At 41.0% G+C, this 115,343-nt stretch carries 97 protein-coding genes, 3 tRNA genes, 1 pseudogene and 1 other annotated feature (2 of these 102 cut by a window edge); of the genes and pseudogenes, 64 read left to right on the forward strand and 37 right to left on the reverse strand.

The features are described from left to right. From TI10_RS01350 to TI10_RS01395, 7 genes are all read left to right on the forward strand, one after another. Nucleotides 1-196: the final stretch of a type VI secretion system Vgr family protein gene (locus TI10_RS01350; RefSeq protein ID WP_049581373.1), read on the forward strand. The gene continues 2,330 nt to the left of window position 1, outside the view; 196 of the gene's 2,526 nt are visible here — the last part of the coding sequence; its start codon lies off the left edge, out of view; its stop codon occupies nt 194-196. Between the two features lie 3 nt (nt 197-199). Then, complete coding sequence (locus TI10_RS01355) at nt 200-1,834, forward strand: esterase/lipase family protein (protein WP_049581374.1); 1,635 nt, start codon at nt 200-202, stop codon at nt 1,832-1,834. 94 nt (nt 1,835-1,928) lie between these two features. Next, nucleotides 1,929-2,933, forward strand: a complete 1,005-nt coding sequence (locus tag TI10_RS01360) for a T6SS immunity protein Tli4 family protein (RefSeq protein ID WP_244161485.1) — start codon at nt 1,929-1,931, stop codon at nt 2,931-2,933. Between the two features lie 538 nt (nt 2,934-3,471). Next, nucleotides 3,472-4,578 (forward strand): hypothetical protein, encoded by a 1,107-nt coding sequence (locus TI10_RS01375; protein WP_049581377.1) that lies wholly within the window; start codon nt 3,472-3,474, stop codon nt 4,576-4,578. 25 nt (nt 4,579-4,603) lie between these two features. Beyond that, nucleotides 4,604-6,817: an ImcF-related family protein gene (locus TI10_RS01380; protein WP_244161486.1), complete on the forward strand. Its 2,214-nt coding sequence runs from the start codon at nt 4,604-4,606 to the stop codon at nt 6,815-6,817. Between the two features lie 427 nt (nt 6,818-7,244). Next, a complete protein-coding gene (locus TI10_RS01390; RefSeq protein WP_049581379.1) occupies nt 7,245-7,829 on the forward strand; it encodes a hypothetical protein in 585 nt (194 codons plus the stop codon). 4 nt (nt 7,830-7,833) lie between these two features. Then, nucleotides 7,834-8,253: a type II toxin-antitoxin system YafO family toxin gene (locus tag TI10_RS01395; RefSeq protein WP_049581380.1), complete on the forward strand. Its 420-nt coding sequence runs from the start codon at nt 7,834-7,836 to the stop codon at nt 8,251-8,253. A 417-nt stretch (nt 8,254-8,670) separates the two neighbouring features. Here the strand turns inward: TI10_RS01395 and TI10_RS01400 are convergent, their stop codons facing one another. Then, a complete protein-coding gene (locus TI10_RS01400; protein WP_244161487.1) occupies nt 8,671-8,979 on the reverse strand; it encodes a hypothetical protein in 309 nt (102 codons plus the stop codon). Nucleotides 8,980-9,496: 517 nt separating this feature from the next. After that, a complete protein-coding gene (locus TI10_RS01405; RefSeq protein WP_244161488.1) occupies nt 9,497-9,979 on the reverse strand; it encodes a winged helix-turn-helix domain-containing protein in 483 nt (160 codons plus the stop codon). Between the two features lie 732 nt (nt 9,980-10,711). Between TI10_RS01405 and TI10_RS01410 the strand changes: the two genes are divergently transcribed. The 20 genes from TI10_RS01410 to TI10_RS01505 all read left to right on the forward strand — a co-directional run bounded on the left by TI10_RS01410 (nt 10,712) and on the right by TI10_RS01505 (nt 34,292). Further along, nucleotides 10,712-11,161, forward strand: coding sequence for a phage tail protein (locus tag TI10_RS01410; RefSeq protein WP_049581382.1), 450 nt, complete (start codon nt 10,712-10,714; stop codon nt 11,159-11,161). A 63-nt stretch (nt 11,162-11,224) separates the two neighbouring features. Beyond that, a complete protein-coding gene (locus TI10_RS01415) occupies nt 11,225-12,364 on the forward strand; it encodes a phage tail sheath family protein (protein WP_049581383.1) in 1,140 nt (379 codons plus the stop codon). 11 nt (nt 12,365-12,375) lie between these two features. Continuing rightward, complete coding sequence (locus TI10_RS01420) at nt 12,376-13,782, forward strand: phage tail sheath family protein (protein ID WP_049581384.1); 1,407 nt, start codon at nt 12,376-12,378, stop codon at nt 13,780-13,782. A 48-nt stretch (nt 13,783-13,830) separates the two neighbouring features. Continuing rightward, nucleotides 13,831-15,012: a phage tail sheath family protein gene (locus tag TI10_RS01425; RefSeq protein WP_049581385.1), complete on the forward strand. Its 1,182-nt coding sequence runs from the start codon at nt 13,831-13,833 to the stop codon at nt 15,010-15,012. Nucleotides 15,013-15,025: 13 nt separating this feature from the next. Beyond that, a complete protein-coding gene (locus tag TI10_RS01430; RefSeq protein WP_049581386.1) occupies nt 15,026-15,484 on the forward strand; it encodes a phage tail protein in 459 nt (152 codons plus the stop codon). Continuing rightward, entirely contained in the window at nt 15,481-15,660 is a 180-nt protein-coding gene (locus TI10_RS01435) for a DUF5908 family protein (protein ID WP_049581387.1), read from the forward strand. The genes TI10_RS01430 and TI10_RS01435 overlap by 4 nt, the downstream gene beginning before the upstream one ends. Continuing rightward, the gene (locus TI10_RS01440; protein ID WP_049581388.1) at nt 15,647-16,330 is read left to right on the forward strand and encodes a CIS tube protein; all 684 of its coding nucleotides are present in this window, start codon (nt 15,647-15,649) and stop codon (nt 16,328-16,330) included. Before TI10_RS01435 ends, TI10_RS01440 begins: the two co-directional genes overlap by 14 nt. Beyond that, nucleotides 16,327-17,928, forward strand: a complete 1,602-nt coding sequence (locus TI10_RS01445) for a phage baseplate assembly protein V (protein WP_049581389.1) — start codon at nt 16,327-16,329, stop codon at nt 17,926-17,928. The genes TI10_RS01440 and TI10_RS01445 overlap by 4 nt, the downstream gene beginning before the upstream one ends. Before the next feature lie 13 nt (nt 17,929-17,941). Next, a complete protein-coding gene (locus tag TI10_RS01450; RefSeq protein ID WP_049581390.1) occupies nt 17,942-18,382 on the forward strand; it encodes a GPW/gp25 family protein in 441 nt (146 codons plus the stop codon). Further along, nucleotides 18,360-18,776 carry a hypothetical protein gene (locus TI10_RS01455; RefSeq protein WP_049581391.1) on the forward strand — a complete coding sequence of 139 codons (417 nt, stop codon included), beginning with the start codon at nt 18,360-18,362 and terminating at the stop codon, nt 18,774-18,776. Before TI10_RS01450 ends, TI10_RS01455 begins: the two co-directional genes overlap by 23 nt. 71 nt (nt 18,777-18,847) lie before the next feature. Beyond that, entirely contained in the window at nt 18,848-21,595 is a 2,748-nt protein-coding gene (locus TI10_RS01460; RefSeq protein ID WP_049581392.1) for a hypothetical protein, read from the forward strand. Further along, nucleotides 21,561-24,473: a hypothetical protein gene (locus TI10_RS01465; RefSeq protein WP_049581393.1), complete on the forward strand. Its 2,913-nt coding sequence runs from the start codon at nt 21,561-21,563 to the stop codon at nt 24,471-24,473. Before TI10_RS01460 ends, TI10_RS01465 begins: the two co-directional genes overlap by 35 nt. A 120-nt stretch (nt 24,474-24,593) precedes the next feature. Continuing rightward, a complete protein-coding gene (locus tag TI10_RS01470; RefSeq protein WP_049581394.1) occupies nt 24,594-25,865 on the forward strand; it encodes a tail fiber protein in 1,272 nt (423 codons plus the stop codon). 86 nt (nt 25,866-25,951) lie between these two features. Further along, complete coding sequence (locus TI10_RS01475) at nt 25,952-27,805, forward strand: contractile injection system tape measure protein (RefSeq protein ID WP_049581395.1); 1,854 nt, start codon at nt 25,952-25,954, stop codon at nt 27,803-27,805. Nucleotides 27,806-27,819: 14 nt separating this feature from the next. Beyond that, nucleotides 27,820-29,904 carry an ATP-binding protein gene (locus TI10_RS01480; RefSeq protein WP_049581396.1) on the forward strand — a complete coding sequence of 695 codons (2,085 nt, stop codon included), beginning with the start codon at nt 27,820-27,822 and terminating at the stop codon, nt 29,902-29,904. 13 nt (nt 29,905-29,917) lie between these two features. After that, a complete protein-coding gene (locus TI10_RS01485; protein ID WP_049581397.1) occupies nt 29,918-30,823 on the forward strand; it encodes a DUF4255 domain-containing protein in 906 nt (301 codons plus the stop codon). 137 nt (nt 30,824-30,960) lie between these two features. Further along, entirely contained in the window at nt 30,961-31,194 is a 234-nt protein-coding gene (locus TI10_RS24745) for a hypothetical protein (RefSeq protein ID WP_049581398.1), read from the forward strand. A gap of 50 nt (nt 31,195-31,244) precedes the next feature. After that, nucleotides 31,245-32,009 carry a cycle-inhibiting factor gene (locus TI10_RS01495; RefSeq protein ID WP_080984975.1) on the forward strand — a complete coding sequence of 255 codons (765 nt, stop codon included), beginning with the start codon at nt 31,245-31,247 and terminating at the stop codon, nt 32,007-32,009. 98 nt (nt 32,010-32,107) lie between these two features. Then, nucleotides 32,108-33,139 (forward strand): cytotoxic necrotizing factor Rho-activating domain-containing protein, encoded by a 1,032-nt coding sequence (locus TI10_RS01500; protein WP_049581399.1) that lies wholly within the window; start codon nt 32,108-32,110, stop codon nt 33,137-33,139. 220 nt (nt 33,140-33,359) lie between these two features. After that, the gene (locus TI10_RS01505; RefSeq protein WP_049581400.1) at nt 33,360-34,292 is read left to right on the forward strand and encodes a YwqJ-related putative deaminase; all 933 of its coding nucleotides are present in this window, start codon (nt 33,360-33,362) and stop codon (nt 34,290-34,292) included. 87 nt (nt 34,293-34,379) lie between these two features. Here TI10_RS01505 and TI10_RS01510 read toward each other — a convergent pair whose 3' ends face one another. The 15 genes from TI10_RS01510 to TI10_RS01570 form a co-directional block, all read right to left on the reverse strand. Next, nucleotides 34,380-35,171: a S1 family peptidase gene (locus TI10_RS01510; protein WP_049581401.1), complete on the reverse strand. Its 792-nt coding sequence runs from the start codon at nt 35,169-35,171 to the stop codon at nt 34,380-34,382. A gap of 445 nt (nt 35,172-35,616) precedes the next feature. Then, nucleotides 35,617-36,273 (reverse strand): IS1595-like element ISPlu21 family transposase, encoded by a 657-nt coding sequence (locus TI10_RS01515; protein ID WP_049581402.1) that lies wholly within the window; start codon nt 36,271-36,273, stop codon nt 35,617-35,619. 665 nt (nt 36,274-36,938) lie between these two features. Continuing rightward, complete coding sequence (locus TI10_RS01520; RefSeq protein ID WP_049581403.1) at nt 36,939-38,324, reverse strand: GntP family permease; 1,386 nt, start codon at nt 38,322-38,324, stop codon at nt 36,939-36,941. Between the two features lie 2 nt (nt 38,325-38,326). Next, the gene (gene denD / locus TI10_RS01525) at nt 38,327-39,292 is read right to left on the reverse strand and encodes a D-erythronate dehydrogenase (protein WP_049581404.1); all 966 of its coding nucleotides are present in this window, start codon (nt 39,290-39,292) and stop codon (nt 38,327-38,329) included. Nucleotides 39,293-39,351: 59 nt separating this feature from the next. Next, nucleotides 39,352-40,119 (reverse strand): DeoR/GlpR family DNA-binding transcription regulator, encoded by a 768-nt coding sequence (locus tag TI10_RS01530; protein WP_049581405.1) that lies wholly within the window; start codon nt 40,117-40,119, stop codon nt 39,352-39,354. Nucleotides 40,120-40,131: 12 nt separating this feature from the next. Next, nucleotides 40,132-40,911: a 2-oxo-tetronate isomerase gene (gene otnI, locus TI10_RS01535; protein WP_049581406.1), complete on the reverse strand. Its 780-nt coding sequence runs from the start codon at nt 40,909-40,911 to the stop codon at nt 40,132-40,134. A gap of 22 nt (nt 40,912-40,933) precedes the next feature. Continuing rightward, nucleotides 40,934-41,572 (reverse strand): 3-oxo-tetronate 4-phosphate decarboxylase, encoded by a 639-nt coding sequence (gene otnC, locus TI10_RS01540; protein WP_049581407.1) that lies wholly within the window; start codon nt 41,570-41,572, stop codon nt 40,934-40,936. Beyond that, entirely contained in the window at nt 41,565-42,842 is a 1,278-nt protein-coding gene (otnK, locus tag TI10_RS01545) for a 3-oxo-tetronate kinase (RefSeq protein ID WP_049581408.1), read from the reverse strand. The genes otnC and otnK overlap by 8 nt, the downstream gene beginning before the upstream one ends. Further along, nucleotides 42,842-43,747, reverse strand: coding sequence for an L-threonate dehydrogenase (gene ltnD / locus TI10_RS01550; protein WP_049581409.1), 906 nt, complete (start codon nt 43,745-43,747; stop codon nt 42,842-42,844). The genes otnK and ltnD overlap by 1 nt, the downstream gene beginning before the upstream one ends. Before the next feature lie 398 nt (nt 43,748-44,145). Then, nucleotides 44,146-44,230, reverse strand: a tRNA-Tyr gene (locus TI10_RS01555). A gap of 148 nt (nt 44,231-44,378) precedes the next feature. Next, nucleotides 44,379-44,537 (reverse strand) — tRNA-Tyr (locus TI10_RS23375). 148 nt (nt 44,538-44,685) lie between these two features. Next, nucleotides 44,686-44,844, reverse strand: a tRNA-Tyr gene (locus tag TI10_RS23380). Between the two features lie 203 nt (nt 44,845-45,047). After that, nucleotides 45,048-45,491 carry a cupin domain-containing protein gene (locus tag TI10_RS01560; protein ID WP_049581410.1) on the reverse strand — a complete coding sequence of 148 codons (444 nt, stop codon included), beginning with the start codon at nt 45,489-45,491 and terminating at the stop codon, nt 45,048-45,050. Nucleotides 45,492-45,753: 262 nt separating this feature from the next. Next, on the reverse strand, nt 45,754-46,602 hold the full coding sequence (purU, locus tag TI10_RS01565) for a formyltetrahydrofolate deformylase (RefSeq protein ID WP_049581411.1): 849 nt from the start codon (nt 46,600-46,602) through the stop codon (nt 45,754-45,756). Nucleotides 46,603-46,647: 45 nt separating this feature from the next. Next, entirely contained in the window at nt 46,648-47,148 is a 501-nt protein-coding gene (locus TI10_RS01570; RefSeq protein ID WP_049581412.1) for a YchJ family protein, read from the reverse strand. A 163-nt stretch (nt 47,149-47,311) separates the two neighbouring features. Here TI10_RS01570 and rssB point away from each other — a divergent pair, with 163 nt between their 5' ends. The 4 genes from rssB (at nt 47,312) to TI10_RS01590 (ending at nt 52,068) form a co-directional block, all read left to right on the forward strand. Beyond that, on the forward strand, nt 47,312-48,337 hold the full coding sequence (gene rssB, locus TI10_RS01575; protein WP_049581413.1) for a two-component system response regulator RssB: 1,026 nt from the start codon (nt 47,312-47,314) through the stop codon (nt 48,335-48,337). Nucleotides 48,338-48,731: 394 nt separating this feature from the next. Further along, the gene (galU, locus tag TI10_RS01580; RefSeq protein ID WP_049581414.1) at nt 48,732-49,679 is read left to right on the forward strand and encodes a UTP--glucose-1-phosphate uridylyltransferase GalU; all 948 of its coding nucleotides are present in this window, start codon (nt 48,732-48,734) and stop codon (nt 49,677-49,679) included. A 23-nt stretch (nt 49,680-49,702) separates the two neighbouring features. Continuing rightward, complete coding sequence (locus TI10_RS01585; protein WP_049581415.1) at nt 49,703-51,046, forward strand: UDP-glucose dehydrogenase family protein; 1,344 nt, start codon at nt 49,703-49,705, stop codon at nt 51,044-51,046. Nucleotides 51,047-51,054: 8 nt separating this feature from the next. Beyond that, nucleotides 51,055-52,068, forward strand: a complete 1,014-nt coding sequence (locus TI10_RS01590) for an NAD-dependent epimerase (protein WP_049581416.1) — start codon at nt 51,055-51,057, stop codon at nt 52,066-52,068. A 298-nt stretch (nt 52,069-52,366) separates the two neighbouring features. On the opposite strand, the gene hns is transcribed toward TI10_RS01590, so the two are convergent. Further along, nucleotides 52,367-52,771, reverse strand: coding sequence for a histone-like nucleoid-structuring protein H-NS (hns, locus tag TI10_RS01595; protein ID WP_046397237.1), 405 nt, complete (start codon nt 52,769-52,771; stop codon nt 52,367-52,369). Nucleotides 52,772-53,415: 644 nt separating this feature from the next. On the opposite strand from hns, the gene TI10_RS01600 reads away from it, so the two are divergent. Then, nucleotides 53,416-54,015, forward strand: a complete 600-nt coding sequence (locus TI10_RS01600) for a thymidine kinase (RefSeq protein WP_049581417.1) — start codon at nt 53,416-53,418, stop codon at nt 54,013-54,015. A gap of 112 nt (nt 54,016-54,127) precedes the next feature. On the opposite strand, the gene adhE is transcribed toward TI10_RS01600, so the two are convergent. After that, nucleotides 54,128-56,761 carry a bifunctional acetaldehyde-CoA/alcohol dehydrogenase gene (gene adhE / locus TI10_RS01605; protein WP_049581418.1) on the reverse strand — a complete coding sequence of 878 codons (2,634 nt, stop codon included), beginning with the start codon at nt 56,759-56,761 and terminating at the stop codon, nt 54,128-54,130. Nucleotides 56,762-57,169: 408 nt separating this feature from the next. Between adhE and TI10_RS01610 the strand changes: the two genes are divergently transcribed. From TI10_RS01610 to oppF, 7 genes are all read left to right on the forward strand, one after another. Further along, on the forward strand, nt 57,170-57,814 hold the full coding sequence (locus tag TI10_RS01610; RefSeq protein WP_049581419.1) for a YchE family NAAT transporter: 645 nt from the start codon (nt 57,170-57,172) through the stop codon (nt 57,812-57,814). Between the two features lie 554 nt (nt 57,815-58,368). After that, nucleotides 58,369-60,006, forward strand: a complete 1,638-nt coding sequence (locus tag TI10_RS01615) for an ABC transporter substrate-binding protein (protein ID WP_049581420.1) — start codon at nt 58,369-58,371, stop codon at nt 60,004-60,006. Nucleotides 60,007-60,144: 138 nt separating this feature from the next. After that, a complete protein-coding gene (gene oppA / locus TI10_RS01620) occupies nt 60,145-61,785 on the forward strand; it encodes an oligopeptide ABC transporter substrate-binding protein OppA (RefSeq protein WP_049581421.1) in 1,641 nt (546 codons plus the stop codon). A gap of 84 nt (nt 61,786-61,869) precedes the next feature. Further along, entirely contained in the window at nt 61,870-62,790 is a 921-nt protein-coding gene (oppB, locus tag TI10_RS01625) for an oligopeptide ABC transporter permease OppB (protein ID WP_049581422.1), read from the forward strand. Nucleotides 62,791-62,804: 14 nt separating this feature from the next. Beyond that, on the forward strand, nt 62,805-63,713 hold the full coding sequence (gene oppC, locus TI10_RS01630) for an oligopeptide ABC transporter permease OppC (protein WP_049581423.1): 909 nt from the start codon (nt 62,805-62,807) through the stop codon (nt 63,711-63,713). A 9-nt stretch (nt 63,714-63,722) separates the two neighbouring features. Next, nucleotides 63,723-64,721, forward strand: a complete 999-nt coding sequence (gene oppD / locus TI10_RS01635) for an ABC transporter ATP-binding protein (RefSeq protein ID WP_049581424.1) — start codon at nt 63,723-63,725, stop codon at nt 64,719-64,721. Continuing rightward, nucleotides 64,718-65,719, forward strand: a complete 1,002-nt coding sequence (gene oppF, locus TI10_RS01640; protein WP_049581425.1) for a murein tripeptide/oligopeptide ABC transporter ATP binding protein OppF — start codon at nt 64,718-64,720, stop codon at nt 65,717-65,719. The genes oppD and oppF overlap by 4 nt, the downstream gene beginning before the upstream one ends. 159 nt (nt 65,720-65,878) lie before the next feature. Here the strand turns inward: oppF and TI10_RS01645 are convergent, their stop codons facing one another. Next, the gene (locus tag TI10_RS01645; RefSeq protein ID WP_049581426.1) at nt 65,879-66,208 is read right to left on the reverse strand and encodes an HI1450 family dsDNA-mimic protein; all 330 of its coding nucleotides are present in this window, start codon (nt 66,206-66,208) and stop codon (nt 65,879-65,881) included. 112 nt (nt 66,209-66,320) lie between these two features. Further along, on the reverse strand, nt 66,321-67,781 hold the full coding sequence (cls, locus tag TI10_RS01650) for a cardiolipin synthase (RefSeq protein WP_049581427.1): 1,461 nt from the start codon (nt 67,779-67,781) through the stop codon (nt 66,321-66,323). A 247-nt stretch (nt 67,782-68,028) separates the two neighbouring features. Here cls and TI10_RS01655 point away from each other — a divergent pair, with 247 nt between their 5' ends. Both TI10_RS01655 and tonB read left to right on the forward strand, forming a co-directional pair. Then, nucleotides 68,029-68,211 carry a YciY family protein gene (locus tag TI10_RS01655; RefSeq protein ID WP_036805691.1) on the forward strand — a complete coding sequence of 61 codons (183 nt, stop codon included), beginning with the start codon at nt 68,029-68,031 and terminating at the stop codon, nt 68,209-68,211. Nucleotides 68,212-68,312: 101 nt separating this feature from the next. Beyond that, a complete protein-coding gene (gene tonB, locus TI10_RS01660; RefSeq protein ID WP_049581428.1) occupies nt 68,313-68,993 on the forward strand; it encodes a TonB system transport protein TonB in 681 nt (226 codons plus the stop codon). 71 nt (nt 68,994-69,064) lie between these two features. On the opposite strand, the gene yciA is transcribed toward tonB, so the two are convergent. Together yciA and TI10_RS01670 are read right to left on the reverse strand one after the other, a co-directional pair. Next, nucleotides 69,065-69,496 (reverse strand): acyl-CoA thioester hydrolase YciA, encoded by a 432-nt coding sequence (yciA, locus tag TI10_RS01665; protein WP_011146707.1) that lies wholly within the window; start codon nt 69,494-69,496, stop codon nt 69,065-69,067. A gap of 77 nt (nt 69,497-69,573) precedes the next feature. Then, nucleotides 69,574-70,110, reverse strand: a complete 537-nt coding sequence (locus TI10_RS01670) for a septation protein A (RefSeq protein ID WP_036777126.1) — start codon at nt 70,108-70,110, stop codon at nt 69,574-69,576. A gap of 208 nt (nt 70,111-70,318) precedes the next feature. Here TI10_RS01670 and TI10_RS01675 point away from each other — a divergent pair, with 208 nt between their 5' ends. The 4 genes from TI10_RS01675 (at nt 70,319) to TI10_RS01690 (ending at nt 74,750) form a co-directional block, all read left to right on the forward strand. Next, a complete protein-coding gene (locus TI10_RS01675) occupies nt 70,319-72,049 on the forward strand; it encodes a SulP family inorganic anion transporter (protein ID WP_049581429.1) in 1,731 nt (576 codons plus the stop codon). Nucleotides 72,050-72,227: 178 nt separating this feature from the next. Then, nucleotides 72,228-72,629, forward strand: coding sequence for an HVO_A0114 family putative DNA-binding protein (locus TI10_RS01680; protein WP_049581430.1), 402 nt, complete (start codon nt 72,228-72,230; stop codon nt 72,627-72,629). Nucleotides 72,630-73,029: 400 nt separating this feature from the next. Next, on the forward strand, nt 73,030-73,587 hold the full coding sequence (locus TI10_RS01685) for an Ail/Lom family outer membrane beta-barrel protein (protein ID WP_049581431.1): 558 nt from the start codon (nt 73,030-73,032) through the stop codon (nt 73,585-73,587). Between the two features lie 608 nt (nt 73,588-74,195). Continuing rightward, nucleotides 74,196-74,750 (forward strand): Ail/Lom family outer membrane beta-barrel protein, encoded by a 555-nt coding sequence (locus TI10_RS01690; protein ID WP_049581432.1) that lies wholly within the window; start codon nt 74,196-74,198, stop codon nt 74,748-74,750. Nucleotides 74,751-74,912: 162 nt separating this feature from the next. Here TI10_RS01690 and TI10_RS01695 read toward each other — a convergent pair whose 3' ends face one another. Beyond that, on the reverse strand, nt 74,913-75,683 hold the full coding sequence (locus TI10_RS01695; protein ID WP_049581433.1) for a YciC family protein: 771 nt from the start codon (nt 75,681-75,683) through the stop codon (nt 74,913-74,915). Between the two features lie 437 nt (nt 75,684-76,120). Here TI10_RS01695 and ompW point away from each other — a divergent pair, with 437 nt between their 5' ends. Beyond that, on the forward strand, nt 76,121-76,762 hold the full coding sequence (ompW, locus tag TI10_RS01700; RefSeq protein ID WP_049581434.1) for an outer membrane protein OmpW: 642 nt from the start codon (nt 76,121-76,123) through the stop codon (nt 76,760-76,762). Nucleotides 76,763-76,842: 80 nt separating this feature from the next. On the opposite strand, the gene trpA is transcribed toward ompW, so the two are convergent. Genes trpA through TI10_RS01730 form a run of 6 tightly spaced genes read right to left on the reverse strand, consistent with a single transcriptional unit; the run spans nt 76,843 to nt 83,421 of the window. Then, on the reverse strand, nt 76,843-77,649 hold the full coding sequence (gene trpA, locus TI10_RS01705) for a tryptophan synthase subunit alpha (RefSeq protein ID WP_049581435.1): 807 nt from the start codon (nt 77,647-77,649) through the stop codon (nt 76,843-76,845). Then, on the reverse strand, nt 77,649-78,839 hold the full coding sequence (gene trpB, locus TI10_RS01710; protein WP_046397255.1) for a tryptophan synthase subunit beta: 1,191 nt from the start codon (nt 78,837-78,839) through the stop codon (nt 77,649-77,651). The genes trpA and trpB overlap by 1 nt, the downstream gene beginning before the upstream one ends. A 56-nt stretch (nt 78,840-78,895) precedes the next feature. After that, a complete protein-coding gene (gene trpCF, locus TI10_RS01715) occupies nt 78,896-80,260 on the reverse strand; it encodes a bifunctional indole-3-glycerol-phosphate synthase TrpC/phosphoribosylanthranilate isomerase TrpF (protein ID WP_049581436.1) in 1,365 nt (454 codons plus the stop codon). A gap of 2 nt (nt 80,261-80,262) precedes the next feature. Then, nucleotides 80,263-81,261, reverse strand: coding sequence for an anthranilate phosphoribosyltransferase (gene trpD / locus TI10_RS01720; protein WP_049581437.1), 999 nt, complete (start codon nt 81,259-81,261; stop codon nt 80,263-80,265). A 13-nt stretch (nt 81,262-81,274) separates the two neighbouring features. Next, nucleotides 81,275-81,853 carry a glutamine amidotransferase-related protein gene (locus TI10_RS01725; protein ID WP_049581438.1) on the reverse strand — a complete coding sequence of 193 codons (579 nt, stop codon included), beginning with the start codon at nt 81,851-81,853 and terminating at the stop codon, nt 81,275-81,277. After that, nucleotides 81,853-83,421, reverse strand: a complete 1,569-nt coding sequence (locus TI10_RS01730) for an anthranilate synthase component 1 (protein ID WP_049581439.1) — start codon at nt 83,419-83,421, stop codon at nt 81,853-81,855. The genes TI10_RS01725 and TI10_RS01730 overlap by 1 nt, the downstream gene beginning before the upstream one ends. Before the next feature lie 28 nt (nt 83,422-83,449). Further along, nucleotides 83,450-83,550, reverse strand: a sequence feature (Trp leader region). 732 nt (nt 83,551-84,282) lie between these two features. On the opposite strand from TI10_RS01730, the gene TI10_RS01735 reads away from it, so the two are divergent. From TI10_RS01735 to rluB, 9 genes are all read left to right on the forward strand, one after another. Next, complete coding sequence (locus tag TI10_RS01735; protein WP_049581440.1) at nt 84,283-85,920, forward strand: glycoside hydrolase family 18 protein; 1,638 nt, start codon at nt 84,283-84,285, stop codon at nt 85,918-85,920. 96 nt (nt 85,921-86,016) lie between these two features. Next, nucleotides 86,017-89,553, forward strand: a complete 3,537-nt coding sequence (locus tag TI10_RS01740; RefSeq protein ID WP_049581441.1) for a Tc toxin subunit A — start codon at nt 86,017-86,019, stop codon at nt 89,551-89,553. Beyond that, nucleotides 89,546-93,640 (forward strand): Tc toxin subunit A-related protein, encoded by a 4,095-nt coding sequence (locus TI10_RS01745; protein ID WP_049581442.1) that lies wholly within the window; start codon nt 89,546-89,548, stop codon nt 93,638-93,640. Before TI10_RS01740 ends, TI10_RS01745 begins: the two co-directional genes overlap by 8 nt. Before the next feature lie 124 nt (nt 93,641-93,764). Beyond that, nucleotides 93,765-95,420: a glycosyl hydrolase family 18 protein gene (locus TI10_RS01750; RefSeq protein WP_279615308.1), complete on the forward strand. Its 1,656-nt coding sequence runs from the start codon at nt 93,765-93,767 to the stop codon at nt 95,418-95,420. 14 nt (nt 95,421-95,434) lie between these two features. Beyond that, a complete protein-coding gene (locus tag TI10_RS26320) occupies nt 95,435-95,632 on the forward strand; it encodes a hypothetical protein (RefSeq protein WP_279615309.1) in 198 nt (65 codons plus the stop codon). Nucleotides 95,633-95,822: 190 nt separating this feature from the next. Then, nucleotides 95,823-96,683: an RNase RNM gene (rnm, locus tag TI10_RS01755; protein ID WP_049581443.1), complete on the forward strand. Its 861-nt coding sequence runs from the start codon at nt 95,823-95,825 to the stop codon at nt 96,681-96,683. A gap of 27 nt (nt 96,684-96,710) precedes the next feature. Then, on the forward strand, nt 96,711-97,331 hold the full coding sequence (locus tag TI10_RS01760; protein ID WP_049581444.1) for an L-threonylcarbamoyladenylate synthase: 621 nt from the start codon (nt 96,711-96,713) through the stop codon (nt 97,329-97,331). A gap of 249 nt (nt 97,332-97,580) precedes the next feature. Then, on the forward strand, nt 97,581-97,736 hold the full coding sequence (locus TI10_RS24750; RefSeq protein WP_155416450.1) for a hypothetical protein: 156 nt from the start codon (nt 97,581-97,583) through the stop codon (nt 97,734-97,736). A gap of 643 nt (nt 97,737-98,379) precedes the next feature. Then, entirely contained in the window at nt 98,380-99,312 is a 933-nt protein-coding gene (gene rluB / locus TI10_RS01765) for a 23S rRNA pseudouridine(2605) synthase RluB (RefSeq protein WP_049581445.1), read from the forward strand. Between the two features lie 33 nt (nt 99,313-99,345). Here the strand turns inward: rluB and cobO are convergent, their stop codons facing one another. The 3 genes from cobO to TI10_RS01785 all read right to left on the reverse strand — a co-directional run bounded on the left by cobO (nt 99,346) and on the right by TI10_RS01785 (nt 101,276). Continuing rightward, nucleotides 99,346-99,936, reverse strand: a complete 591-nt coding sequence (gene cobO / locus TI10_RS01770; RefSeq protein WP_139180476.1) for a cob(I)yrinic acid a,c-diamide adenosyltransferase — start codon at nt 99,934-99,936, stop codon at nt 99,346-99,348. 5 nt (nt 99,937-99,941) lie between these two features. Next, a complete protein-coding gene (locus tag TI10_RS01775) occupies nt 99,942-100,706 on the reverse strand; it encodes a YciK family oxidoreductase (protein WP_049581447.1) in 765 nt (254 codons plus the stop codon). A 270-nt stretch (nt 100,707-100,976) separates the two neighbouring features. Further along, a complete protein-coding gene (locus TI10_RS01785; RefSeq protein ID WP_049581449.1) occupies nt 100,977-101,276 on the reverse strand; it encodes a helix-turn-helix domain-containing protein in 300 nt (99 codons plus the stop codon). A gap of 354 nt (nt 101,277-101,630) precedes the next feature. On the opposite strand from TI10_RS01785, the gene catA reads away from it, so the two are divergent. From catA to sohB, 5 genes are all read left to right on the forward strand, one after another. Beyond that, on the forward strand, nt 101,631-102,269 hold the full coding sequence (catA, locus tag TI10_RS01790; protein WP_049581450.1) for a type A chloramphenicol O-acetyltransferase: 639 nt from the start codon (nt 101,631-101,633) through the stop codon (nt 102,267-102,269). A gap of 253 nt (nt 102,270-102,522) precedes the next feature. Continuing rightward, nucleotides 102,523-102,882 carry a hypothetical protein gene (locus TI10_RS01795; RefSeq protein WP_049581451.1) on the forward strand — a complete coding sequence of 120 codons (360 nt, stop codon included), beginning with the start codon at nt 102,523-102,525 and terminating at the stop codon, nt 102,880-102,882. A 23-nt stretch (nt 102,883-102,905) separates the two neighbouring features. Continuing rightward, a complete protein-coding gene (locus TI10_RS01800; RefSeq protein WP_049581452.1) occupies nt 102,906-103,631 on the forward strand; it encodes a hypothetical protein in 726 nt (241 codons plus the stop codon). Nucleotides 103,632-103,947: 316 nt separating this feature from the next. Next, on the forward strand, nt 103,948-104,844 hold the full coding sequence (locus tag TI10_RS01805; RefSeq protein ID WP_049581453.1) for a phage tail protein: 897 nt from the start codon (nt 103,948-103,950) through the stop codon (nt 104,842-104,844). Nucleotides 104,845-105,109: 265 nt separating this feature from the next. Continuing rightward, complete coding sequence (gene sohB, locus TI10_RS01810; protein WP_049582132.1) at nt 105,110-106,156, forward strand: protease SohB; 1,047 nt, start codon at nt 105,110-105,112, stop codon at nt 106,154-106,156. A gap of 184 nt (nt 106,157-106,340) precedes the next feature. Here the strand turns inward: sohB and TI10_RS24755 are convergent, their stop codons facing one another. Then, on the reverse strand, nt 106,341-106,520 hold the full coding sequence (locus tag TI10_RS24755; RefSeq protein WP_074524795.1) for a hypothetical protein: 180 nt from the start codon (nt 106,518-106,520) through the stop codon (nt 106,341-106,343). A gap of 58 nt (nt 106,521-106,578) precedes the next feature. Here TI10_RS24755 and TI10_RS01815 point away from each other — a divergent pair, with 58 nt between their 5' ends. Further along, entirely contained in the window at nt 106,579-107,409 is an 831-nt protein-coding gene (locus TI10_RS01815) for an alpha/beta fold hydrolase (protein WP_049581455.1), read from the forward strand. A gap of 102 nt (nt 107,410-107,511) precedes the next feature. Here TI10_RS01815 and TI10_RS23385 read toward each other — a convergent pair. Next, nucleotides 107,512-107,681: pseudogene (locus tag TI10_RS23385) on the reverse strand (DUF2498 family protein). A 42-nt stretch (nt 107,682-107,723) separates the two neighbouring features. Further along, the gene (locus TI10_RS24760; protein WP_155416451.1) at nt 107,724-107,873 is read right to left on the reverse strand and encodes a hypothetical protein; all 150 of its coding nucleotides are present in this window, start codon (nt 107,871-107,873) and stop codon (nt 107,724-107,726) included. A 188-nt stretch (nt 107,874-108,061) separates the two neighbouring features. Here TI10_RS24760 and topA point away from each other — a divergent pair, with 188 nt between their 5' ends. Together topA and cysB are read left to right on the forward strand one after the other, a co-directional pair. Next, complete coding sequence (gene topA, locus TI10_RS01820; protein WP_049581456.1) at nt 108,062-110,662, forward strand: type I DNA topoisomerase; 2,601 nt, start codon at nt 108,062-108,064, stop codon at nt 110,660-110,662. A 322-nt stretch (nt 110,663-110,984) separates the two neighbouring features. Continuing rightward, a complete protein-coding gene (cysB, locus tag TI10_RS01825; protein ID WP_049581457.1) occupies nt 110,985-111,959 on the forward strand; it encodes an HTH-type transcriptional regulator CysB in 975 nt (324 codons plus the stop codon). Nucleotides 111,960-112,008: 49 nt separating this feature from the next. Here cysB and TI10_RS01830 read toward each other — a convergent pair whose 3' ends face one another. Further along, entirely contained in the window at nt 112,009-112,836 is an 828-nt protein-coding gene (locus TI10_RS01830) for a hypothetical protein (protein ID WP_049581458.1), read from the reverse strand. Nucleotides 112,837-113,088: 252 nt separating this feature from the next. On the opposite strand from TI10_RS01830, the gene acnA reads away from it, so the two are divergent. Continuing rightward, nucleotides 113,089-115,343, forward strand: the 5' portion of a protein-coding gene (gene acnA / locus TI10_RS01835; protein ID WP_049581459.1) for an aconitate hydratase AcnA. Its footprint extends 421 nt past the window's final position; the window shows 2,255 of its 2,676 coding nt (coding positions 1-2,255); it begins with the start codon at nt 113,089-113,091; the stop codon falls past the right edge of the window.

Raw genomic sequence — 115,343 nt, forward strand, 5'->3', positions numbered from 1 at the left:
GCAAACCGCAAATTACGCTGTAACGCCGAAGGCTGTACGGGCTTATAAGATTTCTCCGTTAGCCCGTCAGAATATGCAGCTCCATGCCGAAGATGGCGGCGTACAGGCATTATCAACCGCACAGAATGGAAAAAGTCCCTTGCAAAAGCAGGTTGGGGTAGAAATCAGTCAATTGAAAATAAAAGATGAGGAGTAAATGATGAGTGAGCCGAAGGAAAATGAGATTTTTATTCACCCTGAATATGATGAACTGGGCCTCCCTTATTACAACGTGCCGAATGCCAGAATTGAAGAAAATCTGGTGGCGACGTGTTTGAAATACGCGACTAAAGTGATCCCGGTGATTTTTCTGCCGGGGGTGATGGGGAGTAATTTAAAATCAAAAGAGGGTAAGTCGGTCTGGCGGCTAAATTCAGAATATAGTGTTGACGTTTTATTATGGATGTTCAGGGGAACATCTTACAGGAAAGAAACGTTAGACCCGAATAAAACGGAAGTTGATGATTCCGGGGATATTACGCCTGATCACACTGAGAAGAATAAATTTCAGACTTGCAAGCAGCGCGGTTGGGGGGAGATAGCCCATATGAGCTATGGCGCTTTCCTGCCCTGGCTTCAGGCGGTGTTGGATGATGAGCGTCTGGCCTTTGAGTACTGTCTGGCAGGGAAAGGGGAAAAAACCCTTCGGCAACGTATGGTTGATATGAACCTGAATGCGGAGTGGGGGGAAGAGCCGCTGACCGAAGCCGAGGTTGACCATAGTTATGATTTTCTCTACCCGGTTCATGTGATGGGCTATAACTGGCTGCAATCTAATGAGGAGTCTGCCAAGAGGCTGAAACAATATGTGGATAAGGTTTTAGCTTTCTATGGTAAACGGTGTGCAACTAAAAAGGTGATTTTAGTCACTCATTCAATGGGAGGGCTGGTTGCTCGTTATTACTCAGAACTGCTGAATGGCAAAGATAAAATTTTAGGCATTGTGCATGGAGTGATGCCCGCTACGGGGGCACCGACCACCTATAAAAGAATGAAAACCGGTGAAGATGGTAAGACAAGCCTAGTTGTGGGTTACGATGGTGAAGATATGACGCCGGTGCTGGCGCAGTCTCCCGGCCCATTACAGCTTCTGCCGGGAAAGGAGTATGGTCGAGGCTGGTTACGTATCGCTGATGGTAAAATGACGCATAGACTGCCGAAATCAGATCCGTATGAAGAAATTTATTTGGAAAAAGATCGCTGGTGGGGATTATGTGAAACCCGTCTTTTAAACCCGGATAAAAAGGATAAGTGGAAAGATGAAGCAAGCTGGAATAGTTATCGGAAGTTGATAAAGAACACAGTCAAACCATTTATTGAAGAGTTAACCAATAAGTACCATCCGAATACTTATGCCTTTTATGGTGCTAGTGAGAAAAACCCATCGTATGGCGTTATTTTATGGCAAGAGGATAAACTGAATTATGATACCTATAGCCGTGCTAATCGTTATGACAGACCGGGGGATTATTCTGGTATGGCATTTGATCAGCCATTATACGATCCTATTAATATGGAATTAGGTTCAACTCGTACTGTTCATCTTTCTGCCGGGTCTTCATCGTGGGGATATAAAAATATTACATTTAGAATGGCGCCACCTAAAGAGCCGGGAGATGGGACGGTGCCGGTGCAGTCTGGTTGTATTACAACTAGGTATTTACGCAGCTTGCTGGCAACAGAAGTCGACCATGAAGGCGCATATAAAGAGGATAGCGGAACGAAAGAGACGTTTGCTCGGTTATTCACCTTACGTTCAATTGTGAAGATGGTACAGGCGGTGAAAATTGAATAGGAAAACAACCTTACTGACTTTAGCGGTTATTTGTACCTTGTGGTGGCATATGCCCGTATTTTATTACCCGATTTTAACTGAAAAGGAAAAGAAAATGACAACAGAAATGTTAGCGAATATGCAGCCTCGTTGTGTGGGCCGTTATTTGATAGATCTTCCCGCTGGATTTGACAATGTTGCCAATCGAGGGATATTTATTGGTGATGCGCAAATAGAAACCGAGCGTTTATATCCACCTGCATTTGAACAGAGGATACGGCTAAGAAAGCAGGAATTAAAGTCCATGCAATCTGTTGAACCGAAAGATATGCCTTTTTTAAAGAAAGTCTATAGCCTCCAGGATAATATGGAGGGAGTGATCTTCGACAGGAATGAAAGTTTTGGCATTCCTGGTTTTGCCCGAGTATTAGAAGCGCATTTGTATAGTCACGGTGTCGCTTTTACCGTAACAATGAAATTTATGGAGTTATCAGATGATAAGTATAAGGAAGATAGAGATTTTTATATAAGGCAAGGGCTTTCTGAAAGGCAATATAATGAGTTGTATCAAACTCTGGAGAAGATGAAAAGATTACTATCCAGAATCAGCGGCAGAAAAGATACGGAAATACCTACGGAGGCAGGTACCTGTATTCCTGATGGTTTTATTACTGGCAGTCGTGATGAGAAAGAGAATATAACCTTTATCTATAAGCGAAATGAAAGTGATCATTTTACTTTCAGTATTGAGATATTGAATGATCTTCAAGAGAAAGACCATATGTTAGATCGTATTGTCAGTATGGAAGGAGTATTACTGGCTATGCATACTAAGCTAATAAGGAAAGGGAAGCGGGAAATTCATGGCACTTATACGGAGGAAATTTTGGCAAAAATGCCGACAAAAGTCATCGATGAGCCGGAAGTTACAATCCCGGGATATGCATTTAACTTGGTTGCAAATGAAACGGCTGGGGATTATAAAAATCCTTTTGTTAATATCGAATTGATGAATGACCGGTTATCTGCAACGCCGTACAGTGAAAATGAACTGATAACGTTTTGGGATGCGGTAACAAGTTCTTTTCGTAAAAGACCCGGCGCTTTTAAGCGGCAATAACATGCTTCAAATAAACCCCCTTATAGGGATATAAGGGTTAACCATCAGCGTAAGGAGAAACCAGATGTTTAAAGAAATAACCAGTTAGTGGGGATTGATATGATTCATTTTGAGCTTTGGCAACTTGTATTAGGCATCTATCTTTTACTACTATATTACACTTGGCCGATAATTCTGATACTGGATGTATTTACTCTTTATCGGATAAAGAAATGCATTAAAGATAAGGAATACGGGCGTGCGTCATGCTTGATTTTTGCTGCTGTATTCATGAGTGGTTCCCTTATTTTTTTATTAATAATATGGTTAAACGGATGAGAATATGAGGGATAATTATGTTTATCAGTCATATCACTGATCAAAGTAGAATCGCAAGCGTGACAGCTTTAACATTCTATGATAAAGACAAACCGGTTAAATTAATCGGTAGCTTGATTTTTTATTTAAACGCAAAACAGGGGATGCATTCAATGACGATATATGATTGTTGCTGCCCGGTTTTCGATTCCATTTCCCAGAATAATATCGAGTTATTATTATGAGCTGGCCCATACCTGAAATACCGGAACTTAAAGCCGTGGCGCCTTTGCGTTATCGATTATGGTTTATCATTTTACTTTTAATATTGATTGTCGGCACATTGGTTTACGCTGTGTTAAAAGACACTACCGATTTCTATCACGCGGCGATTTATAGCAGCTTACCGTCCTTTCTGGTGTGGCTGCTATTATTTGGTGCGGTATTAAATCGCTATGAGCAATATTGCGCGGCAGCATACGCTTGGGAAGAAGCCAGTGCTGAAACCCATTTTCAGTGGCAGCAATGGAGCAGAAAACAACTGGCGGTGATCGGTAATATTATTCTGACGCCTGAGCAACAAGGTATTGCGCCGCTATTAGGTGATGCGGAAGAAATTCCTGTTTTTCCTGAACAAGGGCGGGCGTTATCTTTGCCATCGAGCGATAGACGGCAATTATTGGCTAAAATTGAGCAGGATTTTGAAAAACAGTGTCCCGGTTATCGTTCGCTGCTACGTCAGATTTATATTGCCTCCGACGATCACGCTTCTTATGAGCCTGCGATATATCAACAGTGGAAAATGAGTCCTTTACCGATAATAAATCGGGATGAAATCGATAAATTATACGATGAGGAGGCTTTTGAAGGGCTGATAATGGTTATTGCATTTCAGTGCTGGCCTGCTGCAAACAATAAGAAAGCCTACAGTGAATTTGTCTCGGCTCAATTATTTTCGTCGACAAAATTTGCCACGCAGGAAAAACTTACTGTCCTTGCCGGTATGGGAAGAACATTACCTTCATTACCCGGAGAAATAATCAAAGATTTACAGATATTGTTTGAATATAACCGTATTGATAAAAATAACATGCGGCACCTTTGGATAACGGGTGTCACGAATGATGTTCTGACTGAACTGGCAATTAACAGTCATGACTCTGCGTTTAATCTTTTCGCCGAAAATTCGGTTCATTTAATCGATCATTCTTTTGGTCCTCCGGGGCCGCTATCGATATTTTTGGCATCAGCCATGCTAACTGAGGCAATTAGCCTGACCGGTAGCGATCATATCGTTATCAATCAATTAACTGAGGGGAGCGCTAGCCTCTATTTTCACCAACCGTGACCAGATAGCCGTGGCGCAGGCGGCGGTGACTGACCTGAAAGCGCATCCGGAAGGTTCTGATGCCCAGTTGATGGCCTTAAAGGAGCTGCGTAACGAGATGGGCCGATTGCAATACCGGGCTGAACACGGTGTGCCGTGGTACGAGCGTTTTGGTTTGAGTCAGAATCAGAAACTGTTGACGGCAGTGCTGCCCGATTATGCGCAAGTCAATAACCGCCTGATACGGGACAAAGCCGCTGCGGTATTGCATGCGAAACTGAGCGCGTTGGTGAATTTACCGCCGGGCAGTCCGTTGCGGGCGAAGTGGGCGCCAGCCGGTCACGACCAGTTGAAAGCTTACCTGATGATGGCGCAGCCGGAAAAAGTGGATGCCGCATTTTTAACCCGGATACTGAATGAAAATGAGCCTGAGCGGGCCGGTATCGCCCCGGGTGTCTGGCTGGATACGGCGTGGGATTTGTGGAGTTTTTATGCGGAGAATCTGCCTGCGCATCCCGAATGGCGGATCACCCCGGATAAGGCTTTGGTTAAACAGGCGCGTCAACTTTTGCTGATCCAGCTAGGTAAACACAATGCCGAAGCGGCGCTTTACCAGCAGATGCTGCAATCGGTGGAGAAAAATTATGCGGACCTGACGTTAAGGCAGATGACCGGCGACGCCGATGCTGCGCGGCTGTTTACCACCACTCGTGTAATACCGGGGATGTTTACCCGTCAGGCGTGGGAAGGCGGGATACAAAAAGCGATAGCGGAGGCGGCAGCCTCACGTAAGGAAGCGATTGACTGGGTGCTGAGTGATAACCGTCAGGCCATCTCGGCGTCGGTATCGCCGGAGGAGCTGAAAGCCCGTTTGACCGCCCGTTATTTCACCGATTTTGCCGGGGCGTGGCAGGATTTTCTCAACAGCCTGCGCTGGAACAAAACCCGTAACCTGTCGGATGCCATCGACCAGTTAACCCTGATGGCGGATGGGCGCCAATCCCCGCTGATTGCGTTGATGAACACGCTGGCTTATCAGGGCGAAACTGGGCAACAGGGGCCGACGTTATCGGATTCGTTGGTGAAATCCGCCAAGACGTTGTTGAATAAAAAAACGCCGTTAATGATTGACCAACAGACGGCTGGCATGCATGGGCCGATGAATGAAACCTTTGGGCCGTTGCTGGCGCTGATGGGAGAAAACCGGGCGGTCGGAGGAATGAAGGTTGACAACACGCTGAATTTACAAACCTTTCTCACTCGGGTAACCGAAGTGCGGCTGAAACTGCAACAGATGAATAACAGTGATGACCCGCCGGCAATGGCGAATGCGTTGGCTAAGACGGTATTCGAAGGGAAAAGCACCGATTTGACGGATACGCAGGGCTACGGGCGTTTGATAGCGGCCAGTCTGGGCGGCCAATGGCGGAGTTTTGGTCAGACGCTGTTTGTCGAACCGTTAGCGCAGGCGTGGCAGGGGGTATTGAAACCGGCGACGGCGAATCTGAATAGCCAGTGGCAGAGGGCGATAGTGGACAACTGGAATCGGGCATTTGCGGGCCGTTATCCGTTTGCCGGCGGCGAGAGTGAAATTTCATTGCCGATGTTGGGCCAGTTTATTCGGTCAGATTCGGGGCGGATAGAGCAGTTTTTGACGTGTCAGTTAGGCGGGATACTGCATAAATCGGGTAATCAGTGGGTGGTGGATGAAGTGAATGGTCAGGGCGTGCAGATTAACCCGGATTTTCTCAAGGCGATAAATCAGCTCAGTCAGTTATCGGACCTGTTATTTGCCGATGGCAGTCAGGGATTGCGGTTTGAACTGCGGGCCAGAGCGGTGCGGGATGTGGTGGAAACCGACCTGACGATAGACGGGCAGAAACTGCGCTATTTTAACCAGATGGAAAGCTGGCAGAGCTTTCGCTGGCCGGGAGAGACCTATAAACCGGGCGCGATGCTGACCTGGATCAGTGTTAATGCCGGGGCGAGATTGTTCGGTGATTATCAGGGGAACTGGGGGCTGATCCGCTGGCTGGCGCAGGCAAAAGCGGAAAAGCTGGATGAAAGCCGTTACCGACTGATATTTACGGCCCCGGATGGTTTACCGTTGACCTGGATTTTGCGCACAGAACTGGGCGAAGGGCCGCTGGCGTTATTAAAACTGCGTGGATTTAAATTGCCGAAAAATATCTTTGTGACGAAGCCGGGTAAGCATACAACAATATCAGTGGTAAATGACGATGACCTGATAACGGAATAATGCATGCTGTTGGAAATAAATCATAAAATAGCGTAATCATTAACTGTTTTCGTTAATAGAATGGCTGAAAGATAAATATCAATACAGATATTCCGATAAAAATATTTAGCTATATGGGTGAGAAACCTGATTATAACAACATATTCAGGTCGCCTTCTAAAGTGGTTCCAGTAATTTTCTTGCCGAGAGTGATGGGGAATAATCTAAAATCGGAAGATAATGTTCCGGTTTGGTTGGTAAATGCTAAGCTTGGTGTTGCAAATTGGATGGCAAAGAATGCTTCTTATAGGAAAGAGACGTTAGATCCTAGTAAATCTGATTGTACTTTGATAAGCAAATATGCAGAATAATGTAAGGTAGTGCGGAGAGCGATATGTATACTGTACTCCTATGTATTTATCCCACAGACAGATCAAAGGGGGTTCACATGACAGTAGGAATGACAACGTTAGTAACGTTGCTAACTCCACTTCCAGACATTAATCAGTTAGCAAAATTGCCAGAGTATCTTTCTGCTCCGATTACGCAATTGGTGCAAGACAGTGCAGGGCAAAAAACGCTGACAGCTCAGGAAGTGATGTCATATTTTTCTGAATCTAAAATGGCGCTTGCTTACCTGAAAGAGAATACCCAAATTGGTGTTGAATTACTTGAAACCATTGACCGTGACGGGATAGAACCAGATATAGATATTCGTGATGTAGTCGAGTGCTACGAATCCGCAGCAAAAATCGCCACGAGTCAACTCCATCTCTTGAAATTAAGCTATATTCTTGCGGAGTCTTCGCCTGCATGGGGGCCGCATGTCAAGCTATTCCAAACACATTCTCAGGGAGCTCTGAGGATTTTTGCAAATAATAGAAATATTTTGTTGCGTATTGCAACAACGTTAAAGCAGTACTTACCAGTTAATGCAGGTGAATATACACCGAAAGCCGACGCAGAAAGTTATAAAGAGTTGGTGAATCTCTCGCATAAAAAGTTGGGTATTCCATTACCTGTGTGGGGTTAGGTATATGGTTTACGTCAGCGTGGCGGAAGATCTACTTGTCAATGCGGCTGCTCATGATTACGCAACCATGTTGGCTAAATATTTGAGTGGGGTAAAAGAGGTGTCTGGTTGGCTTGGGTGTCAAGGGCGTTTTGAGCGTAACATGCAGGCTATGGAATCAGGGATATGGAAGTTACATATTCTTCCCCTGAATGAAAAACCGTGGCCGGCAAATGTAATGCTACACAACAGGAAAAGTGACAATTATCTGGTTTATGCCCAACATTGGTATTATGAAAATCATTATCAGGTCGTAGCGGTGGTGATACCAGATGCACACTCGCGTATTGATAGGCTCTTAGATAAACTTGTTCATATCGTAGAAGATTCTTTCCAGTGTTTAAATGAGCGGGAATTAAGACTGCTTAATCATGTAAGCGCATGAGCTCATTTACTAAGAGAAACATATAGACCTGCTCCGGCAGGTTTTTTATGGAGTTTTTGCAATGTTAATCTATTGGAGATAAATCAGAAAATAGCGTAATCATTAACTGTTTTCGTTAATAGAATGGCTGAAAGATAAATATCAATACAGATATTCCGATAAAAATATTTAGCTATATTGGTGAGAAACCTGATTATAACAATATATTCAGGTCGCTTTCTAAAGTGATTCTAGTAATTTTCCTGCCGGGAGTGGTGAGAAGTAATCTAATAATGTCTGATGTAGCATTCAATTTCAACTACCGAGTAATCCTCGGTAGTTGATAAATATTTAGCAGAAAATGAAGATGTTGCTTTCTGCGTAGTGAAGTTTGAACTATTTATATACGAGAGATATATAGCTAACTCTTAAGAATCTTTATACCCAATTAAATTCAGCTTCTGTGGTTAGGGTTGAGTCTAAATTGACGGCTGTAATTCTATAGTAATAAATAACGTTAGGAGGCGCGTTGAGTATTTTAGTTTCTCCAGGCCAGACATCAATAGAATTATAGAATTCATACTCCCCAAATGGGGACGCCCAGAAATTTAAAACCCTCATTGCTGCTTGGCCTTTGTTTTTTATTGCTATATTTCTCCATCGAATAGGAATGGTTATATTCCCATTTTTATAAGCTTCGATAGCTTGATTAGGGTTTAGGAATATTTTGAAGTCTGTGAATATCATATTGGTTTCCTTATTATTGCTGTTATTTGTTGGCATATATAATCAGGTGACTTTACCTGCAAAATTTAATTTAACACTTTCCATGAGGAGTTAAATATTGAAATTTATCAGTGACGTAAAAGGAATAAGGTAAACATAAAAGCGGTTAATACACATTCCATGCTACGCATTGCGTGGCCTTTTCTTTTTTCACACACGTTTAACGGGAGATTAATTTCTAGTGGGAAGAAATATGAAATTCATAGATAAGCCGTTTGGCATCTGGATTTAAAGCGGCCCATAAATTGCTGAAATGAGCCGCAAAGAAGAAGTGGATAACTCGATTGTATGCTTTTTAATTTAATGGACCTCCATTGACGTGGATTTAATCGTTTTGTAAATATACCCTTCATCTTTCAAGCTGCTGCTTTGTTGGCTGCTTTCACCCACCCCAGTCACATCGTTATCTATGCTCCTGGGGATTCGTTCACTTGCCGCCGCGCTGCAACTCGAAATCTATTGGGTATAAAAGTCATCATTATTTCTTAGCCAAAAAAGGGGCTGTATATAGGATAGTGGATATCCAAATGACTGCGGTGATAAACATAACAATCATCCTGGTGAAACGCCAATGAAATGGCTTTGGAGGTGTAACGGTGGGAATAGGTAATTTAGTATTTTGGGGCTGACTATTATCTTGTTCGTTATCTTGAAATGGCAGAATAAAACGATAACCTTGTCGGTACACAGTGTGTATGGCTTCGCCTAGATCACAATAGCGTAATGTCCGGCGTAACTTACAGATTAATTGCAGTAAGTTGGTTTCTGCTACTCCATTTTTGCGTTCAGGCCAAACCAGAGGGATCAGTTGTTCCCGATTTAATGTATTCCCTTGTGATGCATGCTCCCACAGTGCGAGTAGCAGGCGCTTCTCTTTCTCTGTAATGATAAATATATTTTTACCATAAATTATTTTGTTTGAGTCACAGTCTAAATAAACATCTCTAGTTATTTTCAACATAACGCATTCTCTGCCTCTGTTTAGTGTTTGTCTATTCGCTATAGCCAGGATGGCTCAATTAGGCTTATGCCTGTTAGAATTTATATAGTTTTCGTATGAGTAATGCAAGAAAATAAATGATTTAAAATCTTTTATTTTACTTTGTCATATGGGTTATTTTTGTGTTTTTTATTAAGAAATAAAACTAATGATAATTAATTATTAGTTTTATTTATATGTGATAATTATACCTCTATTGTTCATAAGATGATGGCAGATTTAGAAATATAGATAAAATACTCTTAGGTGTTATTTATGGTTTATAAACTCATTTTGTAAAAATTAATCAATAAATATCCACCAGCAATAATGCTGTAGATTGAAGGTGATTTATTTATATTGTTGAATTAACAGGTAAAAAATCGATAAAAATAATTATTTTTTATTTTTAACTTTTATTTTTCGGTATTTGAGTGATTACTGTTCAATGAATGGTTTAAGGGAATAGTTTAAAGCTTCAACAGTGTAATGTTTATCACATATTAGCTTACGTTAGTCAGTCTAGTCAGGTCGCCTCATTCTTGAATGAGGATTTGGATATTAAAACCCGGTGAATACGACATACATAAGGACATACATAAGTAAGGCATTAGGCATGATACCTAAGGGCGGTAGCGTACCTAAAATTAAAATGATGTGTGTTCTAACCCGGTTATGAATTTAACTCTTCTTAATCATCTTAAGGAAATCACAATGTCTACAACTGCCGATCAAATTGCTGTTCAATACCCCATTCCAACTTACCGTTTTGTCGTGACTGTTGGTGATGAGCAAATGTCTTTTCAAAGTGTATCGGGATTAGATATTAGCTATGACACCATTGAATATCGTGATGGCATTGGTAATTGGTTACAAATGCCCGGTCAACGTCAGAGACCAACCATTACCTTGAAGCGCGGTATTTTTAAAGGACAATCTAAGTTGTACGATTGGATTAATTCTATTTCGCTTAATCAGATAGAAAAGAAAGATATTTCTATTAGCCTGACTGATGAAACAGGTTCAAATTTGCTGATTACCTGGAATATTGCTAATGCTTTCCCAGAAAAACTGACGGCGCCCAGTTTTGATGCAACCAGTAATGAAGTTGCGGTGCAGGAAATGAGCCTGAAAGCCGATCGGGTGACTGTCGAATTCCATTAATATGCTGTTTGCTGTCAGGAATAATCTGGCACGTTAATGTAGTGTTTTTTAAAGGCGAATATTATGACAACTTATGATTATCCGGGTGTTTATATTGAGGAAGATGCATCATTGGCACTCTCTGTTCGTACAAGCGCCACGGCGGTTCCTGTTTTTGCTGTCAAAGATGAAAGTTTGTTTAAATCAGGAGATGGCTATTATCGTGTTAATAGCTGGCTAGAATATCTGACACTAAGAAACAGACAATTTAATCCCAACGACAAACTTGATATCTCATTACGCGCCTATTTTATTAACGGCGGTGGATATTGTTATCTTGTTAAAACCGAAGAGTTAGTAAACCAAGTTCCGAAGCTGGATGATGTCACATTGCTGGTTGCTGCTGGAGAAGATATTAATACTGCGGTGGGCACGCTTTGTAAACCGGGCAAAGGATTATTCGCCATTTTTGATGGCCCACAAGCTGATATCACCGAAGTGAATAAAGTTACTAAAGAAGATGGCGCCACCGATATAGAAAAACCCGATCCAGATAAAATACTCAAACCTTATACCGCTACCCCCTATGGCGCAGTTTATTATCCCTGGCTGACCGCTGAATGGGGAAATGAAAAAGATGATGAAGCGAAAAAAGTGAATGTTGATATTCCACCCAGTGCAGTGATGGCGGGTATTTATGCCAGTGTTGATAACAACCGAGGTGTTTGGCAAGCGCCGGCTAACGTCGTTATTCAAGGTGGATTACAACCTAAATATCCGGTGACTGATGACCTACAAGGGCAATATAACCAAGGCAAAGCACTGAATATGATCCGTGATTTCCCTAAGAGCGGCACATTAGTTTGGGGAGCTCGCACGCTTGAGGACAGTGATAATTGGCGTTATATCCCAGTTCGCCGTCTGTTTAATAGTGCGGAGCGAGATATTAAAAATGCGATGAGTTTTGCGGTGTTTGAACCTAATAGCCAACCCACTTGGGAAGTTGTGCGTCGAGCTATTGATAATTATCTCTATTCTCTCTGGCAACAAGGCGGATTGGTGGGAAATAAAGCCGAGCAAGCTTATTTTGTTCAAATAGGTAAAGGTATCACTATGACTGATGACGATATTAAACAGGGCAAGATGATCGTCAAAGTGGGTATGGCGGCGGTTCGCCCTGCCGAATTTATTATCTTGCAGTTTACACAGAACGTCGCACAATAATTGGAGGTAATATGCCAATAACACCAACTTATCCAGGCGTCTATATTGAAGAAGATGCATCACTGGCGCTTTCTATCAGCCAAGGGAGCACGGCAATTCCTGTTTTTATTGGCCGCTTCTCACCTAAGAAAACTAGCATAACGCCACAAGCGGCACGGGTTAGTAGCTGGTTGGATTTCACTAACCAGTTTCATGTGGGTTGTGTTACGTCAATAGTTATTAAATCAACCGCCCCGTCTGTCCCTAAAAAATCTAAAAAAGTTGAGAAAGTTGAAGGCGATATATCAGCCGAAGACAAAGCGGCTAAAGAAAATGGAGAGGTTAATAGCGATACAAATAAAACAGATGGAGAAGAAAAAAAAGCTGATTACACTTACGAGGTGACAGCGGTTAACTACACGACAAGCAGTGATGCGTTAAAACTTTATTTCCAAAATGGCGGTGGACCTTGTTATATCTTGCCAATTGCTGATTTGGAAAATACTGAAACTCTGAACTTAATTCCCGAATTAATTGAGCAGGCGTTAGAAATTACCTTGATCGTCTGCCCTGAACAAGATTCTGATTATCAGAGCAAGATATATAACAGCTTGACATCTTCATTATTGAGTAAGGGCTATTTCCTTATCGCTGATAACCAGGATAAAACAACCGCCATCAGTGTTAATGTACCTTCACAGACGGCAACGTATTATCCGGCGGTGAAAGTCTCACAGCTTATGCAAACGGAAGAGAGTCTTATCGCTGTTTCAGGTTATAAGGATGCAAAAGCAAGCAATGTTACCAACCTGACGGAACTTAAAGAGAAAAACCCGGATGTCTACCAGCAAGCTATTGATGAAATACAAAACATAAATAGATGGATTCCCGCCAGTGCAGTGATGGCCGGTGTCTATTGCGCTACTGACGCCAGCCGTGGCGTCTGGAAAGCGCCGGCTAATATTGTTCTGAGCGGCATTAGTGATGTAGAAGAACGGCTCACCGAAGATGAACAAGGCGCCATGAATCAAAAAGGTATCAATGCTATCCGTTATTTCAATAATCGAGGGTTTGTCGTGTGGGGTACGCGTACCCTGAAAGATGATGACAACTGGCGCTACATTCCGGTACGGCGTCTATTTAATGCGGCAGAACGAGATATCAAACAGGCAATGCGATTTGCCGTCTTTGAACCCAATAGCCAACCGACCTGGGAGCGAGTACGGTCAGCCATTGACAACTATCTTCATCAACTCTGGCAACAGGGGGCGCTGGTTGGCAGTAACCCCCAAGAAGCTTATTTCGTGCAGATTGGTCAAGGTATCACCATGTCCGAGAGCGATATCAGGCAAGGCAAAATGGTCGTCAAGGTTGGGATGGCGGCGGTCCGTCCGGCTGAATTTATTATCCTGAAATTTTCGCAAAAAGTAGCACAGTAACCGTATTGGGGCGCGGTTTGCCGCGCCTGTCCTGTAGAGGAAATGATAATGGAAATAACCCAGTCGGGCGTGACAATCGCGGAGAACTTGATATCCCAGAAGCCGGATGATGCATTTATTGGCGCACCGGTTTTTATCGGTCATATTCCAAAAAGTTCTGGCAGCAAAACCATAGTCAAATTAAACAGCCTGACCGACTTTACCCTAAAATTTCGCGAGTCAGGATTAATGTACTACTCCGTGCGCCACTTTTTTGAAAATGGCGGTCAACAAGCCTATGTATTGCCGTTGGCCCCGGATGAACCACTGAATGATTTTCAATCATTGGTCACCGCGCTGCAACAGGATTGGCTTAAGCAGGCTATTGCTGCGGAGAGTGCCATCACACTGATTGTTGCCCCTGATATTATTCGCTTTAATCAGATGGGGGAGTCTGGTGCTGACATAGATCTTTGGTTGCAGTTTTGGCAATCGATACTCGATCTGTGTAAGAGCCGACGTGGCATCATGGGATTGCTGGATGCCCCGGATGATCCGGTATTGGCCGCTAAATGTTTAGAGCAGTTTTCCTCAAGTGACCGGCAATGGGGCGCGGTATATTGGCCGGGGCTGAAAACCACATACCAAGAAAGTAGTAGACATATTATCCTTTCGCCTACTGCGGCAGTGGCGGCGGTTATCCAGCGTAATGATCATCAGCAAGGTATCTGGACCGCGCCAGCCAACGTAGCTTTAGCTAAGGTGGTCAGCCCAGTACGATCCTTTATTGAAGCCGATGCGCTCTTTAATCAGAATGGCGCTTCGTTGAATCTGGTTCGTAGCTTCCCCGGTAAGGGAATTAGAGTTTGGGGATGCCGAACTCTGGACAACATTCCCGGCTCTCCCTGGCGTTATATCCAAACTCGCCGTTTGGTCTCTTATATTGAAGCTCATATGACCCGATTAGGCCGGGCTTTTGTTTTCGAACCCAACAACGCTATCACCTGGATGAAACTTAAGGGCCAAACTTACAACTGGTTGCATCAATTATGGTTAAAAGGTGGATTATTAGGTACTCAGGAAGAGCGAGCGTTTGACATATTACTCGGTGTTAACGAATCAATGAGTGAAGCGGATCTGCGGGCCGGGAAAATGGTCATGAAAATCAAACTGGCTCTGTTAATTCCGGCGGAATTTATTGAACTAAGTTTGACGTTTGATACGCGTACCGGGACAACGGGATTAAATTAAACAGGGGCAAAATATGCATAATCTATACACCCCGTCAGTATCACACCGTTTTATCGCCAGTTTTCTGTTTAACAATATTCCCAGCCCACTTGATATTGCCTTTCAGCGCATATCGGGACTCAGCCGTGAACTGCAAACCACTCAACATAGTCAGGGAGGGGAAAACGCCAGAAATGTTTGGCTGGCCGAGAAGATTCAGCACGGTAGTTTAGTACTGGAACGTGGTGTTATGACGATTACACCGCTTACTCTGATATTTGATCGTGTCTTGCGTGGAGAAAAAGCGGTTTATGCTGATGTGGTCATTATGTTGCTGAATGAAAATTTTTTACCGGCGGCAAGTTGGACGGTGAGTAACGCGTTACCTGTTCGTTGGTCTACCGGTGACTTTGATGCTAATAGCAATGCCGTTTTGGTCAATTCTCTGGAATTACGTTATCAGGATATGCGTTGGTTAGGAGTGAAAGTATGACTGTAGAAATTAAAGAACTGATTATTCAGGCCAAAGTGACCGATTCTGCCAGTGATTTATCATCCCCGCGAACATTAGCTCAAGAAGCGCTGGATGACGTTCGCTTGATTGAAAGGATTAAACGGGAGGTGTTAGAGGCATTACGTGAAACGGGAGGCCATTATGAGCTTAATTGAACGTAGCTTGTCTAAACTCACTCTAACCGCTTTTAAAGATCGGGAAGGTAAAATTTTGGTGGGCAGTTTACCGGTGATGTATAACCCTGATGCGATCCAGTTCAATTATCAAGCCAATTATAAAAACGATGAAAGTATTACCCATATCCACCAAAGTAACCATTATGTGTCGTCTCAACCTGCGGGCCTGTCATTAGATCTATTATTTGACGCATCAATGCCCGGCAACAATACGCCGATTGAAACCCAATTAGCGACGTTGAAAACCCTCTGTGCCGTTGATGCCGGTACCAAAGTTCCTCATTTTCTTAAAATCAAATGGGGCAAAATGCGTTGGGAAAACAAAGGTTATTTTGCTTGTCGGGCCAGCGGTCTGAGCATTCATTACACCTTGTTTGACCGGGACGCCATGCCGTTACGGGCAATTGCTACCTTATCGCTGGTGGCGGATGAGAGCTTTGTTATTCAGGCCGCTGAGCAACAGTTAAAATCGCCGCCGGCGACTGCGGTTAGCGTAACCGATATGCTCTCTCTGCCATTGATTGCTCTGGGTGCCGGCGCTGCTTTGGCGGGCGGTATTGATTATCTTTCGCTGGCTTGGCAAAACGATCTAGATAATCTTGATGATTTCACTCCGGGACAAACGCTACAAGCGCGGAGGGAGGCATGAAGATACCTCCGATCATGATTAAGATAGGCGGTAAAACGCTCAATCAGTTTACGGTTATCAGTCTGTCAGTAAATTATCCTATCAATGGCATTCCTTCGGCTAACGTCACTTTAGGTATTATTGGCGACACCAGCCATATTTTTGATGCTAAGGCGCAGGCTGAGTTGGCAAGTTGTCGCCCGAATTATGAACTTATTGTGCAGATGCAAAAAAATGTGTTGTTCAAAGGGATCATTGTTCGGCAGACATTGGGGCTTAAAGGTCAGGACAGTATAATGATTCTGACGGCGAAACATCCACTGCAAAAATTAACGCATAATTTCCACTCGCAACTATTCAGTAAGCAGAGCGATGAGGCGATTATCAAGAAGCTATTCAGCCAGGCTGGTGTGCCTGTCACAATAAAACAAGCGCCTCAACTTAAAACGGTGCATGAGCAAATGGTGCAGTTTCGTTGCAATGATTGGACATTCTTAAAAAGCCGACTGAGTGCGACGAATACTTGGCTGCTTCCCGGCCATGATGCGGTTAAATTGGTAACGCCGGAATCACTTAATCGGTCAACCGTACACACCATTCACCAGCGTGGTAACCATCAGAGCGTTGTGCTGTTTGAAGCTAATCTGCAATGGGATAATCAGCGCAGCCCCAAAACGGTGAGTGTACAGTCTTGGGACATTAATCAACAAAAGTTGTCTCAGGCGATTCAGGTAAAAAATAGCGGGTTTGGGCATGGTCAACTTGCTACGGACATGCTGAAACCGCTGACCGATCAAGAATGGCAATGGATTTTCAGCTACCCGTTGGATAATGAACAAACCAAGCAGTTTACTCAAGGCATCATGGGCAACCGGCGAAACCATAATATATCCGGCAGTTTTGAGGTTGCAGGTGATGATCGCTATCAGCCGGGGGATGTTTTGGCGTTAACTGGCTTTGGGCCGGGAATGGATGGTCAGGCGATTATCACCGGCGTTAGTCAGACCATCAACCAACGGCAGGGTTGGCGTACCCGGTTAACGTTAGGCATGCAATCAGACGTAGAACAAGTTATCCCTCAGGTTAAAGAGCTGCATGTTGGGATCGTGGAAAAATACCAACAGGATAGCCAATCGTTAGGCCGTATTCCGGTCAAAATACCGGCCTTAAACTTAACCAACAGCCCTCTTTTTGCCCGCTTAGGTAAACCTTACGCCAGTCATGAGAGTGGATTTTGCTTCTATCCAGAACCGGGGGATGAGGTGATTATTGGTTTCTTTGAATGTGATCCCCGTTTTCCAGTGATATTAGGCGCCATGCACAATCCTAAAAATAGATCACCGTTAGAACCCAGTGAAAAAAATCTGGTAAAAACGTTAGTGATTAAGCAGGGAGAGAATCAGCAAGCATTAATCTTCGATAATAAAGACAATACGCTCGCATTTAATAGTGGAAAAAATACCTTATCTTTGCAACAGGATAAAGATATCACCATTAATTCCGCTAAAAATCTCATTACTCATGCGCAGGAAATTAATATTCAGGCCGAAAAATCCCTATCAGCCGCTGGAAAATCTGGGGTTGATATTAAAGGGGCGAAAATTAATTTAACACAATAATAGGTTAAATAAGATGGCAGATAAAATATTAGCCGATATTTATGGTCGGGGCTGGGCATTTCCGCCGCAATTTTCTTCTCAGGAGGGCATCATAATGGCAGCAGGGGCAGAACATGTTCGCCAGAGTATGAAAATTCTTTTTCTGACTGAACCCGGCGAGCGGATTATGCGTGAAGATTACGGTTGTGGTCTCAATGATTATATGTTTGAAAATATCAGTGATGAATTAATGGCTGGCATTCAAACACGTATTGAAGAGCGAATATTACGTTATGAACCTCGCGCAGAAATGACTGAAATTAAGGTGAGTCAGAAAACCGATTTACCGAATACCTTACATATTCAGGTGAATTATGCCTTGAGAGGCAGTGAAATTAGCCAGCAAATCGAAGGTATTCTTGAGATTGGAGAAGGTCCGATAGAGGTGTCTTATGAGCAAACAACTGGTGGTTGATGGCGACACATTGTTATTCGAGCCCTTATTCGGTAATCGGCAGGTCACTCTTCTGGGGCCGGCAATCATCCGGGGGAGCGGGCACGCCAAGATTCAAGGTAAAAAAATCGTCATGGTGGGTGATGAAAAAAAGATACAGCTTCAAGCGCAATATATTACCCCGAGTCACCCGGTGCCAGGCATGGGTATGGTCACCATTGCTCAATTGGATGCCAGCCAGCAGGTAAACTTTTGCCGTAGTCCTGCCACGGTAATTATTGTTGGACAGCAATTTATTGCCCGTTTTACCCCATCACAGCCAGCTAATAATCCATCGAGCGGCCCGGATATAACAGCGCCAAGTATGGGAAAAGGCCGTTTTATCGCCAGCCAATATTCTGTCAATGCCGGGTAAATAATCCTTTGATTTATTTATGAATAACAATGATCTCCTGAAAATATATTAAAATAACAGGTGGTATAAATATGGGACAGACCGAATTAGAAAATAAACTTGCCGCTATAGTATCGGATACGGATTTTAAACTTGATGAAAGAAGTACGCTGGATATATTAAATTGGATTCAGGAGTACGCTGAAAAAATTCCATTTGGTCAGGAGAAAGAGACATTCTGGCATAGTTTCTACTTTATTCAGGAAAACAACCCGCAACAATTAGCGGATATTTACCGAGATGCGAATAAAGCCAATGGCCTTTTGCCTGCACATCAGGCTTTTTTATTGGCTTTTTTAAAACTGTTAGAAACCACTAAAATATTATTCAATACCTTTCCGGCGCGACATCGCGATCTTTATTATCGGGAATTATTGGGCTTAACGCCGAGAAATGCCCAAGCGGATCGGGTGGCGATAGGTATTACCTTGAATGGGGATAATGCAGAATATCTTGTTCCTCAAGGAACCTATTTTGATGCCGGACATGATAGTGCTGGCAATCCATTACAGTATGTGTCCGAATCGAATATATTGGCAAATCAAGGAGAATTGACTGACCTGTGTTGGTATCGAAAAGAGGGTGATGGTTGGAAATCGGCAATACCACTGAATCTTGCAGATAATATTGCATTGCCTGAAAACGGTATTCGGCTTTTTAGCCCAACACCTAATGATGTTCCAGTTTTGTCTGGCTACTTAATTGCTTCGTCTTTATTTACGATGTCAGCAGGAGAGCGCACGATTAAAATTATATTAGCCAGCGAGTGGACGGGTAAATCCGAGCACATCACGGCTAATATTAGTGCAGAAAATTGCTGGCTTTCCTTGAAGATAAAACTTGTCAATAAAACAACGCTTGAACTCGGATTGTCCGCCAGTGGTGCGCCAATTACTCCTCCTGATGCTCTGGATAATATGACATTTGATGTGCCGGTACTGAAATTGGGTACCATTCAGGGACCGATACTACCTAAGATTAAAGACATCGAGATCTGCATTAACGGCAACCGTAGTGTGTACTATTCCTCTGATGGCGGTATTGAACAAACGGATACTGCCAGCTTTCCCTTTGGTCAAGCACCGTCGCTAGGTTCGGGTTTTAATCTGATTGCTCCTGAATGGTATGGCACTGAAAACGCAATAGTGACGATTACCCCTCAATGGGTTGGCTTGCCTACAACGAGCTTTAAAGATTGGTATCAAGGGCATAAGGACTCCAGTAGTAATCCTAAAATTACCGCAAATAATGTATTCAAAGTACAAGGCTATTTAGTCACTCCTCAAGAAAGAAAAACACTCAATGCTACCCAATCGTTATTTGGTGGAGATAAGGAACCACAAGGGCAAAGCCTAAAATTTACCTTGCCGACAATGAATTACTCTGTTGCAGACACTCCATCACCCAATGACTGGCCGGCGTCAGTGCGTATAGAACTGGCCGAGCAGGATTTTATGCATAGCCAATATTGGCAAGATCCTACCGGTAAGAACTTACCCTATACCCCGCAAATCAGTGCGTTGCAGATTCAATTCAGCGCTAAAGTTAAATCTGAGCAATTTGCTGTTTACCCCCTGACGCCTTTTGGCCGGGGTGAGGCGGCGGCAGAGACGCCGGCATTCACCGATGGGGCATTTTATTTAGGTTTTACGGGGGTGCTGCCGGGGCAAACTTTATCTCTCTATTGGCAACTAGAAGGGATTAAAGCACTCGATTTATCTTGGTTTTACCTCGATAAGCGCAATATCTGGAGTAAATTGGATAAATTAGTTGATGATCATACTGGTAACCTGTTCGACCGGGGTATCTGGCGCACTTTATTGCCGCAAGATGCTTCAAATCAGGCCGCTCTGATGCCGACGGGGCGGTACTGGCTGAAAGCCGAGATAGTTGGAAAGATTGATCCCCAAGATTGCCCACGTATTAAAGGTCTACTGTATAACGCTACCATAGCCACCTTAGCTAACGCAGAAACTGTTGAGCAGGCTCACTTTATCAACGGATTGGCCGCTAACAGCATAAAACAGCCGGCAAACACTATTCCGGCAATCAGCGGCGTCACGCAATCTTGGACTTCCTGGAACGGTCGCCCGCAAGAAACTGAGCAAGCTTTCTTAAAACGAATTCCTGTCCGATTATCTCATCGTAACCGAGTGTTGAGTTGGGGCAACATGGTCACCTTACTAAAAGATCATTTTATTAGCCTGCTTGATGTCAGACACCATTCAGGCAGTAAATTAACCACTATTCCGGCGCCGGAAAAGCAACAACTGATAGTCATTCCAGACAACCGTTACAAGGATAATGATGATGCATTACGCCCAAAACTAAATCCGGCGCGATTGGCAAAGATGGTTGCATGGTTAAGTCAATTAAGTAGCCCTTGGGCAACCATTGAAATCAACAATCCTACTTATGTTGACGTTAATGTGGATTATCAAGTGAACTTCATCTCTGGTATTAATTCCGACTACGGCTACCATCAGCTACAACAGCAATTAAGCCGAATATATATGCCGTGGGCAGAGAATCCGGCTATTGGCGTGACAACGGGTAACCGCATTGATTACTACCAGCTATTAGCCGCCATCCAACAATCCCTTCTGGTGGAACGCGTCACCAATTTAAGCATAACCATCGCTAACCGAACTACGGGTGCTTTGGGCGCAAGTATTGAAGCTAATGATAATGAAGTGTTGATTTTAGTCTGGTCAGATAAACATTCCTCAAATAAGGAGTTAATAAATGTGTCATCAGGATGCTCTGTTTCCCATCGTTAAAGACGATATTGCCTTTGATACCTTACTTGCTCAGGCTAAGGCTGTTATTGAGCAACAGTCTGGTCAATGTTGGAGTGATATGAGTGAAAATGATCCCGGTATCACCTTATTGGAGGCCTGTTGTTATGGTGCGTCTGACTTGGCTTATCGTCACTCATTACCATTGAAAGATCTGCTTACACCCAAACCAGAGGAACAGACAGCCGGAGACGGTATTTTCCCCCAGGAGTTTGGCCCGCAACAGATGCTGACCTGCGGCCCAATTACGTTGGCGGATTATCGTCGAGCGTTGCTGGATTTGCACAGTAATGACACGGTTGAGGGTTACTTTTTATTTAATGATGTACTACTGATATGTGAACCTAACGATCAACGCTATATATATTGGTATAGCAAAAAGAAACGTGAATACAGTTTTATGCAAATCCCAGATTCAGAGAGTGAAAAGTTAACATTAAGAGGAAATTATTGGCTTTATTTACTCCCCGGCCGGGAAACTCAGATCGATAATAAGCTGGCTCAGGAGAAACTTAATATTTTCCTGAAAAATAATCGTAATCTGGGGGAATGGGTGAGTCGGGTTATCTGGTTAAAACCTGTTGATTTGCCATTGAAGATGGATATTCAGCTTGATAATGATGTTAAAGATATCGCTGACGTATTTGCTCAAATTTATATGACAGCGGAACAAACAGTACTGGAAAAGCCATTACGTTATACCACCGAAGCGATGAAAGAAATGGGTTACAGTAATGAAGAAATTTTTGATGGGCCTTATTTACATCACGGTTGGATACCTAACTTGCCGCCAGTAAAAGATTATAACTGCGTTATGGAATTAAATTTGAGTCATTTGGTTAACCGATTATTGGCGATTAAAGGCGTTCAGAGCGTAATCCGGCTGGAATTAGATAAGAATAAATATGATGCTAGCATTATTTCTCCGCTGCCGGGCGATAATTGGTCTTGGAAAATAGCTAAAGGATATTATCCCAGATTATGGGGTGAAGATCCCTTAGCGTTGATTACCTCACCAGACAGCCCATTGACTATTATTGCCAAAGGTGGCGTGAAAGTTATGGCTTCTAGCGAAGAGATCAAGAAAAAGCTTATTACAGAACCGCTACTGAATATACAACCAGAATTATTGGACTGGGGTAAACATCGTAAAGTACGGGATTATTACCCGGTAAGCAATAAATTACCCGCTTGCTATGGATTGCAGACTAATAAACATCATTTACAACAAGTACAGTTACACCAATTTATGCTGCCTTTCGAACAGATGCTAGCTAATCGCTGCGCAGAACTTGCTTTATTGCCGAAACTATTGGCGTTTAAACAACGGGGAAATGCGGTATACGGTGTGCAATGGCCTTTTAAGGTTAATACAGTGAGTCAGAATATTCATCAGGAGATAATGCCTGACTTAATTGGAAAACTGAATGATGATGCGCAAATTGATCATGATCCGGGCATCCATGAACGAAACTATGTAAAAGAGCTGGCTATTCTTGAGTATCTGTTAGGCTATTTTGGTGCTCATCGAGCAGCCAGACCATTTATTCTTAATCGACGGGATTTTCTATCCACTCAGCGCGGTTACTTGGCTCAACAACCAGAGTTGACCTATCATCGTAATAATATTCGGATTGATAAAGTATCAGCGCTGCAAAAACGAATTGCCGCCCGGTTAGGTTTGGGAAGAAAATGTTTTAGTGAACCGCCTGATTTGGCTGATTTGCCTTTCTATTTAATTGAGCATCGTCGGCTGTTGCCAGTGAAACCTGATAAGGCATTCAACAGTGAACAAATACCTGATAATTTAGAAATTAAAAATCATCCTGATGTTAAAAGCCATCATTTAATTATTACTCAGCAAAGTGTGGCAGGGCGGTTATTACATGGTCAGATGATTAACTTAATAATTAAAGGTGAGAACGGATTCATATTACGGGGCCAAGTGATCACTGAAATCACAGAAAAATCATTTTATCTTGATACCCGTAATAGTGTTGCTCTGGAATATAATTTAGACAGAGTACAACAAGCGTTTACCGACAAAAAACTAGTTTGGCAAAATAGCCCGGTGTGGTTGGAAGATATGGATTATCAATTGGTTTATGCCGATGAAATACATCAAAATAATAAAGAAAACGATGAACTCTGGATCACATCTAGTCCCCAAAGCCCTTTTCCTGCTATGATTAAAGAAGGAGATGAAATCACACTAAAGTATAAAATTACCCCTTATGAGCTACCTAAAAAAAATTTAGCTAGTGCCGATGCTATATCTGATTATGAACTTAAAGCACGTATAGTGGAATTTAATCATATTGAGGGTCGGATAAAGCTCAAAAAAATAGTAGACCAGAAAAATGATTTTCCAATAGAGTCAGAGGCATGGCGTTATCGTTGGTATTTCTCTGGTGCAGAATACGCGCATACTGATCGTTTTTCATTTGTCGTCAGTGTAGTCATTAATCGTCAGTTAATTGAAAATAACAAGGTTGATCCTAATAAACTGGAATCTTGGGTGAAAACTGAGATTTTAGCTGAATTTCCGGCTCATGTTTCCATGATTATTCATTGGTTGCCCTTAGATCATTTTGAGAATTTTGCCAGCACCTATAAGCGTTGGCAAAATAATGGCGCTGCTTTAGGAGATGAAGCATACCATATTCTAGAAATGTTAACTTTAGGTCGTCTGCCTTCTGCATTAACCGGAACCGGGAATATGCGAATTGCCACTAAAGAGCAGAGAACTGAGGTTATTGGTGAATCTGAAACAGAATGGCATTATGAATTTATTGAGAGTAACCAGTTGCTATATATACCGAAAATTCAGGAAGATATTAATCGCAATAAAGAGAATTAATGTTGTATTACAATAAGAGATATTTATTGTACTATTAAATTCATGGTTTTTAATTATTATTATTTCATTATACATTCATAATTTTAGGATATTATCAATAGAATAGATAAGGTGATAAAAATGGAAAAGAAGAACGATTTATCAAATTCAGCGATTAATCCAGAAAATACCGATAATAAAGCAGAAAGTCCCTCAGCGGATGATTTAAAAAAGCGTTTTAAAGCAGGCAGTATTCCATTGCAAATTGATTATGAACACTTGATTGATATTGCTGATATTGGCCGTAAAGCAGCCGGGAAAGCACCACAACAAAATGGACCAGGAGCAGGATTGAAGCTGGATGATAATGGTGCGCTTAATTTAAAAATAGGTGCTATCGCCAGTAAAGACTATTCTCCATTAATATTAAAAGATGATATTTTATCTGTAGATCTTGGTAGCGGTCTGATTAATAAAGACAACGGAATATGTGTTGGTCAAGGTAATGGTATTGTTGTAAATGCAGATAATATCTCTGTCAAGGCCGCTAATGGTATTACTGTTGATGGCAGCGGTGTTTCAGTTAAATCTGGTAATGGTGTTTCTGTTAGTGGAAATGGAGTAGAAGTTAAGGCCAAGAATAATGGCAGTATTTCCGTTGATTCAGAAGGTATAGCTGTTAAATGTTGGGACGGGGGCGGTATTGTGGTAACTGATAATGCTGGCCTTTATTTGAAATTAGAGGGAGGAAATACAAACAATGCCTGGAGCGGTGTAAGTGGTTTAAGCCTGAGTAAAAGTGGTGTAAAAGTTAAAGCGGGTAATGGTATTAAAGTTGATGATAAAGGTGTAAGTATTGATCCTAACAAAGTACTCCCCAGAGGAATGATTGTGATGTTTTCTGGCAGTAGTGTTCCTGAGGGATGGGCATTGTGTGATGGTAAAAATGATACACCAAACTTGATCGATAGATTTATTTTGGGTGGGGATTTTGATGGTGTTAAAGGGCAGAGTAATACTACAGTTTCAGGACCTAAAGATGATAAATCATTTAAATTTAATTCTGATGAGGCTACACTAAATATCAATGGCAGAACAGATGGGAGATCGTTATCTATTGGTCAAATACCTAATCATGATCATCTTAGTGGGATAATTATTGATACAAATATAATGGCTCAATATGGGGCTTATGAGATCTCTTCAGACAAGAGAGCGGTAGCCTCTTCAAATAATACCAGAAATAGATACCTCTATTACTCAACAGGCATGACTACATCTAAAGGTGTTGTAAACGGAAACAGTCCAGAGACACATAGTCATGATATTGATGTAAAAAACACAGGAAAACATTCCCATAGTAATAGAATAACAGTTCCTTATTATATTCTTGCTTTTATTATGAAGCTTTAAGATTTATGAGAAAATTGAAAATTGAAAATTGAAAATTGAAAATTGAAAATTTAAATTATCTATTAATCGTAAAGAGAATGTTATTTATGACTTCGAGGCCAAATTTATTAAGTAGACTTTCCATTACTATTGAAGTTAATAATCAACAGATAGCTAAAAAAGTATTACATGATTCTTTGCTTAATCAAGTCAGTATGAATAAATTACTTAATTTATACTTTAATAAATATGTGATTAGTCAGGATATCTATTTAGAGAAATTAACGCTGAATCTTGGTGAAATTAATTTTCGTAATTTTAATGTATTGTTTCCTGTTCGGCTTAATGCTGCTTTAAATAGAGCTCTGAATCAATATCAGGAAAATAATAAGGAAAAAATTATTACGGGAAATTCAATAATACCCCAAAACACGGGTAAGCCCTCTTTATTACATAGTCATTATTTATCTGATATCGAGGGATTTATCCAGTGTTTATATCAAAAAGATATTAAATTAAATTCTGAAAATATAATAATAGAGAATAATCGTATTGATATTAATATCAAATCTTTAATTAATCAATTAATGCAAATGGAGAGCAATTTAACATTATTATTAGCAAAAAGTTGTTTATCTGAACACAATTTGCAACGTCTTTTAGCTATCAGTCAACCAGACTTATTAACCGCGATTAATCGCAAATTGTCGGAGGATATAGATGGATATCAGCATCAAGGAAAGGCAGCTTCTCCTTGGCAATTGGTATTAAATGCCTTGGGATATATACAACGGCATAGTACTCAGGAAATACCTAAACCCGATATGAAAGTGATATCCTATATCATGGCTGAACTTGATAGCAGTATGCTTGATATTATGCCTATTATTACTTTGTTCCGCCGAAATATTGTAGCTGAAAATGATTTATTAAATGCATGGTTGAAGCTAATTTGGCAAATAGAATGGATTCCAAAACTGTGTAAGAAACATCTCTCTGTTCAGGAATATAAAAGTTTAGCCAATCGTTTTGGCTGTGAAATCCAGACTCTTAGAGAACAATCTTTACAACAAACAGCTTCGGTTAACTCAATGGTTACTGAGCTATTACAGAAATTATCTACAGAGCATAGGCAAGATTTACCACCATTAAGTCAGCATCAATTTTCATTGATAGCTACAGCGATTCAAAAAGGAGAAATAAAAATAGAAAATATTCTCCAGTTATTACAACATCCGGCGTTATATAACCAAACAGGTACCGCTTGGTTAGCTTCATTATGGCAATTAGGTTCTATTTCACAACTCTGTAAAAAACATCTCTCTGCTGAGCAGTATAATGAATTGTCACAACGTTTTATGACAAATAATTTGACACCAGATAACTTGTACGCTAAAGATAATAATTGTATTCAACTTCGGGATATTAACAGGCCACATTTTGAATCGGGTTTATCTTCTCCATATCAGGTAAGTAATGCTGGAATATTAATTCTATGGCCGATGTTACCCACATTATTTAATCAATTAGGTTTACTTGAGGAAGAAGAATTTATTCATCACCAAGCTAAATTTAGAGCGGTTGATTTCCTGGATTATCTTATTTGGGGGAATGAAGAAGAGCAGGTAGAAAGAAAAACACTCAATAAAGTTCTGTGTGGGTTAATGATTGATGAAGAGATGCAATCAATCCCTGTTGAGCCAGAAGAACAGTTGATAATAGAGCAATGGTTGGATGCGATTATCGTTCAACTTCCGGGCTGGAAAAAACTGAGCTGTAATGATGTCCGCCAACTGTTTTTACAACGACCGGGTGAATTGCTGATAGATGAACAGGAAATCAAAATTACGCTACAACATCAGCCATTTGATCTGTTATTGGCGGACTGGCCGTGGCCGTTAAATATCGTCAAACTCCCTTGGCTAAATTTTTCTTTACAAGTTGACTGGCAAAATATTTAACAGGTTTATATAAAATGAACTCTTTACTTAAAAATAGCCACTATGTGATGGCTGAATTACATTGGATTTATCCCCATCTGGAACGTATCGATCTGCTATTACAGCGCTACTATTATCAGAAGAGGGAAAGGTACGATTCATTACCGGAGAGTTTTTTACTTGATGAAAATAAAATAGAGGAATATCTGATACAACCGCAAGGCTTTCCTCATTGGCTATTTGAGGAGAGTGATATCGTTAGTCATTCGAAAACCGAAGAATATTTTGTTTCTGATGCATTATCTCTATTAGTTGAGCGTTTTGAACTCACAGAGTTTGAGCGTGATGTCTTATTACTTGGTTTATTACCCCATTTTGACAGCCGTTATCATGCATTATTTGCTGCTTTGCATGGTAATAGTAAAAAACAGTGGCCTGGTTTTGCTTTGGCAATTGAATTATTTAGTCAACGTCAAAATGATTGGCAATTACTGCAAAACAGCTTATTACCACAAACACCATTAATCAGTAACCAATTATTACGGCTTAATAACCACGAAGAACCTATTTGGTTACAAACGCAATTTTTAACCCACAGCTCTGTCTGGCATTTTTTATCAGGACAACGGGTAATTTTACCGCCTCTAATAATTTGTGCTTATTGGCATTCTCCTATTTCGCACCTTTGGTATCCACCAACTCTTTATCATTCACTTGAAAAGATATTATTGAATGAAACTGATGAGGTTCGCCCTTTGGTGATACTTAGAGGAAAACAGAATAGCGCCAGAGAATTATCGGTCGGCAATATTATGGCATTTCATAATATTAGCACGTTAACTCTGGATGTAGCTCGATTACCAGCGGAAGAGAATTCAACTGTAATAGCTAATTTGCTGGCAGATGCCGTGAGAGAAGCACGGTTACATAATGCTTGTTTATTAATTCGTAATTTTTCTTTATTTATAGATGAAAAGAAAATATTGAATAACCTATTATTCGTTTTGCTGAATCAACCAAAGTTACGGGTAGTTTGTTTGGTAGAACCGGGAGATACATTAATATGGATTAAACATCTGTCAATGGTGCAAATTGAGATGCCGGTAGCTACGCTGGTGGATAAAGAATCTATGTTGAAAGAATACTTACCGAATAATGCCACTCAGAGAATTAATATTACTCAATTATGTCAGCGTTTTTCATTTACCGCAGAGACCTTGCCGTTAATTCTTAAAGAAGCTTATCAATATCAAATATTACGACAACCGGGAGGTCAATTAGAAGAAATAGATTTACGTAAAGCATTAAGTTTCCGCGCTCAACAAAATTTAGGTAAATTGGCTCGCCGGATAACACCAAAACGTAATTTTAATGATTTAGTGATTTCTGATGCATTAGCTCAACAATTGAAAGAGATTATTGCAGCGATTAATTACCGTGATCAGATTCTGGATGCGGGTTTTCAGGAAAAAGTAGGCTATGGTAGCGGTATTAGCGCACTGTTTTACGGTGAATCGGGGACGGGTAAAACGATGGCCGCAGAAGTGATTGCCGGGCATCTTGGGGTTGATTTGATTAAAGTTGATCTTTCTACGGTGGTGAATAAATATATTGGTGAAACGGAAAAAAATATTGCCCGTATTTTTGATTTGGCTGAGATGGATTCTGGAGTGCTATTTTTTGATGAAGCTGATGCATTGTTCGGCAAGCGCAGTGAAACCAAAGATGCTCAGGACAGACATGCCAATATTGAAGTTTCTTATCTATTACAACGGCTGGAAGATTATCCGGGATTGGTGATTTTAGCCACTAATAATCGTAGCCATTTGGATAGCGCTTTTAATCGTCGTTTTACCTTTATTACTCATTTTACTTATCCTGATGAAGAGCTACGTAAAAAAATGTGGCAAACTATCTGGCCTGAACAATTGAAATTGTCCGATGAGATTGATTTTACACATTTGGCTAAACGAGCTGATTTGACTGGGTCTAATATCAGGAATATTGCTTTATTGGCATCCATATTAGCGGCAGATAATAACAGTGAAGAAATTGGGAATCAACATATAGAGCGAGCAATTATTCTCGAATTAAATAAGAGTGGCAGACTAATTTTTTGAATTTGGAGTCGATATGAAACATATCATTGAACCTAATAATGCTATTGTGGAAGTTAATCATGCATTAAAAGATATTCTATCTCATTATTTAAATAACATTGATATTCGTTTTGATTTGCCTGAAATAAATTCAATTCCATCGAAACCAACAATAAGTGTATTTCTCTATGATGTACATGAAGATTTGCAATTACGCTCTGCTGAACCGAAGCGTTACAATCCTGTGACTAATTTATTATTACCGGGATGGGTAAATATTAATTATAATTATTTAATTACTTACTGGCATTCAAATAAACCATCAGTTGATGGCAGTAGCCCAGATAGTCAGCCTGATAATCAGGCGGCAAAAATAATGACATCTGTTTTGAATGCGTTGATTAATCATCGTCAATTACCCAAAATTCCTGGTGCTTACACCAAGGTAATTCCACCACAGGAAAATTTAAATAGTTTGGGTAATTTTTGGCAGGCTCTCGGCAATCGTCCTCGACTTTCTTTATTATATTCAGTTACTGCTCCGGTAGAACTTCAAGATATTAAAAATATAATAGAGCCAGTGGTGGAGATTTCCCACTCTGTGAATCAAAAATTAAATCCGACTGGCGCACAAATAAGCCAGGCTTTGTTAGAGAAATTATGTAATGATTTAGGTGGCACAGAAGATGTGCGTTTGGCGCTTACTAAAGTGAATCTAACAACTAAACCGGTTGTACCGGTCGCAGGTAGTCATGATAAGCAAGAAAATGAAAAAATTGTTCTTGAGGTTTCAGGTATGACTTTTTCAATCTATTTCTCTAAAATAAAAGGGATACTTTCAATATGGGTAAGCAGCCGTAAAGCGGTTGTTGAGATAAATGGTATAGGTATTATTGTTGATCAAGTAGATTCCAATAAATTGATTAACATTGAAAAATAATCACTTAATTACCCATAATAATGGAAAGTAATAGAGGATAACGATATTTTTGTTGGTTGTTTTATATAAAAATATCTTGTTATCAGTAATGTCTTAATCTATATATTACTTACTTATAACTCTTGAGTGATAATATTATGCCAATCAGCGAACTCGCAAAAAAAAGTGAAACCCGTGCCGGAGAAGATAAAACAGGTGAAAATATAGAAACCGGTCATCATCTGGAAATAGCGCTTTCTTCCGGCTCATCGAAATCAAAGGATACGTCAAAGCCTAAAAGATATAATATCAGTGCCGTAAAGTTGATATACCCAATGGATTTCAAGATGCATCGCGACGGCAAAGGAACGAATCCCCGGGAGCATAGATAACTATGTGACCGGGGTGAGTGAGTGCAGCCAACAAAGAGGCAACTTGAAAGATGACGGGTATAGATGAAATTATTGCACTACATAATGATCCTAAAGGCAATAAGTTACTTTGGAATGATAATTGGCAAGATAAAATCGTTGACCGGGATTTAGCGGCTATATTTAAGGCGATTGATGAAATTGTTGCTGAATTCGGTGGTATTGAAATCTATCAAGAAATGGTTGGGGTAAATCCTTATGATCCGACTGAACCCGTTTGTGGTTTATCCGCCCAAAATATATTTAAATTAATGACTGAGGGGGAACATGCTGTTGATCCAGTAAAAGTGGTCCAGACAGGAAAAATAGATGGCAATGAATTTGCTGAAAGAATTGATCAGCTCAGTAGTACAAAGAATTATATTGCATTGGTTAATGATCAGCGACTTGGGCATATGTTTTTAATTGATATCCCATCTAACGTCCAGGAAACAGTGGGATATATCTATCAATCAGATTTAGGAGCAGGGGCATTACCTCCCCTTAAAATAGCAGATTGGCTAAATTCTAGAGGAAAAGATCCCGTTAGCTTTAATAAATTAAAAAAATTATTCAGTCGTGAGTTTAACCTATTATCTGAAAATGAAAAGAAAACGTTAATTTCAGAGACGCTTGATATACATAAAGATGTATCTAATATTAAGTTAGATAGAATGAAGAGAGATGAAAATGTGGATGTTTATTTAACCGAATACGATATTGATGATTTTTGTGAAAATATTGAAACATTAAAATCTAAACTTGATAATTATGATAGGAAATTTGATAAGCCATAATGAATTGTATTGTTTTAATATTTATATTAGGATTAAAGGATAATAATCTTAGGTAAATTTTAGATGTAATAAATGTAACTAATACAGAGAGCCTATTAATGTTAAAACATGCTAATCCTCAAACAACACCCGCACAGCGTACTAGAAGTAGTACTATAAATAGCGCTATGCAATCGCCATTATCAAATTCTTCTGGTGGACATCTTGAACTTTTAAATAATGAGAGTGAGCCTGGGGAAGGCCATAAGAGTAGGCGAACCAAAGGGTTGCAACAATTTCTTGCGGATAGAAGCCTTAATAAAGGATATATTTCCCCGTTGAAGAATAGAGGGTTATTGGTGGGGAGTGAAGAGGCGCCAATTAACGTGCCCGTCGTGGCCCATCGTTATGACAGTAAGCGGAAACTTGCACAGGCAATACCTTTGAGAAATAGCGCTTCCCGTCAGGAAAATCCTTTTCATGATGTTGTGATGGGATTTGGCGGCGATCAAGTTACGTCGTCAGAATCCGGTTCAGGGGCGATAGGCGTACATTGGGGAAAGAATACGCTAGATCCCAACATTACGGGTATTAATGTGGTGAATGGCGCGTCGGGAACCGTGGGGATAAGAATTGCTTTGAAGGATATTCAACATGGGCATCCGGTTATTGTGACGTCTGGAGCACTGAGTGGTTGTACTATGGTGTATGCCGTGAAGGGCGGCTATTTTTTTGCTTATCATACAGGGCAGAGGCCGGGTGATGATGAATGGAAAACCGGCCGGCAGGGGGTTGTTGCGACTTATGAGAGCCATAAAGCGCTTTCGCCGGACAGTGAGCCGATGGCGGTTGGCGAACAGAATAACGATTTGGTGAATATATTTGCGAAGTATGATCAGAGCGTCATTACCTATATGGGCAAACCGGGTGTGGTGATTGATAATACGGCAGAAAATGTTGGCGTTTTTAACTACGACGAAAAGAAGCCTGAAAAACCTGCTATTAGGGCTGGCTATAGTTATGCGCTGTTGGCTAGAGATGATAAAGGAAAGATGAATGTCAAAGTATTGTCGGAAGATGCTACGGTTTCACCCGGCAAGAAAGGCAATACTATTGAGGTGATTAATTCACTCCAAAAACGGTTGTTATAATATGGTAGGTTTGTTTAATAGCCTACTTATTGGAAATTAGCTATTTCATTTATCCAGCAATATTCTTTACTATCTGATTTGTCACAATTAGACAATATATTGTGGATAATGAAAAAGTTATTAAGAGTGTTTTTTATTTAAATTTTAATAGATTAAATGTCAGTTTTTCATAATGATAATCTCAGGCATCACCAGTTTAGCCATTATAGAGATCTTAAAAATGTTCAAGAATGATATTCGCGAAAAAGCAGTTAAATTTGGTAAAAGCAAAACTTCGGATCAAGGGTTGTTGGACGCATTACATTTGGAACTGCCTGATGTGAAAGCGGTTATGTCAGCTTATAAGAGGCAGCTTCCTGAGTTTGATGATTTTAATAGAAAAACGCAATTAATTCTCAATGCTTCTAAAGAATTTGGGCAATTGAAACCTGCAAAGCAGCGTAAATTCTCTAAACCGGGTTTAAAAGAGAGTGGTGTTTCTGGCGGAAATTTTATTTATTCAAAAAAATCTTTGCAAGATTTCGCTGCTCATGCAGGATATGTACATAATGATCATTATGGCGATGAATTTGTCAATCTTAAGGATAATAATAGAAATTTAGCCGATGAAAGATTATTTCCGGGTATTAGCTTGATTAAACGCCCGAAATTATCAATAGTAAAAGATCAAGAACAATGGAATATGCAACAAAGTGACGAGGCCGAAGCTTATAAGATCACGGATATTGAAGCCTTTATTTCAGGGATAAGAGAGATGTATGGTGAGGTAAATCCTTTGCATCCAGTAATAGAATCTTTGATCAGAAATCATATTGTTAATAATCACTATATATTACCGACGATGGCAGGTATTGCTGGTTTGCATGCAGAGGTACAGGCATTGAATAATTTATTGACTTTAGAAGATGAAAGGGCAGGCAAAGCTATTGGAAGTCGGAAAATGGGGGAATATATGCGAGATATATTGAAATCATCTATTTTTACTCAGCGATTGACAACAAAACAAGCTGGAGATGATTTTGCTGCTTGTCATAACTGTTCGGGGATATTGTCATCGCCAGTGAATGTGATTACCGGCAAAGTAGAAAGTGCAGGAAGTAATTTTTCATCAACATTATCTCGATATAAAACATCACAAGAATCGCCAATATAAAACAATATCCATTTTATGCCTGAGTGTTTTATTTCTCAGGCATTTTACTTGCTTGTTTATGCGAAGGTCAGCTTAGTAATATAAAAATTAATTATTTTTTACAGTTTCAATTATCCAATCATTGAAAAAACTGACCTTGGTAAATTGTTCTGCTGGTTTTAACAATGAACGAGATACTAACCCAGAAACGATATAATTTTTGTTATTTGTTTTAATCATCAATGGCCCGCCTGAGTCTCCACCGCCGACACCTCCATTTGGGTTACCAGAACAAATATTTAATTTTGGATCATAATTTGTGTCAGGGTATCCAGGGGGCACTTCGATGCATTTCTTATCATCAAGAATATATTCATCGGTTTTCATTAATATATTTGGGGTTGATACACTTTCTGTTCTTCCAAAACCAATAACCGTTAATTCTGTATCAACTGGCAGATCAATAGTTTCATTTATGCCGTTTAATTTTGCAAAAGTATTACTGTTTGCATCTCGATTGAGCTTAATGAGCGCTATATCATATTGCCCTCGTTTTCGTGTAAACCAGTTTGGGTGAATAATTATTTTCTCAATATCAACTTTATCTTTATAAATTGGCGTAGGTTTATATCTTTCTAATCCTACGTAAATTTTTGATTTAATATTAGCATCTTCAACACAGTGAGCAGCTGTTAAAACCCAACGTTTATTAATTAATACAGAGCCACAATGATGCCCTTCAATATTGCCATCTTTTTTATTAAGTGCTGAATAAAAGGGGAATTCACCCGGTTCGGCAGGTTGACCATTTATTATCTCTATTTCTTCGGCGCCATTTGCCATCAATGAGAATGAGATCGTGCTGATAAAAACTAAAATGAAAAGCAATTTTTCTTTCATAATATAATCCTTGTATAATATGATGACGGAGATGAAAATCCATTATATATTATATTAATAGAGTCTGGCAGGATAATAATTATATGCATATTTACACCTCATTTGTAATTAAAGGGCTCTTATTCTTTAAAATTATGAAAATAAATATTTGTTATTAAATAACTTGGTGTATTTACAATGAAGATAAGTTTTCTTGGTGTAAATTCAATTAGGGAATTATGATATGCATGATATTTTTATATCGAATTAGAGTGTAAATAACTTTCCAAAATGGTGCTACACCTTATCTACTAACAACCATATGTATAACAATGGGTTGAAGAAAACCACGTGTAGCGGAATTATGAAACCTTATTTACTTTTGGTAACTCCTTGAATATTATTAACAAGGAAATAGGGATAATGTAATCTTATATATTATTTTTGGGGCTGTCCTAGATAGCGATTATATTTTTCCCTTAACTATTTGTTTTAGAATATGTAATTGGTCTTTTACACCCGGTGTATTAAATCTCCACTCACATTCCTTGAGAAAGAACTCAAAATGTTCCTTTGGTATGCCATTAAATTTACGCAGATGACGTTTGGCTTGGTTCCAAAAGTTCTCTATCCCATTGATATGGTTTTGGCCATTTTTAGCGTCTACAAACTCCGTGCTATGGTTAATTCGATAGTGTTTAAAATCGGACACGTCCAGCACATCATAGCTGGCAAAATTGTCTGTGTAGACTAGGCTGTCAGGCTTAATTTTCGCCGTGATTATCGGAATCAAAGTATCGGATTTGGCGTTAGGTATTAGGCGGGTGTAAACCTTACCACCTCGCTTGAGAAGCCCGAAAACAGGGACTTTTCCGGCTGAACCTCGCCCGCGTTTTCCCTTACGTTTACCCCCGAAATAGCTTTCGTCTATCTCGACTTCACCTTCAAACATGGAGTGTTCATCGACATAATCAGCGATAAGAACTCTGAGGCGGTGAAAATAGTAAGCTGAAGTCGTTTTGTTGACCCCCACTAACTCAGCCGCAGTGCGAGCTGTAGCCCCTGCCACAAAGAGCTCCTGAAGACGTTTTTGCTTGTATTGGCTAATCCGACTTTTTCTCATTTGGATATCCTAGATCAAATTACTTATCTAGGACAGCCCCTTATTTTTATGATTTTGTTTTAAATGTTTTAAATGTTTTAAATGTTTTTATTTTTTAATTGAATTATATTAAATGTATGATTTTTTGTGAAATAATAAAATTCATTTAAATTTATTTTCGGTATTAAAAATATTATTTGAATTAATATTATTAAGAAGAATATTAAACATTTTAAGTTATATTATGATTTTATTGAATAATATCATGGAAATATATAATAATAGTATCATTTAATCGATACAATATATTTAATGTTTAAATGTATTAATTGCAATTCATATATAATTGACTAAAACTACAATATAATATTTTATTTTCTATTAATTTCACTTGTTTTTAAGCGATGAAAGAGAGAATACAGATGTAACCTAATAATATTTCTTTTTACTATTGTTAAAAGTCGAAATGATTTGGCACGAGCTGGAAATAGAGGAAAAAAATTTTATCTGATGCTGTTTTAAGCAAGGAGAGTAAACGCAGGATAGGAATAATATTTTTCAGTCTGAGCTAAAATTTTGGTGATTGATAAATGAAATTTTATAAAAGTTCATAGTATGATCAATGTATTAATTTAGCCTCTTAATTTTAAAGAGGCTAAATGGTAATTTTGCTAATGATTTCGTGTTTATAACACCAGATCCAGAATGATGACGCCACATAAGCCAATCGCCCATGCAATAGTGGTTGGTATTGACCAAACGATCATCTGTTGTTTGGCATCTTTGATTCCCATCATGCGGTTAACGACCCAAAATAGGCTGTCATTAAAATAACCGAAGAATAACGAGCCCATCGTTGCTGCTTGTGCGGCAACCAGCATGTTGATCCCCGGAATTTGACTAATAATTGGCGCAGAAATAGAAGCGGCGGTAATCATAGCCACCGTGCCGGAACCTTGGATTAAGCGAACCAGTGTTGCAATGATGAATGGAATCAGCACCGGTGTTAATGGTAGGTTGGCTATATATTGCGCCAAAATGGCGCCAGTGCCACTTTCACGCAGTACTGCTCCTAATGCCCCGCCAGCTCCTGTCACTAATAAGATAATACCGGCAGCCTGTAAACCTTCTTCCAGACGATCAATCACTTCATGTTTATTGACTTTCGGCATCAAGGTATAAACCGCTAACAATACGCTGATAGCTAAAGCAATAACGGGTGCGCCAAGGAAATCAAATGTCTGGAAATAGAAGTTGTTTGCTTGTCCAGTAAAGGTTTCAGTGTTTAACAGCAGGTCATTAATAGCTTTGATGAAGATTAAAACGATAGGGACAATAATCGGCAACAGGGAGAGAAATAGACTCGGTAGTGGTTTGTTCGCTTTTTCTTCTATGTAGCGTTGATGAATTGTTTGTAGATCTTGAGCTTCTTCTGCTTCATCAATGGGCTGAAACTCAGGATATTTTACGGCTAACCATTTGGCATAAAATACAATGCCAATAACGCAAGGTACCGCCAGAACCATGCCGGTTAACATCATGGCGCCGACATCGACGCCAAAAATGCCGGCAACCCCCAATGGCCCCGGTGTTGGTGGAACCGTGTGGTGGGTAACGACCAATCCGCCAGCCAGTGCTACGCCGAGTGTCAGAAGATTGCGTTTTCCTTTTTTCGCGAGTGCTTTTGCCAGTGGATAGAGGATAACAAAGGCGGAGTCAACGAAAATCGGAATACTGACAATATAACCGGTGATCGCTAATGCCCATTCTTCGCGTTTTTTACCTAACCATTTGATAAAACTGTAGGCTATCTGTTCCGCGGCGCCGGAAACTTCCAGCACTCGTCCCATCATGACCCCCAGACCGATAATAATTCCGATACTGCCTAGTGTGGAGCCAAAACCTTTAGTCATAACATCAATGGTATTTGTTGCGGTTAAGCCGCCAGAGAGCCCGGCGATCGCCGCTGCAATGAGCATTGCTAATAAAGCATGAACACGGGTACGTAGCACCAGAAAGATCAACGTAAATACGGCTACACCCAGACCAATGACCGGAATGTAGAGTTCCATAATTAGCCTCCAGTTTGGGACAGGTTATTGGTGATAAAAGCCCGAATTGCATCACTGAATGTATTATCAACATGAAAACCCAGTGATAAGCCGCGGCTGATATCGAAGCGACCCGGCCAACTGGCAACAATACGGTTAATGTTTTCGTCTGGTTCGAAGCGGATGAGTTCCACCGTTTTCTGCCCGGCAACCTCAGCCAGCGCATCAATCATGTCCTGAACCGTGATACTAATACCCGGTAAATTAACTGTGCGGGAAAGACCCAATTTTTCCGCCGGAATTTGGACCGCATGTATAAAGTTGCGGATCACGGTTTCAGGGCTGGAAAGCCATAAAGTCAGATCGCGGGCAACCGGGCAGATACTGCTTTCTCCGTGCAGAGGTTCACGGATGATAGCACTGGCAAAAGAGGAGGCTGCTTTGTTTGGTTTCCCTGGGCGGATACTGATTGTCGGTAGACGAAGTACTCGGCCATCAATATATCCTTTGCGGGAGTAGTCGTTAATCATCAATTCACACATGGCTTTCTGTGCGCCATAGGATGATTGAGGATTAACCGCGCATTGATCGGTAATGGTTGCGGGTAATTCTCCGCCAAATACCGCCAACGAGCTGGTGAAAATAAATTTCAATTTTGGATTTTTAGCCCGCGCGACGTTTAATAAGTTGCGAGTGACATCAAAGTTAACTTGCAAGCCGAGATCAAAATCGCTTTCAGCGTGACTACTGACAATAGCGGCGAGATGGAATAACACCGCGCTGTTTTCATCGATCAGCTTTTCCGCGGCTCCTGATTGCGTTAAATCCAGTGCCAGACACTGGACGCGGGGATCATTAACCGGTGATACAGGACATTGAATATCGATCAATATAAGTTGTTCGAAATCTAATGTTTGATTGTTGTCTAGTAAAGCACGGGCTAGTTGCTGGCCCAGAAAACCTGCTCCACCAGTGATTATTATTTTCACTGCGACTCTCCTTGCTCAATAGTTTTGGGCTATTTGCTTATAGGATAGGGTTGTTATCCTTATACGCTGACGGTATGTAATATCAGATTGCGCTCTCGTAATTGTTGCTGCACTTTCGGTGGAAGTTGGCTGTCACAGACAATATCATCCAAACTCGAAAGCGGGCAGACACGAAACATGCCGTATTTGCCATATTTACTGCTATCAGACACCAAAACACGCCGACGGGAGATTTCCAATACTGCCTGTTTGACTAAAACTTTTTCTTCATGTGGTGTGGAGACGCCATGCTCCAGATCCCATGAACTGGTGCTAATAAAGGCAATATCTACATTCAAGTTGCGAAGCAACATGGCGGCGATAGGACCAACACAGGAATGATTTCTCTTATCTACTTGTCCCCCGGTATGGAACAGATTTAATTGAGGTTTGTTCATCAAGTACTGGATAATGGAAAAATCATTCGTGATGATAGTGAGGTTAAAACGCTCAGCTAGAACCCTGGCAATTTCAAACGTGGTGGTGCCGGCATCAAGATAAACCACTTGTCCATCTTCAACCATAGATACTGCATATTGACCAATTTCCCGCTTATAACGATGATTAAGCCGGGCTTTTTCATTCCAAGGCAATTCCTGACGTAAAACATCGCTAAGTTGCACACCGCCACTGACACTAACGACCTTTCCTTCCTCCTCCAGAGTGCGGATATCTCGCCGTACTGTCATATGTGAGACGTTCATCAGTTTAACCAGCGCGCTGATAGAAATGGTCTGATATTCATGTACGTAGCGATAAATAAAGTCTCTACGCTCTGATGGGAGCATATTTTCTCCTGATTATTTCTGTACTTTGGTCAACCAATCCAGACCATCTTCCGTGTGGCCGGCGGGGTGATACTCACAGCCAAACCACCCTTGGTAGCCCATTTCATCCAGTCTGTTAAATAGCCACGGATAGTTCACTTCGCCGCTATCGGGTTCATGGCGTTCGGGCACGGAGGCAATCTGGATGTGGCCGAATTTGCCCCATAGACGCTCAATCGTGCGTAGCAAATCCCCTTCCATGATCTGACAATGGTAAAGATCTAGTTGGATAAAAACATTTTGACGGTCAATGGCTTGGAGTAATGTTTCTGCTTGATACTGAGTTGTCAGGAAGTAATTTGGCATATCACGAGTATTAATTGGTTCAATTAATACGTTAATGTTATGTTTTGCCATCACATCAGCGGCATGTTGAATGTTTCTGATATAACATTCGCTTTGTAGTGTTGGCATAAATTGTAGGTCCAGCTTTCCCGCCATTGCATGAACTTGCTTGCAGTTCAAAGCCAGTGCATATTTCAGCGCGGTTTGTACACCCTCGGCAAATTCTTTTTCACGGCCAGGAATAGAGGCTATCCCTCTTTCTCCCGCGGCCCAGTTTCCAGCGGGCATGTTGAACAAAACTTGGGTTAATTGATGCTGTTTTAATAGGACAGCCAGCTCTTCCGCAGCCACGTCATAAGGAAACAGATATTCAACGCCTTTAAATCCAGCTTTGGCTGCACGGGCAAAACGTTCTGTGAAAGGTACATCGTTGAACATCATGCTCAAGTTTGCCGCAAATTTAGCCATGATGAATTCCTTGTTTATTTACTCAATTCTTGGGGTAACGAGTTTCAAGTTCTTGTACTTGCTCTTCATTTAATGTGGTGAAGCCATGTGGCAGTAACGTTAAATAGAGCCGGGCAGTATCTTCCAATTCCTCTGCATTGAAAAAAGCTTGCCGTAAAGTTTTGCCGCCGACAACAGGTCCGTGGTTCGATAGCAGGATTGCGTTGTGTTTTGCGGCCAGCTTCGCAATTTCTTCTCCGATTCTTTCATCTCCTGGTGGTAGATATTTGACCAGCGGCAATTTTCCAACTCGCATCACATAGTAGGGTGTAATGGGCGGCAGGCAGTTATTTTTGTCCAGATTGGGTAGGCAGGAAAGGGCAGTTAACCAAGGGGAATGTAGATGGACCACCGCATGGCAGTTGGGGCGGTTGTGGTACATTGCCAGGTGCATGGAAACTTCTTTTGTGGGTTTGTCACCGGAGAGCCAGTTACCTTCTGCATCCAGCTTACTCAGGCGATCAGCTTGCAAGTCGCCAAAGCTGGAGTTGGTCGGTGTGATAATAATCGTGCCATCTTCTAGTTTGGCGCTGATGTTACCTGCGCCGCCGCTGCTATAACCCCGGTAGAACATTGAACTAGCCCATTCGACTAATTCTGTTCTTAGCGTTTGTTCATCCATGAAACATCTCCTGTACATGCAGGAAAAAATCAATATTGCCGAAGTTGCCTGATTTTAATGCCAGCCAATAATTGTGTTGTTGATCATGTACCCAAGGTACTCCCGGAGCAATGGGTGCGCCGATACTGAATTGTTGAATATCCAGACTTTGGACTATTTTACCGGCAGTTTCGCCGCCTGCGACAATGAAGGTATTGAATCCGAGCTGACGCAAAACTTTCACAACACTGGCGAAGGTGTTTTCTATCGCTTCACTGGCAGTAGCCGCGCCATATTGTTGTTGGGTTTTCTGTAATGTTTCTGGGGATTGAGTTGCGTATAGCATGGGAGCTAGATGGCTTTCTGATTGCAGAATAACCCACGCGACCAGTTTTTCGGCATATTGTGGATCATTGATACATGAATCAATATTCAGGGATTGAGCAGGGGCCAGTTTCTGGTACAGGGCAACTTGTTTGTTGGTCATGACAGAACAACTGCCAGAAAGAATCACGGCGCGTCTATTCTCGGCGGGTGGCGTTGCCCCTTCTGGTCGGCATGGCAGCAATGGCTTACCGGTGTCTGTGCTGGCAAGGGCAGCGCCAAGACCGGAACCGCCAGTGATTAATTTCAGTTCTGATGCCGCTCTGGCAATAGGCAGCAGGTCATTCATGGAGAGGGTATCTGTTACTGCGTAGCGTATGTTTTGTTGTTGCAAATGATTTAGCTTCACGCGAATCGCCTGTTCTCCCTGGTGTATACATGCCAGATCCACCAGATCGGCTTTCCCTTGAGCTTGTTGTTCCATTAGGCGCAGCAGATTGGCATCTGTCATTGGTGTTACGGGATGGTGCTGCATACCACTTTCATTAAGTAGTTGACCGTTAACAAATAGATGTCCATGTACAACTGTTCTCCCGTTAATTGGGAGGGCAGGAGAAATCAGTGTGATGTCTGTTTGTAGTTCATCCATCAGAGCATCAGTAACCGGCCCAATATTGCCTTTGCTGGTAGAGTCAAAAGTTGAGCAGTATTTGAAGAATATTTGCTGACAATCGGCTTTCTGACGTAACCAGCGGCAAGATTTCACTGCGTTATTCACAGCTTCGTCTATCGGGCAGGAGCGGCTTTTCAGGCTGATAACAATAGCATCAATATCCGGTGGAATGGCGGTATTCTCATCAGGTGTATTCAGTAGCTGGACGACTCGCCAGCCGCTTTGCGCCATAAAACCAGCGATATCGGTTGCGCCGGTAAAATCATCAGCGATAACGCCCAATTTAATGGTCATTATTTTTTCTCCGGTAAAGTGATACCTTTGAATGTTTTGATAACCGCGCTGTCATCCCATTGGCCGAAGCCTTCGTTACTGGCGGCAAGGAACATTTGATGTGCAGTGGCTGATAATGGTAATGGGAATTTTAGATCCTTACCTGTTTCTAATGCTAATCCCAGATCTTTGACAAAAATATCTACGGAGGATTTGGCGGTGTAATCTCCTGCCAGAATATGGGGAACGCGGTTTTCAAACATCCAAGAGTTACCGGCAGCGTGGGTTACAATATCGTACATCAATTCCAAGGAAATGCCGGCTTTGGCTGCCAATGCCATACTTTCTGCGGCCGCCGCAATATGTATACCGGCAAGTAATTGATGGATTGTTTTGACGGTAGATCCCTGACCAACCTCGTTTCCGACATGGTAAAGGCGTTCGGTGGCGGCATCAAATACAGGTTTTAGTTTTTCAAATAATGCGGGTTCGCCGGAAGCCATAACAGTGAGCTGGCCTTGTTCGGCTTTTAGTGCGCCGCCTGAAATAGGCGCATCCAACATGTTGAGGTTGTATTGATTAAGGCGATGGGCAAAATCTTTAGCTTGTTCTGCGGCAACGGTACTGTGAAGCACAATGATCGTACCGGCTTTTAGTCGGCTAACCAGCGGTGTTTCGCCTCCGAACAGTATGCTTTCTATTTGATCGCCATTGACGACTACGAGCAAAATAGCATCTAGCTCTGATGCCCATTCTGCTGCGTTGGTTGTTGCCACTTTAGCGCCTGCTTGCAGAAGCTGGTCACAGGCTTTTGGATTTAAATCAAATCCATATGTGGGAATGCCTGCGCGTATTAACGAACAGGCAATTCCCATACCCATAGCCCCCAATCCTATAATCCCTATTTTTTGTGTTGATTGGTTCATGATGGTTCCCTGGTGTTGTTGTTATAATTTGTTATTTTTTATCATTATTTCACACGCAATTTCACAAATACAGGACAGTTATCACATTTGAAAATCCTCTGATTGGAGATGGTTATTTTTGTAATTATTTGATTCATAATATTTATTATGGATTATTGTGAAATGTTAAATTTCACGCAAAGGTGTGATAGGGAATATGATTGTGGGGACGTTAAGGTTGGGTAAGCGCTTTTTGCTGAATTCTTTTAAAGATGTTAGTTAGTCTCTGGATCTGTTTAAGAATGGATAATTCAGGGGTATGTATAGAGGTAGGTCGTTTTCGGAGGAATAAGGGTGTATCGGATGTTAATTTAGGAATTTAGGCTTGTTGGTAAGGCTTGAGGCTTGAAGGCAATTTTTGGTGGTGGGGGAAGGATTCGAACCTTCGAAGTCTGTGACGGCAGATTTACAGTCTGCTCCCTTTGGCCGCTCGGGAACCCCACCAGATTTTGAAATGTATCACTGTTGCTTACAGCGGGCGGAATCATATCAAATAAGCCGCTGCTGTAAAGCATATATTTAAAAATGCGTTACCGTATGCTGTTTTTTTATCCTTGTTGATCCTGTTATGAACAAATAAGTCGTCTGTTGGTGGTGGCGGGGGAAGGATGACTCGTCACTGCGTTCCTCGCCCTGCGGGCCAACGCGTCGCAAGCGCCGCATTGTTGTTTCGCTGCGCTCAACTCGAACCTTCGAAGTCTGTGACGGCAGATTTACCGTCTGCTCCCTTCGGCCGTTCGGGAACTTCACCTGATTTTGAAAAGTATCACTGTTGCTTACAGCGGCCGGAATCACGTCAAATAAGCTGATGCTGTAAAGCATATAGTTAAAAATGCGTTACCGTATGCTGTTTTTTTATCCTTGTTGATCCTGTTATGAACAAATAAGTCGTCTGTTGGTGGTGGCGGGGGAAGGATGACTCGTCACTGCGTTCCTCGCCCTGCGGGCCAACGCGTCGCAAGCGCCGCATTGTTGTTTCGCTGCGCTCAACTCGAACCTTCGAAGTCTGTGACGGCAGATTTACCGTCTGCTCCCTTCGGCCGTTCGGGAACTTCACCTGATTTTGAAAAGTATCACTGTTGCTTACAGCGGCCGGAATCACGTCAAATAAGCTGATGCTGTAAAGCATATAGTTAAAAATGCGTTACCGTATGCTGTTTTTTTATCCTCGTTGATCTTGTTGTGAACAAATAAGTCGTCTGTTAGTGGTGGAAGGGGAAGGATGACTCGTCACTGTATTCCTCGCCCCCTTGAGCGGTTTTTACTTAACAGGTTTAGAAAGAGGGATTCCTTTTTGCCCTGCGTAGAAGACCAAGAGGGTAACACCTTCTTTGCCTGTGTAACCGCGATGAGCGCTGTCAACCATCTCGGATACCACCTCTCCCGCCTTTAAAAGACGTTTTTCACCACTGGATTTTTTCTCTGCCGTTAACACTCCGTCCAGCACATAAGCTGCATTAGGTACCGGGTGTTCATGCCAGTCAAGGCTGGTATTTGGAGCAATAGTAATTTTGAGAATTGAAAGTTGAGGAGTGCCTTTGGGATATTCCTGATAAAACACGCCATCCCAAGACTTTTCAGTCTCAAGCAATTTTTCAACGTTAATACCAGCAGCAGTGTTGCTGTCATGTGCTTGAGTGAAAAATGGAACAATGAGGAAAGCAAAAGAGGTAAAGATGGATAAAGTTTGAATAGATAGCCGCATGCGAGATCCTTGTAATAAATTGAGTAAGTGACCTGTGGCGAACCATATCATCCCCACGATGATCAGGGAAGACCCACACTTATACAGTAAGAATTTGGTTACTTCAGTTCGTGTTGAGTAATAAGGGGAAAGAAAATGACATGTTTCTTGGTACCACTATTGGTTACAGCGGCTAGGATCACATCAAATGAATCGCCGCTGTAAAGCATATGTTTGAAAATAAGTTACCGTGTGCTGTTTTTGAGTCCTAATTAATTCAGCTTTAAAGGATGACAGTACGGTTGCCGTAAACAAAAACTCGTTGAGCAAGAACCCAATATAAAGCATGACTCAGAACATTTTTTTCAACATCCCGGCCCGCTCTCATCATGTCTTCAGCAGTGTATGTATGGTCTATGTTAATGACCTTCTGAGTAATAATTGGGCCTTCATCCAGATTATTATTCACATAATGCGCTGTTGCTCCGATGATTTTTACCCCTCTCTCATAAGCCTGATGATAAGGACGCGCCCCGATAAATGCAGGTAAAAAGGAGTGGTGGATGTTAATAATTTGATTTGGAAAATGCTGGACAAATTCTGGGGTCAGTACTCGCATGTATTTCGCTAATACCACGTAGTCAGGTTTATATTGGTCAATTTGGGCAATCAGTTTTTCATCATGTTGTTCACGGGTTAAACCTTCGTGACTGATTAAATGGAAAGGAATGCCAAATTGCTCAACCAACGATTGTAATGTTGCATGGTTGCCGATAACCGCAGCAATTTCAACATCAAGCCCGTCATAAGCGCTTTTCATGAGCAAATCCCCAAGGCAATGCGCTTCTTTTGTCACCATAATAACAATACGCCGACGTCCCGCACTATTTAATTCCCGTTGCGAACCCACCGGAAGTGCGTCATCTAAATCAGCAAGAAATGTTTCATCATTGAAAATTCCTTCAAGCTCAGTACGCATAAAAAAGCGGCTAGTGCGATGATCGACGAATTCATTATTCTGAACTATATTCAGTTGGTGTTTGTAGCAAATATTAGTAATTTTGGCGATCAGTCCTTTGGCATCAGGGCAAATAGTGCGTAGAATTTTCTTTTGTATATGTTGATGTTGCATGAATGGAATTATCCTTAAATATTTTGTGTTTTCTGGTTGTGGGCCTTAACCACAGCATTTTTTGTATTTTTTACCTGAACCGCATGGGCAGGGGCTATTACGGCCAATTTGAGGTTTTACGCCGTCGATAGGTTTTACACCGTCAATGATAGGTTTTACGCCGTCAATATAGTACCAACGCTGGTCTATACGAAGAAAACGTGAACGCTCATGAATAAGTTGCTTATCTTGGGATTTCTGATCAAGAAAGCAAGCTGAAAATTCAACATAGGCTTCGTTATCATTTTTGCCTTTTGCCGTCGTAATGACATTTAGTCCGAGCCACTGGGTAACAATAAAACTTTGTTCTATATCTAAACGCCACTTTTCAGCCTGGCAATCAGGATGCCAGCTTGTAATAAGATAATCGGCGTTGTGCTTTACATAGGCACTGTATCGGGAACGCATCAGTGATTCGGCTGTCGGGGCAATTTTTATGTTTTGAAGATAAGGGGAACAGCAATCCGCAAAATCTATTCCGCTACCACAAGGACATAGCTCTGTCAAAATAACTCCAATTGTAAAGGGTGAAATACCATTTTTATGGGTTTTTTATTGCAAAGAAACGTAAGAGAACAAATGATAGTCACTTAATTGAACTAATATGAGTGATAGTACCTAAGAAAAGGTGAAGGTCGCAATATTAAGATTAGGATAAGGGAGCGCATTTATGGAAAAGGCATTGGCAGGCAAAAAAATTCTGATTGTAGAGGACGAACCTGTTTTTTGTTCTTTGCTGGCAGGGTACTTGCGAACGTTGGGTGCTAAGGTATTAGTTGCATCTAATGGGGCTGTTGCGCTACAGGTGCTAGGACGCGAAGCTCATATTGAACTTATTTTATGTGATTTAGATATGCCGGTTATGAATGGCATTGAATTTATTGCGAAATTGACGAATGAGGGGATTAGTATTCCAGTTATTATTATTTCAGCGACTAACAAGATGGCCGAAATTGATGAAGTGCTTCGTTTGGGAGCAAAAGATGTTTTATTAAAACCTGTTTCAGATCTTAATGAGATAAAAAAATCGGTGTTGGCCTATTTACATCCTACGGTCTTTATGTCTGGTGCAATTGAACAGAATAACTTGAATAAAGATTGGTTAACTCTAAAGCATAATTCAGATGAAGCATTAAATATGCTTAAGCAGTTACAACCTCCGGTTTCTCAAGTGATCGCTCACTGTAAAGTCAATTACCGAAAATTAAATATGATTGATAAACCCGGATTGATTCTCGATATGGCAGCGTTATCTGATAATGAATTAGCTTTTTATTGTCTGGATATTAGCCGTTCAAAAGAGTATGGTGTGATTTCAGCATTATTACTTAGAGTCGTATTTAACAGTTTGTTACAGGAGCATATCGTCCACCATTCCCGGCGTTTACCCAGTATGGCAGGTATTCTAAATAGAATTAATAACTTGTTGGAAGGTGCAGGGTTGCAAGGGCAATTTCCATTGCTGCTTGGGTATTATCATACGATCAATAAAACGGTTTTGCTCACTTCCGCGGGGTTACATGCCAGTATTAAGTCGGGTAATCGTCAAATCCAGTTAGATAGTGGTGTTCCTCTTGGGACGTTGAAAACGATTTGTTCGAATCAAGTTTGTTCTCATAGTGCTGAATGGCAATGTCGGATTTGGAATACAAATAGTCAAATAAATCTGATGCTTTCTTCAATGTATTCTGGGTGAATATTACCAAGGTGGAATTTTGTTTAAAATGGATTTTAAACATTAGGTCACGATAATGTAATTTAACAGAATGGTGCTGTTTATCGGAGAGAATTAGCTGATATACTCCGTCTATTATGCTTGAAATCTATCTAATCAGGCTATTTTATTTGCCGCTCTTTAGTGCAAAGAGCGGATTTAACGCTGCTCGGGTAAAAGTGATAACTTTTTGAGTAGTCAGATGGGTAAACGAAGCAGTGAACTCTGTGTATGCATCGGTTTCTGTGAGCTGTTCGGGCTTGCGGTTTATTGACAAAAAATAGTCAGTAATAATGACGTTTTATTAAAAGAGTTGGCACTGATTTTGAATTGAAGACGAATTTATTTCAGCCAAAAAACATCGGGAGAAAGATTAATGCCAGCAGTAAACAAACCAGCAGTAAAAAAACCATTAGTAGAAAAAATAGTAAAGAAAGCGGTTATTCCAGTTGCGGGCTTGGGAACGAGGATGCTGCCTGCTACGAAAGCCATTCCTAAAGAGATGTTGCCCTTAGTGGATAAGCCGCTTATTCAGTATGTCGTTAATGAATGTATTGCCGCTGGCATTAATGAAATTATCTTGGTGACCCATTCATCAAAAAATTCAATTGAAAACCATTTCGATACCAGTTTTGAGTTAGAAGCTATTCTTGAGCAAAGGGTGAAGCGTCAGTTATTGGACGAAGTTCAATCTATTTGTCCAAGTCATGTCACTATTATGCAAACTCGTCAAGGAATTGCTAAAGGATTAGGGCATGCGGTGTTATGCGCCAAGCCTTTAATTGGCGATGAGCCTTTTGCTGTGATACTCCCTGATGTTATTCTTGATGAATACAGTACGGATCTGACTAAATATAATCTGAGCGAGATGTTGGTTCGCTATAATGAAACGGGTGCGAGCCAAATATTGGTAGAACCTGTACCTCATGAAGAAGTTTCTAGTTATGGTATTGTCGATTGCCAGGGCGAAAATCTTCAACCCGGTGACAGCAAACCAATTAAGCGAGTGGTTGAAAAACCTAAACCGGAAGAAGCGCCATCAAATCTTTCTATTGTTGGGCGTTATGTGCTGTCCGAGAAAATTTGGCCATTATTAGCAAAAACAGCGCCTGGCGCCGGTGATGAAATTCAACTTACTGATGCAATTGCCATGTTAATAGAACAAGAGTCTGTGGAAGCCTATCACTTGCAGGGTGTGAGCCATGATTGCGGTAATAAGCTTGGTTATATGCAGGCATTTGTCCGGTATGGTATGAAACATCATGCTTTGGGCAAGGAGTTTACTGATTGGTTAGTGACTTTGCAGGATCAGGTTAAAGAATAATTTTACGGAAATTTGGGTATTATATGAAAGTTACGGTATTTGGTATTGGTTATGTTGGCTTGGTGCAGGCGGCGGTTTTAGCTGAAGTCGGTCATAATGTTCTTTGCATTGATATAGATGCCAATAAAGTTGAAAATTTGAAAAGTGGTCAAATTCCCATTTTTGAACCTGGCTTAGCTCCACTAGTTAAAAAAAATTATGAAGAAGGCCGCCTGAATTTTAGTACGGATGCGAAGGCGGGTGTTGCGCACGGTAAATTACAATTTATTGCTGTCGGCACTCCTCCTGATGAAGATGGTTCAGCGGATTTAAAGTATGTGACAGCGGTTGCCCGTACTATTGCGGAACATATGGATAGCTATAAGGTGATTATTGATAAATCTACGGTTCCTGTTGGTACCGCAGATAAAGTTAATGCCGTTGTTAATGAAACTCTGTGTCAACGTAATGTTAATATTCCATTTGATGTGGTTTCTAACCCTGAATTCCTTAAAGAAGGCGCGGCGGTTACAGATTGTATGCGTCCTGAGCGGATTATTATTGGGTGTGACAATGAGAGAGTCATTAACCTGATGTATGAATTGTACGAACCATTTAACCGTAATCATGATCGTATGATTGTGATGGATATTCGTAGTGCAGAACTGACGAAGTATGCTGCTAACTGTATGCTGGCAACGAAAATCAGTTTTATGAATGAGATATCGAATTTAGCTGAAATGCTTGGCGCTGATATTGAGCATGTTCGTCAAGGAATTGGTTCTGACTCCCGTATTGGCTATCATTTTATCTATCCAGGCTGTGGCTATGGTGGTTCATGTTTCCCAAAAGATGTGCAAGCATTGATTCGTACCGCAGAGCAAATTGGTTATCAGCCTAAAATTCTGCGTGCTGTAGAGCAAGTGAACGAACTGCAAAAGCATAAATTGCCTTCTTTTGTCATGCGCCATTTTGGTGAAGATTTATCCGGTAAGACATTTTCTGTCTGGGGATTATCGTTCAAACCGAATACCGATGATATGCGTGAAGCGTCGAGCCGTGTTTTGATGGAAGCATTATGGCAAGCCGGAGCCAAAATACAGGCTTACGATCCTGAGGCGATGCAGGAAGCTCAGCGTATTTATGGTCAGCGCGATGATTTACTATTGATGGGGACCAAAGAAGCGGCGCTGAAGGGGGCCGATGCCTTGATTATTTGTACTGAATGGCAAAGTTTTCGTGCGCCAGATTTTGATGTCATCAAAGAGTCTCTCAAAACACCGGTTATCTTTGATGGACGAAATCTCTATGATCCTGAACGCCTGCAATCCCGAGGTTTCACTTATTATGGGATTGGTCGTGGCGCATCCATTAATCCAGTTATCTGAGTAATACAATGAAATTCTTAGTCACAGGCGCTGCTGGTTTTATTGGCTTTCATGTGAGCCAGAGATTATTGAAAATGGGGCATGAGGTTGTGGGTATTGACAACCTTAATGACTATTATGATGTGAGTCTCAAACAAGCGCGGTTAGATCTATTATTTGATAAGTCAGGCTTTAAATTTGAAAAGCTGGATTTGGCTGACAGAATAGCCATTCCCGATCTTTTTTCTCGACACCAATTTCAGCGGGTTATCCACCTGGGGGCTCAGGCGGGTGTTCGCTATTCGTTGCAAAACCCGATGGCTTACATTGATTCGAATATAATAGGGCATATCAATATTCTGGAAGGTTGCCGTCACAATAATGTTGAGCATTTATTATATTCTTCTTCTAGTTCTGTTTATGGATTAAATAGGAAGCAACCGTTTTCTACAAACGATTCGGTTGATCATCCAGTTTCACTATATGCAGCAACAAAAAAGTCAGATGAATTAATGTCTCACAGTTACTCTCATCTTTATCAGTTACCAACGACAGGCTTGCGTTTTTTTACCGTATATGGCCCGTGGGGACGTCCTGATATGGCTTTATTTAAGTTCACCAAGGCTATGTTATCAGGGCAGCCTATTGATGTGTATAACCACGGTAATATGGTTAGAGATTTCACTTATATAGATGATATCGTTGAATCAATAATCAGATTGCAAGACATCATTCCTGTACCAAATGAGAGCTGGACGGTTGAAGATGGGCAAATATCTGCCAGCTCTGCCCCGTACTGTATTTATAATATTGGTAATGGTCAACCAACTAGACTAGGTGATTTTATTGAAGCAATAGAAGAATCATTAGGCATTCAGGCTAAGAAAAATTTGATGCCCATGCAAGATGGCGATGTTCTGGCGACCTGTGCTGATTCAAGTGACATTTTCCAAAAAATAGGATTTGCCCCAAATACACCGGTGAAGCAGGGTGTGAAGCAGTTTGTAGAGTGGTATTTGAGTTTCTATCATAAGTCTAAATAAGATGAGGAGCCGTTGGCTCCTTTTCTATTGAATCAACGACAGTGATCAGAGGGAAGTAAATAGTTGCGTCTGTTTGACTATTAATTTACCTAGGCATTTGGCTAAGCGAGTAACTCGCCTGCTTTATCGTAAAGAAGTGATAGAAGAACGGGCAATCCGACTAAATCCTTCCTAAGGCTACTTATACGCACTCGTTCAATAGACATTAATTTTTTTGTTATCTAAGCTGTTTAATAATAAAAACACCCTTCTATTTTAAAAGGGTGTTTTTAATTAAATTAACTTCAAAAACAATGAATTAGAGTAAGAAGCTTTCTAGGGTTCTTCCTTCATCTTCAATTGCTTTTTTGATAACAGCAGGTGTACGCCCTTGGCCAGTCCAAGTTTTAGTTTCACCATTTGTATCAACGTATTGGTATTTAGCTGGACGAGCAGGACGTTTTGTTTTACCAGCAGATTTGCCGGCGCTCATTGTCTGAAGTAATTCGCTTGGATCAATTCCTTGGTCAAGAATCATTTTACGAACTTCTTCCAATTTACGTGTACGTTCTTCTAATTCAGCTTGTACCTGACTTTCTTCTTCACGACGCTCTTCAACAACGACGGTCAGTTTTTCAAGTATTTCATCCAAGAACTCAAGTTGGCATTCTCTTGCTTGAGCTCGTAAAGTACGGATGTTATTTAGGGTTTTTAAATCGCTCATTGTCCTGGTCTCAAATTATTAATGATGATGGCTGATGTGGATATAATAATAGAATGCTATTTTATTTTCTGCAATAGTCAATTTATCATATTCGGATAAAATGGCTCTTTTTTTTAAACGTAATTTCTTTACAAAAGTTATATAGCGCTTTTTATACAGCTATTTCGATTGTCATTCCCCAATAACATGTTCAGGGTACCTTTAACAAAGTGGGGACATGATAATCTCTCTAATTTATAAACCAGGTATATACTAAATCGGTAAGTAATTTTAACTGTTTCTTATCATACCTGCTAAAGCAGAATAATACTAAGTTAAAAAAAACTTATGACTAATCCATGAGTTATCGCTGATTTACTGTTACCGTTTTCTGGAAGTAAATCACGCACATTATTAATTTGCATACGATATGCAACAAATCAGTCTGGCTTTCACTTCTTAATTTAAACATGAACATTTGTCATTCAAATGCGCTTTATTACTCGGTTGGTGTGATGATGATCATGAATCATTAAGACATCACTAAGCTAAATATTTCGGTATATCGACTGGTGCAGCTTACTGGGATGGATAATCACGACTAAAGTTTATGGTAAACTCATCTGACTATATGGCTTTATAAATTTTGTTAAGGGGTAGGGCTAATGGCTCAACTTTATTTTTATTACTCCGCAATGAATGCTGGAAAATCGACATCCCTGTTGCAATCCTCTTATAACTATAATGAAAGAGGGATGAAAACGCTGGTGTTTACCGCAGAAATCGACACCCGGTTTGAAAAGGGGAAAGTCAATTCTCGGATTGGATTATCTTCGGATGCGCTTTTGTTTAGTCAACAGACAGATATTGGCGAGTTGATCAGAAATGAAAATAAGCAGGCAAAAGTGCATTGTGTGCTGATTGATGAGTGCCATTTTCTCACGAAAGCGCAGATTGAACAGCTATGTAAGGTGACTGACTACGATGATATTCCGGTTCTTTGTTATGGATTGAGAACTGATTTCAGAGGCGAGCTGTTCAGCGGTAGCCAGTATCTTTTAGCGTGGGCTGATAAGTTAGTTGAGTTGAAAACTATTTGCTACTGTGGACGCAAGGCAAGCCGTACATTACGTTTGGATAGCGAAGGTGTGGTCATTTATGATGGCGAACAAGTTGATATCGGCGGCAATGAAAAATATGTGTCTGTTTGCCGTAAGCACTATTTGGATGCGGTCAGTGAAGTGAAGAAAAGAAGCAACATGTAATAGATAGCTTTCTGTGAAGCGGTCAGATGCTCTGTTAATAGGGCAGAGGTGAGTTAAAGGGCGCTGATATCAGCGCCCTTAAGTGGTATTTAATCAGTTAATAAATTTGTTCTTACCGGCTTTCTACTGTTGTAACCGTTTCTGTGAATTCTCGTCCATAGTATGAATCCAACAGCAATTGTTTCAGCTCGGAAATCAGCGGGTAGCGAGGGTTAGCGCCGGTACATTGGTCGTCGAAAGCATCTTCAGATAACTTATCAATTCTTGCCAGGAAGTCAGCTTCTTGAACGCCCGCTTCGCGGATAGATGTCGGAATATCTAGCTCAGACTTGAGTTCTTCTAGCCAGGCTAACAGTTTTTCGATTTTTGTGACGGTACGGTCGCCAGTAGCGGATAAACCGAGATGATCGGTAATTTCAGCGTAACGGCGACGGGCCTGTGGGCGGTCATATTGGCTAAATGCAGTCTGCTTGGTTGGGTTATCGTTAGCGTTATAGCGAATAACGTTACAAATTAGCAGTGCGTTAGCTAAACCATGCGGGATATGGAACTCAGAACCTAGTTTATGGGCCATTGAGTGACATACACCCAAGAAAGCGTTAGCAAATGCAATCCCTGCGATAGTCGCCGCATTATGAACCCGTTCACGGGCAACTGGATTAGTGGCGCCTTCGTGATAGCTGGCAGGGAGGAACTCTTTTAGTAGTTTTAGCGCTTGCAGCGCTTGTCCGTCAGAGTATTCGTTTGCTAAGACTGATACGTGAGCTTCCAGAGCGTGGGTGATGGCGTCCAGTCCACCAAAAGCACAGAGTGATTTCGGCATATCCATGACTAGATTGGCATCAACGATAGCTATATTAGGCGTCAATTCATAATCAGCCAGTGGATATTTCTGACCGGTGGCATCATCAGTGACAACTGCAAATGGCGTTACTTCAGAACCTGTACCGGACGTTGTGGTAATGGCTACCAATTTTGCTTTAACCCCCATTTTGGGGAATCTATAGATGCGTTTACGGATATCCATAAATCGTAGAGCTAATTCTTCGAAATGCGTTTCTGGGTGTTCATACATCACCCACATAATTTTGGCCGCATCCATTGGGGAACCTCCCCCTAGGGCAATAATGATGTCCGGTTTGAATGAGTGCATTTGTTCCGCACCTTTACGAACTGTGCTTAGGGTAGGATCTGCTTCAACTTCAAAGAAAACTTCCGTTTCTATCCCGTGAGATTTCAGCACATCAGTGACTTGATCAGCATAACCATGATTGAATAAGAAACGGTCTGTTACGATAAAAGCGCGTTTTGCACCGTCAGTTGCAACTTCTTCTAATGCCACCGGCAGGGAACCGCGACGGAAGTAAATTGATTTCGGAAGTTTATGCCACAGCATATTTTCTGCTCTTTTCGCTACGGTTTTGGTATTGATAAGGTGCTTGGGCCCCACATTTTCAGAGATGGAATTTCCTCCCCAAGAGCCGCAACCTAGTGTCAGAGATGGAGCAAGTTTGAAGTTGTAGAGATCACCGATACCTCCCTGAGAAGCAGGTGTATTCACTAGAATGCGCGCTGTTTTCATTTTATCGCCGAAATACTTGATTCGGGCCGCCTGATTGTCTTGATCGGTATACAAGCAGGAAGTATGACCAATTCCACCCATTTCAACCAATTTTTCTGCCTTTTCTACGGCATCTTCAAAGCTATTACTGCGGTACATAGCGAGCAATGGAGACAGTTTTTCATGAGCAAAAGGCTCTGCTTCGTCAATCAAACTCACTTCTCCAATCAAGATTTTGGTCCTTTCAGGAACATTGATGCCTGCCATTTCAGCAATTTTTGTTGCAGGTTGACCCACAATCTCCGCATTTAGAGAACCGTTTTTTAAAATGATATCTTGAACAGCTTTCAGTTCCTTGCCTTGTAACAGATAACCGCCATGTGTAAAAAACCGTTTACGGACCTGTTCATAAACAGCATCCACCACGATAACAGATTGTTCTGAAGCACAGATGACGCCATTGTCAAAGGTTTTGGACATCAGAATAGACGCAATAGCACGTTTAATATCAGCCGATTCATCAATAACAACTGGGGTGTTACCGGCACCGACGCCAATTGCTGGCTTACCCGAGCTGTACGCCGCTTTTACCATACCGGGACCACCGGTCGCTAGGATTAGATTGATGTCTTGGTGATGCATCAATGCATTGGAAAGTTCAACGGAGGGTTCATCAATCCAGCCAATAATATCTTTTGGCGCACCAGCCGCAACCGCAGCGGATAGAACCAATTCTGCTGCTTTGGTTGTTGCTTTTTTGGCGCGTGGATGAGGGGAGAGAATAATGCCGTTGCGGGTTTTTAGGCTGATGAGGGCCTTAAAAATAGCGGTAGATGTTGGGTTAGTGGTTGGCACGATGCCGCAAATTAAGCCAATAGGCTCAGCGATAGTGATGGTGCCGAATGTTTTGTTTTCAGACAGAATGCCGCAGGTTTTATCATCTTTATAAGCGTTATAGATATATTCGGAGGCAAAGTGGTTTTTGATTACTTTGTCTTCGACAATTCCCATACCGGATTCTGCTACGGCTAATTTTGCTAAAGGAATGCGTGCATCTGCTGCTGCGAGGGCCGCAGCGCGGAAGATTTTGTCAACTTGCTCCTGAGAAAAGTTAGCAAATTCACGTTGTGCTTTTTTTACCCTGGCAACCAGTTCGTCTAGTTCAGTAACATGAGTTACAGTCATAAAGAAGTACTCCTGGAAAATATTAAAAATCTTTTAATATCAATGAATAAGTATTTTTTAGACTATTTAGCCTAGTGATTTTTTGGTAGCTACAGGTTACCATTTGGTATTAAATATATATTGATCTTAATCACATAAATTCCAAGCTGACTCCTTTCAGCTTAGGTCGGTGATAATTATTGTTGGTTGGGTGTAAATAGGGTTGAAAGGTTGAATTTTTAATCTAATGAAAATATTGAGTTAACAACTTGTTATATAAGATATTTTAAATTGGAAAATGCGTTGCGATCGATGGAAAATGGAACTTTACCAGTATAAAGTGAAGAAAAAATTAAGTTTTATAGATTTTTTGGTGAGCGATCATGAGAATATTTTTAGTAACACAGTGTAACTTTATAGAGGTTATTTGTGGGTGATTTACTGCTGGATCTTTCTGGTTACATTAAATTTTTTGTTGGGCTGTTTGCATTGGTCAATCCTGTTGGTATTTTGCCGGTTTTTATCAGTATGACTCACTATCAACCCCGGTCGGCTCGTAATCGAACCAACTTGGTTGCGAATACTTCTGTCGCCATCATTTTATGGACAGCTTTGCTGTTAGGTGACTCGATACTGCGTATGTTTGGCATTTCCATTGACTCTTTTCGTATTGCTGGTGGGATTTTGGTTGTGACCATCGCGATGTCGATGATTAACGGTAAACTTGGGGAAGACAAACAGAATAAGCAGGAAAAGTCAGAAACCGCCATTAGAGAAAGTGTTGGTGTTGTGCCGCTGGCATTGCCGTTAATGGCAGGTCCCGGCGCAATCAGTTCTTGTATTGTCTGGAGCTCTCGTTATCAAGGATGGCAGAATTTTATTGGGTTGGCGCTTACCAGTGCATTGTTTGCTTTTTGCTGCTGGTTATTATTTCGTTCTGCGCCTTTAGTCGTCAAATATCTTGGGCAAACAGGCATTAACGTTATCACGCGAATTATGGGGCTGTTGTTGATGTCTTTAGGGATTGAACTGATTGTGACAGGGATAAAAGCGCTATTCCCAGGGTTGCTTTGATACAATTGACGATAAAAGGCGTCAATTTTCTTTCTATTGAAATTACAAATTATAATATTCTTATCATTTTTATTATAAAGCCTATATCATAGGCTTTTCGCACTTCTTTTACCGGTACTCCCTGAATTTTATACAAATAACCCAATATTTTTCTAAATTATTCTTTCCTGTGAGTTCAATGTGTAACTGGTTGCTTCCACCACTGTTTTGTGATGAATGTAGGTTTTTAATTTGCATTGATTGCAATTTGTTAAAATTATGTTTATTTTCATCTTTGGTCTAGCTTTGTTTGCTATTTTAGTTAAGTTTGAAATTAATAATTTAATATATATCAATAGGTTATGGTGGTTGTTAGCGTGTTTAATCAATTAATGTAATAGGTTGCGCTAAGTTGTTTGTAAGGATGGTTTTTGCAATATAAGAGCGATATTTTAACAGTTGATATGATAAGTCCGCTTTAATATTTAATCCGTTACTTTGGGCTAAATAATGTGAAGATACCGGCCTTGATGTGATATGTGGAATGAACCGGTCCATCAAACTGGAGGTAAAAAATGAAGATCAAACAATTAAAATTATATAAGTTTATTTCCTGTATATTTTTATTATCAGCATTTCCTGTTACAGCCGTGTCTGCCGCTGAACTTCCAGATGGTGTGAAACTTGCGGATAAACAGCAAATTATTATTAATAATGGCACAGAAGTTGCCTCGCTTGATCCACATAAAGTCGAAGGTGTACCGGAAACCAACGTTATTCTTAATTTATTGGAAGGGTTGGTGAGTACAGGCCCCAAAGGAGAAATTGTGCCGGGCGTGGCAACTCATTGGGAAAATCAGGATTACAAGGTATGGACGTTTTATCTGCGTGATAATGCTAAATGGAGTGATGGAACCCCTGTCACTGCCCACGATTTTGTCTATAGCTGGCAACGATTAGCTGATCCAAAAGTGGGTTCACCTTATGCCAGCTATCTTCAATATGCTTATGTTGAAAATATTAGTGATGTTCTGAGAGGTAAAAAATCTCCTGATCAGTTGGGAGTAAAGGCGTTGGATGATCATCGTTTACAGGTGACTCTGACGCATCCTGTGCCTTATTTCGTCAGTATGCTCAGCCATACAGCAATGAAACCGGTGAAAAAGGATGTGGTTGAAAAGTTGGGCAACAAATGGACGCTGCCAGAAAATTATGTGGGTAATGGGGCGTATTCGTTGAAAGAGTGGGTGGTCAATGAGCGGATAGTGCTCGAGCGCAACCCTCGATATTGGAACAATGCGAAAACAGTTATTGATCAAGCGACCCTCTTACCTCTTCAATCAGAAACCAGTGATATTAACCGCTATCGTAGTGGAGAGATAAATATCACCCACAGCGCCATTCCGCCGACTCTGTACCAGAAAATGAAAAAAGAGATCCCCGATCAGGTTCGTGTCAGTTCTTACCTGTGCACGTTTTATTATGAAATTAACAATGAAAAACCGCCGTTTACTGATGTCAGAGTCCGTGAAGCCGTCAAGTTAAGTCTCGACCGGGATATTATTGCGGGGAAAATTATGGGGCAGGGGCAAATACCGGCTTATGGTTTTACGCCAACATTTATCGGGGGCGGCGATTTTGCTAAACCAGAATGGGCTGATTGGACACAGGAGCTGCGCAATAAACGTGCCAGAGAATTGTTGGACAAGGCCGGTTTCAATCAGGCGAATCCATTGAAGTTCACATTGTTGTACAACACATCTGAGCAAAACAAACAGCAGGCTATCGCCGCCGCTTCCATGTGGAAAAAGAATCTGGGGGCAGATGTGATTTTGCAGAATCAGGAATGGAAAACTTCTCTTGAAAGCCGCCATCAAGGAAATTATGAGGTGACCAGAGCAACCTGGTGTGCGGATTACAATGAACCTACTGCGTTTTTAAATATGTTTCTGTCAGACAGCAGTAATAACACGTCTTTCTATCAGAATAAAAATTTTGATAGTTATCTGGAGCAAGCGTTAATCACTAAAGACGCAGTTGAGCGTAAGAAATTATACCAACAAGCTGAATTTCAACTGGATAAAGATTCAGTATTGATTCCTGTTTATTACCGGGTGAGTGTACGGCTTATTAGCCCATCAGTGGGAGGGTTTTCAGGGAAAGACCCATTGGATTATATGGATATTAAGCGACTGTATATGATAAAAAATTAGATAGTCGCTTGGTTCAAAAGAGTTACTGAGACCCTGCAAACAAAATCGTTCCTTTTGTATGCGGGTAGTAATCCACCCCTTATTTCTGGGCCGTCGGCTGATAACAAATCTGACGGTATAAAATTGGAGTAGAAGAAGATGATAAACACAACGAAAAAGAAACTACTTACTGTCAGCATCAGTGCTGCACTGAGTATGGTAATGGCAAGTCAGGTCTTTGCTGCAAAAGTGCCTGATGGTGTTCAATTAGCTGATAAACAGGTTTTAGTCCGTAATAACGCCTCTGAACCGCAATCGTTAGACCCGCATAAGATTGAAGGAGTACCAGAAGCACATTTGGCACGAGATCTGTTTGAAGGTGTTGTCATCGTTGGGCCAAATGGCGAAATTTTACCGGGTTCTGCGGCCAGTTGGGAGAATAAAGACTTCACCGTCTGGACATTCCATATGCGTAAAGATTCCAAGTGGTCTAATGGCGATCCTGTTACGGCGCATGATTTTGTTTACAGTTGGCAACGTCTGGCCGATCCTAATACTGCTTCTCCCTATGAAAGTTACCTCCAATATGCCCATATCACCAATATTGATGACATCATCAGTGGTAAAAAGAAACCAGATACGCTGGGAGTAAAGGCGCTGGATGACTATACATTGCAGCTTACATTGAGCGAAGCGGTTCCTTATCTGCCAAGACTTTTGGCTCATTCTTCAATGTCGCCGGTTCATAAAGCTACGGTAGAAAAATATGGCGAAAAATGGACTCAGCCACAGAATTTTGTCGGCAATGGTGCTTATAAACTGAAAAACTGGGTAGTTAACGAACGTATTGTGATGGAGCGTAGCCCAACATATTGGGATAACAAAAATACCGTTATTGATCAGGTTACTTTCCTGCCAATTTCTTCAGAGGTCACGGATGTAAACCGTTATCGCAGTGGCGAAATTGATATGACTTATACCAATTTGCCGATTGAACTGTTCCAGAAGCTGAAAAAGGAGATCCCGAACGAGTTGCATATTAGCCCAATTTTATGTACTTATTACTACGAAATTAATAACGACAAGCCCCCATTTAATGATCCTCGCGTTCGTACTGCACTGAAATTGTCTATGGACCGAGACATTGTGACCAATAAAGTAAAAGCACAGGGTGATATCCCTGCTTCCGGTTATACACCGCCAGTTACTGATGGTATGAAAGAGATGAAACCGGTGTGGTTTACTGGTTGGAATCAGGAACAGCGCAACCAGGAGGCCAAGAAATTACTGGCTGAAGCCGGTTATAATAAAGATAATCCATTGAAATTTAACCTGCTTTATAACACCTCTGATCTGCATAAAAAAATTGCAATCGCGGTAGCTTCTGTTTGGAAGAAAAATTTAGGTGCTGATGTTCGTTTAGAAAACCAAGAGTGGAAAACTTTCCTCGATACTCGACATCAGGGTAATTATGACGTAGCCCGTGCTGGCTGGTGTGCCGATTACAACGAACCTTCTTCATTCCTGAATTCAATGCTTTCTTACAGTAGTAATAACACGGCTCATTATAAGAGTGATGAGTTTGATAAGCTGATGAAAGAATCTCTAAAAGTGGCGACAGATGATGAACGTGCTGCGGTTTATCAGAAAGCAGAAGCGCAGTTAGATAAAGATTCGGCTATTGTCCCCCTTTATTACTATGTGAATACCCGGTTAGTGAAGCCCTATGTTGGCGGCTATACAGGGAAAGATCCTTTGGATAATTTACACACCAAAGATTTTTATATTATCAAACACTAATCGTTGTAAAGCAGCCCGGAAAGGGCTGCTTTAGTGTCAAATTATTTTAAGGCCAGGGTTAAGGCCAACACATAGGAACGGGCGATGCTTAAGTTTATTTTACGCCGTTGTTTAGAGGCGATCCCGACACTTTTTATTCTTATCACTATTTCGTTCTTCATGATGCGGTTGGCGCCAGGCAGCCCATTTACCGGCGAGCGGAAATTGCCGCCAGAAGTGATGGCGAACATTGAAGCGAAATATCATTTGAATGACCCAATTTATAAACAATATTTTGATTACTTAATTCAACTGACTAAAGGAGATTTTGGGCCTTCTTTCAAATATAAGGACTACTCGGTTAACGATCTGGTAGCAACAGCATTTCCAGTATCGGCTAAATTAGGTGCCTCGGCATTTATCATGGCGGTTGTCTTGGGGGTCAGCGCCGGGGTTATTGCTGCACTTAACCAAAATACCAAATGGGATTATACGGTTATGGGGTTCGCCATGACGGGGGTTGTTATCCCGGGTTTTGTCGTGGCGCCGTTACTGGTGTTGGGGTTCGCTATTCATCTTAAATGGCTGCCGGGAGGAGGCTGGAATGGCGGTGCGCCTAAGTATATGATTTTGCCGATGGTAGCGTTATCTTTGGCCTATATCGCCAGTATTTCCCGTATTACCCGTAGTTCGATGATAGAAGTGCTGCACTCTAATTTTATTCGTACTGCGCGAGCCAAAGGGCTGCCATTGCGCATCATTATTTTCCGCCATGCTTTAAAACCCGCATTGTTACCGGTTATCTCTTATATGGGACCGGCTTTTGTCGGCATCATCACCGGCTCGATGGTGATTGAAACAATCTTCGGGTTGCCGGGAATAGGGCAGTTGTTTGTTAATGGGGCATTGAACCGTGACTATTCGTTAGTGTTAAGTCTGACTATTTTAGTTGGTAGCTTGACTATTCTGTTCAATGCGATTGTTGATGTGCTGTACGCTGTTATCGATCCGAAGATTCGTTATTAAGACTGGAGCGCGCAATGATAGTGAATAAACAAAACAGCGAAGCTCTGGAAAATTTCTCTGAGCAATTAGAAATTGAAGGCCGCAGTTTGTGGCAGGATGCACGACGTCGTTTTATTCACAACCGGGCAGCGATTGCCAGTTTGTGTCTGTTATCTTTGATTACTTTGTTTGTGATCTTGGCGCCGATGTTAGCTCAATTTACTTATGACGATACTGACTGGGCCATGATGTCGATGCAGCCTGATTTTGAATCGGGTCACTATTTTGGTACTGATTCTTCCGGCCGTGATTTGTTGGTGCGTGTTGCCATTGGGGGGCGCATTTCGTTGATGGTTGGGGTGGCAGCCGCTTTGGTGGCGGTAGTCGTCGGAACATTATATGGATCATTATCCGGCTATATGGGCGGAAAAATAGATTCAGTCATGATGCGTCTGTTGGAAATTTTGAACTCATTTCCATTCATGTTCTTTGTGATCCTGCTGGTGACCTTCTTCGGACAAAATATTTTTCTGATATTTGTCGCCATCGGTATGGTGTCATGGCTGGATATGGCGCGTATTGTCCGTGGTCAGACACTAAGTCTAAAACGTAAAGAGTTTATTGAGGCGGCGTTGGTGTGTGGCGTATCAACCCGTCATATTGTGTTGCGTCATATTGTCCCTAATGTATTGGGAGTGGTGGTGGTTTATGCATCTTTATTGGTGCCGAGCATGATTCTGTTTGAATCATTTCTTAGCTTTCTAGGATTGGGAACTCAAGAGCCATTAAGCAGTTGGGGCGCATTGTTAAGCGATGGTGCGAATTCGATGGAAGTTTCCCCGTGGTTGCTGTTGTTTCCTGCCGGTTTTCTGGTAGTGACACTGTTTTGTTTTAACTTTATCGGCGACGGCTTGCGTGATGCCCTCGATCCGAAAGATCGTTAAGGAGGTAACATGGACAGCGTTAAAAACCAGAAAAGTTCTGAGCCGTTGTTAATTGTTAAAGAGTTGGACGTGACTTTTAGTACCCCTGACGGGGATGTGACAGCGGTGAATAAGCTGAATTTTGATTTACGAGCGGGGGAAACTCTGGGAATTGTAGGGGAGTCCGGTTCGGGCAAATCACAAACCGCTTTTGCTTTGATGGGGCTACTTGCCAGGAACGGCAAAATTGGGGGTTCCGCTATTTTTAATGGCAGGGAAATTCTTAACCTTGAAGAAAAAAAGCTTAACCGTATGAGAGCGGAAGAGATATCAATGATATTTCAGGACCCAATGACATCTCTCAATCCCTATATGCGTATCGGCGATCAACTTACAGAAGTATTGATGTTGCATAAGCACATGAGTAAAAGTGAGGCATACCTTGAATCAATTCGGATGTTGGATGCGGTCAAAATGCCAGAAGCGCTTAAGCGAATGCGAATGTATCCTCATGAATTTTCTGGTGGAATGCGTCAGCGTGTGATGATCGCAATGGCGTTGTTATGTCGACCAAAATTGTTGATTGCTGATGAACCGACGACTGCGCTTGATGTCACGGTTCAGGCTCAGATTATGACGCTATTGAATGAGTTGAAACGAGAATTTAATACTGCGATTATTATGATTACTCACGATTTGGGGGTAGTTGCAGGTATTTGTGACAAAGTGTTGGTGATGTACGCGGGGAGGACGATGGAATATGGCTCTGCCCGTGAAGTGTTTTATCAACCAACCCATCCTTATTCTATTGGCTTACTTAATGCCGTTCCGCGTCTTGATGGTGATGAAGAGTCACTGACGACCATTCCCGGAAATCCGCCTAACTTATTACGGTTGCCGAAAGGATGTCCGTTCCAGCCACGCTGCCAGTTTTCAGTAGATCGTTGCATAAATTGTGAGCCAGGGTTGGATACATTTGGCAACGGACGTTTGCGAGCTTGTTTTAAAGCACCGGGAGAATTGGTATGAGTCCGATTGAAGAAAGACGTGTGCTGCTGGAAGTAGCAGATTTGAAAGTTCACTTTGATATCAAAGATGGCAAACAGTGGTTTTGGCAACCGACAAAGACCTTGAAAGCGGTTGATGGCGTCACATTAAGGTTATACGAAGGGGAAACGCTTGGTGTGGTTGGCGAATCCGGTTGCGGTAAATCGACTTTTGCTCGTGCAATTATCGGATTGGTCAAATCTTCCGGTGGTTCGGTAACGTGGTTGGGAAAAAGCCTGCTAGATATGAATGATAAGCAGTGGCAGGATATTCGTAGTGATATCCAGATGATATTCCAAGATCCATTAGCATCCTTAAACCCGCGAATGACGATTGGCGATATTATCGCTGAGCCATTGCGTACCTATCATCCAAAGATGAAAGGGCCAGAAATTAAAGAGCGGGTAAAAAACATGATGATGAAGGTTGGATTACTACCGAATCTGATTAACCGCTATCCGCATGAATTCTCTGGCGGTCAGTGCCAACGTATCGGGATTGCTCGTGCGCTTATTCTTGAACCCAAGTTGGTGATTTGCGATGAACCGGTATCTGCACTTGATGTATCCATTCAGGCTCAGGTAGTGAACCTATTGCAGGAATTACAACGGGAAATGGGGCTGTCGCTAATTTTTATCGCCCATGATTTGGCGGTGGTTAAGCACATATCTGACCGTGTACTGGTGATGTATCTCGGGCATGCGGTGGAATTGGGCACTTATGATGAGGTTTATCATAATCCACAGCACCCTTATACCAAAGCGTTGATGTCGGCAGTGCCGGTGCCTGATCCAGATAAAGAACGGGATAAGCACATTGAATTGTTGGAAGGAGAATTACCATCACCCATCAACCCGCCATCAGGATGTGTTTTTCGTACACGTTGCCCAATGGCAGATCCTGAATGTGCTAAAACACGGCCATTGATGGAAGGGAGTTTCCGCCATGCTGTGTCTTGTTTGAAGGTTGATCCGCTGTAGTTAAGATTGATTCGATTGTCGTTATTGAGGAATTTTTAGGACATTAAATGTGAGAGTTACTTTTTGGGTTTTGTATCAGGATTCAGACCTGCATGAAAACGAGTAGCTCTCACTCGTTGAAGAAGAAAAGAGCAGATTAAAATCACTGACTTTAATTTTTCAATCTTTCCACAAAATATGGTAAATCGGGTGAGATTTTTCCCGACATATAAGGATACGAGCAAAAACATCGTTGATCTCAGCATCTTCAGATTCTGCTAGCCCGATAATGACTTCGGCAAAAAAATCGGGGTCTGGATTGAAATCCACGTGTTCAAGCCACTCATCAGAAGGGGGCAATAATTCTGCGCCGCCACGTATTTCGAATTGTAAGCTAAATAGCAGAATATCTGCGGGATCGAGGTTGGATGAAGCCAGCTCAAGAAAGATGTCATAGGCTTTCTCAAGGGTTTCATCTTCTGTCATTCGGTTATTGAGGTCTAAATCCATAGTTTGTGAGGATCTGTTGTCCATATTGATTTATTCGTGGGTCATGATGAAGGAATTAAAGCATGTTGAAGCGTTGATTGGTACCCCCGTCTTTACAAGACGAGGGTGTTGGTCACAGTAGCGGGCTAAAGAAGTAACAAATACGCTCAATAATCCGATGCCACAAAGGGCGTTGTTCCCATTTATTGATCTCCAGCAATGTGGAATGGGCTATATAATCGTATTGCACCAGCGTTAGATCATTACCAAAATTTTCATCATCAATAACCACGGTAATTTCAAAATTTAGCCACAGGCTACGCATATCGAGATTAACGGAACCCACCATGCTGAGTTGACCATCAACTAAAACGCTCTTGGTATGTAGCAGGCCATCTTCAAACTGATAAATCTTAACACCGGCATTTAACAGTTCAGCAAAAAATGCACGGCTTGCCCAACGGACTAAGAAGAAATTATTTCTGCGTGGAACGATAATAATAACTTCAACTCCTCGTAAGGCGGCGGTGCAAATAGCATTTATCAGGTCATCACTGGGAACAAAATAAGGGGTAGTTAAAATCAATTGCTTACGGGCAGAGAAAATAGCCGTCATTAAAGATTGTTGAATCAATTCCTCAGGGAATCCGGGGCCGGATGCAATAACCTGAGTTGTATGCCCACTAGCCTGTTCAAATGGCATGATGTTGGTATCTGGCGATGGCGGAAAGATGCGTTGACCTGTTTCCATTTCCCAGTCACAAGCGTAAATAACCCCCATAGTCGTGGTAACCGGCCCTTCCATTCGCACCATGATATCGATCCATTGCCCAACGCCGGCATCTTGTTTAAAGAAGCGTGGATCTACCATGTTCATACTGCCGGCATAAGAAATATAATCGTCTATCAAGATAATTTTACGATGTTGTCGCAGATCCATTCGGCGTAGAAATAGACGGAATATATTGACTTGCAAAGCTTCAACAAATTCAATCCCCGCCTGGCGCATGATATCCGGGTATTGGCTACGGCAATATAACCAGCTACCGGCTGAATCCACCATAATACGGCATCTGACTCCTCGATGTGCCGCGGCCATAAGAGCATCAGTTACTTGCTCAACCAAACCGCCGGCTTGCCAGATGTAAAACACCATATCAATGCTGTGCTTGGCATTTTCAATATCTTTGATGATGGTTTTTAGTGAATGGTCATAGGTTGTCAGTAGTTGGATCTTGTTACCTTTAACACCTGCAAGCCCTTGCCGTCGTTCGCAAAGCTGAAATAAAGGTGTTGCGACTTCGCTATTTTCCGTGGCGAAGATATGACGAGATTTACGCAATTCTTCAAGCCACATGGTTGTTGAAGGCCACATGGCTTTTGCTTGTTCAACTCTGCGTTTTCCCAAATGCAGCTCACCAAATGACAGATAAGCGATGATTCCAACTAAGGGAAGGATATAAATAATCAACAGCCAGGTCATAGCAGAGGTGACGGGCCGACGTTTTATCAAAATGCGTAAGGTGATACTGGCAACAATCAGCCAATAAAAGAAAATAGCAAGCCAACTGAGGACGGAATAGAAGGTTGTCATATTCGGCAATCAATCCTGTTTTGTTCAGACATCTTTGGTGGCGTTTAACATGGTTTCCTCAAGACACGGGATATAAACGATCTAATTAACCCGATGAATTTACCAAAAAATTAGCAAATATACTGCAAGCATCATACTTGATATTGGTCATTTCGCATTATTGATATAAAAAGTACTATCCAGATACGCCTTGGATATCTTTTTTAAAGGCTTATAATGAGCGTGATGTTTTTATAGGTAGGGTTTTATGAAACGTAGCCGGAACGAAGTAGGACGGTGGCGTATGTTACGCCAGAATTTTAATCGCCGCCGCCGTTGGCTGGAAGGGCAATCAAGACGTAATTTGCGTATTTATTCACTACGTAAATTAAATGGTTATAAACAGCGTCGAGCTTTATTGTTTGTTCAGCATGGCGAATGGATACATTGAAAAAATAATATTTTTGGCCTTATATTCACGCTCACCTACAATCTTTATTGAATATGATTGCTATTTGCATTTAAACTAGCAGTCATTCGAGGATTGATATTATGCTGCTAATCAAGAATTCCCTTATGCGCTGGATACATTGGCCAATATTGTTGTCAGTTTGTTTACACATTTCTGTTGCTGCCGCCCTTTTTTGTTCTTCAATACCGGAAAAACAGCCTGATGCTGCGCTTATGTCTGTCGCTATGATTCAGTTAGCTGCCGAAGAAGCGCCTGTTTCAGAGCCGGCAGCGCCTGAACCTGAATCAGAGCCAGAGGAGCCGGAGCCTGTTCCAGAGCCGGTAATTCCGAAACCAGAGGTGAAAAAGCCAAAACCGGAAGTGAAGAAGAAGGTTGTTAAAAAGCAATCTGAACCGGTTGAAAAGAGAGCTGAACAACTGGAAAAACCGCAGTTTAATCAGAATGCGTTGGCTAATCGTACTGATAATAATCAGAATAAACCGGTGGTTAAACCGCAGAATGGGCCAAGGGCATTAAGTAAAGCGTTACCTATCTACCCATCCAGAGCTTCAGCATTGGGTACCGAAGGTTATGTGAAAGTCAAATATGATATTGATGAAGATGGACGGGTAAAAAATATAGAAGTCGTTGGCGCTAATCCCCCCAATGTTTTTGAAAGGGAGGTGAAAAAAGCGATGAGAAAATGGCGCTTTGAAAAAATACCTGCGGTTGGTTATATCACAACCGTTGAATTCAAAATTACGGGTATATCTCAATCCTGATTGTCGGGGAAATGCAAATAAAAAAGGAGCGTTATTAACACTCACGCTCCTTTTTCCATTAATAACTAGCCTTATTCGCTAGTACTGCTAGCGAGTTGAAAGTGGGTTTTGCCTTCTGGCAATCGACGGGAGGTATTATCCTCATTAACGGCAACATAAGTGAATACCGCTTCGGTTGCACGATAGCGTTGACCGACAGGTTCAGAGGCGACTTTCTTCACCCAGACTTCGATGTTGATGGTAATTGAACTGTTACCCGTTTTGAGACAATGTGCATAGCAGCAGACGACATCACCAACGGCGACAGGTTTCAGGAAAGTAATGCCATCTACTCTGACAGTGACAACACGGCCTTCCGCAATTTCTTTTGCCAGAATTGCCCCGCCAATATCCATTTGTGACATTAACCATCCACCAAAAATATCTCCATTGGCGTTGGTATCAGCGGGCATAGCCAGTGTGCGGAGGACTAACTCTCCGTTAGGTAATTGTTGTTGTGTCATTGAAAACTTTACTTTATTTGATGAAAAAACAATACCTGCCTACAAGCGATAGCAGGCAGGTATCCATTTGAGTAGGGTTACTTCTGTTCGCGTGGCAGGTGACGGTAAATATATACTACACTGAGCACGGTGAAAACCAGCGTCAGGGCAGTCAGACCAAATACTTTAAAGTTAACCCAGACATCTTGTGGTAACCAAAATGCGACATAAATATTAGCCAGTGCGCAGGCAGTAAAAAACAGCGCCCATGCCATATTAAGTTTATTCCAGACAAAATCGGGTAAAACTAACTCTTTTCCTAGCATTTTCTGAATCAGTGGTTTTTTCATAAACCACTGGCTGCCTAGCAAGGCTAATGCGAATAATGCATAGATTACTGTCACTTTCCATTTGATAAATAGATCACTGTGGAAAGCTAAAGTTAAGGTGCCGAAAACAGCCACCATGATAAAAGTAATCAGGGAGGATTTCTCTACTTTCCGGTAGATGAAATAAGTAATAGCGACAGCTAAACCGGTAGCGGCGATCAGCGCTCCAGAAGCGTAGAAAATATCATACATTTTGTATACGACAAAAAAGACGACTAAAGGTAGAAAGTCTAAAAGTTGTTTCATATTTGAACCTATCGTAATTCCGGCATTTGATTATCATCCGATTTTAGTCATTGAATGTACTCGCTATCTCTCAATAAAAAGGGTTTTTATCGATCGGTTTCGCATAATTCTATCATAAAGAGCGGCGTAATTAACTTCCGGTTGTCAGTGGACATATAACGCAGCATTATAGCTAAAACCCGTTGAAAAATAAGAGGGCATAAACCAAATGCAGTGGAAAAAACTCCAGCGTTGGATGCCAGGGTTAGGCAATTTCTCTCATTATCGCAAAGAGTGGTTGAGTCATGATTTAAGGGCCGGGCTTTCTGTCGCCGCAGTTGCTCTGCCGGTTGCTATTGCTTACGCCGAATTGATGGGAATAAGTGCGATTATCGGTCTTTATGCATGTATTTTACCCATGTTCGCTTATGCATTATTTGGTACCTCAAGACAGTTGATTGTCGGGCCAGACGCAGCAACGTGTGCCGTTATTGCAGCGGCTGTCGCGCCATTGGTGTTTGATAATGAAGATGTGCGTTGGCAGCTTACGATTGTAATGACTTTAATGACCGGGATATGGTGTGTTCTCGCCAGTCACTTCCGATTAGGCGCATTTGCTGATTTTCTTTCCAAACCGATCTTAAAAGGATTAATGAACGGCGTTGCGTTGACAATCATTGTCGATCAGTTGGCTAAAGTCTTTGGATTTGCTGGCGTCCCAGAGGGATTGATTGAACGAGTGATCGCATTACCTGCCAAACTCATGGATACGCATTTACCGACGTTAGCAATGTCTGTTGCTACGGTGTTGATTTTGCTCGCTGTGCGTTTCTTGCGTCCGACTTGGCCGGGGCCTTTGTTGGCAATGGTATTAGCGACTTACGTAAGCTGGCAATTTGGTCTGGAAAAATATGGCATTCAGATTGTTGGCAGTGTCAGCGGCGGGGGATTACCTATTGTGCCAATACCCGATTTCCAGCCAGGCATTATGCGTGAGCTTGTTATCCCATCTCTGAACCTTGCTGTTATCAGTTTTGTTAGTTTTATGATGACGGCCCGCAGCTTTGCCAGTAAAAACGGTTATCAGGTTGATGCAGATTGTGAACTTAGAGCCTTAGGCATTGCGAATATTGCATCTGCTTTATCACAAGGATTTGCTGTTAGTGCTGCCAGCAGTCGTACTGCGGTTAATGATGCGATTGGTGGGAAAACGCAATTGGTTTCTGTTATCGCAGCGACCATTATTTTGCTGGTTTTGTTATTTATGACCAGTTTCCTGGCTTATATCCCGTTGTCATCGCTTGGTGTGGTGTTGATTTATTCGGCATCGTCACTATTGGATTTACGGCGGATTTGGTCACTGAGGAAAAGAAACCATCAGGCATTTACTTTATCACTATTTACATTCATTGCCGTGCTGGTAGTTGGTTTGATTAACGGTGTTGGTCTCGCCGTTCTGCTTGGTTTATTACAGTTTTTGCGAATTATATTTCGCCCGACAGATCAGTTCTTAGGGGTGAATGACCAAGGAATGATTCATTCAATTAATCATGGCAATGATATTAAACCAATAGATGGTGTGATGATGTATCGATTTAATTCACCATTGACTTATTTCAATGTCAGCTATTTTAAAAAACGGGTGTTACAGCATGTTGACAGAATTCAAAAAGTTAACAAAACGCAAAAACGTCCGGGTTGGCTGGTTGTCGATGCGGCTGTGAGCTTTACCCATGATGATGTCAGTGTATTTGCCGCTATTGATGAATTGATTAGAGAATTAAAAGTAAGAGATGTCACATTGGTGCTTGCCGGTCGCCGGACGGAGCTTACCCGTTGGATAAAACAGAATAAACTGCAAAGTAGCGATGACGATCTGATTGTGGTGCCCGATCTCTATTTTGCAGTACGAATGATCCAAAGTAAGCCTGAATGGTACTCTAATTACATTAAAAGATAATAATTTACAGTTGGTTGTTAGCTTGAAGTTCGTTGAATAAAAACATATGATTAGATCATAACAAACAAGGAGGTTTTGGTAATGCAATCTGATTCAGGTTTGGACGTCTTACTTGGGTTGCATGGTCAGAGAGTCATTGATGAAATTATCGCTGAACGCGAAAAAAGAGGGTAATACGATGAAAGCACTCATTGGCGTGATGAATGAAGAACTTATACGCAAGCGCACATTGGCTATCATTAAAGGTGAGTATGTTGTTCAACCTGATGAGCCTAAAATCTGGTTTACTTCCATGATTGCTCTTGCTCAAGTACTTAGCAGTGATAATATTGCGCTTCTGCGTCTTATAAATGAGCACAAACCAGAGACAATTGCGGAGCTGGCTAATTTATCAGGAAGGAAACCAAGTAACCTGTCAGTCACATTAAAGACGCTTAGCCGACACGGTTTTGTAACGCTTGAAAAAAATAATAGAAGTGTAAAACCAAAGGCGCTGTTTACTGATTTTGAAATAAAAATTGAGCAAGAAATCAGTAAAAGGGTTATGTCATCTTGTGGGGCTAAAAATATAGCAGCCTAGAATAGCAAATTTAATACAACGTAAGTTAATACAACGCAAACTTGTTTATGACTTTCAGCCTCATAGTTTTATCACTGTGAGGTCTTGTTGATCAATTATTCGGCTATAATGGCGTTATTGAGATTAGCAAATGAATACGATAAATAAAGTAATCACATTTGAAATTATAATTGAAAAAAATAGTTCTTAATTCCTATAGGTATGATTATTGACCGTTACTTTTCTATTAATTTGAGATATCAGATCCTAAATACCTGCTTTATTTTAAGATTTCCTGTTAAAAAACAATGTGATTGAGGCATTAAGTATTTAATACCACGTTACATTTTGTTTTTTGATAAGTATATTTTAACAAAGCAAAATCATTATTACTTGTACAATAACTATTTAGGACGTTCCAATGAAAAAGGCATTGATAGCCTCAGCAGTGGCAGCTGGTTTATCTGTATTCGCATTTGCAGCAAATGCTGGAGAAAGTTCGATTTCGGGTGGTTATGCTCAGAGTCATGTGAAGGCCGATGGTGAAAAGCTTGATGAAAACCCAAAAGGCTTTAACCTGAAATATCGCTATGAGCTGGATAATAATTTTGGTGTTATCGGCTCATTCACCCTGACACATCAGGGTTATGATTTCTACGATTATGGCGGAAAAGTTGGTACTGGTGATTTAGATTATTATTCTCTGATGGTTGGCCCTACATACCGCTTTAATGAGTACGTGAGTGTATACGGTCTGGTTGGTGCTGCACATGGGAAGGTAAAGAGTAAAACTTCTGCGTTTGGCGTTGCCTATGACTATGACTATGATTATAAATGGAGTAAGACATCTGTTGCTTATGGTCTAGGATTGCAGTTTAACCCTATGCCAAATTGGGTTATTGATGCATCGTATGAATATTCAAAACTGGATGATGTCAAAGTAGGCACTTGGGTAATTGGTGCTGGTTATCGATTCTAAATAGCATTTCCAATGTAGTCGTTCCTTTAAAGGGAATTCAGTCCAACTTTTGTGATTTGAGAAATCCCATTAATTGACTGAAAATAATAAATTAATGTTAGCACCAACTCTCTGTTAGCTTGTTAGATGGTTGATTTAAAGGCTATCGAAATAATGAGGATAGAGAGTACGGATTTTCATCAGGGATTATTAAAACCGGATATATGTTTGTGACGACTTTGCCAGTTATAGATTTGTGTTGGTTTAGTGTCCATATATCTATTTAGTATTTAGTTGAAATTGCTAGTCCATGTTTAGCTTAATGTAATCTGACGATTATTCCTTTATTAGTTATCACTGTATATTCTATGCAAAATTCCCTGTTGTAAAACAGGGAATTTTTTTGCTTTTATCTCAGTAGTGAAGTGATGAAATTCTATAAGTACGAAAAGCAGCCAATTAGGATGGGAAGATTCTCCTGAGTAGGGTGGGAAGCAGTTATTACTTTATCTTGTTAAATGGAAACTTAACAAAAAACGGGATTGAGTTGTTTTCTATTGTTTGCTGATAAATAATCGCGCCTCGTAATTAGTCTTTTCTATAATTTTATAAAACATTAGGGATTTTCAATGAAAAGAACATTGGTGGCTTCAGTAGTAGCAGTAGGTTTATCTGTATTCGCATTTGCGGCAAATGCCGCTGAACACACGATTTCTGGTGGTTATGCTCAGAGTCATGTGAAGTTTGGAGATGATAAGACTGATGATCATCCAAAGGGCCTCAACTTAAAATACCGCTACGAATTGGATAATAATTGGGGCGTTATTAGTTCACTTACATATACATATCTAGGTTATGATCATTATCTGGGTGGCAGAAAAATAGCTGAATCAAGTCTGGATTATTTTTCCCTGATGGCGGGGCCTACATATCGTTTTAATGAATATGTTAGCGTATACGGTCTGGTTGGTGCTGCACATGGAAAGGTTAAGGTCTCTGATTTTGTTGGTTCAGAGAGTTTCAGTCACAGTAAAACATCTATTGGCTATGGACTGGGATTACAGTTTAACCCTGTTCCAAACTGGACTATTGATACATCCTATGAATACGCAAAATTTGATGACGCCAGATTGGGTGACCTTAAAGTAGGAACTTGGGTAGTTGGTGTTGGCTATCGATTCTAACCGAAATTCGCTAATTGATATTTAATTAGCTCTCCTTTCTATAAAATTCCCTGTTGAAAAAACAGGGAATTTTTTTGCATTTTAGCTCAATCCAGCTATCACTAGCTTATTCTGTTTACCCCATAGTTTTATTGCTACGGGGTTTTTGTTTGAATCGCTATTTTATATTGATTTTTGTTGTGAAGAGGTAACCAGCATATACAACCGGAACAGGTAAATCAGCAAAATGGCTGAAATGAGGTTATTAAATACACCAAGAATAATCCCTGACATCTCGCTGTGAATGAATGTTAGGCGGTCAATAATAAATGCCAGCAAGAGCCTCGCGGTCAGCCATAAAAGAATTGCCGGAACCAGCAGGCGAATATTAGCAAATGCCAGTTTCCAGCTTATTTTTATAGAAGCAAAAATGCCGCAACGCTCGGTAGTCATAATAACGGGTGATAAAGCCAGTGCGATCGACAAAATAATGCCTGGCACCAACATAAGCATCAAGCCCAATTGAATCAGCAGGGTGCAGATAAGCAGTAATAGGAACAGTCTCGGTAATTGGGTTGCTGATATACCAATTGCCTGTAATGAAGAGATACGATTTCCCTCTGAAACTGCCGCGACCAGCGTCAGTACACCACCGACCAGTAGCACGCTGCCAATCATACTTGAGAAAATGGTTCCGATTCCCGCTCTCATGATCATTGACTGTTGCTCTGGGGTCATTTGAGACACCAGCTCCTGAATACCGGCCTTGCCTGAGGTGGCAAACGTGAATTCCGCTTCTGTCAGCAACTTCATCTGTTCGCTGTCAGGAATAAACAGGTGCCCCAATAAGGTGGTAACCAGAGCCGCTAGAACGGCCAGGGTCAGGGTACTTAACAGTTGATTCTTGAAAAAGTTAAAACTGTCACGGTACAGGGTATTCGCCGTGATTGGCATGAAGACAGCTCCTATCAGGTTAAACAACAATGCATAGGGGATGATTGTACCTTGTTATGGGGAAAGGTGGATAGTAGAAACGAGATGATGCGGATAAATTGATGGTTAGCTGTGATTATTGATGGCGGAAAAAAGTTCTTCACATTATATTTTTAAGATAAAAATAAACATAAAATTAACCTTATTAAAACATAATGGAAATATAATGAGAGAGCAGATAAAACGTCTGAATAAGTATATAAATAAAAGATTTCTAACTGATTAATAATAAATAAACTTTGATCTTGATCAATTTAAAATAATTCCTAATTGAAATAATTATATTATAAATATACGGTTTTACTGAAATTCTTTAAAAGATGTGATCTGTCTTAGATCATAATTTCCAATATATAGGTATATTTTTCTGACTTTAAATCACAGGAATGGGATGAATAATGAAAAAAATTTCTGCATTTGTATTAGCAGCGGCAACATTAGCGCCATCATTCGCTTTTGCTCATGAAGCGGGTGATTTTATTCTCCGCGCAGGTAGTGCAACAGTCAGACCCAATACTGGCTCTGATAATGTATTAGGTTTGGGTTCTCTTAGTGCGGATAATAATACCCAGATGGGTTTGACTTTCGGTTATATGATTACCGATAATATTGGTGTTGAATTACTGGCAGGGACACCTTTCCAGAACCGAGTAAGTTTACCGGGTGTCGGGAATATTGCTAAAATAAAAAGTTTGCCGCCGACATTAATGGCGCAATACTATTTCGGTTCTAAAGAAAATCAATTTCGCCCCTATGTCGGTATTGGTTTAAACTACACGACTTTCTTTAATGAAAAGTTTAATGGTAATGATGCCGTTAAAGATGGTAATTTGCATAGTCTGGATCTGAAAGATTCTTGGGGTGTTGCCGGTCACGTTGGTCTGGATTATGAGTTAGATCAGAACTGGATGATAAATGCTTCTGTGTGGTGGGTAAATATTGAAACGGATGTGAAATTTAAAGCGGGTGACCAGCATCATAAAATCGATACCCGGATTGATCCGTGGGTATTTATGTTTAGTGCTGGTTATCACTTCTGATAAGAGCTGTGTTGGTTTGACATGGCTGTTTGCTATGAAAAGCATAAAAGTGTGGGGCAGGTTCTGCCCCATTTGTTGTATTAAAGTTGAGTGGCAGACTTCATTTTTGATACAAATTCAGCCAATTTTTTCAGCATTATTTCTGGTTGAGAAAGATTTTGTTCGATAATTTTAACGACGGCCGATCCTGAAATGGCGCCCGCTGCTCCACTTGCTAACGTTTCTTTTACCTGTTCAGGTTCTGAAATGCCAAATCCCTGTAACGGTGGCGCAGCATGATATTCCTGTAGTTTATTGACTAGATGATTTAACGGTTTTTCACCTCGTCTTTCTGTACCGGTCACTCCTGCTCTTGATAATAAGTAGGTATATCCGCGGCCATAAGAGGCAATTTCACGTAATAATTCATCTTCCGCGTTGGGTGGGCAAATAAAAATAGGGGCAATGCCATGTTTCATGGCTGCGGCACGGAATGGTCGTGACTCCGACATAGGAACATCTGCGACTAATACCGAATCAATACCCGTATCTTTGCAATGGTGGTAGAAATCGTCTATTCCATGATGAAAAACCAGATTGGCATACATTAATAAACCAATAGGAATATCAGGGTATTTTGCCCGAATTTTTGCTAATAGTTCAAAACAGAGGGGCGGGGTTACATTTGAGGAGAAAGCACGCAAATTAGCGTTTTGAATAGTTGGGCCGTCAGCCAGCGGATCAGAAAAAGGAATACTTAGCTCAAGAGCGTCAGCGCCACTTGCAATGAGAGTATCGATAATTTTCAACGATAATTCTGGGGTTGGATCGCCTAGAGTGACAAAGGGGACAAAAGCGCCTTGTTTACGACTTTCTAGTTGTTTAAATAGCTGTTCGTAACGTTCCATTAGATTTCCCCCCTGGATTTTAAAATATCGTGGACAGTAAATATGTCTTTATCACCGCGACCGGATAGATTAACGATCAGTAATTGTTCTTTATCAGGAGCTTGATGGATCATTTTCAAAGCATAAGCCAGCGCATGAGAGGATTCGAGGGCTGGAATAATGCCTTCCTCACGGGAAAGGGTTTTGAACGCTTCTAATGCTTCATCATCGGTGATGGAAACATAATCAGCTCTCCCAATACTGTTCAGATAGGCATGTTGAGGGCCAACGGAAGGGAAATCCAGACCGGCGGAAATAGAATAAGATTCTTCAATCTGGCCTTCATCTGTCTGCATCATTGGCGATTTCATACCAAAATAGATACCCAATTTGCCATGTTTCAGTGGCGCGCCATGTTTACCGGTTTCAATACCAAGCCCGGCAGGTTCAATACCAATTAGGCGGACTGATGTTTCAGGAATAAATTCCGCAAACATGCCAATGGCATTGGAACCTCCACCAACACAGGCCAACACGGCATCAGGCAGGCGCCCCTCTTTTGCCAGAATTTGGGATTTGGCTTCTTCGCCGATCATACGCTGGAACTCTCTAACCATCGTCGGATAGGGATGTGGCCCAGCGGCAGTCCCTAATAAATAGTGGGCTTTATCGTAGCTGCCAGACCAATCACGTAATGCTTCATTGCAGGCATCTTTTAAGGTGGCGGAGCCGCTGTGAACTGGAATGACTTCGGCTCCCATTAGACGCATGCGGAAAACATTAGGTGACTGGCGTTCCACATCTTTAGCGCCCATATAAATGCGGCACTTCATATTTAACAGTGCGCAGGTGAGGGCGGTTGCTACACCATGTTGACCAGCGCCGGTTTCCGCAATAATTTCGTTTTTACCCATGCGTTTTGCTAATAATGCCTGACCAAGTACTTGGTTGGTTTTGTGAGCGCCGCCGTGTAATAAATCTTCACGTTTCAGATAAAGGCGGGTTTTGGTGCCTTTCGTCAGATTACGGCATAACGTTAATGCTGTTGGTCTGCCCGCATAATTTTTCAGTAGATCCTGAAATTCTTGTTGAAATTCGGGATCTTGCTGAGCGGCAATAAATGCGGCTTCTAATTGTTCAAGGGCTGGAATAAGAATCTGTGGTACAAATTGTCCACCGAAGTCACCAAAATAGGGGTTAAGTTTACTCATTGTTCTGCTTGTCCATTATATGAATCGGAAAATTATATGAATCGGAAAATTGTTGCTTATTGGTAACAGCGTAGAAGCTGAAACACTTTATTTAATTTATGACTGCTTTTGATGCCGGGAGCGCTTTCGACGCCAGAATTAAAATCAAGTCCGCAACAGCCATATTTTGCTGCTTGTTGGCAATTTTCTTCATTTAACCCACCGGCTAGCATGACATTGGCGAGTGATTGCTTGTCAAGTAATCGCCAATCGAAACTTTGGCCGGTTCCACCTTTGCCGTTATCAAGTAAATAACGGTCAACATTTCCGGTTTTGGCGTGAAAGGCATCTTTCGACATATCAACTGCTTTCCAAATTTGACAATTTTCAGGCAGTGTTTTTCGCAGTTCCGCAATATAAACTTCGCCTTCTGCGCCATGTAATTGCACCGCAGCCAGAGAAAGGGTACGGGCGGTATGGCTAATGAATGTAGATGATTGATTTTGAAATACGCCGACATATTTGAGATTTGCTGCATTGATGATTTGTTGGGCCTGTTGGATATCAATCTTACGTGGCGAATGTTCAGCAAATATCAAACCACCATAAACAGCACCTGCCTGTAATGCCACTTTAGCATCTTGTGGGCGAGTTAACCCGCAGACTTTATTTTCACCCAGAATCAGTTGACGTAATGCTAAGTCCAGATTGGATTGGGCCATCAAAGCACTGCCAATGAGAAAGCCGTTAGCATAATGGCTAAGCTCACGAATTTGTTGATGCTGGTGGATGCCCGATTCGCTAATAACAATGGTTCCTTCCGGTAACTGTGGCGCAAGTTGTTTGGTTCGGTTTAAATCGATAGAAAGATCTCTCAGGTCACGGTTATTGATACCAATAACTTTAGCTTTTAACGCAACCGCTCTGGCTCGCTCTTCCTCTGAACTGACTTCCGTCAGCACGCCCATATTTAGACTATGCGCAAGTTCAGACAGCGCAATATATTGCTGATCATCAAGGACAGAAAGCATCAACAAAATCGCATCGGCTTGATAATAACGGGCAAGATAAACCTGATAAAGATCGATAATAAAATCTTTGCACAATACCGGCTGGTGAACGGCATCACTGACTAAACGAAGAAATTCATAGTTACCCTGAAAATATTTTTCATCAGTTAATACAGAGATAGCCGCAGCATAAGGCTGATAAATTTTCGCTATGTGAATGGGATCAAAATCCTGACGAATAACGCCTTTAGAAGGAGATGCCTTTTTACATTCCAGAATAAAAACTGTCTGTTCACTGCTTAGTGCTTGATAAAAATCACGATTGCTGGCAACAACGGCATCAATAAAACTTTCTAATGGTTGCTGTTGTTTGCGATTAATAAGGTATTCGGCTTTATCATTAACAATTTTCTGTAAAATGGTGGCTTGCATGGTTAACTCCTTGTTGCAAGTGCTATGACTCGTTCATAAGCTCGGCCACTGTGAATGGCTTCGAGAGCTTGTTGGGTGTTATGACGTAAATTTTCCTGTCCATGAATTTTCATTAACAGGGCAACGTTAGCCGCAACGGCATCAGCATGAGCTTTCTTGCCTCGTCCTTGTAACAATAAACTGAGCATTTCACGATTGTCCTCGGGTGAACCTCCTTTTAATGCGGATATTGGATGATGTTGTAAACCAAAATCTTCAGCGTTTAATTGATAATGGATAATTTCTCCATCATTAAGTTCTGCAACTTTCGTTGGCGCATGCAGTGCGACTTCATCCATGCCGCCGCTGTGAACAACCGCGGCCCGTTGATAACCGAGAACCTGCAAAGTGCGGGCAATAGGCTCAACGAGTTCAGGGCTGTAAACGCCAATTAAAGCCAGCGGCGGACGAGCTGGGTTGATCAGAGGACCTAATATATTGAAGAGTGTCCGGGTTTTCAGTTGTTGACGTACCGGCATTGCATGACGGAATCCAAGATGATACTGCGGTGCAAATAGGAAACAGATGCCGATTTCATCTAGTGCGCTACGGGCGCATTCCGCGCTGATATCAAGGGCGATGCCAAACGCTGCCAGCAAGTCAGAAGAACCGGATTGACTGGAAACGCTGCGGTTGCCATGTTTGGCGACTTTAAGCTGGCAAGTTGCAGCGACAAAAGCACTGGCGGTTGAAATATTGATACTGTTCGTACCATCGCCGCCTGTTCCGACGATATCGCAGAAAGTGTAATCCGGCCGTGGAAATGGCAGGGCATTTGCCAGTAATGCCTGGGCTGCGCCGGCGATCTCCTGGGGTTGTTCACCACGTAATTTCATGCTGATAAGTACAGCAGCGAGTAGTGATTCACTTAATTCTCCTTGAATAATGGCTGCAAATAGTTGCTGGCTTTCTTGTTGTGTCAATGTCTGCGCGTTAAACAATTTATTGAAAATAGCCTGCATTATCATCTCCCCTTTAATTTAGTGCCCAGACTAGCGTTTGTTCAAGCAATTTAGCGCCCTGAGTTGTGAGAATCGATTCTGGGTGAAATTGAAATCCACAAACCTTATGTTTGTTGTGACGAACCGCCATAACAGTATCACCACAACGGGCAGAAATAGTCAGTTCAGATGGAATTTTGTTACCCGCGAGAGAGTGATAACGTGCAACCGGTAGAGGGTTTTCCAGATTAGCGAACATAGCCTGATTATCGTGTTCTGCCAGAGAAGCTTTGCCGTGTAGGATTTCGGCAGCCGCGGAAATTTCTCCGCCATAGGCTTCAATAATGGCTTGGTGCCCAAGGCAGATGCCGATCACTGGGATTTTGCCGATGATTTGTTGCAGTAATTGAGGCATACAACCTGCGTCAGACGGTTTACCCGGCCCCGGTGAAAGCATCAATAGCGGAGAAGACAGCATTCTTAATTGCTGCATAATCATTTCAGTTGCAACAGTATTGCGGTAGATAACAACCTGATGACCATGATTACGTAATTGATCGACAAGGTTATAGGTGAATGAATCCACGTTGTCGAGTAGAAGAATATTTGCCATCAGAAAATCTCCTCTGCCTGATGAGCTTCAATAATTGCACGAATGACGGCTTTTGCTTTGTTACGAGTCTCTTCGGATTCGGCTAAAGGCTCGGAATCCAATACGATACCTGCGCCAACCTGAATAGTCGCTATGCCATCTTCCACGTAGGCAGAGCGAATAACGATACAATTATCCATATCCCCCTTGCCGGTAAAATAACCGACTGCGCCGCCGTAGCTGCCCCGACGTTCACTTTCATAGAGAGCGATAAGTTGCATTGCGCGTACTTTTGGTGCGCCAGTAAGGGTGCCCATATTCATACAAGCTTGATAAGCATGAAAGATGTCCAAATCATGGCGCAATGTTCCCACTACGCGGGAAACCAGATGCATAACAAAGGAGTAGCGATCAACTTTTGTCAGGTCGGCGACATAGCGGCTGCCCGGTTTACAAATGCGAGCCAGGTCATTACGGGCCAAATCAACCAGCATCAGGTGTTCGGCTAATTCTTTATGATCTGTTCTCATCTCCAGTTCGGTTCGGCTGTCCAGATCGGCATCCAGCTTGCCGGCAGCATTGCGCCCACGGGGACGGGTACCGGCGATCGGGTAAATTTCAATCTGGCGATTGGATGCATCATATTTAAGCGCGCTTTCAGGAGAAGCGCCAAACAGACAGAAATCTTTGTCCTGCATGAAAAACATGTAGGGACTTGGATTGCGGTATTTAAGCTTTTGATAAGCATGAAGCGGTGCCGGGCAGGGTAGAAAGAAGCGTCTTGATGGAACTACCTGAAAAATATCTCCCTGGCGGATATATTGCTGCAATTGCGCCACCATTTCTGCATAGCCATTGTCATCCCGATTGTATGAAACTTTCATGGTTGGCAGAGAGATTTGTTTTACGGGTTCAGTCGGTTCGGTAATGAGTTTCGCTAATGTTTTTAATCGTTGCTTAAGGCGTTGCTCTTCTGTCTGAGAATCGCTGAAAAGGGAGATTTGCAAACGTGCATTTTTATTTTGGTGGTCGATCACCAATAACGTTTCTGCGAGATAAAAACAGAAGTCAGGGCAGCGTTGAACGGTTTTTACGGCGGGTAAGGGTTCAAATCCGGCTACCAGATCGTAGGAAAAAAGACCGCCGACAAATATTGCTTCTGCATTATCTGGAGATGAATGCCCTTCCGCCAGTGAAAGCAGAGCACGCAGCGCATCAAATACGGATACCGCTTTCAGACGATTATCTTCATCTATATTGTGATTGGTTAGCGGGAAGGTAACTTGAAGAACATTATGTGTCATTTCAGATTGGGCGTTGCTGGAAAGTTTGTCAGCCAAAATGGGTAATAAATTCCGGCCATTTTCTGTCAAAGCGTCAAAAGTAACCTGATTGCCGTTGGCGCTGATGCGCAAGGCGCTATCAATAATCAGCAGACTTTTTAAGTTTTTTTTGCTGTTAATTTCCGCAGATTCTAGCAATAAAGTTGCTGGTCGCTCACCGCAGAGTTGGTTGAATAGCAGAGTAGGATCGGGTTGATAAGCGGTTTCCTGCTCGATTACGGTGATTTTGGGTTGTTTATCCGTCATTTTTTCGTCCTATTAATAAGTTACACATATAAAAAAACCCGCTGATCAGGCGGGTTTTGGTAATTTGGCACTGTTAATTTATGTGCGTGACCGTACCGCCCTTACTGGGAAGTTATGCCACCAACGGATAGACGTCATAAATACAGCCATTTTCAGTGCCTCTTTTGTATTGATATAGATGGTATACAAGACAATATCATTCTCACTCGTGTACTAGTAAACTGGAACGGAATTGGTGTGTCAAGGATTTTTTTGCGCGTTTATTAGTTTATGCAGTTAGAGGTAGGGACGATCGTTTTTCTAACCCTATTTTAATATTACTAGAGAAAATTTAAGGTTAATTGGCGGGCATTTTATTACGATGTAACATAAAATATGTTAATAGCCAGAGATTGGCTATTCAATTTTAATAAAATTATTATCTTACTGTCATAAATAACTCATATTATCATTTTACGATATATTCATGATATATATTTAATTCATTAAATATATAAATTATTTTTTATGTAAAAAAGAATTTAGCAGTAGTAACTGTTAGTTAAAAAGCAGGATTGGCTGACTTTTGTTTAAGTCAATAGGCAAGAGATTATTAATTTTTATATCTGTATATGAAAAAAAGAGGTTTAACGGATATTACAGTGAGAAGTAACATTCAGAGCTCTAATATATTGTGTTATTTAAAATTTGAATCCTTATACAGATAAGCTATGTAATCCTTTGTATTCAATACGTTATAAGTATACCGGGGGGAACGATTTTTAATCTGAATACTTATAGATCTCTACTTAATTCTGGCATAGGTTGCCATGATTTAACTCTCTGATGTTTAAAATAATTGTACTATTAGTGGAGTAAAATATGAGTGAAAATGAACCAAAAGCAGATAGCCAATTAGTGTATGAAACTGATCCACATAAGGTTAAGGATTCGCAAGAAGGCGCAGCGCAAAAAACTTATCGGTTAAATGGTTTTGATCCTAAAACAACCGATGGCGTATTATCGTATACACCGACAAGACTTGCTAAAACCGTTTTTAATATTTACGAGGAGAACGATGATTTTGGTGTTTTCTGTTATTTATCTGATTGGTCAATCTATGATGCGCGTTTAGTTGACACAGCAAGCGAAGATGATTTTAAAAAGAATGGCGGCAGAAGTGCTGATTTAATGCGCTTTAAAGGCGATAAAGACCAGGGAAAGCCATTTAAAAGAATTATCTTTAGCTTTGCAGGTATTATTGGTGATACCGGAGAAAAGCAAATAACCATCATGACAGCGGCTAAAGATGGGTGGAAGATGGGAGATACTGATGAAAATATACTTCGAGATCATAAAGGCAAACCTATTCCGATTGATTCCTGGGCAGATGTTGGATCTTACCTTAATTGTGGTTTTAGTGGTTGGAAGGATGACGATTGGAAGTTGTATGAACAAGATAAAGCCCAGGGAGTATTAGGCGGTTTACGTTTACTCAAGGAGGAAAATCCAGATCTGGAAATTTCTGTCAGTGTTGGCGGTTGGTCAATGAGCGGTGCTTTTTATAAAGTTTGTCGTGATGAGAAACTGCGCCAACGGTTTGTTGACGGTGTTAAAGATTTATACACCAAATTTCCCATGCTAACCCATATTGATCTTGACTGGGAATATCCGGGTTCTGCGGGGGACAATAATGAATACGACGAAGATGATTATAAATATTTTGTTGAGCTAATTAAGGACTTAAAGAATGCAAACATCAGTAATTTGAAAGGAATTAGTATTGCAGCTTCCGCCGATATAGAAAAAATTAAAGCAGCACATATTCCAGAATTGATCGCCGCCGGTGTTAATGAAATCAACTTAATGACTTATGATTTCTTTACATTAGGCGATGGAAAACTTTCTCATCATACCAATCTTTATCGCAATAAGGATGATCAATATTCTAAATATTCCGTCGATGACGCAGTTAACTATCTTATCTCTTTAGGTATTAATAAGAAATTTATCTATATCGGTTATTCTGGCTATACTCGTAATGCCAGAACTGCGGAGTTAGACAGTAAGGATAATGAACAACTCATTGGGAAATATACTGATGGAACATCTACGGTAGGGAGTTTCGAACATGGTGTGATTGAATGGACAGATATTATCTATAACTATGTTGATTATGAAAATCAAATAGGCCGTAATGGCTTTACGGTTTTCCATGATCCGATTGCTAAGGCTGATTATCTTTATAATAAAGATCTCAAAGTATTTATGTCATTAGATACGCCTCGTTCAGTCAGGGAAAAAGGTCGCTATGTTAAAGAAAAGGGACTTGGTGGTTTATTTATTTGGAGCGGCGATCAGGATAATGGTTTATTAACCAATGCGGCTCATGAAGGATTAGGCCGTAAAGCAGTTAAAAAAGTTATTGACATGGAACCGTTTTATTTCGATGGTGGTGGTGAACTTCCTTCTTACGATAAACCGAAAGAGAAACAGTGTGAAGCATGTAAATTAAATTGAATTTATACTTGAAAAAATCTCGCTATTTAAAGTGGTTATAGTTTCTATAACTGTGCTATTCAAGTGTTTCCGATTAATTAGGTTGGGAATAATACAATGGATAAATATAAAAGCATTTCTCGTGAAAAACAAAGTATAACAAAAGTATCACCGTTGTTGGCTGCGGCGGCAGAAGTAAAACCATCAGCAGCGCGAATATTGCCGGCAAGTTATATGTTGTCAAACTCAGAACAGAATGAAAATAATTCCACGGTTACTCTGGTTAATACACTCCAACGTCTAGGTTATAACTCAATTTTTGATATTGTTGAAGTATCAAAACAGCGATTTATTAAACGCCATAATCAATCTTTATCGGGTCATGCAGAGGTGATTTTTGATAAAGCGATGAGTGCGGCTAATCAATTGGTACAAAGTTATCGGCAAAGACAATTGAGAGATTACGATGGCGCATCATTAATAAAAGCGAGTCATCAGGCAAAATATTCTTCTTATATTAGTGACAATACTGATGAGGAAGAAAAATTACCTGATTATAGCAGTTTATTTCCAGAACCTTGGGATGATTTCTGTCAGCCAAATGCTATTGAGGCTCTTGATAGCCCGGTAAACTACCTGCTTGATCTCTATAAGTTTGTACAACAAATAGAGTTAGATGGTTCCAATAATGCGGTGGGATTAGAGCAAAGGCGTGCTGATATTCCTGACTTATTACTGAATAGTGATAATCTTTACAAAGAAATTACGGCAATATCTATTGTGAATGATGTGTTGTCGAAAAGCGCTAGGGAATATATTGATCAGACAGGCCATGCAGATAAACCGGTTAATCAGGTTTTGGGAGAGACTCGTTTTCCATTTACATTACCTTATAGTTTACCTTCTCAACAGATCAATAAAGGCTTGGCTGAAAAAGAGACTGAATTAGGCACGATTATTCAGCAGGTGGATCAACAATTTCCCTGGCATATTTTAACTGAAAAGCGTGATCAGGCTTTGCTTGCCTATACTGAATTAAGTAAGGAACAAATGACTTTACTGACAGAGAAAAGTCCATTTGCACAAAACTTTTTGTCCCGCGAGCAACTTATTAACAGCTATTTTAGTGCCAGCACAACAGAAGTATTACCTGAGCGTGATGTTGCAAAACATGCTTATATTATTCATGCTGATGAAAATATCACAGGCCCAACATTGTTGAGTGATAATGTTGATAAAGCCTATGATGAAATTGTCATCACTTGCGAAAATAAGGCTAAAGAGAAGATCAACGTTAAACTTCGTGGTGAAAATGTTCTGACCTACAATCGCATAAAAGCGAGGATGGAACCTTTTAATAATTCATCGCCATTTAGCCGACAGTTAAAATTGACTTATGTAGAAAGTGACAATAGTACAATTGGTAATTTAGATAATGGCCCTTTCTTTGGTGAAATGACAGTTTATGCTGCGGTACCCAAAGAGGACACAAATAATAGTTCGGTAAATATTGAAGGTATTAATTTCCTGACAATGACTTACCGTTTTGCGATTGCTAAACAAGGTACTTCACAATCAGAATTATTACCGGAAGCTGAACAATTTTTCCAGGATAATTATGGTGTTTCTGCGGATGAAAGTGTGAAATTAAAACAGATTCTCTCTTTTGGTCAACAGACAGGATCGAAAGTGACAGATCTCGAACATTTGTTTAGTAGTGGTGATTTTCGGCCTTTAGTTTCGCCAAATGTGGTATTTTCTAACCCTATTTTTGGTAGTGGTCAAACATCAGAACACTTTCCTGAACCTTACCATTATGGCGGTGTTTATATCAATGCGGGACAATTGGATGCATTAAGCATTGTGAGAACGGATTCTGGACGTGAAATAGATGCAGTTTCTGATTTTCGTTATGATCGAATGAATCGCTTTATTCGTTTACAGCGTTGGTTATCGTTACCTTATCATCAGCTTGATTTATTGGTAACCTCAGCAATAAAAGCTGAACCAAACAATAGCGATCTGACTATTTCTAATAATACATTAAGAGCGTTGGGTTTATTCCGCCATTTATCGACACAATATAAAGTATTACCGGAAACATTTGCTGGATGGATATACCAAATTACGCCATTTGCTATTAGCAATAATATTCCATTTTTTGATCAGCTTTTTAATCAATCTAAACTTTTTGACCAGCCTTTAATTCTGGATGGAAAAGAATTTAATTATACAGAAAATCAAGGAGATGGAGCGAAAGCAGTTAAACAATTGTGTGCTGGGTTAGCTATTTCTTTATCTACGTTTCAAGTGATTGCCCCTATTGTTGAGAAGGCACTGAAATTCTCTTCTGGAAAATTGGCGCGTAATCTTGATGTCGTATCCAGACTTTATCGTTTAGTGACGATTCCACGATTATTTGGTTTTTCTGCGGAAGATGGATTAATTCTGTCGGATATTTTAACGGATAAAAGCGAATATCTGGCAAATATACCGGCTTTAGGAGAGAAAAATGACATCCTCAGTGTTATTGCTCAAATGGAAGTTTTGACTTCTTGGTTGGCTAAAACAAAACTGACACCGATTAAACTTTCCTTATTATTAGGTAAAACTCAGCTCCCAGTGGTACCAACAAGTGGCATGTTAACCTTTTATAAGGGAATTTCCGATGGTCTTACTGATAATGTACGCTTACAAGAATCTGATTTTAATCGGCAGGAAATAAATAATATAGATTGGTGGACCGTTCTGTCAGATGAAAATGGCGTTTTCGATAAGGATAACGGTTTAGTCAAAGATATTCCATTGGTATGGGGAAAAACAGATGAAGAGTCTCTAAGGAAAGAGATTGAAGATATTGTAAAGGATAAAAAGATAAACCCAGATAATAATCAAATTAATATTGTCGTGCAGATCATATTGCAAGCTAAAACTGCACAAGAAAGCCTATTATCTAGCGCTATTGCGGGCGAATATGGGGTCTCAAGAGATATCGTTCCACTACAATTGCGTTGGTTAGGAAGCGGTGTCTATTCAGTACTGAAACTGGTATTAGATAATACGCCAGAAAAAGTTGAAGATATTAAAAAAGAGTTTCTGGACTTGACCTATAGTCTGTTAGTTTATACTCAATTAATTAATGCATTGAGCATAAGCAATAATCTGTTGTTATTGCGTCTGACAAATCCTAAATGGCTTGGACTAAACTTAGATGAAACGACAGAAATATCATTGTCATTAGATGAAATTTTCCTATTGAACCGCTATCAAGATTTACTGGAAAATGCGAAACAAAATGAAGATAAAATTCAGGAGTATTTTACTTTCGCTAATGGTGAGATATTACCAAAAACAGAAGAGGACGATGACAATTATAAATGTGCTCAATTGCTGGCTGAAATATTAGATTGGGATGTTGATGAAATTTATCTTGCTTGTGATAAAGGCGGATTAGAAAGAAAACGTGCCATGACTTTATCTCAAATAGATTGGATACGACGGCTACAACAATTTTATGTGAAAACCAATTTATCCGTTGAGCCTTTATTGGGTGCTGGCGCACTTGATGTTAATTCAAGTTTTGACGCTTTCCAAAGCATCGGTGAAGCGGTAATGGCTGCGTTAAAAGCGCAAGGAGATGATGATAATGTCTAATTTAATTGAAGCAACATTACAGGAAAATTTGCGTGATGCATTGGTTGACTATTATCTTGGTCAGATTGTTCCGCATGATACCGCTTTTCAATCTCAGAGTGAAAAAATTAAAAACGTTGATGACTTGTATGATTTTCTATTGTTAGACACTCAGGTTTCTTCCAAAGTCAAAACAGCCCGTGTTGCCCATGTGACCCAATCGGTACAACAATATATTAACCGTATTGTGTTGAATTTAGAGTCAGGTTTATCCATGACTCAGGAAGAGGCAGACAATTGGCAGGAGTTTGCTAATCGTTACGGTTATTGGGCGGCTAATCAACAATTGGCTATTTATCCAGAAGTTTATGTTGATCCCACATTACGTTTAACTAAAACCGAATTCTTTTTCCAACTTGAAAGTGCGCTTAATCAAGGCAAACTTACCGATGATGTTGCTCAGAAAGCGATATTGGGATATTTGAATAATTTTGAAGAGGTGAGTAATTTAGAAGTTATTGCTGGTTACGAAGATGGTATTGATATTGCCGATGATAAGATCTATTTTATTGCCAAGACCCGTACTCAACCTTACCGTTATTTTTGGCGAACTTTAGATGCCCAACAACGTAATAATCAGACTGATGAACTCTATCCTACCGCTTGGGGTGAGTGGAAGCTGATTAATGTTCCTTTAGAAAATGCGTATAATAGTGTTATTCGTCCGATTATTCTAAATAACCGATTATATATTAGTTGGTTTGAAGTTTCTGAAGAAAAACAAGATAAAGATAATAGTATTAAATATCGTACCAAGCTTAATTTGGCCCATTTGGCATTTGATGGTACCTGGAGTACCGGCACTACTGTTCGTGAAGATTTACTTGATCACTCTATGAAAGAGTTGATTGCGGTGCTCGACCGTACTGGAGATGTTGATCGTTTAGCGTTGGTCGCATTTGTGCGTTTGCAAGGTAAGGATGAGAATAAAAAAAATTATGATTATGATGAAGTTTTCACTTATGTTTGTGACAACTTATTAATGGAAGCAACGGATTTGCCTAAATCCACTTCAAGGTTATCTGATCTGGATGCATATGGTGCTGCTTTAGTCTGGTTCTATTTTCGGGAACCTTCGAATGGCGGGCCAGAGGAATATAAGCAATTAGTTCTTTATCCCGTAAATAATAATATGAAGTGGCCGATAGCCGAACCACCTACATTTGAAGGACAATTAGGTAAAATAGACGATTTCAAGCTGGATGCGACTTATGTTGATGGGACATTGAATATGTATTTGACGTCCACTTCAACGTATCAATATGATTTTAGCATAAGTAAAAATATCCTTTATTGTATTTGGCTGGAAGATAGTCAGGGTGAACGGTGTTGGCTTGATTATAAGATACTGACACCAGAAGATTATAATCCAAAATTAAGTGTGCCATTGAAGCGGTGTGATCGAAATGATGTGATAATTGTTACAGGTTTTAGTCTGCCGTCAGATACTGGAGATATTGCCGGTAAAATTAAGCAAAAACTGAGTGTAGGTAAATTACTTCGTGACAAGATCCAAATTAAACAGACGAAACAAACCCAATATTTACAATTTCCAAAAGAAGAGCCGTCAGAGGAGCAACCAGAAAGTTGGTATTCTGACAAGGCGATTCGTTTAAATACCCTTTTTGCAAAAGAGTTAATTAGTAAGGCGAGTCAAAAACTGGACAAAGTTCTCAGTTGGGAAACTCAAAATATTCATGAAGAGCCGATTACCGGCAACGTTTCAAAACCTATCGACCTTAAAGGGGCAAATGGTATTTATTTCTGGGAATTGTTCTTCCATATGCCATTTATGGTGGCCTGGCGGTTTAATGTCGAACAGCGTTATGAAGAAGCCAGTCGTTGGATTAAGTTTATTTTTAATCCTTTTGAAAGTAATGATGAACCGGCGTTGGAACAAGATAAGCCACGTTATTGGAATAGTCGTCCGATAATTGACGAGCCTAAAAGATTACGCAGTCTGATAGAACCGGCTGATCCTGATGCAATTTCTGCCAGTGAACCTATTCATTATCGTAAAGCTATTTTTAACTTCTACGTTAAGAATGTTATCGATCAGGGCGATATGGAATATCGCAAGTTACAGCCTACGGCCAGAACGTTGGCGCGTCTGAGCTATGCAACGGCAAGTTCATTATTAGGCGCGCGTCCCGATCTTCAATTAGCCAGTTCCTGGCAGCCAATAACTCTTGAGGATGCATCCTATAAGAAGAGTAGCGCAGTACGCGCATTGGAGATGATCAGTTATCCTTTGCCTTATGCCCCAGTGGTTCATGATAAAACGATTCGTGCGCTGGATAATGATCTCTTTATGAAACCGATTAATGAAGAGTTAACGGCCCTGTGGGATAAAATAGAAAACCGGATTTACAATTTACGCCATAATTTAACGTTGGATGGTAAAGAAATTTCTATGGATCTTTATGATTCGAAAATTTCTCCTCGTGGATTAATGAATCAGCGTTATCAGCGGGTTGTTGCTGCCAGAAATGCCAGCAGAATGAATTTCAGAGTGCCGAATTATCGCTTTGAACCGATGTTGGCGCGGGCGAAATCGGGCGTTGATACATTGATACAATTTGGCAGCACGTTGTTAAGCCTATTAGAGCGGAAAGATAATTTGAGTTTTGAATCATTCCAGATGGTTCAGAATAATGATCTCTACCGTTTTGCTGTTGACCTCCAACAACAAGATATCAATATTAATCAGGCCAGTCTTGATGCGTTGCAGATAAGCAAACAATCTGCTCAGGAGCGGTACGAACATTATAAAAGTCTTTATGATGAAAATATTTCGTCAACGGAGCAGCAGGTTATTGAATTACAGGCTCAAGCATCTTCTGCCTTATTAGCTTCGCAAGTCTCAAGAACGGCAGCGGCGGCATTGGATTTAGTCCCCAATATTTATGGATTGGCTGTTGGGGGTTCACATTGGGGGGCAGCTTTAAATGCAGTTGCTGAAATAGCAACTTTGAAACATCAGTCTGATAGCACTAAGGCTGACAGCCTCAGTGTTTCCGAATCTTATCGCCGTCGCCGGCAGGAGTGGGAGCTGCAATATAAACAGGCTGAATGGGAAGCAAAATCTATTGATCAGCAGATTAATATTCAGCAATTGCAGGTCAGCGCCGCACGTAAGCGTTTGGCGCAAGTTGAAGCGCAGCAGCAACAATCTCAGGCACTGTTGGCTTATTTCTCCAGCCGTTTTACTAATGAAAGTTTATATACCTGGATGATTAGCCAGATCTCAAGCCTTTATTTACAAGCTTATGATGCTGTTTCATCGTTGTGTTTATCCGCGCAGGCTTCTTTACAGTATGAGCTTGGGTTAGGCGAGCAGAATTTTATTGATGGCGCGAGTTGGAATGATCTCTACCAAGGGCTGTTGGTCGGTGAAAATTTGAAATTGGCATTGCAACGTATGGAACGCACTTATGTTGAGCAAAATTCACGTAAATTGGAAATTATCAAAACGATTTCGCTTAAATCTTTATTGGGCGAGTCTTGGGAAGATAATCTCAAAGCGCTGAAATCACATAATGCAATCACCTTTAATTTGGATGAGTTAAAACAATTCGGTGCAGATTATCCGGGGTTATTTAATCGGCGGATTAAATCTGTTTCAGTTACGCTGCCTATGTTAATTGGGCCTTATGAAGATATCTGCGCCAAATTAAGTTTGTCGGGTGTAAGCAGTTATACGACAAAAGCGGACCTCAAAACTGTTGAAAAGATGTTAAAAGAAGGCATTCGGGCGGAAACGCCTTATACGGTCCGCAGCATACAGCCTAATCAACAAATCGCTTTATCTACGGGTATTAATGACAGCGGAATGTTCACGCTTAATTTTGATGATGAACGTTTCTTACCCTTTGAGGGAGTAGGGGTAGGATCGAGTTGGAATTTCCAATTTACCAATACCTCGCAGGATTTAGAAAGTTTGACCGATGTTATTCTTCATATTCGATATACCGCGCAAGAAGGGTCTGCATCATTTGGCACGGCTGTTAAGGCATTATTGAACAAGGAAAACCCAGATTTGGCATGACGGGCATTAAGAATTAAATGAATCAGTCATCTGAATTTAAAGTTCTTACTCGTTATCATTAACATTCAAATTAGCCTCTTCTATTTATGTGGAGGCTAAATATAAATCGCATTGGAGTTTATAAATGGTAAACAAATATACTTATACCTCATCGAAATCCATGTCCGACATAAGTGATATTATTGGTGAACCATTAACTGCATGGAATAATCAGGCAGGCGGCCAAGTTTATAATGTTATTTTTAATGGTGGCGTTTATACCAATACCTATTGGGTTGAGCGCTGGCATATTCCCGATCCTGAGGCTAAAGAGGGAACACCGCATAATGCCTGGAAATATATTCGTCAAGCGACGGATGAAGAGATAAAACAACATGGAAATCCTACCGATGGGCGTGTTGACCCAACCGAAGATATTCCTTCACCGGTTTTACAACCGGATGCTATTACAGAACAAACCTATCAAAGATCGGATGTTAATTTTAAACCGGATGGTTCAGCGGGCAATCTTTCTTATACTGCGACGCGTGTTTGCCGCCCGATGTTTAATGAATATGAAAGTGATAAATCCAGACCGAAACTTTCTGCTTATATTACTGATTGGTGCCAATATGATGCGCGCTTAGATGGTGATGATGAAACAGTTGATGATCGAGGAAGAGGATTTGATTTAAGCACGATCAATGTGACTGCCTATGATAAATTAATATTCAGTTTTTTGGGTATTTACGGTGATACTGGCGTAAAAGGGAAGAAGATTAAAGAAGTTGCTGATGGCTGGAATAGCCAGAGTGAAATTAAAATTACGGAAGGCCATATTGTCCCGCTTGATCCTTATGGTGATTTAGGAACTGCCCGTAATGTGGGATTACCTAAGGAAAGTGCTAATACTGATATTAATGCAGGAACATTTCTGCCTTTTTATCAACAAAAGAAAGCAGCCGGTTTATTAGGTGGGTTACGTGAATTGCAAAAAACAGCGCGTTTAGCGGGTCATAAACTTGAATTAGCTTTTAGTATTGGTGGTTGGAGTATGTCCGGTTATTTTTCCGTGATGGCCGCTGATGAGACAAAACGTGGCGTTTTTGTTAGCAGTATTGTTGATTTTTTTGAGCGCTTTCCTATGTTCAGTTGTGTCGATATTGACTGGGAATATCCTGGAAGCCCAGGTGAGGATGGAAACGTTTTCGATCCGAAGGATGGAGAACATTACGCTCTGTTAATTAAAGAATTACGTCAGTCTTTGGATAGTCGATTTGGGCGAGAGGATAGAAAAGAGATCTCTATTGCTTGTAGTGGTGTAAAAACGAAATTAGCAACATCCAATATTGCCGAATTAGTCAAAAATGGTCTGGATAATATTTTCTTAATGAGTTACGACTATTTTGGTACCGGGTGGGCCCCTTATATCGGCCATCATACGAATCTCTATTCGCCAAAAGATCCTGATCCGTCAGGTGAGTCTGATTTATCCGCGGAAGTGGCTATCAATTATTTACATCAGGAGCTTGGCGTACCTTTGGAGAAAATTCATTTAGGCTATGCTAACTATGGTCGCGCAGGTAAAGGGGCAAATCTTGAAACGCGCGAATATAATAAAACTGGCGATGCGTTAGGCACAATGGAAAAAGGTTCACCTGAGTTCTTTGATATTGTTAATAATTATCTGGATAGTGAACACACCCTCGCGACTGGGAAAAATGGCTTTGTGTTAATGACAGATACCAATGCCGATGCCGATTTCTTGTTTAGCGAAAAAGGGGGCACTTTATCTCATTAGATACCCCTCGCACAGTGAAGCAGAAAGCGGAATATGTCGCTAAGAATAAACTGGGAGGGATATTTTCTTGGTCAGGTGACCAAGATTGCGGTTTGTTGGCGAATGCGGCCAGAGAAGGGATGGGTTATATCGCTAAATCTAATGATGAGACCATCGACATGGGGCCACTTTATAATCCGGGTAAGCCCTATTATTTGAAATCTATTGGTTAGATGAAAAAAGCGCCGGTTAATTCTTCTTTGCCAATAAAAAGGGATATCGTTTTTCTTATCCGTCAATTTTTTTATTCTTAAAATAATCATGTTCAGCCTGACATTTTAGGGCTGAACATCGTTCTTTCTGTAAAATGCTCCCATTTACCGTTAAGCTATCCCATCGCGTATTTGGGCAGAGAAAAGAATAATGACAAATTTAGTCACTGATTTGGTGACAATTTACGATCTTCATAGCCATACGACCGCATCGGATGGCTTACTTTCACCATCAGAGTTGGCCGAGCGAGCGGTGGCAATGGGCGTTAATGTATTGGCCGTGACTGATCACGATACGACGGATGCTATTTTGCCGGCCCATGAATATATCAACCAACATGATTTGCCGTTAACGCTCATATCGGGGGTTGAAATATCCACCTTGTGGGAAAATATGGAGATTCACATTGTTGGTCTGAACATTGATATTCAATCAAATGCAATGGTCACATTACTCAGAAAACAAACTGAACTCAGAAAAGAGAGAGGAATTGAAATAGGTCGCAGATTGGCAAAGGTGGGTATTCCCGATGCTTGGGCGGGGGCGAATCGGTTAGCGAATGGTGGACAGGTGACACGAGGTCATTTTGCCCGTTATTTAATTGAAATAGGCAGGGAGCCAACAATAGCGAGAGTATTTAAAAAGTATCTGGCAAAGGGAAAAATCGGATACGTTCCGCCGCAATGGTGTACAATTGAACAAGCTATTGATGCCATTCATCAATCAGGTGGTCAAGCAGTCATTGCTCATCCGGGACGATATGATTTATCGACCAAATGGTTGAAGCGTCTGATTGTCTGGTTTAAGCAACATGGTGGTGATGCAATGGAAGTTGCACAGTGCCAACAGGCGCCTAACGAGCGGCAATATCTCGGTCAATTGTCGCGGGAATATAATTTGATGGCTTCGTTAGGTTCTGATTTTCACCAGCCTTGTTCATGGATAGAGTTAGGGCGTAAATTGTGGTTACCCGGTGATGTGGTACCAATATGGCGCAACTGGTCACTGTAGGGGCTACATAAAATTAAGAGGTAATTTATGAGCCAGTTTTTTTATATTCATCCTGATAATCCGCAGCCGCGTTTAATAGGGCAAAGTGTGGATGTGCTTAAAAAGGGTGGAGTGGTTGTTTACCCAACTGATTCCGGTTATGCGATTGGTTGCCATCTGGAAGATAAAGATTCGATGACTCGGATATGCCGTATCCGCCAGTTAGACAGTCATCATAATTTCACCTTAATGTGCCGAGATTTGTCGGAGATATCGACCTATGCTTATGTCGATAATTCAGCTTTTCGTCTGATTAAGAATAATACACCGGGCAATTACACGTTTATTTTGCGTGCGACGAAAGAAGTGCCTCGTCGTTTGATGAATGATAAGCGGAAAACCATCGGGTTACGTGTTCCATCTAATCCAATTGCTTTGGCGCTTCTTGAACAAGTGGGCGAGCCATTGATGTCCACTAGCCTGATTTTGCCTGGTAATGATTTTGCTGAATCTGATCCTGAAGAAATTAAAGATAATTTGGGAAAATTGGTTGATCTAATTATTCATGGAGGATATTTAGGGCAACAACCTACTACCGTAGTTGATTTAACGGAAGATACGCCGGTTGTAATACGGGAAGGGGCTGGCAATATCACGCCATTCTTATAAGCTACGCAGTAATTATTTTCAGAATTTATATAAAGCCTGTGTATTATATACGGGCTTTATATTTTTGATTTTTTAATTGAATAGAAACGGTTATTATTATTTCGAATTATTAATACTGATTCAATAAAATAGAACTATCATCTATTTAATAATTAAGTTGATTTTAATAGCGTAATAAGGAAATATTTACCGCACCTAAGATAAGTTTATTTGATAATTATTTAATCTTTATATGCAAAAGATCCGGTATTGGCCTTAATTAAAGCGTTATCAGAAAAGAGTGCCTATTTAGTCGATGATTCATATCCTCCTGAGCAATGGCAAAGTGGGGGAGTTGATAAACATAAGCGTATTAAAGATTTTATTGAATCCCCAAGTATGTTTATTAAAGGGGTAGAGATGTAAGAATTTGCCAAAGATTAGTGATATGTATCTCAGTGAAACCCTTCCCGATGCACTGAAAAGTATTGCAAATCCATCACCAATTCAAGAGTGATAGGATATCGCTTTTTGCCAAGGTTGACTTGTAATCCACAAATTTAATATTAGTGCTGGGCATTAATGGCAATTTAAATAAAATTCAATGAAATAGTGGCCTGAAATGTATAATTTAGGGCCACTTTTATATTATTCAAAATTATATCTTATTAATTATTTGGCAACTGAAAGAATGAGTGAGTTAAATGATTATATAAATCTTACTATTCCTTGGGATTAATGACTTTATTATATTTTGGGTTTTCTTGATCTTTTGAGGATTAGAGCTGCTTATTTTCTATAGCTATGTTTTAGTCCGGTTGGTGCAGTAATATCTCTGGGTTTTTCTGAGCAAATTCAATGTTGAGTGATAAATAGATACATTTATTAGCATCATTGATTTTAAAATTCGTGTAGAATGCGCAACCACGGAATTAGAATGTATGGTGTGTTTTCTGACATTCTATGCTATCAAATGTATTAGAATCAGTTTGTTATGATTGAATTCTACCATAACGTATTGATTGATATATAACACGACGCCTGTGAAGGCGACAACAGAGGTTGCTCAATGAGCGGTAAGACACAGAAATCTGAAAAGTTACAGAAAATCCTCGCGCGTTCCGGCCACGGTTCCCGCCGCGAAATAGAAGGTTATATTCAACAAGGGCGCGTCAGTGTTGACGGTAAGATTGCCACTTTAGGCGATCGCCTTGAAGTTCAGCCCGCCACGAAAATCCGCCTTGATGGACGGATATTAAATATCAAAGAATTACAAAAAGCGGTTTGCCGTGTTCTGGCTTATTACAAACCAGAGGGTGAGCTTTGTACTCGTCATGATCCAGAAGGGCGGCCAACCGTTTTTGATCGTCTGCCTAAATTGCTAGGTTCCCGCTGGATAGCGGTCGGGCGTCTGGATGTGAATACCTGTGGTTTGTTGCTGTTTACCACGGACGGGGAGCTGGCTAATCGCTTGATGCATCCAAGCCGTGAAGTTGAACGCGAATATGCTGTCCGTGTCTTTGGTGAAGTTGATGATGCTAAAGTGAGGCAACTGGCTAAGGGGATTCAACTGGAAGATGGTCCCGCTTCATTCCGCACTATCGCGTTTAAAGGCGGCGAGGGGATGAATCAATGGTATAACGTCACGCTGACAGAAGGACGTAATCGGGAAGTTCGTCGTCTTTGGGAAGCGGTTGATGTGCAGGTGAGCCGCCTTATTCGTGTGCGTTATGGCGATATTGGCTTGCCAAAAGGTTTACCTCGCGGGGGGTGGACAGAATTGGGTCTGGAGCAAATTAACTATTTACGTCAATTAGTGGGTTTGAATGAAGAGACGGTTTCCAAAGTGGCAGTGGGACCTGATCAACGTCGCCTTAAAGCTAACCAGATCCGCCGAGCGGTTAAACGCCATGCTCAAGTCGCATCGCGTCCATCAGCAGGAAAACGTCCGGGCAGTTCACGCCAGAAGGCGGGGCGAACAACTGCGCCAAAAGGCCGTTAAGTTTTCTGGGCCTCGCATCATAGCGGGGCCTTTTTACCAATCTATCCCTTTTTGTGCCTTAATGCCGGCGTCAAAGGCATGTTTTACCGGGCGCATCTCTGTGACGGTATCCGCCATTTCCAACAATTCACGATGACAACCGCGACCGGTGATAATAACGGATTGGTGCTCCGGTCGGTGTTTGAGCGCAGTAACAACGTCTTCCAGCGGAAGATAGCCATAACTCACCATATAAGTCAGTTCATCCAGAACAACCAGATCCAAATTGGCATCAGATAGCATCTCTAATGCATGGCGCCATACCTGATGGCAAGCTACAGTGTCCGTTTCCCGGCTTTGAGTTTCCCAGGTAAAACCTGTCGCCATAACGTGGAAGTTCACTCCATGCTGTTCTAGCAGATTTTTCTCGCCATTCGCCCATTTACCCTTGATAAACTGAATCACGCCAGCTCGAAATCCATGACCTATCGCACGGGTCACTGTGCCAAATGCCGCGGTGGTTTTGCCTTTGCCATTACCGGTAAAAACGATGAGAATACCCCGTTCTAATTGGGCGGCTTCGATACGGGAATCCACTTTTTCTTTTAGGCGCTGTTGCCTTTTTTGGTGTTGTTCGTCATTGATTGTCATTATTCGGCTGGTCCTGCTTTGCGTCCGGGTTGCGCATCAAAGCTGATGCCTGTTTTATGCAGACTATCGCTGCCCATAAGGTAAAGATACAGCGGCATAATTTCTGCCGGTGTTTTCAGTTTAGCAGAATTTTCGTTAGGGAATGCTCGGGCGCGCATATTTGTGCGTGTACCGCCGGGATTAATACAGTTAACGCGTAGAGAAGTGTGTTTATATTCTTTGGCTAAAACTTGCATCATGCCTTCGGTTGCAAATTTAGAGGCAGAATAGGCTCCCCAACCACAACGGCCTTCACGGCCAACGCTCGAACTGGTAAAGATTAATGATCCGTCAGGGGACTTTAATAGTAGCGGTAATAAGGTTTGCGTTAACATAAAGGTCGCATTGACGTTGACTTGCATAACATCATGCCATAATTGGACGGGTTGTTCTGCCATCGGTGCGACCGCCCCAAGTAATCCGGCATTATGTAATACACCATCCAGGCGTGGATAATGTTGCGCTAAATTGTCAGCGAATGCCTGGCACTCTTCGGCAGTGACGGTAAGCAGATCCATTGTGTAAATAGTTGCAGGGGCGCCACCTGCTTGTTCAATCTCTTTTTGGACAGCTTCCAGTTTGTGTGTTGTTCTGCCAAGTAAGATCACTTGTGCGCCGTAACGGGCATAAGTCAAAGCCGCTTCACGACCAATACCTTCTCCAGCCCCTGTTACTAAAATAATACGTTGCTGTAGGAGGTCATGTTTTGGTTGGTAATGTAACATTTGAAGATTTCCTGTTATTGACGGCGCGATTTGTTACCGTCGGAGGCCGTTCGGGCTATCAAAACAGAAAGTTATATATTGAGTCAAATTTGCTAAGGTTGATTGCTCAGGAGATAAACGGAAAACATTGCGGGCGTCGTCAGCTTTACTTTGTTTACAATAAGGCGAAGGGGCCTCTAAGGGTAGAGGCTTGCCATGCTCACTTTAAGTGGCAGTGAAATTACCGTTATGTATATACCGCCTGCGATAAGTCTTTTTTGACCTTCTGAATCATAGATGAAATGCCACACGCTTACCTGTTGGAAGTGTCACATCAATACTTAATTCCCCTCCCAAGGCTGCTACATAGCGCTTGAGCGTTGAGAGGCGCGGATCGTGATCGGTATTTTCCATTCGAGCAATAGAAGGTTGTTGGACACCCATAACGGCTGCAAGCTCCGCCTGTGACATGTCTAACTCATCACGTAACTGACTAAGAGCCAATTTGATGCTCGCTTGTTCAACTCGCTTTTCAACACGAGCCTGCATTTCCGGGCTTTCTTGTGCTAACAATTCTCTGTAATTAGCCATAATTATTTCTCCACGTAGTTATAACTTCCCACATACTGGCCTCATAACTTATTCGTTATAATTAAGATGGTAACGCATTTGTTATATTATCAATATTAATGTTGAACATGGACAGCATTATTTTCTGTTTCCCAAACTACCCCTTCCCGTTCTTCGGAGTTGAGTGAGCGAATGTTAACGGCGGAGTGCTGTGTTGGTAGTTATTTGTTTTTAGCTAATGTATAATTTTTCTTCGCCAGAGAGTGAGTATTTAATCCAATTTCATATCGGAGTGATTATGAGCCCAATACAAACAGAGAGAGCAGCCCTTCTAATTTAATCAATTTGTTAAATTTTACATTAGAAGGGAAAAGTATGAATTACTCAAAGATTGATATAGATCGCTGGGATAGGAAAGAGCATTTCTTGCATTATCGTAATGTTGTGCAATGCGGATTTAGTCTAACAACGAAAATTGATATTACCCATTTGTTATCTTCGTTAGTAGAAAAACAATATAAATTCTATCCAACCATGATTTACTTAATATCAAAAGTTGTGAACTCTTACTCTGAGTTCAGAATGGCTATAAAAGATGAAGAATTAATTGTATGGGATGATATAAATCCTGCGTATACAATCTTTCACAAGGAAACAGAAACATTCTCAGCGATTTGGACTGAGTTCAATTCTGATCTGCCAGAGTTTATGAAAAACTATTCTGCTGATTATGAAACCTATAAAGATGATCTTTGCTTGTTTTCTAAACCAGAATTACCTGAAAACCATTTTCATATATCGTCGGTGCCGTGGGTGAATTTTGATGGATTTAACTTAAACGTTGCGAATTTTACGGATTATTTTCCACCCATATTTACAATGGGAAAATTCCACAAAAGTGGAAATCAAACTCAGTTGCCTTTGGCAATTCAGGTGCATCATGCTACTTGTGACGGTTTTCATGTGGGGCGTGTTATTGATAAATTACAAGAGCTATGTAACGGTTTTATTTAGTTAAAGCCAACCTGAATTATTTATGGCCTCAATATTAAGTTCCACATGAGGCCTTCCGTTCAATGTCGTAATCGGCAACTTAGGTAACTGAAGCTGGCCGGGATCATGATTACGACTGGGTATTATTGTACAATAATCTGGTTGTTAAATTTATTGAACTAGAGTCTCAATGCGGCTATTATCACGTTAAGTGATATAAATTTGTATCATGCTAATCATTACTCACTTCAATTTCATAATGTTAGGGGGCTATATGAGATACATGAGAACTGAACATACCAGATCTATACAGACTATTAGCCACTCAACAGAAGTTATTGATTCCTTCAAGGATAAGAGCACAGATAAACTTTTTTGCGTCCTTCGCCTTAGTGAAAGGCGTGATGCTAACAGGCAATTGTTTATTGTAACTCTTAAAGATGATAATAAGAGCGATGATTTCTATATTGTGCCATTCGCTGAATTGGTTGTCAGAAGGGAAAGAGTGAAATACCTTGTTTCTCCTGAAAATCAATATCCAGAATTTGGCGATAACATTAACTTCATTATGCAACGCATTGAGTCCGTTGTTAAAATTTTCATTGATAATTACAAACTAACGACTACCCATTAAATTATTATGTAATAGGGATAGCGATGGCCCCCAATCTTATTAGTTCATATTCAAAGGACTTGAGCAAAAAGCCAAGTTGTGTTTCATCAAATATTATTGACGAGTTTTATTATCTATCACCAGAAGATGATTTATTGAAAATAATAGAATACGCTCTTGCTGGAAGTGAATACGATTACTATTCAGAAATAATTTATATGGGATGCTCTACTCCTGACTTTTACTCTGAACATGCAGAATACCTGAGAAAATGCGGGTATCGTACTAAGAGGATTATTGATGAATTACTTTCTTTGGATATGCATGAATCGTCAGAAGATGTTTTAGTTGGGAGAATTTTATATAACGATTTTAATTTTATCTATAACGGGATAACTCAAACTGGTAAGCAAATAAAAGGTGTTTATATAGACATAGATTATCGGAGGGCGGGACTGGCTAGTTCCATTTATAACAGTCTATTATTGAAACATAGATATCTTATTTGCGACAATATTCAGAGTCTGTCAGGTGGTTCTCTATGGGCTGGTAGTATTGTTAAATTAGGCGAAGTTCGCATTTATGATGTTATCAGGAAGAAGTTCTTAGATGTGTTAACCCCACGTGGTGTTGGTGTAAATGGTGTTGTTCCGTGGAGTGTCCTAGATTTGCCTATTAGTGAGTTATCCAAGTGGGAACCAAGACCTTTATCGCCAGAATCTTGCCATCATATCGTTAACATTATAAGCAAAGATAAATTATATAACTAAATCCGCTTTAGTGAATTTTTTCATACATGCCGCTTAATTGCGGTTTTTTTGTATCTAAAATGACCATAGGTGGTGATATGTCATTAATTAAATATGCCATTTCATTATTTTTGGGGAAAGAATGGTAAATCTTTGATATTGAATCACCTATTATAACCAATTATATAAAAATAATTAACCTTATAAGGAATAAGAACAACGCATGATTATTTTTCTAATACTAGACTTTGATTGGCATGAGTTGTAGGAAGATTATTTTCACAATGACTTAAATATATTGATTACGAAATAATATTATTTAATTTGAGGAAGGTATATGAACCAACGAAATGATTTTAAAGCTTTTTCTATTAGTGATGATGCTAATGCAGTGAGTCAAGAAAAATATGAAGAAAGCCAGAGTTTACAGGCAGGATTTCCACCCGATAATGTTTCTACTCATGTATTAAATAAGGTATTACGCCAATCTTCAACAATATCATCTGTTGTGGCTAATTTTATTGCAGAACAGTCTGGCGCTGATGTTTTGGATAATGGAGACATCGCCAAGCTTACCTCGCAATTAAATCAAGCATTAGAACAAAAAATTACAACAGACATTCCCTGTGCTTCATTAACACAAAAAGGTGCTGTTCAGCTTACAAATGTGATTGGCAATAGTGACACATTGGCAGTTACACAAAAGCTTGCTCAGGAAATAGCAAATTCATTACGTGAATATACAGATGATCGAATTAAAACAGTCAGTGAAGTTCCTGTTGGTTCTCCTATTCCTTGGCCATTGCCTCATCCGCCTACTGGCTATTTCACTTGTAACGGTTCCGCTTTTGATAAATTACAGTACCCGAAATTAGCGGAAGCTTATCCTGACGGTAGATTACCCGATTTAAGAGGGGAATTTATTCGAGGCTGGGATGATAGCCGAGGTGTTGATGGCGGCCGTAGAATTTTAACTCCTCAGGGGGATGCTATCAGAAATATCGAAGGTTCATTTCCCGGCATGATAGCGCCAAACTATCATTTGGCAACAAGAGGTGCTATTTATGCTAGCCAAGTTCTTGGAATAGCGACAGATGGTAGTTTCAAATCGCTAAATGTTTCTAACACGGATACTCCATACGGCTTTGGATTCCTAGCGTCAAGGGTTGTTCCTGTAGCCTCAGAAAATCGCCCTCGCAATATTGCATTTAGCTACATTGTAAAAGCAGCATAATGATAGGGCCGTTTGGCCCTTATTACTCACAGCCATACAGCTTATTTTCCTATTGTTTTATCATTTCTGAACTGATCCCCATTTCCCCCTCTAATGGTGTAGAATTGGCTACTGAGGCCGATATACTGAACGTTTTCATTTGTACATAGTTGTGTGCATAATTTGTTTTGTTGCATGTCAATCAATTATAATGCATTGTTTTTAAATGAAAAATTTAAATGTATTTATTTTAGTTATTCAGGTTAAGCAGAAAAAGGTGAATTTTGTGGAGTATTTATCTCTTTACGGGTTGTTTTTAGCCAAAGTAGTTACTCTGGTATTGGCGGTTATTGCTTTGGCTGTGTTTGGTATTGGCATGGGAATGCGGAAATCCTCGCTAAAAGGAGAATTGAAACTTACCGATCTCGGTGAGTCATACCGGGATAAGCAGCGTCAAATGCAGCGGGCGCGCATGACAGAAGCGGAAGGAAAAGTTTGGCAGAAAGAGTTTAATAAGCAACAAAAGCTCGAATCCAAGCAGAAGAAAAGTGACGCTAAGGCTGGTCATAAAGGGTTACAGAAACCTTGTCTTTATGTGCTGGATTTTAAAGGGAGTATGGATGCACACGAAGTCGATTCATTACGTGAAGAGATTAGCGCAATTCTGGCTGTGGCAGATGCAAAAGATGAAGTGTTGTTACGTCTTGAAAGCCCTGGAGGAATGGTGCATGGCTATGGATTGGCGGCCTCTCAGCTTGTCCGTTTGCGCCAGAAAGGCATTCGCTTGACTATCGTTGTAGACAAAGTTGCTGCTAGTGGCGGTTATATGATGGCTTGTGTTGCTGATCGCATTGTTGCTGCGCCTTTTGCTATTATTGGTTCTATTGGCGTGGTCGCTCAGATTCCAAACATTCATAAGCTATTGAAGAAGAATGATATTGATGTAGAACTCCATACGGCTGGTGAATATAAACGTACGCTGACTGTGTTGGGGGAAAATACAGAGCAGGGTCGGAAGAAATTTCAGGAAGATTTGAATCAGACTCACGAACTGTTTAAAACGTTTATTCATACACATCGTCCATCACTTGATGTAGAAAGTGTGGCGACAGGCGAATACTGGTATGGCTTACAGGCGAAAGAGAAGGGATTAATTGATGAAATTGGCGTCAGCGATGATCTGTTGATTGCTCAAATAGATAATTGTGAAGTTATTGGTGTCAGTTATACACGCCGTAAACGCATGGTAGAGCGTTTCACCGGTAGTGCAATGGAAAGTATTGATAAATTGTTATTGCGTTGGTGGCAAAGAGGAGAGAAACCTCTGCTTTAATTAAATTCCGCTATTTTGGATCAATTATCTTGGCGTATCCCAAGGCGTTCTATTTCGACGTTCAGGGGCGCCTTGATATATTGCTTAATTGCAAATTGTAATGTGCTAATTGAACAGAGCGACGCTTATTTTCACGTTGATTATCATGATGTTTTGCCCCTGAAAAAAAAGTATTTTGGTCCTGTTAAAATATTACAGGTGTTACATAATTTGCTTTACATACCCCTTCCTGCTTGTGATGAGCCGCAGGCTTTTCTACATCAATAGTTGATACTCTGGCTTTGCGTTTATCTGTTCTGCCTGGCTGATCTTCAAACATGTCCAAGTCACTTTCGCACAGCGCTATCGGCGTCTTTAAACGCACTATGCAAATCCTCGAAGAATGGCAACTTACAATAATATTCATAAGGAAATAAAGTATTATGGCTATTTCACAATACGATATTCATACCAGTCATGCTGTCATCTCTGTTGCTGATACGGGAGGTGATGGGTTACCGGTCCTCCTTATACACGGTAATTCAAGTTGTAAAGATGTTTTTCGCCATCAAATTGACTGTTTTGGTGACGAATACCGGATTTTAGCTATTGATTTACCGGGGCATGGCGCTTCATCAAATGCAGTGGACCCTCGCCGAACCTATTCGATACCCGGTTATGCCCTTTGCATTATCGAAGTACTGGAAAAATTAGGCATCGATAAAGTTGCTGTTTTCGGATGGTCACTGGGAGGGCATATCGGTTTGGAGCTGATCTCTCGATTCCCAGGGATTGTTGGGATAATGATTTGCGGCACTCCACCGGTTAGCCCTGGCGCAGAGAATGTTAGCCTTGGATTTAAACCAAGTCGGTTTATGGCAATATCGGGTAAGGCTTCGCTGACAGAAGAGGAGATTACGGATTATACGTTAGCGTTGTATGGAAAAGATGCGCTTTGTGAGCCATTTTTAAGGGCCGCAGTGGCGCGGACCGATGGTTTGGCCCGGCAGTATATGTCTGAAGCATCGGTTTCACCAGATGTGATGGATCAACGGTTATTGGTTGAAACAAACCCAACACCACTAGCTATCGTTAATGGTGTAGAAGATTTGTTCGTTAATATTGATTACATTAACGGGATAACCTATAAAAATCTTTGGACTGGTCAGGTGTACAATTTGCTCAACTTGGGGCATGGGCCATTTTGGGAAGCGCCAGAGTTGTTTAACCCTTTGATGGCAGGTTTTTTTTCTGATCTCACCTTGGAAGCATAATTGATACTTATAGTTTATCGTCAGAGGTGCTTATACCCGGCAGATATATTTTTATATCGTTTTCATATATCTGCCTATTCATTGCTCAATAAATTTTTGTTATTAATTTTCGAGATAATATTGCTTCGATAGGATATGCGTCAGTCGTTCGAACATATTGAAAATAGCAGTATTTTTGACTATCGGTAAACCATTTTCGCTTAGAAAAGATTCACCATCAATACTAATACATTTCCTTTTTGTTCTACGCTATTTATATACATACCATGAATAAAATCTTCATGTTAGTGAATAATATGGCTGGCTTTTTTTAGTCATTGTTTACCTTTAATCGGTGTTGTTCTGTTTTGTCTATTCCTATCCTTATCAAAAATAATTTGTTGCGCATCATTTTTTATCAGGTAGAGTGTGAATTTTTCATCATGCAGATGGAAGATTTTGTTTACGGTGATCACTTCACCCATTTGCATAGCTCATGGGCGGTATCTAAAATACCTTAGATAATTCAATATGTTTCGAGTTTGGGGAAATCAACTGAATAAAAATAAGTTGATATATTGAGAATCTATCGCAATATAAAAAGAGGTTTTAAATACCGTGATATGGCGCAGTGAATTCCACCATCTGAAAAGATAATTAGGTAAAGATAACTATGGGTAAAGCTCTTGTAATAGTGGAGTCCCCGGCAAAGGCCAAAACAATCAACAAATATTTGGGGAGTGACTACGTGGTGAAATCCAGCGTTGGTCATATCCGTGATTTGCCGACCAGCGGCTCAGCCAGCCAAAAGAGTTCGAGCTCATCTACCGATAAGTCTAAGAAGAAGGTTAAAAAAGATGAGAAAGTTGCATTAGTCAACCGTATGGGGGTTGATCCATACCGTGGTTGGGAAGCGAATTATCAGATTTTGCCGGGCAAAGAGAAGGTCGTGGCAGAGCTAAAATCACTGGCTGAAAAAGTTGATCATGTTTATCTCGCAACGGATCTTGACCGCGAGGGAGAAGCCATTGCATGGCACTTGCGGGAAGTGATTGGTGGTGATGGCGATCGTTTTAGCCGGGTTGTTTTTAATGAAATCACTAAAAATGCCATCAAACAGGCATTTGATAATCCGGGTGAATTAAATATTCATCGGATAAATGCTCAACAAGCTCGCCGTTTTATGGATCGAGTCGTGGGTTATATGGTTTCTCCGCTACTGTGGAAAAAGGTCGCCAGAGGGCTTTCAGCCGGTCGTGTGCAATCGGTGGCGGTACGCCTTGTAGTAGAAAGAGAGCGTGAAATTAAAGCGTTTGTACCGGTAGAATATTGGCAATTACATGCTGATTTGCTGGCGAAAGGCGAAATTTCACTGCATATGGAAGTGACTCATCAGCAAGGTAAACCGTTTAAGCCGGTTAATAGTGAACAAACCCAAGCTGCTGTCTCTTTACTGGAAAAAGCCCGTTACAAAGTGATCGATCGTGAAGATCGTCCGACATCCAGTAAACCGAGTGCGTCGTTTATCACATCTACATTGCAACAGGCAGCCAGCACGCGTTTAGGGTTTGGTGTTAAAAAAACCATGATGATGGCTCAGCGTTTGTATGAGGCCGGATATATTACTTATATGCGTACTGATTCAACGAACCTGAGTCAGGATGCGCTGGATATGGTTCGTGGTTATATCAGTGATAATTTTGGCGACAAATACCTGCCAAAAACAGCCAATACTTACAGCAGTAAAGAGAATTCACAGGAAGCGCATGAAGCGATTCGTCCTTCCAGTGTTGATATCATGGCAGAACAACTGAAAGATATGGATGCGGATGCACAGAAGTTGTATCAGCTAATCTGGCGTCAGTTCGTGGCTTGTCAGATGACGCCGGCGAAATACGATTCCACAACATTGACTGTACAGGCGGGTGATTTTGAATTGCGTGCCAAAGGTCGTACATTGCGTTTTGATGGCTGGACAAAAGTGATGCCTGTACTGCGCAAAGGTGACGAAGACCACACGTTGCCAGTTGTTGAAATTGGTACAGAACTTGATTTGCAACAACTGATCCCAAGCCAGCACTTCACTAAACCGCCGGCACGTTACAGTGAGGCATCTTTGGTTAAGGAACTGGAGAAACGCAGTATTGGTCGTCCATCCACTTATGCTTCCATTATCTCCACGATTCAGGAGCGTGGTTATGTTCGCGTGGAGAGTCGCCGTTTCTACTCAGAGAAAATGGGAGAGATTGTTACTGATCGTCTGGAAGAGAATTTCAACGAGCTGATGAGTTATGACTTTACCGCGCGAATGGAAGATCAGCTTGATCAGGTCGCAACTAACAAAGCCGAGTGGAAAGGGGTTCTGGATGAGTTTTTCACTGATTTTAGTGAACAGCTAGACGTCGCCAATAAAGAGCCGGAAGATGGCGGTATGCGGCCGAATCCAATGGTTATTACTTCTATTGAGTGTCCGACATGTCAGCGCTCTATGGGCATTAGAACGGCAACCACTGGCGTTTTCCTGGGTTGTTCTGGCTATGCGTTATCACCTAAAGAGCGTTGTAAGCAGACGATAAACCTTATCCCTGAGAATGAAATTCTTAATGTCTTGGAAGGGGATGAGGCGGAAACAAATGCGTTGCGCGCCCGTCGTCGCTGTAAAAAATGTGGTACAGCGATGGACAGCTACCTTATTGATAACCAACGTAAATTACATGTTTGTGGTAATAACCCTGCTTGTGATGGTTACGAAGTGGAAGAGGGCGAATTTCGCATTAAGGGATATGACGGTCCTGTTATCGAATGTGATAAATGTGGCGCTGAAATGCACCTGAAAATGGGGCGTTTCGGTAAATACATGGGCTGTACCGATGAAACTTGTAAAAATACTCGCAAAATCTTGCGTAGTGGGGAAGTCGCGCCGCCAAAAGAAGATCCGGTTCCGTTGCCAGAGCTTCCTTGTGAAAAATCTGATGCCTATTTTGTATTGCGCGATGGCGCCGCTGGCGTATTTTTAGCGGCGAATACTTTCCCTAAATCCAGAGAAACCAGAGCGCCGTTGGTAGAAGAACTAGCGCGTTTTAAAGAGCGTCTGCCGGAGAAATTACGCTATTTGGCTGATGCGCCTGCGGCAGATGCTGAGGGCAATAAAACAGTGATTCGTTTTAGCCGTAAAACTAAACAGCAATATGCTTCTTCAGAGAAAAATGGCAAGGCAACGGGTTGGAGTGTGTTTTATGTTGATGGAAAATGGGTTGAAAAAGATAAAAAGTAACAATTTTTGACAGAATCAACACTCTCTTTTTCTTAGAAAAGGGATTATTTTCTTCTATTAAGCCAACCTTATAGGTTGGCTTTTTTCGCCTATTGGCATTATCTTAAAATATATGAATTAGAATCCGGTTAAACATTCATTATGAATTTTTAATTATTCGTTATATAAATATATAATCGTGTTATAGTGGTTATATGCGACAACAATATTATTTCTATTCGTTATAATAAATAGCAAACAGCAATATCAGTCCAGATTTCTAAGTCATACCAAGTTTCTAAGTCATAATTGTTCACAGCGTTTATTTTGGGATGGTGTTTATATGAAATTGCAACAGCTTCGTTACATCGTGGAGGTGGTAAACCACAACCTTAATGTTTCATCTACGGCAGAAGGATTGTATACATCTCAACCCGGGATCAGTAAGCAGGTCAGAATGCTTGAAGATGAATTAGGTATTCAGATTTTTTCCCGTAGTGGTAAGCACCTGACGCATGTTACTCCCGCAGGTGAAGAGGTTGTCCGAATTTCTCGTGAAGTATTATCTAAGATTGATGCAATACGGTCAGTTGCTAGTGAACATACTTATCCGAATCGTGGCTCGCTATATATTGCTACTACTCATACACAGGCCCGTTATGCATTGCCTCCTGTGATTAAAGGCTTTATTGAACGTTATCCGCAGGTTTCTTTACACATGCATCAGGGGTCGCCAACACAAATTGCTGAAGCTGTCAGTAAGGGTAGTGCTGATTTTGCTATTGCAACTGAGGCGCTGCATTTATATGAAGATTTGATAATGTTGCCTTGTTACCATTGGAACAGGACGTTGGTGGTGACATCGGATCACCCGTTGGCCGGTAAAGAGAGTGTTTCAATTGAAGAATTGGCTGAATATCAACTGGTCACTTATACATTTGGCTTTACTGGTCGTTCTGAGTTAGATGTTGCATTCGATAAAGTGGGCTTAAAACCTAAAATTGTTTTCACTGCGACGGATGCTGATGTTATTAAAACTTATGTTCGGTTGGGATTAGGTGTGGGGGTTATTGCCAACATGGCGGTTGATCCGGTACAGGATAAAGATCTGGTTTGCATTGATATGCGTGATAAATTCGGCTACAGCACAACTAAGATTGGTTTTCGTCGCAGTAGTTTTTTACGCAGTTACATGTATGACTTTATGTGGCGTTTTGCTCCTCACTTGACGCGTGATGTTATTGATCAGGCAGTTGCTTTACGGTCAAATGAAGATATCGAAGCCATGTTTAAAGATATCAAATTACCAATCGTATAATGAAATAATTAGGGAGCTAATATTGCTATTAGCTTCCTAATTTTACCTATCAGATGGGTTCAAACTCACCACTGAAGAAATCATCAGAATCTTCTATTGATGTTTTTCTTTGTTTGTTAATGAAACTATCAAAACTGGCTTTAATCTCAGGATTGTCGAGCGCTTCATAGTCTAAGACCGATATTAAGGATGAATACTCAAAATCAATGTTGACATTTTCATTAGAAGCACAACTTGATAAAAAGTTTGAATTAGTGCTATCAAAATTAACTCGATAGAGTTTTAGTTTCGGAATATATAGTGTCTTATCTCCTACAATCAAGGTATCAATAGCAATCGTCAGTGTCACAGTAGAATAGAAGCCTTTATTTTTCCGTATACCTAAGCGGATCGTTTCCCCTTGCTTGGTAAGAAACTTAGCGAAATCTGGCAACATATCTGTATTTTCGAATACAACCACATTCATAATGAAATGAAGGAAGCTTTTTGAGATGCTTAAACCATTTAATGAATCAGTGTAATTTTTAGATTCAACTTTGCTGGTGCCCATTAGCGGTAATTTGTTAACGACTTTAGTCCAAAAGTCCATGTCTGTTTTATATTGCTCGCCATACTTTTCCGCGTATTTATTGACATAATTGGTTGCGATGGAGGAAAGTGCAATTAATGTTTGACTTAATCTATTAGTTTTCTCTATAACTTCTGGTTTATCAGATAATTGTTTGGCTATAATGAACTGAACTAAACCATCTTTTTCGTTATATTTATTGGTATTTTCTATACTAAAATGAGCGTCGTCGATATGAAAGAACGTATTAGCTTCATTGATTTTTGCGATATGTTCCTGGTTATTCGTAATTGCGTTTTTTATATCCATTATTTTTTCCTTATTTTTTTATTGATAATTTAAATCCAATTGAATTGTTAGCAAGTTAATTCTAACTGATTATCATTCAATTGTTTACCCGACTAAATTATCAAAATTTATTACTGAAATTCTGATGGATACACTGAATTGACCCATTGTGCGGTAATAAAAAACAAATATTTACTTATATGTTATGTTTAATTTGTGCCATTATCATTAAGGTAGTTTTGAGTTATGCCAATATAAGAATAAGGAGGAGTTATGTCGTTTGATTTGAAAAAGGTTTGTGTTTCAACACTTTCCGCTGCAAGTAAACAATATGATTATTACAGCTTACCACTGGTTGCTAAACATTTGGGGGATATTTCCCGTTTACCCAAATCCATGAAAGTTCTTCTGGAAAATCTTCTTCGCAATATTGATGGCAATTCTGTTGTGGATGATGATTTGAAAGCAATTGTTGATTGGCAAAATACCGGCCATGCGGACAGAGAAATTGCTTACCGGCCAGCACGTGTATTGATGCAGGATTTCACCGGTGTTCCTGCCGTTGTTGATTTAGCGGCTATGAGAGAAGCGGTTCGGCGTCTTGGTGGTGATGTTGAACAAGTTAATCCACTATCACCCGTTGATTTGGTTATTGACCATTCAGTCATGGTGGATAAATTCGGCACGGAAAAAGCCTTTGAACAAAATGTTCAATTAGAAATGGAACGCAACTATGAACGTTATCTCTTTCTGCGTTGGGGACAAAAAGCCTTTAACCGTTTTCGTGTTGTCCCGCCAGGAACGGGAATTTGCCATCAGGTAAATCTGGAATATTTGGGGAAAACGGTTTGGCATGAAATGTATAACGGACGGGAGCTGGCTTATCCTGATACCTTGGTTGGTACCGATTCCCATACCACCATGATCAATGGCCTCGGTGTCTTAGGGTGGGGTGTAGGTGGGATTGAAGCGGAAGCGGCTATGTTAGGGCAACCTATTTCCATGCTTATTCCTGATGTGGTGGGTTTTAAACTTACCGGCAAGTTATGCGAAGGGATTACTGCAACAGATCTTGTATTGACTGTCACTCAAATGCTGCGTAAACATGGGGTGGTCGGAAAATTTGTAGAATTTTATGGTGATGGGTTAGCTGACTTGCCGCTGGCGGATAGAGCAACCATTGCCAATATGTCGCCGGAATATGGTGCAACTTGCGGTTTCTTCCCGGTAGATGATATTACCCTGAGCTATATGCGGTTGACAGGGCGTACAGAACAGCAGATTGCGCTGGTGGAAACCTATTGTAAGATTCAAGGATTATGGCGAAATCCCGGTGATGAGCCGGTATTTACCAGCGGTCTTGAACTGGACATGGCGACGGTGGAAGCGAGTCTTGCCGGTCCGAAACGTCCACAAGACAGAGTAGCTTTAGCGCGAGTGCCTCAAGTATTTCAATCAGCCGTTGATCTGGAAATGAATAAACCCCAGGGGAAAACCGTCTCAGCGCCAGTTAATCTGAATAATCAGCAGCACGAGTTAGAAGAGGGGGCTGTCGTCATTGCTGCGATTACTTCCTGTACCAACACATCTAATCCCAGTGTATTAATGGCTGCGGGGTTGTTGGCGAAGAAAGCGGTTGAAAAGGGGCTTAAGCGCCAACCGTGGGTGAAAACCTCACTGGCGCCCGGCTCGAAAGTGGTGACGGATTACCTTGAACTGGCAGGCTTGATGCCGTATTTGGAGCAACTGGGCTTCAATCTGGTTGGTTACGGTTGCACAACTTGCATAGGTAACTCTGGGCCGCTGCCGGAGTCTATTGAAACGGCGATTAAACAAGCTGATCTTACCGTCGGCGCAGTCCTTTCTGGCAATCGAAACTTTGAAGGTCGTATCCATCCTCAGATAAAAACTAACTGGCTAGCGTCGCCGCCGTTAGTTGTAGCGTATGCTTTATCTGGCAGCATGAAAAAGGATTTAACTAAAGATCCTCTTGGTCAAGATCAGCAAGGCAATGATATCTATTTGAAGGATATATGGCCTGATAGCAAAGAAATTGCTGAGGCTGTTGATCAAATTAAGGCTGATATGTTTCATAAAGAGTATGCGGAAGTCTTTGATGGTGATGAAACATGGCAATCGCTGGACGTTGCGAGTTCGGCAACTTATCACTTCCAGCCTGATTCTACTTATATTCGCCACCCGCCATTCTTTAGTGAGATGACAGCGGAGCCAGAAGCGATAACGGATATTCACGGTGCGAATATATTGGCTATTCTTGGGGATTCTGTAACCACAGACCATATTTCTCCGGCGGGGAATATTAAGGCTGATAGTCCGGCAGGGCGTTATCTTCAGGAACATGGCGTTGAACCTAAAGATTTTAATTCCTACGGTTCAAGGCGCGGTAATCATGAGGTTATGATGCGTGGAACATTTGCCAATATCCGTATCCGTAATGAGATGATTTCTGGTGTAGAGGGAGGATATACCCGCCATATTCCGTCACAAACACAATTGGCGATTTATGA

The organism is Photorhabdus luminescens subsp. luminescens, from assembly GCF_001083805.1.
GTDB lineage: Bacteria > Pseudomonadota > Gammaproteobacteria > Enterobacterales > Enterobacteriaceae > Photorhabdus > Photorhabdus luminescens.

What these genes read in the sequence shown, in the direction of transcription:
- TI10_RS01775 (WP_049581447.1), bottom strand. Translation starts at nt 100,706, where the DNA reads ATGTTACATTACCAACCAAAACATGACCTCCTACAGCAACGTATTATT.
- TI10_RS24760 (WP_155416451.1), bottom strand. Translation starts at nt 107,873, where the DNA reads ATGGGTGAAGTGATCACCGTAAACAAAATCTTCCATCTGCATGATGAA.
- cysB (WP_049581457.1), top strand. Translation starts at nt 110,985, where the DNA reads ATGAAATTGCAACAGCTTCGTTACATCGTGGAGGTGGTAAACCACAAC.
- TI10_RS01815 (WP_049581455.1), top strand. Translation starts at nt 106,579, where the DNA reads ATGGCTATTTCACAATACGATATTCATACCAGTCATGCTGTCATCTCT.
- TI10_RS01510 (WP_049581401.1), bottom strand. Translation starts at nt 35,171, where the DNA reads ATGAAAGAAAAATTGCTTTTCATTTTAGTTTTTATCAGCACGATCTCA.
- trpA (WP_049581435.1), bottom strand. Translation starts at nt 77,649, where the DNA reads ATGGAACGTTACGAACAGCTATTTAAACAACTAGAAAGTCGTAAACAA.
- trpCF (WP_049581436.1), bottom strand. Translation starts at nt 80,260, where the DNA reads ATGCAAGCCACCATTTTACAGAAAATTGTTAATGATAAAGCCGAATAC.
- tonB (WP_049581428.1), top strand. Translation starts at nt 68,313, where the DNA reads ATGCTGCTAATCAAGAATTCCCTTATGCGCTGGATACATTGGCCAATA.
- TI10_RS01695 (WP_049581433.1), bottom strand. Translation starts at nt 75,683, where the DNA reads ATGCCAATCACGGCGAATACCCTGTACCGTGACAGTTTTAACTTTTTC.
- adhE (WP_049581418.1), bottom strand. Translation starts at nt 56,761, where the DNA reads ATGACTGTAACTCATGTTACTGAACTAGACGAACTGGTTGCCAGGGTA.
- TI10_RS01685 (WP_049581431.1), top strand. Translation starts at nt 73,030, where the DNA reads ATGAAAAAGGCATTGATAGCCTCAGCAGTGGCAGCTGGTTTATCTGTA.
- rssB (WP_049581413.1), top strand. Translation starts at nt 47,312, where the DNA reads ATGGAAAAGGCATTGGCAGGCAAAAAAATTCTGATTGTAGAGGACGAA.
- TI10_RS01500 (WP_049581399.1), top strand. Translation starts at nt 32,108, where the DNA reads ATGTTAAAACATGCTAATCCTCAAACAACACCCGCACAGCGTACTAGA.
- TI10_RS01795 (WP_049581451.1), top strand. Translation starts at nt 102,523, where the DNA reads ATGAGATACATGAGAACTGAACATACCAGATCTATACAGACTATTAGC.
- TI10_RS01750 (WP_279615308.1), top strand. Translation starts at nt 93,765, where the DNA reads ATGGTAAACAAATATACTTATACCTCATCGAAATCCATGTCCGACATA.
- TI10_RS01645 (WP_049581426.1), bottom strand. Translation starts at nt 66,208, where the DNA reads ATGGATTTAGACCTCAATAACCGAATGACAGAAGATGAAACCCTTGAG.
- oppA (WP_049581421.1), top strand. Translation starts at nt 60,145, where the DNA reads ATGATAAACACAACGAAAAAGAAACTACTTACTGTCAGCATCAGTGCT.
- otnI (WP_049581406.1), bottom strand. Translation starts at nt 40,911, where the DNA reads ATGGCTAAATTTGCGGCAAACTTGAGCATGATGTTCAACGATGTACCT.
- TI10_RS01450 (WP_049581390.1), top strand. Translation starts at nt 17,942, where the DNA reads ATGGCAGATAAAATATTAGCCGATATTTATGGTCGGGGCTGGGCATTT.
- oppC (WP_049581423.1), top strand. Translation starts at nt 62,805, where the DNA reads ATGATAGTGAATAAACAAAACAGCGAAGCTCTGGAAAATTTCTCTGAG.
- TI10_RS01405 (WP_244161488.1), bottom strand. Translation starts at nt 9,979, where the DNA reads ATGTTGAAAATAACTAGAGATGTTTATTTAGACTGTGACTCAAACAAA.
- TI10_RS01410 (WP_049581382.1), top strand. Translation starts at nt 10,712, where the DNA reads ATGTCTACAACTGCCGATCAAATTGCTGTTCAATACCCCATTCCAACT.
- TI10_RS01680 (WP_049581430.1), top strand. Translation starts at nt 72,228, where the DNA reads ATGAAAGCACTCATTGGCGTGATGAATGAAGAACTTATACGCAAGCGC.
- TI10_RS01435 (WP_049581387.1), top strand. Translation starts at nt 15,481, where the DNA reads ATGACTGTAGAAATTAAAGAACTGATTATTCAGGCCAAAGTGACCGAT.
- TI10_RS01590 (WP_049581416.1), top strand. Translation starts at nt 51,055, where the DNA reads ATGAAATTCTTAGTCACAGGCGCTGCTGGTTTTATTGGCTTTCATGTG.
- TI10_RS01485 (WP_049581397.1), top strand. Translation starts at nt 29,918, where the DNA reads ATGAAACATATCATTGAACCTAATAATGCTATTGTGGAAGTTAATCAT.
- cls (WP_049581427.1), bottom strand. Translation starts at nt 67,781, where the DNA reads ATGACAACCTTCTATTCCGTCCTCAGTTGGCTTGCTATTTTCTTTTAT.
- TI10_RS01530 (WP_049581405.1), bottom strand. Translation starts at nt 40,119, where the DNA reads ATGCTCCCATCAGAGCGTAGAGACTTTATTTATCGCTACGTACATGAA.
- TI10_RS01615 (WP_049581420.1), top strand. Translation starts at nt 58,369, where the DNA reads ATGAAGATCAAACAATTAAAATTATATAAGTTTATTTCCTGTATATTT.
- TI10_RS01585 (WP_049581415.1), top strand. Translation starts at nt 49,703, where the DNA reads ATGAAAGTTACGGTATTTGGTATTGGTTATGTTGGCTTGGTGCAGGCG.
- TI10_RS01560 (WP_049581410.1), bottom strand. Translation starts at nt 45,491, where the DNA reads ATGCGGCTATCTATTCAAACTTTATCCATCTTTACCTCTTTTGCTTTC.
- TI10_RS01725 (WP_049581438.1), bottom strand. Translation starts at nt 81,853, where the DNA reads ATGGCAAATATTCTTCTACTCGACAACGTGGATTCATTCACCTATAAC.
- TI10_RS01455 (WP_049581391.1), top strand. Translation starts at nt 18,360, where the DNA reads ATGAGCAAACAACTGGTGGTTGATGGCGACACATTGTTATTCGAGCCC.
- otnC (WP_049581407.1), bottom strand. Translation starts at nt 41,572, where the DNA reads ATGGATGAACAAACGCTAAGAACAGAATTAGTCGAATGGGCTAGTTCA.
- TI10_RS01495 (WP_080984975.1), top strand. Translation starts at nt 31,245, where the DNA reads ATGACGGGTATAGATGAAATTATTGCACTACATAATGATCCTAAAGGC.
- otnK (WP_049581408.1), bottom strand. Translation starts at nt 42,842, where the DNA reads ATGACCATTAAATTGGGCGTTATCGCTGATGATTTTACCGGCGCAACC.
- TI10_RS01445 (WP_049581389.1), top strand. Translation starts at nt 16,327, where the DNA reads ATGAAGATACCTCCGATCATGATTAAGATAGGCGGTAAAACGCTCAAT.
- purU (WP_049581411.1), bottom strand. Translation starts at nt 46,602, where the DNA reads ATGCAACATCAACATATACAAAAGAAAATTCTACGCACTATTTGCCCT.
- TI10_RS01465 (WP_049581393.1), top strand. Translation starts at nt 21,561, where the DNA reads ATGTGTCATCAGGATGCTCTGTTTCCCATCGTTAAAGACGATATTGCC.
- TI10_RS01470 (WP_049581394.1), top strand. Translation starts at nt 24,594, where the DNA reads ATGGAAAAGAAGAACGATTTATCAAATTCAGCGATTAATCCAGAAAAT.
- TI10_RS01360 (WP_244161485.1), top strand. Translation starts at nt 1,929, where the DNA reads ATGACAACAGAAATGTTAGCGAATATGCAGCCTCGTTGTGTGGGCCGT.
- oppF (WP_049581425.1), top strand. Translation starts at nt 64,718, where the DNA reads ATGAGTCCGATTGAAGAAAGACGTGTGCTGCTGGAAGTAGCAGATTTG.
- TI10_RS01600 (WP_049581417.1), top strand. Translation starts at nt 53,416, where the DNA reads ATGGCTCAACTTTATTTTTATTACTCCGCAATGAATGCTGGAAAATCG.
- TI10_RS01800 (WP_049581452.1), top strand. Translation starts at nt 102,906, where the DNA reads ATGGCCCCCAATCTTATTAGTTCATATTCAAAGGACTTGAGCAAAAAG.
- ltnD (WP_049581409.1), bottom strand. Translation starts at nt 43,747, where the DNA reads ATGAACCAATCAACACAAAAAATAGGGATTATAGGATTGGGGGCTATG.
- TI10_RS01785 (WP_049581449.1), bottom strand. Translation starts at nt 101,276, where the DNA reads ATGGCTAATTACAGAGAATTGTTAGCACAAGAAAGCCCGGAAATGCAG.
- TI10_RS01475 (WP_049581395.1), top strand. Translation starts at nt 25,952, where the DNA reads ATGACTTCGAGGCCAAATTTATTAAGTAGACTTTCCATTACTATTGAA.
- yciA (WP_011146707.1), bottom strand. Translation starts at nt 69,496, where the DNA reads ATGACACAACAACAATTACCTAACGGAGAGTTAGTCCTCCGCACACTG.
- TI10_RS01690 (WP_049581432.1), top strand. Translation starts at nt 74,196, where the DNA reads ATGAAAAGAACATTGGTGGCTTCAGTAGTAGCAGTAGGTTTATCTGTA.
- TI10_RS01480 (WP_049581396.1), top strand. Translation starts at nt 27,820, where the DNA reads ATGAACTCTTTACTTAAAAATAGCCACTATGTGATGGCTGAATTACAT.
- TI10_RS01390 (WP_049581379.1), top strand. Translation starts at nt 7,245, where the DNA reads ATGACAGTAGGAATGACAACGTTAGTAACGTTGCTAACTCCACTTCCA.
- TI10_RS01420 (WP_049581384.1), top strand. Translation starts at nt 12,376, where the DNA reads ATGCCAATAACACCAACTTATCCAGGCGTCTATATTGAAGAAGATGCA.
- TI10_RS01675 (WP_049581429.1), top strand. Translation starts at nt 70,319, where the DNA reads ATGCAGTGGAAAAAACTCCAGCGTTGGATGCCAGGGTTAGGCAATTTC.
- TI10_RS01505 (WP_049581400.1), top strand. Translation starts at nt 33,360, where the DNA reads ATGTTCAAGAATGATATTCGCGAAAAAGCAGTTAAATTTGGTAAAAGC.
- TI10_RS01830 (WP_049581458.1), bottom strand. Translation starts at nt 112,836, where the DNA reads ATGGATATAAAAAACGCAATTACGAATAACCAGGAACATATCGCAAAA.
- TI10_RS01430 (WP_049581386.1), top strand. Translation starts at nt 15,026, where the DNA reads ATGCATAATCTATACACCCCGTCAGTATCACACCGTTTTATCGCCAGT.
- TI10_RS01805 (WP_049581453.1), top strand. Translation starts at nt 103,948, where the DNA reads ATGAACCAACGAAATGATTTTAAAGCTTTTTCTATTAGTGATGATGCT.
- TI10_RS01520 (WP_049581403.1), bottom strand. Translation starts at nt 38,324, where the DNA reads ATGGAACTCTACATTCCGGTCATTGGTCTGGGTGTAGCCGTATTTACG.
- TI10_RS01730 (WP_049581439.1), bottom strand. Translation starts at nt 83,421, where the DNA reads ATGACGGATAAACAACCCAAAATCACCGTAATCGAGCAGGAAACCGCT.
- trpD (WP_049581437.1), bottom strand. Translation starts at nt 81,261, where the DNA reads ATGCAGGCTATTTTCAATAAATTGTTTAACGCGCAGACATTGACACAA.
- TI10_RS01415 (WP_049581383.1), top strand. Translation starts at nt 11,225, where the DNA reads ATGACAACTTATGATTATCCGGGTGTTTATATTGAGGAAGATGCATCA.
- topA (WP_049581456.1), top strand. Translation starts at nt 108,062, where the DNA reads ATGGGTAAAGCTCTTGTAATAGTGGAGTCCCCGGCAAAGGCCAAAACA.
- TI10_RS01760 (WP_049581444.1), top strand. Translation starts at nt 96,711, where the DNA reads ATGAGCCAGTTTTTTTATATTCATCCTGATAATCCGCAGCCGCGTTTA.
- TI10_RS01395 (WP_049581380.1), top strand. Translation starts at nt 7,834, where the DNA reads ATGGTTTACGTCAGCGTGGCGGAAGATCTACTTGTCAATGCGGCTGCT.
- oppD (WP_049581424.1), top strand. Translation starts at nt 63,723, where the DNA reads ATGGACAGCGTTAAAAACCAGAAAAGTTCTGAGCCGTTGTTAATTGTT.
- TI10_RS01425 (WP_049581385.1), top strand. Translation starts at nt 13,831, where the DNA reads ATGGAAATAACCCAGTCGGGCGTGACAATCGCGGAGAACTTGATATCC.
- TI10_RS01740 (WP_049581441.1), top strand. Translation starts at nt 86,017, where the DNA reads ATGGATAAATATAAAAGCATTTCTCGTGAAAAACAAAGTATAACAAAA.
- TI10_RS01400 (WP_244161487.1), bottom strand. Translation starts at nt 8,979, where the DNA reads ATGATATTCACAGACTTCAAAATATTCCTAAACCCTAATCAAGCTATC.
- TI10_RS01735 (WP_049581440.1), top strand. Translation starts at nt 84,283, where the DNA reads ATGAGTGAAAATGAACCAAAAGCAGATAGCCAATTAGTGTATGAAACT.
- rluB (WP_049581445.1), top strand. Translation starts at nt 98,380, where the DNA reads ATGAGCGGTAAGACACAGAAATCTGAAAAGTTACAGAAAATCCTCGCG.
- hns (WP_046397237.1), bottom strand. Translation starts at nt 52,771, where the DNA reads ATGAGCGATTTAAAAACCCTAAATAACATCCGTACTTTACGAGCTCAA.
- oppB (WP_049581422.1), top strand. Translation starts at nt 61,870, where the DNA reads ATGCTTAAGTTTATTTTACGCCGTTGTTTAGAGGCGATCCCGACACTT.
- catA (WP_049581450.1), top strand. Translation starts at nt 101,631, where the DNA reads ATGAATTACTCAAAGATTGATATAGATCGCTGGGATAGGAAAGAGCAT.
- rnm (WP_049581443.1), top strand. Translation starts at nt 95,823, where the DNA reads ATGACAAATTTAGTCACTGATTTGGTGACAATTTACGATCTTCATAGC.
- TI10_RS01655 (WP_036805691.1), top strand. Translation starts at nt 68,029, where the DNA reads ATGAAACGTAGCCGGAACGAAGTAGGACGGTGGCGTATGTTACGCCAG.
- TI10_RS01670 (WP_036777126.1), bottom strand. Translation starts at nt 70,110, where the DNA reads ATGAAACAACTTTTAGACTTTCTACCTTTAGTCGTCTTTTTTGTCGTA.
- TI10_RS24745 (WP_049581398.1), top strand. Translation starts at nt 30,961, where the DNA reads ATGCCAATCAGCGAACTCGCAAAAAAAAGTGAAACCCGTGCCGGAGAA.
- galU (WP_049581414.1), top strand. Translation starts at nt 48,732, where the DNA reads ATGCCAGCAGTAAACAAACCAGCAGTAAAAAAACCATTAGTAGAAAAA.
- TI10_RS01375 (WP_049581377.1), top strand. Translation starts at nt 3,472, where the DNA reads ATGAGCTGGCCCATACCTGAAATACCGGAACTTAAAGCCGTGGCGCCT.
- TI10_RS01460 (WP_049581392.1), top strand. Translation starts at nt 18,848, where the DNA reads ATGGGACAGACCGAATTAGAAAATAAACTTGCCGCTATAGTATCGGAT.
- TI10_RS01745 (WP_049581442.1), top strand. Translation starts at nt 89,546, where the DNA reads ATGTCTAATTTAATTGAAGCAACATTACAGGAAAATTTGCGTGATGCA.
- trpB (WP_046397255.1), bottom strand. Translation starts at nt 78,839, where the DNA reads ATGAGTAAACTTAACCCCTATTTTGGTGACTTCGGTGGACAATTTGTA.
- TI10_RS01440 (WP_049581388.1), top strand. Translation starts at nt 15,647, where the DNA reads ATGAGCTTAATTGAACGTAGCTTGTCTAAACTCACTCTAACCGCTTTT.
- TI10_RS01355 (WP_049581374.1), top strand. Translation starts at nt 200, where the DNA reads ATGAGTGAGCCGAAGGAAAATGAGATTTTTATTCACCCTGAATATGAT.
- TI10_RS01515 (WP_049581402.1), bottom strand. Translation starts at nt 36,273, where the DNA reads ATGAGAAAAAGTCGGATTAGCCAATACAAGCAAAAACGTCTTCAGGAG.
- ompW (WP_049581434.1), top strand. Translation starts at nt 76,121, where the DNA reads ATGAAAAAAATTTCTGCATTTGTATTAGCAGCGGCAACATTAGCGCCA.